113 protein-coding genes (1 of these 113 running past the window's edge) are annotated in these 115,343 nt (G+C 34.5%); 37 read left to right on the forward strand and 76 right to left on the reverse strand.

Translation table 11 applies throughout. The features are described from left to right. Window positions 1-188: 188 nt before the first annotated feature. A complete protein-coding gene (locus K7G79_RS04295; RefSeq protein WP_223549497.1) occupies window positions 189-908 on the forward strand; it encodes an SGNH/GDSL hydrolase family protein in 720 nt (239 codons plus the stop codon). 70 nt (window positions 909-978) lie between these two features. Here K7G79_RS04295 and K7G79_RS04300 read toward each other — a convergent pair whose 3' ends face one another. From K7G79_RS04300 to K7G79_RS04370, 15 genes are all read right to left on the reverse strand, one after another. Next, window positions 979-1,308 carry a 2Fe-2S iron-sulfur cluster-binding protein gene (locus tag K7G79_RS04300; protein ID WP_223549498.1) on the reverse strand — a complete coding sequence of 110 codons (330 nt, stop codon included), beginning with the start codon at window positions 1,306-1,308 and terminating at the stop codon, window positions 979-981. Between the two features lie 159 nt (window positions 1,309-1,467). Further along, entirely contained in the window at window positions 1,468-1,806 is a 339-nt protein-coding gene (locus K7G79_RS04305) for a hypothetical protein (protein WP_223549500.1), read from the reverse strand. Between the two features lie 5 nt (window positions 1,807-1,811). Beyond that, on the reverse strand, window positions 1,812-3,239 hold the full coding sequence (locus tag K7G79_RS04310) for an NADH-quinone oxidoreductase subunit N (RefSeq protein WP_223549501.1): 1,428 nt from the start codon (window positions 3,237-3,239) through the stop codon (window positions 1,812-1,814). A 21-nt stretch (window positions 3,240-3,260) separates the two neighbouring features. Next, window positions 3,261-4,748, reverse strand: coding sequence for a NuoM family protein (locus K7G79_RS04315; protein WP_223549503.1), 1,488 nt, complete (start codon window positions 4,746-4,748; stop codon window positions 3,261-3,263). Between the two features lie 9 nt (window positions 4,749-4,757). Further along, window positions 4,758-6,686, reverse strand: a complete 1,929-nt coding sequence (gene nuoL / locus K7G79_RS04320) for an NADH-quinone oxidoreductase subunit L (RefSeq protein WP_223549505.1) — start codon at window positions 6,684-6,686, stop codon at window positions 4,758-4,760. Window positions 6,687-6,695: 9 nt separating this feature from the next. Next, entirely contained in the window at window positions 6,696-7,013 is a 318-nt protein-coding gene (gene nuoK / locus K7G79_RS04325) for an NADH-quinone oxidoreductase subunit NuoK (protein ID WP_223549507.1), read from the reverse strand. After that, complete coding sequence (locus K7G79_RS04330) at window positions 7,010-7,534, reverse strand: NADH-quinone oxidoreductase subunit J (RefSeq protein ID WP_223549509.1); 525 nt, start codon at window positions 7,532-7,534, stop codon at window positions 7,010-7,012. The genes nuoK and K7G79_RS04330 overlap by 4 nt, the downstream gene beginning before the upstream one ends. A gap of 4 nt (window positions 7,535-7,538) precedes the next feature. Further along, complete coding sequence (locus tag K7G79_RS04335; protein WP_223549511.1) at window positions 7,539-8,015, reverse strand: 4Fe-4S binding protein; 477 nt, start codon at window positions 8,013-8,015, stop codon at window positions 7,539-7,541. Window positions 8,016-8,018: 3 nt separating this feature from the next. Next, window positions 8,019-9,077: an NADH-quinone oxidoreductase subunit NuoH gene (nuoH, locus tag K7G79_RS04340; RefSeq protein WP_223549512.1), complete on the reverse strand. Its 1,059-nt coding sequence runs from the start codon at window positions 9,075-9,077 to the stop codon at window positions 8,019-8,021. A gap of 12 nt (window positions 9,078-9,089) precedes the next feature. After that, window positions 9,090-10,214 (reverse strand): NADH-quinone oxidoreductase subunit D, encoded by a 1,125-nt coding sequence (locus K7G79_RS04345; RefSeq protein ID WP_223549514.1) that lies wholly within the window; start codon window positions 10,212-10,214, stop codon window positions 9,090-9,092. A 3-nt stretch (window positions 10,215-10,217) separates the two neighbouring features. Then, a complete protein-coding gene (locus K7G79_RS04350; protein WP_223549516.1) occupies window positions 10,218-10,784 on the reverse strand; it encodes an NADH-quinone oxidoreductase subunit C in 567 nt (188 codons plus the stop codon). Then, window positions 10,781-11,326 carry an NADH-quinone oxidoreductase subunit B gene (locus tag K7G79_RS04355; RefSeq protein ID WP_223549892.1) on the reverse strand — a complete coding sequence of 182 codons (546 nt, stop codon included), beginning with the start codon at window positions 11,324-11,326 and terminating at the stop codon, window positions 10,781-10,783. Before K7G79_RS04355 ends, K7G79_RS04350 begins: the two co-directional genes overlap by 4 nt. A gap of 14 nt (window positions 11,327-11,340) precedes the next feature. After that, entirely contained in the window at window positions 11,341-11,691 is a 351-nt protein-coding gene (locus K7G79_RS04360) for an NADH-quinone oxidoreductase subunit A (RefSeq protein ID WP_223549518.1), read from the reverse strand. Window positions 11,692-11,704: 13 nt separating this feature from the next. Further along, window positions 11,705-12,718, reverse strand: a complete 1,014-nt coding sequence (locus tag K7G79_RS04365) for a 2-oxoacid:ferredoxin oxidoreductase subunit beta (protein WP_223549520.1) — start codon at window positions 12,716-12,718, stop codon at window positions 11,705-11,707. Window position 12,719: 1 nt separating this feature from the next. Further along, on the reverse strand, window positions 12,720-14,576 hold the full coding sequence (locus tag K7G79_RS04370) for a 2-oxoacid:acceptor oxidoreductase subunit alpha (protein WP_223549522.1): 1,857 nt from the start codon (window positions 14,574-14,576) through the stop codon (window positions 12,720-12,722). A 177-nt stretch (window positions 14,577-14,753) separates the two neighbouring features. Between K7G79_RS04370 and K7G79_RS04375 the strand changes: the two genes are divergently transcribed. From K7G79_RS04375 to K7G79_RS04385, 3 genes are all read left to right on the forward strand, one after another. Beyond that, window positions 14,754-15,104: a 4Fe-4S dicluster domain-containing protein gene (locus K7G79_RS04375; RefSeq protein WP_223549524.1), complete on the forward strand. Its 351-nt coding sequence runs from the start codon at window positions 14,754-14,756 to the stop codon at window positions 15,102-15,104. 314 nt (window positions 15,105-15,418) lie between these two features. Continuing rightward, window positions 15,419-18,949: a pyruvate:ferredoxin (flavodoxin) oxidoreductase gene (gene nifJ / locus K7G79_RS04380; protein ID WP_223549526.1), complete on the forward strand. Its 3,531-nt coding sequence runs from the start codon at window positions 15,419-15,421 to the stop codon at window positions 18,947-18,949. A 105-nt stretch (window positions 18,950-19,054) separates the two neighbouring features. Beyond that, a complete protein-coding gene (locus K7G79_RS04385) occupies window positions 19,055-19,435 on the forward strand; it encodes a HEPN domain-containing protein (RefSeq protein ID WP_223549528.1) in 381 nt (126 codons plus the stop codon). A 760-nt stretch (window positions 19,436-20,195) separates the two neighbouring features. On the opposite strand, the gene K7G79_RS04390 is transcribed toward K7G79_RS04385, so the two are convergent. The 5 genes from K7G79_RS04390 to trmB all read right to left on the reverse strand — a co-directional run bounded on the left by K7G79_RS04390 (window position 20,196) and on the right by trmB (window position 23,338). After that, the gene (locus K7G79_RS04390) at window positions 20,196-20,441 is read right to left on the reverse strand and encodes a NifU family protein (RefSeq protein WP_223549530.1); all 246 of its coding nucleotides are present in this window, start codon (window positions 20,439-20,441) and stop codon (window positions 20,196-20,198) included. A gap of 2 nt (window positions 20,442-20,443) precedes the next feature. Beyond that, on the reverse strand, window positions 20,444-21,580 hold the full coding sequence (locus K7G79_RS04395) for an Mrp/NBP35 family ATP-binding protein (protein WP_223549532.1): 1,137 nt from the start codon (window positions 21,578-21,580) through the stop codon (window positions 20,444-20,446). Window positions 21,581-21,699: 119 nt separating this feature from the next. Continuing rightward, window positions 21,700-22,029 (reverse strand): MGMT family protein, encoded by a 330-nt coding sequence (locus K7G79_RS04400; protein ID WP_223549533.1) that lies wholly within the window; start codon window positions 22,027-22,029, stop codon window positions 21,700-21,702. Next, window positions 22,026-22,661: a LysE family transporter gene (locus tag K7G79_RS04405; RefSeq protein ID WP_223549535.1), complete on the reverse strand. Its 636-nt coding sequence runs from the start codon at window positions 22,659-22,661 to the stop codon at window positions 22,026-22,028. The genes K7G79_RS04400 and K7G79_RS04405 overlap by 4 nt, the downstream gene beginning before the upstream one ends. A 2-nt stretch (window positions 22,662-22,663) precedes the next feature. Then, window positions 22,664-23,338 carry a tRNA (guanosine(46)-N7)-methyltransferase TrmB gene (gene trmB, locus K7G79_RS04410; RefSeq protein WP_223549537.1) on the reverse strand — a complete coding sequence of 225 codons (675 nt, stop codon included), beginning with the start codon at window positions 23,336-23,338 and terminating at the stop codon, window positions 22,664-22,666. Between the two features lie 149 nt (window positions 23,339-23,487). Between trmB and K7G79_RS04415 the strand changes: the two genes are divergently transcribed. Further along, on the forward strand, window positions 23,488-24,537 hold the full coding sequence (locus tag K7G79_RS04415) for a glycosyltransferase (RefSeq protein ID WP_223549540.1): 1,050 nt from the start codon (window positions 23,488-23,490) through the stop codon (window positions 24,535-24,537). Here the strand turns inward: K7G79_RS04415 and K7G79_RS04420 are convergent. Beyond that, the gene (locus tag K7G79_RS04420) at window positions 24,517-25,563 is read right to left on the reverse strand and encodes a cell wall metabolism sensor histidine kinase WalK (RefSeq protein WP_223549542.1); all 1,047 of its coding nucleotides are present in this window, start codon (window positions 25,561-25,563) and stop codon (window positions 24,517-24,519) included. The two genes, K7G79_RS04415 and K7G79_RS04420, sit on opposite strands and share 21 nt — an antisense overlap. Beyond that, a complete protein-coding gene (locus K7G79_RS04425) occupies window positions 25,563-26,243 on the reverse strand; it encodes a response regulator transcription factor (RefSeq protein WP_223549544.1) in 681 nt (226 codons plus the stop codon). Before K7G79_RS04425 ends, K7G79_RS04420 begins: the two co-directional genes overlap by 1 nt. 197 nt (window positions 26,244-26,440) lie before the next feature. On the opposite strand from K7G79_RS04425, the gene K7G79_RS04430 reads away from it, so the two are divergent. The 3 genes from K7G79_RS04430 (at window position 26,441) to K7G79_RS04440 (ending at window position 29,746) form a co-directional block, all read left to right on the forward strand. After that, window positions 26,441-26,767, forward strand: a complete 327-nt coding sequence (locus tag K7G79_RS04430; protein WP_223549546.1) for a T9SS type A sorting domain-containing protein — start codon at window positions 26,441-26,443, stop codon at window positions 26,765-26,767. 109 nt (window positions 26,768-26,876) lie between these two features. Then, a complete protein-coding gene (locus K7G79_RS04435; protein WP_223549548.1) occupies window positions 26,877-28,631 on the forward strand; it encodes a DUF5689 domain-containing protein in 1,755 nt (584 codons plus the stop codon). Window positions 28,632-28,765: 134 nt separating this feature from the next. Continuing rightward, window positions 28,766-29,746: an acyl transferase gene (locus K7G79_RS04440; protein ID WP_223549550.1), complete on the forward strand. Its 981-nt coding sequence runs from the start codon at window positions 28,766-28,768 to the stop codon at window positions 29,744-29,746. Window positions 29,747-29,854: 108 nt separating this feature from the next. Here K7G79_RS04440 and tyrS read toward each other — a convergent pair whose 3' ends face one another. Further along, window positions 29,855-31,150: a tyrosine--tRNA ligase gene (tyrS, locus tag K7G79_RS04445; protein WP_223549552.1), complete on the reverse strand. Its 1,296-nt coding sequence runs from the start codon at window positions 31,148-31,150 to the stop codon at window positions 29,855-29,857. A gap of 90 nt (window positions 31,151-31,240) precedes the next feature. Between tyrS and K7G79_RS04450 the strand changes: the two genes are divergently transcribed. Next, complete coding sequence (locus K7G79_RS04450; RefSeq protein ID WP_223549554.1) at window positions 31,241-32,251, forward strand: SDR family oxidoreductase; 1,011 nt, start codon at window positions 31,241-31,243, stop codon at window positions 32,249-32,251. On the opposite strand, the gene K7G79_RS04455 is transcribed toward K7G79_RS04450, so the two are convergent. The 3 genes from K7G79_RS04455 to K7G79_RS04465 are packed head-to-tail and all read right to left on the reverse strand — an operon-like array spanning window position 32,214 to window position 34,904. Continuing rightward, window positions 32,214-32,831 (reverse strand): DUF4296 domain-containing protein, encoded by a 618-nt coding sequence (locus K7G79_RS04455; protein ID WP_223549556.1) that lies wholly within the window; start codon window positions 32,829-32,831, stop codon window positions 32,214-32,216. The two genes, K7G79_RS04450 and K7G79_RS04455, sit on opposite strands and share 38 nt — an antisense overlap. Further along, complete coding sequence (locus K7G79_RS04460; RefSeq protein WP_223549558.1) at window positions 32,828-34,174, reverse strand: dihydroorotase; 1,347 nt, start codon at window positions 34,172-34,174, stop codon at window positions 32,828-32,830. The genes K7G79_RS04455 and K7G79_RS04460 overlap by 4 nt, the downstream gene beginning before the upstream one ends. A 7-nt stretch (window positions 34,175-34,181) precedes the next feature. Continuing rightward, a complete protein-coding gene (locus K7G79_RS04465; protein ID WP_223549560.1) occupies window positions 34,182-34,904 on the reverse strand; it encodes a polyprenol monophosphomannose synthase in 723 nt (240 codons plus the stop codon). A 115-nt stretch (window positions 34,905-35,019) separates the two neighbouring features. Here K7G79_RS04465 and K7G79_RS04470 point away from each other — a divergent pair, with 115 nt between their 5' ends. Next, window positions 35,020-35,667 carry a DUF4271 domain-containing protein gene (locus K7G79_RS04470; protein ID WP_223549562.1) on the forward strand — a complete coding sequence of 216 codons (648 nt, stop codon included), beginning with the start codon at window positions 35,020-35,022 and terminating at the stop codon, window positions 35,665-35,667. A 21-nt stretch (window positions 35,668-35,688) separates the two neighbouring features. Next, window positions 35,689-36,438 carry a uroporphyrinogen-III synthase gene (locus tag K7G79_RS04475; protein ID WP_223549564.1) on the forward strand — a complete coding sequence of 250 codons (750 nt, stop codon included), beginning with the start codon at window positions 35,689-35,691 and terminating at the stop codon, window positions 36,436-36,438. Between the two features lie 52 nt (window positions 36,439-36,490). Here K7G79_RS04475 and pckA read toward each other — a convergent pair whose 3' ends face one another. Continuing rightward, window positions 36,491-38,107, reverse strand: coding sequence for a phosphoenolpyruvate carboxykinase (ATP) (pckA, locus tag K7G79_RS04480; protein WP_223549567.1), 1,617 nt, complete (start codon window positions 38,105-38,107; stop codon window positions 36,491-36,493). Window positions 38,108-38,170: 63 nt separating this feature from the next. Beyond that, window positions 38,171-38,569, reverse strand: coding sequence for a DUF423 domain-containing protein (locus tag K7G79_RS04485; RefSeq protein ID WP_223549569.1), 399 nt, complete (start codon window positions 38,567-38,569; stop codon window positions 38,171-38,173). Window positions 38,570-38,675: 106 nt separating this feature from the next. Between K7G79_RS04485 and K7G79_RS04490 the strand changes: the two genes are divergently transcribed. Continuing rightward, window positions 38,676-40,040 (forward strand): saccharopine dehydrogenase family protein, encoded by a 1,365-nt coding sequence (locus tag K7G79_RS04490; protein ID WP_223549571.1) that lies wholly within the window; start codon window positions 38,676-38,678, stop codon window positions 40,038-40,040. A 123-nt stretch (window positions 40,041-40,163) separates the two neighbouring features. Beyond that, window positions 40,164-40,631 (forward strand): Lrp/AsnC ligand binding domain-containing protein, encoded by a 468-nt coding sequence (locus K7G79_RS04495; RefSeq protein WP_223549573.1) that lies wholly within the window; start codon window positions 40,164-40,166, stop codon window positions 40,629-40,631. 93 nt (window positions 40,632-40,724) lie between these two features. Here K7G79_RS04495 and K7G79_RS04500 read toward each other — a convergent pair whose 3' ends face one another. Beyond that, a complete protein-coding gene (locus K7G79_RS04500) occupies window positions 40,725-42,269 on the reverse strand; it encodes a glycine--tRNA ligase (protein WP_223549575.1) in 1,545 nt (514 codons plus the stop codon). 130 nt (window positions 42,270-42,399) lie between these two features. On the opposite strand from K7G79_RS04500, the gene K7G79_RS04505 reads away from it, so the two are divergent. Next, window positions 42,400-43,077, forward strand: coding sequence for a ComF family protein (locus tag K7G79_RS04505; RefSeq protein ID WP_223549576.1), 678 nt, complete (start codon window positions 42,400-42,402; stop codon window positions 43,075-43,077). A 103-nt stretch (window positions 43,078-43,180) separates the two neighbouring features. Continuing rightward, complete coding sequence (locus tag K7G79_RS04510; RefSeq protein WP_223549578.1) at window positions 43,181-44,797, forward strand: Ig-like domain-containing protein; 1,617 nt, start codon at window positions 43,181-43,183, stop codon at window positions 44,795-44,797. Here the strand turns inward: K7G79_RS04510 and K7G79_RS04515 are convergent. From K7G79_RS04515 to K7G79_RS04545, 7 genes are all read right to left on the reverse strand, one after another. After that, window positions 44,781-45,563: an amidohydrolase gene (locus K7G79_RS04515; protein WP_223549579.1), complete on the reverse strand. Its 783-nt coding sequence runs from the start codon at window positions 45,561-45,563 to the stop codon at window positions 44,781-44,783. The two genes, K7G79_RS04510 and K7G79_RS04515, sit on opposite strands and share 17 nt — an antisense overlap. A 2-nt stretch (window positions 45,564-45,565) precedes the next feature. Continuing rightward, the gene (locus K7G79_RS04520) at window positions 45,566-46,708 is read right to left on the reverse strand and encodes a methionine aminotransferase (protein ID WP_223549580.1); all 1,143 of its coding nucleotides are present in this window, start codon (window positions 46,706-46,708) and stop codon (window positions 45,566-45,568) included. A 148-nt stretch (window positions 46,709-46,856) separates the two neighbouring features. Next, entirely contained in the window at window positions 46,857-48,080 is a 1,224-nt protein-coding gene (gene lhgO, locus K7G79_RS04525; protein ID WP_223549582.1) for an L-2-hydroxyglutarate oxidase, read from the reverse strand. Between the two features lie 12 nt (window positions 48,081-48,092). Next, entirely contained in the window at window positions 48,093-49,865 is a 1,773-nt protein-coding gene (locus K7G79_RS04530; RefSeq protein ID WP_223549584.1) for a DNA mismatch repair protein MutS, read from the reverse strand. 79 nt (window positions 49,866-49,944) lie between these two features. Next, a complete protein-coding gene (locus tag K7G79_RS04535; RefSeq protein ID WP_223549587.1) occupies window positions 49,945-50,640 on the reverse strand; it encodes a zinc metallopeptidase in 696 nt (231 codons plus the stop codon). Window positions 50,641-50,699: 59 nt separating this feature from the next. Continuing rightward, window positions 50,700-50,984, reverse strand: a complete 285-nt coding sequence (locus K7G79_RS04540) for a SemiSWEET family sugar transporter (RefSeq protein WP_223549589.1) — start codon at window positions 50,982-50,984, stop codon at window positions 50,700-50,702. Between the two features lie 123 nt (window positions 50,985-51,107). After that, window positions 51,108-54,122: a leucine--tRNA ligase gene (locus K7G79_RS04545; RefSeq protein WP_223549894.1), complete on the reverse strand. Its 3,015-nt coding sequence runs from the start codon at window positions 54,120-54,122 to the stop codon at window positions 51,108-51,110. Between the two features lie 310 nt (window positions 54,123-54,432). On the opposite strand from K7G79_RS04545, the gene K7G79_RS04550 reads away from it, so the two are divergent. The 3 genes from K7G79_RS04550 to K7G79_RS04560 all read left to right on the forward strand — a co-directional run bounded on the left by K7G79_RS04550 (window position 54,433) and on the right by K7G79_RS04560 (window position 56,721). Then, complete coding sequence (locus tag K7G79_RS04550; protein WP_223549591.1) at window positions 54,433-55,383, forward strand: DMT family transporter; 951 nt, start codon at window positions 54,433-54,435, stop codon at window positions 55,381-55,383. 92 nt (window positions 55,384-55,475) lie between these two features. After that, a complete protein-coding gene (locus K7G79_RS04555) occupies window positions 55,476-56,354 on the forward strand; it encodes an ABC transporter permease (protein WP_223549593.1) in 879 nt (292 codons plus the stop codon). 112 nt (window positions 56,355-56,466) lie between these two features. Further along, window positions 56,467-56,721, forward strand: a complete 255-nt coding sequence (locus K7G79_RS04560; RefSeq protein ID WP_223549595.1) for a DUF3098 domain-containing protein — start codon at window positions 56,467-56,469, stop codon at window positions 56,719-56,721. Window positions 56,722-56,803: 82 nt separating this feature from the next. On the opposite strand, the gene K7G79_RS04565 is transcribed toward K7G79_RS04560, so the two are convergent. Continuing rightward, window positions 56,804-57,940 carry a glycerate kinase gene (locus K7G79_RS04565; protein ID WP_223549597.1) on the reverse strand — a complete coding sequence of 379 codons (1,137 nt, stop codon included), beginning with the start codon at window positions 57,938-57,940 and terminating at the stop codon, window positions 56,804-56,806. 107 nt (window positions 57,941-58,047) lie between these two features. On the opposite strand from K7G79_RS04565, the gene K7G79_RS04570 reads away from it, so the two are divergent. Genes K7G79_RS04570 through K7G79_RS04580 form a run of 3 tightly spaced genes read left to right on the forward strand, consistent with a single transcriptional unit; the run spans window position 58,048 to window position 60,342 of the window. Continuing rightward, window positions 58,048-58,842, forward strand: a complete 795-nt coding sequence (locus K7G79_RS04570; RefSeq protein WP_223549599.1) for an undecaprenyl-diphosphate phosphatase — start codon at window positions 58,048-58,050, stop codon at window positions 58,840-58,842. A gap of 13 nt (window positions 58,843-58,855) precedes the next feature. Then, window positions 58,856-59,572 carry a tRNA pseudouridine(55) synthase TruB gene (gene truB, locus K7G79_RS04575; protein WP_223549601.1) on the forward strand — a complete coding sequence of 239 codons (717 nt, stop codon included), beginning with the start codon at window positions 58,856-58,858 and terminating at the stop codon, window positions 59,570-59,572. Window positions 59,573-59,625: 53 nt separating this feature from the next. Next, window positions 59,626-60,342, forward strand: a complete 717-nt coding sequence (locus tag K7G79_RS04580; protein WP_223549602.1) for a hypothetical protein — start codon at window positions 59,626-59,628, stop codon at window positions 60,340-60,342. Here K7G79_RS04580 and K7G79_RS04585 read toward each other — a convergent pair. Next, entirely contained in the window at window positions 60,326-60,943 is a 618-nt protein-coding gene (locus K7G79_RS04585) for a thioredoxin family protein (RefSeq protein ID WP_223549604.1), read from the reverse strand. The two genes, K7G79_RS04580 and K7G79_RS04585, sit on opposite strands and share 17 nt — an antisense overlap. 92 nt (window positions 60,944-61,035) lie before the next feature. Here K7G79_RS04585 and K7G79_RS04590 point away from each other — a divergent pair, with 92 nt between their 5' ends. Beyond that, window positions 61,036-61,602, forward strand: coding sequence for a DNA-3-methyladenine glycosylase I (locus K7G79_RS04590; RefSeq protein WP_223549606.1), 567 nt, complete (start codon window positions 61,036-61,038; stop codon window positions 61,600-61,602). 172 nt (window positions 61,603-61,774) lie between these two features. On the opposite strand, the gene aat is transcribed toward K7G79_RS04590, so the two are convergent. From aat to K7G79_RS04605, 3 genes are all read right to left on the reverse strand, one after another. Further along, window positions 61,775-62,398: a leucyl/phenylalanyl-tRNA--protein transferase gene (gene aat, locus K7G79_RS04595; RefSeq protein WP_223549607.1), complete on the reverse strand. Its 624-nt coding sequence runs from the start codon at window positions 62,396-62,398 to the stop codon at window positions 61,775-61,777. Between the two features lie 89 nt (window positions 62,399-62,487). Next, the gene (locus K7G79_RS04600) at window positions 62,488-62,865 is read right to left on the reverse strand and encodes a DUF3127 domain-containing protein (protein WP_223549609.1); all 378 of its coding nucleotides are present in this window, start codon (window positions 62,863-62,865) and stop codon (window positions 62,488-62,490) included. Window positions 62,866-62,898: 33 nt separating this feature from the next. Continuing rightward, a complete protein-coding gene (locus K7G79_RS04605; RefSeq protein ID WP_223549611.1) occupies window positions 62,899-63,771 on the reverse strand; it encodes a flavin reductase family protein in 873 nt (290 codons plus the stop codon). Window positions 63,772-63,888: 117 nt separating this feature from the next. Here K7G79_RS04605 and K7G79_RS04610 point away from each other — a divergent pair, with 117 nt between their 5' ends. Further along, window positions 63,889-65,046 (forward strand): HAMP domain-containing sensor histidine kinase, encoded by a 1,158-nt coding sequence (locus K7G79_RS04610; RefSeq protein ID WP_223549613.1) that lies wholly within the window; start codon window positions 63,889-63,891, stop codon window positions 65,044-65,046. A 345-nt stretch (window positions 65,047-65,391) separates the two neighbouring features. Here K7G79_RS04610 and K7G79_RS04615 read toward each other — a convergent pair whose 3' ends face one another. After that, a complete protein-coding gene (locus K7G79_RS04615; RefSeq protein WP_223549614.1) occupies window positions 65,392-65,781 on the reverse strand; it encodes an HIT family protein in 390 nt (129 codons plus the stop codon). A 112-nt stretch (window positions 65,782-65,893) separates the two neighbouring features. Then, window positions 65,894-66,367: a transcription elongation factor GreA gene (gene greA, locus K7G79_RS04620; protein WP_223549616.1), complete on the reverse strand. Its 474-nt coding sequence runs from the start codon at window positions 66,365-66,367 to the stop codon at window positions 65,894-65,896. 173 nt (window positions 66,368-66,540) lie between these two features. Between greA and K7G79_RS04625 the strand changes: the two genes are divergently transcribed. Next, window positions 66,541-66,969, forward strand: coding sequence for a hypothetical protein (locus tag K7G79_RS04625; protein WP_223549618.1), 429 nt, complete (start codon window positions 66,541-66,543; stop codon window positions 66,967-66,969). Window positions 66,970-67,039: 70 nt separating this feature from the next. Here the strand turns inward: K7G79_RS04625 and K7G79_RS04630 are convergent, their stop codons facing one another. From K7G79_RS04630 to K7G79_RS04665, 8 genes are all read right to left on the reverse strand, one after another. Then, window positions 67,040-69,187 (reverse strand): TonB-dependent receptor, encoded by a 2,148-nt coding sequence (locus K7G79_RS04630; protein WP_223549620.1) that lies wholly within the window; start codon window positions 69,185-69,187, stop codon window positions 67,040-67,042. A gap of 335 nt (window positions 69,188-69,522) precedes the next feature. Then, window positions 69,523-69,930 carry an alternative ribosome rescue aminoacyl-tRNA hydrolase ArfB gene (gene arfB, locus K7G79_RS04635; RefSeq protein WP_223549622.1) on the reverse strand — a complete coding sequence of 136 codons (408 nt, stop codon included), beginning with the start codon at window positions 69,928-69,930 and terminating at the stop codon, window positions 69,523-69,525. Continuing rightward, a complete protein-coding gene (locus tag K7G79_RS04640; RefSeq protein ID WP_223549624.1) occupies window positions 69,930-71,483 on the reverse strand; it encodes a DUF4301 family protein in 1,554 nt (517 codons plus the stop codon). Before K7G79_RS04640 ends, arfB begins: the two co-directional genes overlap by 1 nt. Beyond that, entirely contained in the window at window positions 71,467-72,051 is a 585-nt protein-coding gene (locus K7G79_RS04645) for an AAA family ATPase (protein WP_223549626.1), read from the reverse strand. The genes K7G79_RS04640 and K7G79_RS04645 overlap by 17 nt, the downstream gene beginning before the upstream one ends. Beyond that, window positions 72,012-72,644, reverse strand: a complete 633-nt coding sequence (gene pnuC / locus K7G79_RS04650; protein WP_223549628.1) for a nicotinamide riboside transporter PnuC — start codon at window positions 72,642-72,644, stop codon at window positions 72,012-72,014. The genes K7G79_RS04645 and pnuC overlap by 40 nt, the downstream gene beginning before the upstream one ends. Next, complete coding sequence (locus K7G79_RS04655; RefSeq protein ID WP_223549630.1) at window positions 72,628-72,888, reverse strand: thiamine-binding protein; 261 nt, start codon at window positions 72,886-72,888, stop codon at window positions 72,628-72,630. Before K7G79_RS04655 ends, pnuC begins: the two co-directional genes overlap by 17 nt. Window positions 72,889-72,953: 65 nt before the next feature. Beyond that, window positions 72,954-73,691, reverse strand: coding sequence for a geranylgeranylglyceryl/heptaprenylglyceryl phosphate synthase (locus K7G79_RS04660; protein WP_223549631.1), 738 nt, complete (start codon window positions 73,689-73,691; stop codon window positions 72,954-72,956). A gap of 15 nt (window positions 73,692-73,706) precedes the next feature. Further along, window positions 73,707-74,339: a 4'-phosphopantetheinyl transferase superfamily protein gene (locus K7G79_RS04665; RefSeq protein WP_223549632.1), complete on the reverse strand. Its 633-nt coding sequence runs from the start codon at window positions 74,337-74,339 to the stop codon at window positions 73,707-73,709. Window positions 74,340-74,470: 131 nt separating this feature from the next. Between K7G79_RS04665 and ahcY the strand changes: the two genes are divergently transcribed. The 3 genes from ahcY (at window position 74,471) to K7G79_RS04680 (ending at window position 76,639) form a co-directional block, all read left to right on the forward strand. Then, entirely contained in the window at window positions 74,471-75,787 is a 1,317-nt protein-coding gene (gene ahcY, locus K7G79_RS04670) for an adenosylhomocysteinase (RefSeq protein WP_223549634.1), read from the forward strand. 236 nt (window positions 75,788-76,023) lie between these two features. Beyond that, window positions 76,024-76,227, forward strand: a complete 204-nt coding sequence (locus tag K7G79_RS04675; protein WP_223549636.1) for a hypothetical protein — start codon at window positions 76,024-76,026, stop codon at window positions 76,225-76,227. A gap of 256 nt (window positions 76,228-76,483) precedes the next feature. Further along, on the forward strand, window positions 76,484-76,639 hold the full coding sequence (locus K7G79_RS04680; RefSeq protein ID WP_223549638.1) for a hypothetical protein: 156 nt from the start codon (window positions 76,484-76,486) through the stop codon (window positions 76,637-76,639). Between the two features lie 295 nt (window positions 76,640-76,934). On the opposite strand, the gene xylE is transcribed toward K7G79_RS04680, so the two are convergent. The 7 genes from xylE to K7G79_RS04715 all read right to left on the reverse strand — a co-directional run bounded on the left by xylE (window position 76,935) and on the right by K7G79_RS04715 (window position 85,957). After that, window positions 76,935-78,332 carry a D-xylose transporter XylE gene (xylE, locus tag K7G79_RS04685; RefSeq protein ID WP_223549640.1) on the reverse strand — a complete coding sequence of 466 codons (1,398 nt, stop codon included), beginning with the start codon at window positions 78,330-78,332 and terminating at the stop codon, window positions 76,935-76,937. Between the two features lie 92 nt (window positions 78,333-78,424). Next, window positions 78,425-79,618, reverse strand: coding sequence for a fumarylacetoacetate hydrolase family protein (locus tag K7G79_RS04690; RefSeq protein ID WP_223549642.1), 1,194 nt, complete (start codon window positions 79,616-79,618; stop codon window positions 78,425-78,427). A 2-nt stretch (window positions 79,619-79,620) separates the two neighbouring features. Beyond that, complete coding sequence (locus tag K7G79_RS04695) at window positions 79,621-81,177, reverse strand: aldehyde dehydrogenase (NADP(+)) (protein ID WP_223549644.1); 1,557 nt, start codon at window positions 81,175-81,177, stop codon at window positions 79,621-79,623. Beyond that, window positions 81,174-82,076: an SMP-30/gluconolactonase/LRE family protein gene (locus K7G79_RS04700; RefSeq protein WP_223549646.1), complete on the reverse strand. Its 903-nt coding sequence runs from the start codon at window positions 82,074-82,076 to the stop codon at window positions 81,174-81,176. The genes K7G79_RS04695 and K7G79_RS04700 overlap by 4 nt, the downstream gene beginning before the upstream one ends. A 12-nt stretch (window positions 82,077-82,088) precedes the next feature. Next, entirely contained in the window at window positions 82,089-83,258 is a 1,170-nt protein-coding gene (gene dgoD, locus K7G79_RS04705; protein ID WP_223549648.1) for a galactonate dehydratase, read from the reverse strand. A gap of 18 nt (window positions 83,259-83,276) precedes the next feature. Then, window positions 83,277-84,092: an SDR family NAD(P)-dependent oxidoreductase gene (locus K7G79_RS04710; protein ID WP_223549650.1), complete on the reverse strand. Its 816-nt coding sequence runs from the start codon at window positions 84,090-84,092 to the stop codon at window positions 83,277-83,279. Beyond that, on the reverse strand, window positions 84,080-85,957 hold the full coding sequence (locus tag K7G79_RS04715; RefSeq protein WP_223549652.1) for a right-handed parallel beta-helix repeat-containing protein: 1,878 nt from the start codon (window positions 85,955-85,957) through the stop codon (window positions 84,080-84,082). Before K7G79_RS04715 ends, K7G79_RS04710 begins: the two co-directional genes overlap by 13 nt. Window positions 85,958-86,030: 73 nt before the next feature. On the opposite strand from K7G79_RS04715, the gene K7G79_RS04720 reads away from it, so the two are divergent. Then, on the forward strand, window positions 86,031-87,005 hold the full coding sequence (locus K7G79_RS04720; protein WP_223549654.1) for a GntR family transcriptional regulator: 975 nt from the start codon (window positions 86,031-86,033) through the stop codon (window positions 87,003-87,005). Between the two features lie 217 nt (window positions 87,006-87,222). Here K7G79_RS04720 and rpmA read toward each other — a convergent pair whose 3' ends face one another. From rpmA to K7G79_RS04740, 4 genes are all read right to left on the reverse strand, one after another. Next, a complete protein-coding gene (gene rpmA / locus K7G79_RS04725; protein WP_223549656.1) occupies window positions 87,223-87,483 on the reverse strand; it encodes a 50S ribosomal protein L27 in 261 nt (86 codons plus the stop codon). Between the two features lie 25 nt (window positions 87,484-87,508). Continuing rightward, the gene (gene rplU, locus K7G79_RS04730; RefSeq protein ID WP_223549658.1) at window positions 87,509-88,012 is read right to left on the reverse strand and encodes a 50S ribosomal protein L21; all 504 of its coding nucleotides are present in this window, start codon (window positions 88,010-88,012) and stop codon (window positions 87,509-87,511) included. A gap of 115 nt (window positions 88,013-88,127) precedes the next feature. Then, complete coding sequence (locus tag K7G79_RS04735; RefSeq protein ID WP_223549660.1) at window positions 88,128-88,565, reverse strand: DUF4199 domain-containing protein; 438 nt, start codon at window positions 88,563-88,565, stop codon at window positions 88,128-88,130. 341 nt (window positions 88,566-88,906) lie between these two features. Further along, the gene (locus tag K7G79_RS04740; protein ID WP_223549661.1) at window positions 88,907-90,640 is read right to left on the reverse strand and encodes a S1C family serine protease; all 1,734 of its coding nucleotides are present in this window, start codon (window positions 90,638-90,640) and stop codon (window positions 88,907-88,909) included. Between the two features lie 258 nt (window positions 90,641-90,898). Between K7G79_RS04740 and K7G79_RS04745 the strand changes: the two genes are divergently transcribed. After that, on the forward strand, window positions 90,899-91,279 hold the full coding sequence (locus tag K7G79_RS04745; RefSeq protein ID WP_223549663.1) for a heavy-metal-associated domain-containing protein: 381 nt from the start codon (window positions 90,899-90,901) through the stop codon (window positions 91,277-91,279). An 84-nt stretch (window positions 91,280-91,363) separates the two neighbouring features. Here the strand turns inward: K7G79_RS04745 and gldD are convergent, their stop codons facing one another. The 4 genes from gldD to mutY form a co-directional block, all read right to left on the reverse strand. Then, window positions 91,364-91,969, reverse strand: coding sequence for a gliding motility lipoprotein GldD (gldD, locus tag K7G79_RS04750; RefSeq protein WP_223549665.1), 606 nt, complete (start codon window positions 91,967-91,969; stop codon window positions 91,364-91,366). Between the two features lie 32 nt (window positions 91,970-92,001). Then, window positions 92,002-93,306 (reverse strand): gliding motility-associated protein GldE, encoded by a 1,305-nt coding sequence (locus K7G79_RS04755; RefSeq protein WP_223549667.1) that lies wholly within the window; start codon window positions 93,304-93,306, stop codon window positions 92,002-92,004. 46 nt (window positions 93,307-93,352) lie between these two features. Next, a complete protein-coding gene (locus K7G79_RS04760; RefSeq protein ID WP_223549668.1) occupies window positions 93,353-93,808 on the reverse strand; it encodes a single-stranded DNA-binding protein in 456 nt (151 codons plus the stop codon). 89 nt (window positions 93,809-93,897) lie between these two features. Beyond that, window positions 93,898-94,938, reverse strand: coding sequence for an A/G-specific adenine glycosylase (mutY, locus tag K7G79_RS04765; RefSeq protein WP_223549670.1), 1,041 nt, complete (start codon window positions 94,936-94,938; stop codon window positions 93,898-93,900). A 141-nt stretch (window positions 94,939-95,079) separates the two neighbouring features. Between mutY and K7G79_RS04770 the strand changes: the two genes are divergently transcribed. Beyond that, window positions 95,080-95,370, forward strand: coding sequence for an HU family DNA-binding protein (locus tag K7G79_RS04770; protein WP_223549671.1), 291 nt, complete (start codon window positions 95,080-95,082; stop codon window positions 95,368-95,370). 410 nt (window positions 95,371-95,780) lie between these two features. Continuing rightward, window positions 95,781-97,325 carry a ribonuclease E/G gene (locus K7G79_RS04775; RefSeq protein ID WP_223549673.1) on the forward strand — a complete coding sequence of 515 codons (1,545 nt, stop codon included), beginning with the start codon at window positions 95,781-95,783 and terminating at the stop codon, window positions 97,323-97,325. A gap of 57 nt (window positions 97,326-97,382) precedes the next feature. Here K7G79_RS04775 and K7G79_RS04780 read toward each other — a convergent pair whose 3' ends face one another. The 5 genes from K7G79_RS04780 to K7G79_RS04800 all read right to left on the reverse strand — a co-directional run bounded on the left by K7G79_RS04780 (window position 97,383) and on the right by K7G79_RS04800 (window position 102,196). Beyond that, window positions 97,383-98,168: a carbonic anhydrase gene (locus K7G79_RS04780; protein ID WP_223549674.1), complete on the reverse strand. Its 786-nt coding sequence runs from the start codon at window positions 98,166-98,168 to the stop codon at window positions 97,383-97,385. A gap of 408 nt (window positions 98,169-98,576) precedes the next feature. Continuing rightward, window positions 98,577-99,116, reverse strand: a complete 540-nt coding sequence (locus K7G79_RS04785) for a hypothetical protein (protein WP_223549676.1) — start codon at window positions 99,114-99,116, stop codon at window positions 98,577-98,579. A gap of 115 nt (window positions 99,117-99,231) precedes the next feature. Continuing rightward, complete coding sequence (locus K7G79_RS04790; protein ID WP_223549679.1) at window positions 99,232-100,272, reverse strand: NADP(H)-dependent aldo-keto reductase; 1,041 nt, start codon at window positions 100,270-100,272, stop codon at window positions 99,232-99,234. 165 nt (window positions 100,273-100,437) lie between these two features. Further along, on the reverse strand, window positions 100,438-101,397 hold the full coding sequence (locus K7G79_RS04795) for an OmpA family protein (protein ID WP_223549682.1): 960 nt from the start codon (window positions 101,395-101,397) through the stop codon (window positions 100,438-100,440). Between the two features lie 34 nt (window positions 101,398-101,431). After that, a complete protein-coding gene (locus K7G79_RS04800) occupies window positions 101,432-102,196 on the reverse strand; it encodes an exodeoxyribonuclease III (protein ID WP_223549683.1) in 765 nt (254 codons plus the stop codon). A gap of 249 nt (window positions 102,197-102,445) precedes the next feature. Here K7G79_RS04800 and K7G79_RS04805 point away from each other — a divergent pair, with 249 nt between their 5' ends. Next, entirely contained in the window at window positions 102,446-105,868 is a 3,423-nt protein-coding gene (locus K7G79_RS04805) for a hypothetical protein (protein ID WP_223549685.1), read from the forward strand. Here the strand turns inward: K7G79_RS04805 and K7G79_RS04810 are convergent. The 4 genes from K7G79_RS04810 to K7G79_RS04825 form a co-directional block, all read right to left on the reverse strand. Continuing rightward, window positions 105,865-106,785, reverse strand: coding sequence for a M28 family peptidase (locus K7G79_RS04810; RefSeq protein ID WP_223549687.1), 921 nt, complete (start codon window positions 106,783-106,785; stop codon window positions 105,865-105,867). The genes K7G79_RS04805 and K7G79_RS04810 overlap by 4 nt on opposite strands. A 169-nt stretch (window positions 106,786-106,954) precedes the next feature. Beyond that, entirely contained in the window at window positions 106,955-107,695 is a 741-nt protein-coding gene (locus tag K7G79_RS04815; protein WP_223549689.1) for a succinate dehydrogenase/fumarate reductase iron-sulfur subunit, read from the reverse strand. 10 nt (window positions 107,696-107,705) lie between these two features. Next, window positions 107,706-109,718: a fumarate reductase/succinate dehydrogenase flavoprotein subunit gene (locus K7G79_RS04820; RefSeq protein ID WP_223549691.1), complete on the reverse strand. Its 2,013-nt coding sequence runs from the start codon at window positions 109,716-109,718 to the stop codon at window positions 107,706-107,708. 11 nt (window positions 109,719-109,729) lie between these two features. Next, the gene (locus tag K7G79_RS04825) at window positions 109,730-110,389 is read right to left on the reverse strand and encodes a succinate dehydrogenase cytochrome b subunit (RefSeq protein ID WP_223549693.1); all 660 of its coding nucleotides are present in this window, start codon (window positions 110,387-110,389) and stop codon (window positions 109,730-109,732) included. Window positions 110,390-110,636: 247 nt separating this feature from the next. On the opposite strand from K7G79_RS04825, the gene K7G79_RS04830 reads away from it, so the two are divergent. Continuing rightward, window positions 110,637-111,929 carry an aminopeptidase P family protein gene (locus K7G79_RS04830; protein WP_223549695.1) on the forward strand — a complete coding sequence of 431 codons (1,293 nt, stop codon included), beginning with the start codon at window positions 110,637-110,639 and terminating at the stop codon, window positions 111,927-111,929. A gap of 61 nt (window positions 111,930-111,990) precedes the next feature. On the opposite strand, the gene K7G79_RS04835 is transcribed toward K7G79_RS04830, so the two are convergent. Next, window positions 111,991-113,313, reverse strand: coding sequence for an aspartate kinase (locus tag K7G79_RS04835; RefSeq protein WP_223549697.1), 1,323 nt, complete (start codon window positions 113,311-113,313; stop codon window positions 111,991-111,993). Between the two features lie 112 nt (window positions 113,314-113,425). On the opposite strand from K7G79_RS04835, the gene K7G79_RS04840 reads away from it, so the two are divergent. The 4 genes from K7G79_RS04840 to K7G79_RS04855 all read left to right on the forward strand — a co-directional run. Further along, window positions 113,426-114,082 carry a hypothetical protein gene (locus K7G79_RS04840; RefSeq protein ID WP_223549699.1) on the forward strand — a complete coding sequence of 219 codons (657 nt, stop codon included), beginning with the start codon at window positions 113,426-113,428 and terminating at the stop codon, window positions 114,080-114,082. Continuing rightward, window positions 114,079-114,855 (forward strand): alpha/beta fold hydrolase, encoded by a 777-nt coding sequence (locus K7G79_RS04845; protein WP_223549701.1) that lies wholly within the window; start codon window positions 114,079-114,081, stop codon window positions 114,853-114,855. Before K7G79_RS04840 ends, K7G79_RS04845 begins: the two co-directional genes overlap by 4 nt. Before the next feature lie 61 nt (window positions 114,856-114,916). Further along, window positions 114,917-115,183, forward strand: coding sequence for a hypothetical protein (locus K7G79_RS04850; protein ID WP_223549703.1), 267 nt, complete (start codon window positions 114,917-114,919; stop codon window positions 115,181-115,183). A 74-nt stretch (window positions 115,184-115,257) separates the two neighbouring features. After that, window positions 115,258-115,343: the beginning of a hypothetical protein gene (locus K7G79_RS04855; RefSeq protein WP_223549705.1), read on the forward strand. 157 nt of this gene lie beyond the right edge of the window; only the first 86 of its 243 coding nucleotides appear in the window; it begins with the start codon at window positions 115,258-115,260; its stop codon lies beyond the right edge, outside the window.

Here is a 115,343-nt window from a genome sequence, read left to right on the forward strand (position 1 = left end):
GAGAACTCTAGAAGATTTTGACCCTTAAAAATATTCATATTTCTATATGTTTACTAATAACAAAGATAGGTGTTTATCTATTGACCTCTATAATTTTAAAATTTCTCAATACAGGCAAATTATGCCTGCTTAAACTTTTCATTAAAACACAAGGTATAATTTATTTATATCTTTACGTAAAAGCTAAAATGAAAAAGATTCTTTATTTAGTGGTATGCTTAACTTTAACATATATTGGTTGTCATACACAACAATTAGAAGAAAACAACACAAAAGACATCGATGAAGAACTTCAAACAACTTTTAAAATTTTGGCTTTAGGTGACAGTTACACCATTGGACAAAGTGTGTGTGAAAGTTGTAAGTTTCCTGAACAATTAAAAGAACAATTGGCAAATTATTTTGGAAAAGATTACCAATTTGAATTAAAAGTCATTGCCGCAACAGGGTGGACGACAACAAATTTAATTAGTGCGATTGAAGAAGAAAACCTAGAAGATTCATTCGACTTAGTCACACTCTTGATTGGCGTTAATAATCAATATCAAAAAAAACCGTTTTCGATTTACGAGGATGAATTTCCAAAACTTGTAAATAAGTCGATTAATCTAGGAAAAAAAGACAAAAATAATTGCATTGTTATTTCCATTCCCGATTATGCTTACACTCCATTTGGAAATGGATATGAAAGTATTTCATTGGACATAGACAAGTACAATAATTTCGCCGAAAATTATTGTATATCAAAGGATATCACCTACGTAAATATTACAACAATAACTAGATTGGGATTAGATCAACCTGAGTTAGTGGCTTCAGATGGGTTACATCCGTCTGAAATAGCTTATAGCAAATTTGTCGAACTTCTACTACCTCATGCCATAAATATACTTAAACAACCTGAATAATGAACTAAAGGCTATAATACAAAGTAGACCTTACTAATTTAGGTTTTTCTTATTAATAAACTTTAAAATTTCAACTCTCTGGTGCTAGTTCTAATTCCAATCCTTGCATGTCTGGTGTCATTTGAATTTGACACCCTAGTCTTGAATTCACCTTTACATCAAATGCTTCTAATAACATTGCTTCTTCTTCTTTACTCATTGACGGTAATTTAGTATCACTATTTATATAACATTGGCACGACGCACACATGGCCATTCCACCACAAACACCTATAGTACCTTCTGGTGCTAATTCATGTGACCGAACTACTTCCATTAAATTCATAGCCATATCTGTTGGTGCTATAATTATATGTTTGTTTCCCTCCCTATCGGTTACTTTTATTGTAATATCACTCATTTTACTATTATTTGTTTTAGTGTTTGGACAAAAGTAAACCTATTTGTTTTTAATAACAATATTATTCCTATAGAATTAATAGGTATTAATAAATACAAAAAAAATGAATGAATATGTATAGAAAAGTTAAAAACGAAGCGTTTTTACTAGATTAAAAAATTATTGGGGTTTTTGGTTGCCATTATTCCAATATTGGGGTTTAGAGTCTTCTGTTGCTTGTTCCCAATAGCCACGGGTTACCTTTTTACCATCAAAGGTTTCCAATTTACGCTGGTAAACCCAAATGGTTGGATTAAACACCATATCGGTAACTGCAACAGTATAAAGTTGTGGGTCTTCTTCTGTTTTTCTTTTATCTTCTTGAATAATGACTTCAAATCCATTATATTCCAGTAGTTTTTTTAAAAACTCACTTCGATCTTTATCTACTCCCTTTTCAACAAAAGTCACTCTTGTATCTTCAATGGAACCGAATTTATGTTTACCTTCTAATGACATCTTTATCAATAAATAATTTTACTTAGTTCATAAATATAATCGTACAATGGACTGTAAATACCTAGAATTAAAATACCAACTACGGTAATAAGCAATCCCATTCTCATATACAATTTGTTTTTAAAATAAGGAATGGCATTGTCGCTTGTTCTTAAAAACATGGCTCTTACTACCAATAGATAATAGTACAATGAAATGGTAACATTAAACACCCCTAAAAACACCAAAAAATAATACCCCTCGCTTGCTGCTGCTGTAAACAAAAAGAATTTTCCAAAAAAACCAGCTACTGGCGGTATTCCTGCCAAAGAAAATAATGCCAACATCATTACCAAACTTAAGTTTGGATTAGTACGATACAATCCTTCGTAATCCTTAATATTTTCCTTTCCTGTCTTAAGTGAAATGGCCTGTACAACTCCAAAGGCAGCTAAATTTGAAAATATGTATATTAAAACAAAATAGACTATAGTTGCTGTCCCTAATCGGTTTCCTATAATCAAGCCCAACAACACAAATCCAGCTTGTGCAATAGATGAAAAAGCCAAAAAACGTTTCATGTTTTGCTGGCGTAAAGCAAATAAATTACCAATAAACATGGTAGCTACAGCTATAACATAAATCAAGTTCTCCCAAATTTGCATTAAAGGTTTTAACACGGTAAATAGTAAAATCATCATAATAAAAATGGCAGCACCCTTAGAAATTACCGATAAATAAGATGCTATACTAATTGGCGCACCTTCATAAACATCTGCTGTCCAAAAATGAAATGGCACTAATGAAATCTTGAACCCTAGTCCTGAAAAAAATAGTACTAATCCTAAAATTGAAAGATTGGAAGTGGCGGTTAAATTGGTTATATCATTAAAATATATTGAACCTGACATGGCATATAACATAGAAATACCAAACAAAATAGTACCTGAAGCAAGAGCTGAGGAGAGTATTAGTTTAATTCCTGATTCACTTGAAATTCGTTTTGAAGTTTCATAAGCAGCCAATGCAGCAACTGGTAAAACAGATAATTCCAAACCTAAATAAAACATTAAGAAATCACCTGAAGAAATCATGAAATACATTCCCAAAAGTGAGGAGAACAAAAGCATAAAAAACTCAACTCCTCTGTTTTCTTGAATGATTTTTTCTTGAATCCAATCTGCAGATTGCAACAACAATATAAGTACACCTATGTTTAGAACATTTTTAAAAAACTGAATCAATGCAGTGGTGTGAAACATCCCTCCAAAAAGACTTCCATATTCAATAGTTAAAAATCCAACAGCGGTATGAATACCAAACAAAAAAACAGATAGATGAACAATTGAAGTTTTCTTGTGCAGAGGTGTGAAAACTTCGGCTACAACCAAAATTAGAATGATGGCTAAAAGTAGCATTTCATGTCGCATCAATATAAAGCTATTAAAATCCATGTTTAATTTTATATTTTAATATTATAATACCCCTTGAATAAATGGTTCTAAACTTTCCATAATGATATCGCTTAACCAGAAAGGAACTACACCAATTGCAATTACAGGAATCATTAATAACAACAGTCCTGTTTTTTCATACCAAGTCGCCTTGGGTAAATCTGTGACTTCATTTATCAATAACGGACCCATCATTACTTTTCCTACCAGTCTTAGAATATATACTGCAGTCACCACTATAGAAGAGACCACTACAATAGTTAATACCCTATGAAACATATCTGGCTGTTGAAAAGCACCAACAAAAATGTTCATTTCTGCTACAAACCCACTGAATCCTGGCAATCCTAAATAAGCTAATCCTGTAATGACATAAATAGCACCAATAAATGGGAGTATTTTCATCATTCCTCCTAATTTAGCCACATCTCTAGTGTGCGTCCTGCCATAGATCATTCCAATAAGAGCAAAGAATAAGGCTGTTAACAGACCATGTGACAAAGACTGAATCATGGCACCGTTCCAAGCTATTTTATTAAGGGTTAATAAAGCAAACAACACCAAGCCTAAATGGCTCACAGATGCATAAGCATTTATATATTTTAAATCGGTTTGCTTGATGGCTGCAAAAGCACCATAAACCACTCCAAATGCTGCCAAAATAATAAAGAACCAAGACCAATGTAAAGCACCCGCTGGTAACAAATACATAGCAACCCTAAATACACCATAACCACCCAATTTCATCAATACACCTGCGTGTAACATAGAAACAGCTGTTGGCGCAGAAGCATGTCCATCAGGTGACCAAGTATGGAAAGGGAACAAAGCGCTAATAACTGCAAAACCAACAAATACTAATGGGAAGAATAGTTTTTGAGCTGCAATTGGTATATTAACTTGGGCTATATCCAATATATTAAATGTTAAAGGCCCTCCATCTGCATTTGAATTAAAATAAATTCCTAAAATTCCAACCAACAAAATAGCTGAAGCACCCATCAGCATTAACGTTAATTTCATTGCCGAATATTCTCTCGGACCAGATCCCCAAATACCAATCAATAAATACATTGGTATTACCGCTATTTCAAAAAATACGAATAATGTGAAGAGATCAATGGATATAAAAACACCATAGACTCCCAATGATAATACAATAAGCGAAATGAAAAACTCTTTGGGAAGATCTTTCATTTTCCATGAAATAAAGACACCTGCTAACACAACTATGGCTGTCAATGCTAAAAGAGCGACTGAAATACCATCAACTCCTATGTTATAGTGAATATTAAAGTTTTTAAACCAAACAACATCTTTAGTAAAAACCATGATGTCATCATTTACAGCACGTTCTTTTAGGTAGGCAAACACTAAATTAATTGCCATTCCCGCTTGAATGATACTTCCAATCATTGCAACTACCCTAGAGCGCTCCAAACCTTTTGAAAATACCAAGGCTATTACAGTTAGAATAGGTACGATTATGAAAAGAGATAAAATATCCATATTACTCGTTTAAATTGTCCATAAATAAATAAATACCAATGCCAATACAACAGCTCCAGCTATAAATGAGAATGCATAATCCTGAACCCTTCCAGATTGCAAACCTTTTATTTTTTCTGAAGTCCAAACTGTTTTATTACCGATGCCAACCATTGTTCCGTCAACATATTTCCTGTCGAATTTTGCAAACGGCGCAGAGATCCATTTGAAAATGATGTTTTTTGTGATAAACAAATAAATTTCATCAAAGTAAAATTTATCATAAGCCCATCTATATAAAGCTCCAAAAGCATTTGCATATTTATCTGATAAGCTGTTTTCTTTTTTATAGAAAGCCCAGGCCAATACAATTCCAATTAATCCAACTGTAGTTGCAATGGCTGCTAAAGGATAATTTAAATGTGCTTCAAAGCCTATCTTATCAGCTGTTACAAATTCACTGAAAGGGATAAAACCTACTACAATACTCAATAGAGCTAAAAACAATAGTGGAAACGTCATTGACAATGGAGATTCTTTTGGGGCATAATCATACGCTTTTTCTTTGCCCCAGAATATTCCGAAGTAAATTCTAAACATATAAAAAGCAGTCAATCCAGCTACAAAAACACTTGAATAATATATAAGTTTGTTATTTTCGAAGGCAGCTACCAAAATTTCATCCTTACTCCAGAATCCTGCAAAAGGAGGAACACCTGCAATGGCTAAGGATGCAATTAAAAACGTAATATTGGTAATTGGCATATACTTTCTGAGTCCACCCATATCTTTTAAATAATTGCTGTGAACTGCATGAATAACAGACCCAGCACCAAGGAATAGAAGTGCCTTAAACATGGCATGTGTGAACAAGTGGAACATGGAAGCCATATAACCTACCCCTTCATGTCCTTCGTAACCTGAAACTCCAAGAGCCAACATCATATAACCCAATTGAGACATGGTAGAAAAAGCCAGGACACGTTTAATATCGTTTTGTGTTATGGCTATAATTGCAGCAAATAGTGAAGAAATAGCTCCTACATAAGCCACAATGTTAAGGGCAAAACCATCTTCAACAAAATAAAACATTGGGAACAATCTAGCTACCAAAAATACTCCGGCAACAACCATTGTAGCTGCATGTATCAATGCTGAAACCGGTGTTGGTCCTTCCATAGCATCGGGTAACCAAATATGAAATGGTAACATGGCTGATTTACCAGCTCCGCCCATAAAAATTAAAATTAAGGCCCAAGTAATAACTGACAATCCCATGAAGGACGTAGAAGCCCAGTTTAAAAGTAAACTTCCCCCTTCCGGACTTACAGCATTTAAGGTTTCAAAATCAAAAGTGCCTGTTGTAAAACCTACAATCAAAATTCCTACGAGGAATCCGAAATCTGCAAAACGTGTTACGATAAATGCTTTTTTTGCTGCAGCAACTGCAGATGGTTTGGTATAGTAATACCCAATCAACAAAAACGAAGATACTCCAACCAATTCCCAAAATATGTATATCTGAAAGAGATTTGTTGCCAAAACCAATCCATACATTGAGAAGGTAAACAATGATAAGAAAGAAAAAAACCTAGTGTAACCATCATCTCCTTTCATGTAACCTCGACTGTAAATGTGAACCATCAATGAAACCACTGATACAACCACCAACATCATCACAGAAATTGGATCAACAAGTATTCCCATATCAATTTGTAGGGTTTCAGTGAATTTCATCCATACTGCTTTCTCAATAAAAGTTTGGTAAACCCCATCCATTTTACCACTTACAAAAAAGTATTGATAAGCAGCATAAAATGATAAAGAGGAAGATACCAAAAGGCCAAGCACGCCAATATATCCTGATACAGCTGGTTTTATTTTCTGATTAAAAAGCCCTAACAATATAAATACTGCTAAAGGAATAAACGGAACTAAAATTATATAACTAATGTCCATATCTAAGAATTAATACTTCATGACTTCAGTGTCCTTAACCTCAACAGAACTTATCTGCCTGTAAAGATTAATTATAATAGCTACTGCCAAAGCAGTTTCTGCTGCTGCAACAGCTATAATAAATATTGAAAACAATACGCCTTGTAACATATCTGGGTATAAATATTTGTTGATTACCACAAAATTTACAACCGATGCATTTAAAATCATTTCAATGGAAATTAAAATTGAAATCAGATTTTTTCTAGTCAAAAACCCATACACTCCAACAAAAAACAGTATAGTGGTGAGGGTTAAAATTTCATATATAGATATTCCTTCAATCATAGTGTTTCTTCATTTTTATCTGATAATTTTTTTCCTTTAGCAATTACAATTGCACCTATCATAGCTGCCAATAAAACCACACTTATGACTTCAAAAGGTAAAATAAAACCTCCTTCACCATAGCCTAAAAGTTTTGAACCTATTTGAGCCGTAGTGGTTATGTTTGAATTTTCAACAACTTTAAATGGATAAGAATATATGGTTGTCAAAAACACTCCTATACCAATCAAACAACCTATTGCAGTAATAATTTGTCTAATTGGTTTTGCCATGTCCAATTTCAATTCGATATGATGAACCAAAAGCACTGAGAAAATGATAAGTACTATAATCCCTCCAGCGTAAACCGTTAATTGAATTGCGGCAAGAAAATTATAATCTATTAAAAAGAAAATGCCTGCAACTCCACAAAGAACAAACAATAAATAAATCACAGATCGAAGCATTTTTCTACTGGTTACAGCGGTAATTGCAAATACAATCATCATTACTGCCAAAATGTAAAATATAATTTTTTCCATACTCTTATTCTTCTACTCCAGGAGCTAATCTTGACCCCGGTTTGTTTAATACTCTTGTTAGCTTAGTTCTATCATATACCGAATTTTCAAAATTCTGCCCCCATTTGATGGCATCGGTTGGGCATGCATCAATACACAATCCACACATGGTACACATACTTAAATGATAAACAAACTTGTCAATTTTCTTCTTGTTTTTACCTGTATATTCATCAATACCCCTATCCCAAACAATCTCAATAGTTCCATTTGGACAAGCGATTTCACACTTTTGGCAACCCGTGCATCTATGCTGATTGTTATCGTCATGTGGCATAATAACCTCACCGCGAAAACGATCAAACATTTTTAAGGTTGCTCTGTTGTCTGGATATTGTTGTGTGATGGCTCCTTTTCTTGAGTGTAGAAAATATTTTCCGGTAACACTCATTCCTGTTAACAGGGTTTTCACGCCCTTATATATATCTGAAAAATAACTCATACTTTAAAACTTAATTGTTAAGTTAAGCCAAACAATCAATGCCATAATCACAATATTTACAAGATTTATTGGTAACAAATATTTCCATTCCAATGTAAGCAACTGGTCTACTCTCAGTCTAGGGAATGTCCATCTAAACCACATCATTAAGAATACCAAAACCATTGCTTTTGCTAAAAACCAAAACACACCCAACCATGGAATTGATTCTGTAATTCCGAATGGTGACAACCAAGCTCCAAAAAAAACAGTTGTTGCAATAGATGCTATAATGAACATGTTTATAAATTCAGCTAAAAAGAAATAAGCGAATTTCATTCCAGAATATTCCGTGTGGAATCCAGCTCCCAATTCAGATTCAGCTTCCACCAAATCAAAAGGTGCCCTATTGGTTTCTGCTGTTCCTGCAATCATATATACCATAAATGCTATAATTGCTGGAATGTGACCTTGTAGAATCAACCAACCGCCTTGTCTTTGTACCTCAACAATTTCGGACAATTGTAAAGACCCAGTAATTAATATCATCGTTAAAAGGGACAACCCAACTGAAAGTTCATAGCTTATGGTTTGCACACCACTACGCATGGCACCAATTAGAGCAAACTTATTGTTACTTGCCCATCCACCCAACAAAATACCAATGACACCAATGGACGAAACAGCTATTAAAAAGAATATTCCAATATTAATATCGAAGGCTTGAATCTGTTTAGAAAATGGGAAAACTGCCAAACTCATTAATGCTGTAATAATGACAAAATAAGGTGCCAAATTATAAAGTAATTTATCAGCTTTTATAGTACCCGTCAATTCTTTTGAAACCAATTTCAAGGCATCTGCCATAGTTTGCAGAAGTCCTTGGTAACCTACTCTGTTTGGACCAATCCTCAATTGAAACCATGCTGCTACTCGACGTTCCAATAAAACTAAAAATAAGCCTGCTACAGCAAAAAATGTCAAATACCCTAGGGCTATCAATATAATCTCTAAAATACTCAAAGACTCTTTAGCTGTGGTGCTTAAAATCAAAAAGTAACTACTGTTAATAATACATGTCATAGTTAAATAATATTATCGATCTATATCTGGTATCACTAAATCCAATGTTGCCATAATCGCTACCAAATCTCCTATTTTGCTTCCAACAGCCATATGATTTAAAGCTGATAAATTTGAAAATCCTGGTGAACGGAATTTTAAACGGTAAGGATTTTTGGTTCCTGTACTTATAATATAGACTCCAAGTTCACCTCGAGCCGTTTCTACTTTTTGATAAAACTCACCTTTTGGTAATTTGATAACCGCATTTGTCTTTACCCTATGCTCTCCTTCAGGAATATTGTCGATTAACTGTTCAACCACATATAACGACTCCCATAATTCTTGAATCCTTACTTGATAACGAGCAAAAGTATCGCCTTCAGTTCTTAAAACTTCATTGAAATCTACTCTGTCAAAAGCACTATAAGGATGATACTTTCTAACATCACAAGAATAACCTGAAGCACGACCAACAGGACCTGAAACTCCAAATGAAATAGCATCTTCTTTAGATAAAATCCCTACACCCTTTGTTCGCTTTTGGAAGATGACGTTTTCAGATAAAAGTCTGTCATATTCTGGAATTTTAGTTTTAAAGTGGTCAATAAATTTTTTAACTCTACCAACAAAGTTTGGATGGATATCGTACATCAAACCACCAGGAACGTTATAATTCATGGTCAATCTTGCACCACAAGTTTCTTCAAAAATATCATTGAGCATCTCTCGATCCCTAAAGCCATAAAAATAGGTGGTCAAAGCTCCAACATCCATTCCCATAACACCCCACCACAAACAGTGCGATGAAATTCTAGTAAGCTCTCCAATAATGGTTCTGATTACTTTAACTCGATCAGGTATTTCTAATTGCAAAGCTTTTTCTACAGTCAAACAAACTGCTTCGTTATTAATGTTTGCAGACAGATAATCCATTCGGTCGGTTAAATGCACTATTTGTTGATAGCTGTCACGCTCGCACATTTTTTCAATTGAACGATGTATATACCCAAGATCTGGTTCTACTTTTTTAATAATTTCTCCATCAATGGTCAACAAAAGGTTTAAAACTCCATGGGTTGCCGGATGCTGAGGCCCCATATTGATTTGATATGGCTCAGTTTTAAAGTCTTTGTCTATTTCGATAAATTCTTTCATAGCTTACATTATAACCATGTTAACATCATCTACATAATCTTTCCTTAATGGAAAACCTTCCCAGTTTTCAGTCAAGAAAAGACGTTTTAAATTGGGATGATTATTGAATTTAATTCCAAAAAAATCAAACACTTCGCGTTCATGAAATTCGGCAGTTCTCCAGATATCCCAAACAGAATCAAAGTTTGGGTTTTCTCTGTCTGATGTCTTAACTTTTACCACAATAGTATGTCTGTTTGCGGTTGATTCTAAATGGTAAACAACCCCAAGTTCTGGTTCCCAATCCATACCTGTTAAACAGAACAAATAATCAAAGCATGTTTGCTCATTACTTCTTAATTGCTCCATTAATCTATAAAGGTGTTCGGGTTGTACAGTGATATTTAGGAATTCAGAACCTTCATCAGTAAATTCCAAAAGGCTTTTGTTTATTGTTTGAGAAGGTTTGGATTGTGCTTCTGTTTGCTCTGTAACTTCTGGATTCTCTTTAGTTTCAGAAGTTACTTCTGTGGCTTCAGGGTTAGGAAACCAACTTCCTATTAGATTTTGTAACTCTTGGTTTGTCATCATTTTTTATAAAATCCTTCGTCAAAACCTTCTATAGGATTGACTTTTTTCTTCATATTTTCAGTTCGTATCTTATCCTGCAACATAAGCATTCCTTCCAATAATGCTTCCGGTCTCGGTGGGCATCCAGGAACATAAACATCGACTGGAATCACATGATCAGCACCTTTTACAACAGAATAGGTGTTGTAAAAAAACGGCCCACCGGAAATGGCACAAGCTCCCATAGCTATGACATATTTTGGTTCAGCCATTTGATCGTAAAGACGTCGTAATACTGGAGCCATTTTATTAACAATGGTACCAGCAATAATGATTAAATCTGCTTGTCTTGGAGAAGGTCTTGCCACTTCAAACCCAAATCGTGAATAATCGTGTCTTGCTGCACCTGTTTGCATCATTTCAATAGCACAACAGCTTGTTCCAAAATACAATGACCATAGTGAATTGGAACGCCCCCAATTGATAATTTTATCCAATTGAGTCACTACTATATTAGCCCCATTTCCTGCTTCAATTACTTTTCCCGGAAAATCTTCCGGCATTTTATATGTATTGTCTACTCCCATTTTAAAGCTCCTTTTTTCCATGCGTACAACAGACCTAAACCTAAGATTATTAAAAATATTAGTATTTCAATAAAAGCTACACTCCCTATATCCTTAAACACAACAGCCCAAGGCACCAAAAAGGCAACCTCAACATCAAATACTAAAAATAAAATAGCAAAAAGGTAATACCCTACTTTAAATTGGACCCAAGTTGGCCCTTTGGTTACCATTCCACTTTCATAAGGTTCTCTTTTTTGTGGATTATCAGATTTTGGAGAAATTAAATTCGATAAAAAATTTGCACCAGCAACCAGAACTACTCCAGCTAGAAAAAAAACGATAATGGCTTCTGAACCCATAATTATATTTTAATTAAATAACTTGATAAACATCTCCAGAAAAGAACAGATCATCTGTTTTTCTAAATTTTGAATTTGCCATTACTTTAGCAGTTTGTTCATCTTCTCTAACTACAAAGGTCATTTCCTCAAAGCTTCTTATAATTCCAGTTACTAAAGGATATTTTGATCTCACCAACATTTGATGTAATGTTGGATCCTCTTCTTTAGCATTATGAATTAAAATATCTTCTTCCTTTATTCCATTTTCACCAATTGTGACTACTTCCAATTTAAGACCATTGAGTATTAATCCCTTGTTACGCTGTTTACCAAAGATCATGGGTTTACCATGTTCAACAAATAATTGTTTATCCTCTCTTACTTCTTTATTTGTGAATTCATCATAAGCTCCATCATTAAAAATTGGACAGTTTTGCATGACTTCAATTAAAGAAGTGCCTTTAAATTTTACAGTTTCTATAAAAATCTGGGTCATTTCTTTAGGTGTGTTTCCACCTACTCTTGCAAAAAATCTTGCTTGAGACCCTATAGCCAATTCACCAGCTGAAAAAGGAGGTTGTGTATTTCCATATGGTGACGATTTAGTTTTTTGTCCCAATAATGAAGTTGGTGAAAATTGACCTTTAGTCAAACCGTATATTTCATTATTGAACATTACTATATTTAAATCGATATTTCTACGTAGTACATGAATAAAATGGTTCCCACCTATAGCCATTGAATCGCCGTCGCCTGTAATGACCCAAACACTCAAATTAGGATTTGCCAATTTTACACCAGTAGCTATGGCTGGGGCTCTACCATGAATTCCGTGCATTCCATAAGTATTCATGTAATATGGGAAACGTGAAGAACATCCTATACCAGAAATAAAAACCACGTCTTCTCTTTTAACTCCCATTTCTGGTAATGCTTTTTGCATAGATCTTAAAATAACATAGTCATCACAACCCGGGCACCATCTTACTTCCTGATCACTTTCAAAATCCTTGTAAGTATATTTTTTTTCTATTGTAGTTTCCATATTATTTTAACAATTGTTTAAACTTTTCTTCTAGCTCTTGGTTACCAAATGGCAAGCCTTGAATTTTATTAAATTGAGTAAGGTTCAATCCGTCAAAATTCATTTTTAATACTTTAACAAATTGACCCGAATTTAATTCACACACCACAATCTTGTTGAATCGTTTTAAAACAGCTTCAGTATTCTTTGGAAGTGGATTGATATAATTAAAATGAGCATAACCTATATTTTTATGTCCATTTTCATTCATGTGTTTTACTGCAGAATGTAATGAGCCGTAAGTACCTCCCCAGCCAACTACCAATAAATCACCTTCATTGGCAAACTCTGTTTTTAATTCAGGTATATAATTTTGAACACGTTTAACTTTTTCTGCCCTTTTTTTGGTCATGTATTCATGATTTTCAGGCACATAAGATACATTCCCACTAATTCTGTCTTTTTCAAGGCCGCCAACGCGATGTTCTAATCCGGGAGTTCCAGGAACAGCCCAATTACGGGCAAGTGAATCTTCGTCTCTATCATAAGGATGCCAATCTTCACTGGCCTCTTTTATGATTTTATGTTTTATCTCAGGCATTTCATTTACTGATTTTATTTTCCAAGGAGCAGATCCATTGGCAATATATCCGTCAGTCAATAAAATTACTGGAGTCATATGCTCCAAGCTAAGTTTTGCAGCTTGAAAAGCATAATCAAAACAGTTAGCTGGTGTGCTTGCAGCGATTACAATAACCGGACTTTCTCCATTTCTACCATATAATGCTTGAAGTAAATCGGATTGTTCGGTTTTAGTTGGCAAACCAGTTGAAGGTCCACCACGTTGTACATTTACAATTACCAAAGGTAATTCTATCATCATAGCAAGACCAATAGCTTCACCTTTAAGTGCTAAACCGGGCCCTGAAGTTGTTGTTATTGCCAAATCTCCTGCAAATGCAGCTCCAATTGCCGATGTTATTCCCGCAATTTCGTCTTCAGCTTGAAGTGATTTAACACCAAAATGTCTGTGTTTTACTAGTTCGTGAAGAATATCTGAAGCCGGAGTAATAGGATAAGATCCCAAAAACAATTCTAATCCAGCTTTCTCTGCTGCGGCTAAAAACCCCCAAGCAGTTGCCGTATTACCCATAATAATTCTATAGGTTCCAGAAGGCATTTTTGCAGGTGAAATTGTGTAGGCATTTGGAATTAGCTCTAAAGTTTCAGCAAAATAATATCCAGTATTTAATACTTTTGTGTTTGCCTCTATAATACTTGGTGAAGATTTAAATTTCTTGTTAAAAAAGGAAATGGTATGCTCAGGAGAGCGATTATACATCCAATACACCATTCCTAAAGCAAACATATTTTTGGTTCTGGTTATGGTTTTATTATCGAGACCCTCAACACTCTTTAAAGCTTCTTTAGTCAAAGACGTCATAGCAACTTCAATAACCCTATAATTTGACAAACTACCATCCTCTAACGGATTAGTTTCATATTGGGCTTTTTCTAAATTTTTCCTAGTAAAGGCATCTGTATCTACAATAATTGTATGTCCAGGCTTAACAGCATGTAAGTTGGTCTTTAAACCCGCCGGATTCATGGCCACCAATAAATCGACTTCATCTCCAGGTGTACTAATTTCAACACTACCTATATGCACTTGAAAGCCCGAAACCCCATACAGGCTTCCTTGGGGTGCCCTAATCTCGGCAGGGTAATTTGGGAAGGTGGCAATATCGTTACCAAACATAGCTGAGGTATCAGAAAATTGTGTTCCAGTTAATTGCATCCCATCTCCAGAATCCCCAACAAATCTAATAATAACAGCCTCTAAAGTTTCTGGTTGGTTTTTTGTTAAAGGTGTATTCATACTGTAAGAAGAATTAAAAAAATTAGCTAAATTTACCTAAATATTAGTAAATTTATACATTGAAGCCCTAAAATTAATTCAACTTTTTAACACGAAACATGACATTTATCACATAAAAAACTTAATCGAAACTTTATTTTTACAATCATTAATTATAATAATATAAAATAAATTATCATGGCAATTATAATAACAGACGAGTGCATTAATTGTGATGCTTGCGTATCGGAATGTCCAAACAATGCAATATATGAACCAGACCAAGAATGGTCCTATTCAGATGAAACTGCTTTAAGTGGAATGGTTACTTTACCTAATGGGGAAGAGGTTGATGCTGATGCAGAAAATGAACCCATTTCAGATGAATTCTATTTTATAGTGCCAAGTAAATGTACCGAATGCAAAGGCTTTCATGATGAACCACAATGTGCTTCTGTCTGCCCAGTTGACTGTTGTGTTCCCGATGATAACCATGTAGAATCTGAAGATCAATTATTGGCCAAAAAAGCTTGGCTACATGCCGAATAACAATATATAATACTTTCTTATAGTAAGAAACGTTTTGTAAAAGCACATCCTAACTATTTTTTAAGGATGTGTTTTTTTTATACAATAAAACAACTATTCATTATTATTTCATAGTTACGAATATTTGAATCTCCCACAAAAAACCAAAACTAAAAGGTGTTGAGATTTATTTATTGTTTTAAAGTAAGATAATACTCCAAAACCAATTTGAAACATAAAACTTTGAGGATATAATTTTTGCACCTGACATATGTCATAGTATTTAAGTTTTAGAATATCTACTTTTCGTCCACTTATTTAGAAAGTATAAAATTATGGAAACAAAAATTAAGAAGCTTATATGCGATGCCAATGAAGCGGTAGCAAGAATAGCTCATAAAACTAATGAGGTTTGTGCCATTTACCCTATTACACCAGCCTCACCTATGGGAGAACATGTAGATGTTTTTAGTACTAATGGCAAAAAAAATATTTGGGGCAATATCCCTAGAATTGTTGAAATGCAAAGTGAAGGAGGTGCTTCCGGTGCTGTTCACGGTTCGTTACAGGGCGGTGCGCTTACCACTACTTTTACAGCATCCCAGGGCCTTCTTTTAATGATTCCTAATATGTATAAAATTGCTGGCGAATTATTGCCATCTGTCATCCATGTAGCAGCAAGAACTGTGGCTACCCATGCACTTTCAATATTTGGAGACCACTCCGATGTTATGGCCACACGCCAAACAGGGTTCTCTATGCTGTTCGGAGGTTCTGTGCAGGAAGCTCAAGATTTTGCTTTAATTAGTCAAGTCGCCACCTTAAAAACAAGAGTCCCTTTCTTAAATATCTTTGATGGTTTTAGAACCTCCCACGAAATATCAAAAATTGATGCTATAGCAGATGATACTATTGTATCAATGATGCCAGAAGAAAATATTTTAGAACATAAAAAACGGTCTTTAGACCCAGATCATCCTGTTATTAGGGGAACATCTCAAAACCCTGATGTATTTTTCCAAGCAAGGGAAGCTGCAAACACCTATTATAAAAAAGTTCCTGGTGTGGTTCAAGATACTATGGACGAATTCTATAAACATACCGGAAGACGCTATAGCCTTTTCTATTATATAGGACATCCTGAAGCTGAAAAAGTAATTGTCATAATGGGCTCTGGACAAGGTCCCGTTATTGAAACTGTTGATGCACTTACAAAAAATGGTGAAAAAGTAGGCGCTATTATTGTACGTCTATTCAGACCTTTTTCTATAAATCACTTTGTTAACTCATTGCCAACAACAGTAAAAAAAGTAGCCGTATTAGACAGAACAAAAGAACCTGGAAGTATTGGCGAACCTTTATACCAAGATGTTATTACAGCCTTTACAGAAAGTAATAGAGCCATGCCAACCATAGTTGGTGGTCGTTACGGTTTATCTTCTAAAGAATTTGATCCTGCTATGGTAAAAGCCGTTTTTGATAATTTAGAACTTGAACAACCTAAAAACCATTTTACCGTTGGTATAAATGATGATGTATCCCATACGAGCCTAGACATTGGTAAACGTTTTAAAACAGCAAAAAACACTTTTAACTGTATGTTCTTCGGACTAGGTTCTGATGGTACCGTAGGTGCCAACAAAAATTCCATTAAAATTATTGGTGAAACTACAGAGAATCATGTCCAAGGTTATTTTGTGTACGATTCTAAAAAAGCTGGAGCACAAACGGTATCCCACTTACGGTTTGGTCCAGAACCTATTTACTCTACTTATTTAATTCACAAGGCCGATTTTGTTGCCTGCCATCAATTTAACTTTATCGAAAAATATGATATTCTCGACCATGCTAAAAAAGGCGGCACATTCTTATTAAATTCACCTTACGACAAGCACCAAATTTGGGACAAACTTCCTAAACTCATGCAGGAAGAAATTATAAAAAACGAATTGGATTTTTATGTTATAGACGCCTCTAAAGTTGCCCAAGAGGCTAAGCTTGGAAAACGCACCAATACAATCTTACAAACCTGTTTCTTTGCTATTTCAGGAGTACTTCCAAAAGAGGATGCCATTAAAAAAATTAAGGATGCTATTGTGAAATCCTATTCTAAAAAAGGAGAAAGAGTAGTACAAATGAACTTTAACGCCGTAGATAAATCCTTAGAAAATCTCCAGAAGGTAGAATATCCAAAACAAATTACCAGCAATGAAGCCTTAAAACCTATTATGACAGGTACAGATGATCCTTTTGTAAAAGAGGTCTTGGGTAAAATCTTAGCTGGTAAAGGCGATGAACTTCCTGTAAGTGCTTTTTCAATTGATGGCACCTTCCCAACCGGCACTACTCAATATGAAAAACGAGGTATTGCTGATTTTGTTCCGATTTGGGATGATGAAAACCTATGTACTCAATGTAATAAGTGTGTAGTTATTTGCCCACATGCTGCTATTAGGGCCAAAGTGGTTGCCAATGCAGAACTATCAGATATCCCTTCAACTTTAAAATCCGTTCCCGCAAAGGGCAGGCCGTTCGACTCCAAAACAGAATCTTACGTCCTTCAGGTCTCCCCTCAAGATTGTACTGGTTGCGACCTTTGTGTGGCTGTTTGTCCTGCTGTTAGCAAAGACAATCCAGATTTTAAGGCCATTAACATGCACAATAAGCTGTTAGTACAGGATCATGAAAATGTTAATTGGGACTATTTTATTAATTTACCCGATTATAACAGAACAGAATTGCAAATTTCCAATATTAAAGGGTCTCAATTCCTAGAACCGTTATTCGAATTTTCTGGTGCTTGCTCTGGCTGTGGTGAAACACCTTATATTAAACTATTAACCCAATTGTATGGCGATAGCATTCTAATTGCTAATGCAACAGGTTGCTCATCAATTTATGGGGGGAACCTGCCTACTACCCCTTATAAAACTAATGCGTTTGGCAGGGGACCTGCATGGGCAAATTCCTTATTTGAAGACAATGCCGAATTTGGTTTAGGAATGAAATTAGCTCTATCTAAAAAACAGGAAGTTGCCGTAAACCTTTTAAGGGAATTAGAAGACAAAGTAGGTACCGAATTGGTTGAAGCCATTTTGAGCAACCCCGAAAAAACAGAGGCTGAAAAAGCTGAAAATTTTACAAATCTCGATAAGCTTAAAGATAAATTAACAACTATCGATAACGCTAATGCTAAAAAACTATTGCAACTAACCGATCATCTCCGTAAAAAATCGGTTTGGATTCTAGGTGGTGACGGTTGGGCTTACGATATAGGTTATGGTGGTGTAGATCATGTTATGGCTTCAGGCGAGAACATTAATATTATGGTTTTAGATACAGAAATTTACTCTAATACCGGAGGACAAACCTCTAAAGCAACGCCTTTAGGAGCCAGTGCCAAATTCTCTGTGTCTGGCAAACGTACTGGAAAGAAAAACCTAGCCTTACAAGCTATTTCATATGGAAATGTATATGTAGCACAAGTAGCTATTGGTGCTAAGGACCTTCAAACCCTTAAGGCAATTGAAGAAGCTGAAGCATACGACGGTCCCTCATTAATTATTGCTTATTCACATTGTGGGGATCATGGCTACAACCTAAAGGACGCAGCAGATCACCAGGACAAAGCTGTTAATACTGGATATTGGCCATTATTTAGATTCGACCCTTCAAAACCAAAAGGCAAGAAATTTAAATTAGACTCTAAAGCTCCTGCTGCTCCTCTGGAAGATTTCATGTATACAGAAACCCGCTTTACTAGGGTAGTAAAGGACAATGCTGAACTTGGCGCCAAACTCCTTAAACAAGCTCAAGAAGAAGTGGACTCTAAATGGGAACGATTGGAACTTTTTAGAGATTTATAAGTTCTCTATAAAATTTGTTTCCAATAAAAATGATTATTAAGTCTTTTCCAGAATATGTTAACATATTCTGGAAAAGTTTATCATTAACTTTAAAATTAAGAACTCATGGAAAAAGAAGCAAATAAGTTATTTGACAAGGCTTTTCAAAGCCTAAATTCTGCAAACAAGGAATTATATAGACCAGAAGAGGATATTGTTCCGTATTCGGTTTGTAAAAATTCACAATATGCCATTATGAATTTTTTAAAAGGGTATTTATATAAAAAAGGTGTAAACCCAGATTCTTTTATAACAATTGATGAACTATTTGAAGAATGTAAAAAGCTAAACAAAGATTTTGAAAAAATAGATTTCTCTGATTTCAATTGCACACACCACGCCATTGATTCTGGATATTGTACCGAGGTGTCTAAAGTTAACACCTGCTTTGCTACAGCAAACAATTTGTATGCTCTATTAAAGAAGGTAAAACTGATAACAAATTAAAGTTAAAAAAAGGAATCCAAGGTTTAATGATATGGGTTACCTATATAAGTAATGCCTCTTTCAATGAAAACAAAGGCATCTCTAGATGGCACCCATAAATAAACGTATGAGCTTGACAACACAACTATAGTTCACAAAGCAATATTTCTATAACAAACTATTAAAAAGAATGCCCACCCTAAAACCAGTTTTATCTTTAGAAATACATATTTTATAATTGGGAATAAATTGAACTATTAATTTTTTCTTATGTTCGTGTGCAAAAACTTTTTAAATTAAAACTCTTTTTAAGAAAGAAAATGCAACATAAATCAAAACTCTTAAATTAAAACAACATCAATATGAAAGATTTTAAAGCTACAGGATTTTTTTATTAATTTCATTTCTGGTTCTTGAAGGTTGTAACCAAATATAGAAAAGACAGGAACCATGGGTTTATTTTATTTGATAGATAATAAAACCGCCCGTGGATTTATAGAGTTACAAGTACATTTGCATAGGAAACAACACCTAAAAATGGGGCTCAAGTGTTATGGAAAAATATAAAAATCATACCCAAAAAAGCAGAAAAGCACAGTACAACAAATACAGCTAAACCTATATATTAAAAGCAGTCTATCTAACCGCGGATGAATAGAATATTGCAAAAATACCTAGAAAACAGTCTCGTCCTTAAAACCCAAAATAAAAACCTAAACCCTAACTTAACTTGTTTTTTACCTTTAGTACAACTTGAAGCCTAATATCAAAAGGTAAATCTTTATGCGTCTACAATATTAATGACCTGCTCTATTTGAGGCGCATACTTTTTTATGGTCATTTCTACCCCTGATTTTAAGGTCATTTGGTTAACACTGCAGCCAACACATGCCCCTTGTAGTTGTACCCTAACTAGTTTATCGTCCTCAATAGACAATAATGAAATATCACCACCATCACTCTGTAAAAATGGACGGATTTCATCAAGGGCCTTTTCTATATTTAATTTTAGCTCTTCTGTTGTCATATCTATTTTTTAACTGCCGAACATCCTGCCATTGTCGTAATTTTTATAGCCTCAGTGGGAGGCAAACCCTCATTACGTTTTACCACTTCTTGAACTATATTTTTGGTTAAAGTTTCAAAGGCTTGTTCAGATGGTGTGGCAATTTGTAATGTCGCGGGTCGTCCAACATCACCTGCTTCTCTAATACTTTGCACTAATGGTATTTCACCCAAAAAGGGAACTTTTAAATCTTCAGCTAAATTTTTAGCACCCTCTTTTCCAAATATATAATATTTGTTATCTGGCAATTCCTCTGGTGTAAAGTAAGCCATATTTTCAATAATACCTAAAACAGGAACACTAATACTTTCCTGTTGGAACATGGCTACTCCCTTTTTGGCATCAGCCAATGCCACATTTTGAGGCGTACTTACCACAACAGCTCCTGTAATGGGAAGTGACTGCATAATACTAAGGTGGATATCACCAGTTCCCGGGGGTAAGTCCAACAACAAGAAATCAAGCTCTCCCCAGTGCGCATCGAAAATCATTTGGTTTAATGCTTTGGCTGCCATAGGGCCACGCCAAACCACTGCTTGGTTGGGTTCTGTAAAAAACCCGATAGACAACATCTTTACGCCATAATTCTCAATAGGCTTCATTTTAGATTTTCCATCAATATTTACTGCTAAAGGGCGTTCTGATTCAACGTCAAACATAATGGGCATTGATGGACCATAAATATCTGCATCCAGAACACCTACTTTAAAACCCATTTTAGCAAGGGTAACAGCCAAATTTGCAGTTACCGTAGATTTACCTACACCACCCTTACCCGAGGCCACTGCAATAATATTTTGAATACCCGGTATAGGCTCTCCCTTAATGACATTAGCCTTTGGATGCTCTGGAGCTTCTACCTTTACATTGACTTTTATTTTAGCCTTTTCGTAAACTTTATCATGAATGGTTTTTAAAATATCAACCTCCGTACGTTTTTTTGCTTGTAAACTTGGGTTTTTTATAGTAATATCAACAACTACTTCATCGCCAAAAACAACCACGTTTTTTACCGCACCACTATCAACCATATTCTGCCCTTCTCCTGGAGCTGTAATAGTTTCTAATGCCTTTAATATCTCTTGCTTATTAAGTTTCATATATTTTATTAAGAATCATTCTAAAATGCAAATATATATAATAAAGCTGGAAGACAGAAGATTGAAGTTAGAAGTTTTAATGATATAACTATTTATAAGTTTTATAAAAAAGGTATGAATTACATCTCCTTATTAGGGTCCCAAAATACCTTTTCAAAATTTTGGATTTGATTGTCAACAATCTGGATACCCTCACTTTCCAAGAGTTGTTGCATTAAATTGATACCATCAAAATGGTATTTACCAGTAAGCAATCCTTTTTTATTAACTACTCGATGTGCCGGCACCTCTTTACCAGACGACCCATTCATAGCATAACCTACCATACGAGCGCTTCTAACGGCTCCCAAATATTTCGCAATGGCCCCATAACTAGTTACCCTTCCATAAGGAATGTGTTGAGCCACCTTATAAACCTTATCAAAAAAACTTAATGTTTCCCGTTTCATGAACCCAAATCTTTTATGATATTTATTAAGGTAATTATTGAAATTATTCCTGTAATACCTCCAATAATATAGTTCATGTTTTTTTGAGATGTAAACGAACGGCTTTTAATTTTTTCGAAGAAAAAAATATACATGTATAACATCACAAAACTTCCCATAGCAGCTCCGGAGACATATGTAATGATACTTATAGTATCGAAGGCCAACCACCCAATCGAGGCTAAAGTAACCGTCATATAAGCTTGGAAAGGTATTGGAAACATATTAAGTGCCGACAAAAACATGCCGTGAAAAAACCTGCTATGTTTACTCCTAACTCTAGGTTCCACATCATGTTTGGGCATGGACTTGGCAATGAACAAATAATAAATAGTTATCAATACAAAAACCACAAAGGCTACACGCTGCAAAATTTCCACAACTTCTGTATGCTTACTAAGGTACCTTGCAAAAATAGCCGCAATATAGGTTTGCACAAAAACCGTTACACAGGCTCCAACAGAAAACATTATACCCCTAATATGCCCTTCTTTCAAACTAATTTTAACAGCGCTCATATTTAAAAGACCTGGAGGTATAACACCAATAAGCGTAATGATTAAACCTAGAAAGAAAACTATTGTAATATCCAAACTTACTTAATTTTAAACCTAATATAGGTAATTGGCTTTTGTTGTTCTAAATACTGCATCTCATAAAAGGTTTGAATACTTGTAACCTCTTCTGGACTTCCTTCTAGTTTATAAACATTATGGTTGGCATACAATACTTCATGTCCGGCACCATGCAATAAGCCAAGAGTATAACCATGCATAAACTCGCTATCGGTTTTTAAATTAACTATGCCATCTGGTTTTAATATGGTTTTATAGCGATTTAAAAATTGGGCGTTTGTTAAACGGTGTTTAGTACGCTTATATTTTATTTGAGGATCAGGAAAAGTAATCCAAATTTCATCAATTTCATTTTCAGAAAAGGCATATTCTATAAGCTCAATTTGAGTTCGTAAAAAGGCGACATTTTTTATTTGCCGTTCTATAGCTGTTTTGGCACCTCTCCAAAATCGGGCCCCCTTAATATCGATACCTACAAAATTTTTGTTGGGATATTTTTGCGCCAAAGCTACAGAGTATTCTCCCTTTCCACAGCCCAACTCTAAAACCAACGGATTTTCATTATTAAAAAACGTTTTTCGCCAATTGCCTTTTAAAGAATATTCTTTATTAACAAGTTCATCGCGCGAGGGTTGAAACACATTACCAAACGTTTCGTTTTCCTTAAACCGTTTTAACTTATTTTTACTTCCCACTAAAGCTTCTGTAATTTAATTATTTGGTAAAATTAAGGAAATATGTGAGAGGGTTGATATGCTTATCTTTGAATTTAATTGAAAACTGTAAATGGGTTTGAGGCTCTTCCGTAAAACGATCAGAAAGAAACCCTTACTAAATTGGTAAAATGAGCAAAAACATTTTAGTAGCCCCTTTAAATTGGGGATTGGGCCATGCTACAAGATGTATTCCTGTAATAAAGGCACTTTTAAACTACGGTTACCAGCCCATAATTGCTAGTGACGGTGCAGCTTTATCGTTATTACAAAAGGAATTCCCCAATGTGTTACCTATTGAATTACCTTCTTACAATATATCCTATACTAAAAGCGGCAAATTCCTTAAATGGAAGATTATAAAATCTTTACCTAGATTATTAAAAATAATTAAAGCTGAAAAAAAAGCCACCAAATACATTATTGAAACCCATAATATTTCGGGTATTATTTCTGATAATCGGTTTGGTGTTTACAGTAAAAATATCCCATCAGTTTTTATAACCCACCAGTTAAATGTTTTAAGTGGAACTACAACCTGGATGAGCACAAAAACACACCAAAACATTATTAAAAACTTTAATGAATGTTGGATACCTGATGTAGATGGTCCTTTTAACTTGAGCGGAAAATTAGGACATCCATCAGCCCTTAAAATACCTACAAAATATATTGGTCCATTAAGCCGGTTTACTAAGCATGATGACACCTTTAAAAATGATTTATTGGTGTTATTGTCTGGCCCAGAACCGCAGCGTACTATATTGGAAAAAAAGTTGCTTATTGAATTAATAAGTTATCAAGGAAAAGTAATTTTTGTGAAAGGTATCATTGAGAAAGAGCAAACCATACAGTTAACGGACAATATGACGATCTATAATTTTATGATATCCCCACAACTGGAAAAAACCATAAATGAAAGTGCTAGGGTATTATCGCGATCTGGATACACTACCATTATGGATTTGGCAAAACTGAACAAAAAAGCTTTTTTTATACCAACCCCTGGACAATTTGAACAAGAATATTTAGCTAAGCGGCTTACAGAACAATATCTAGTCCCCAGCTGCAAACAGAATGAATTTAAATTAGAAATGCTTAAAAAAATTGACAACTTTAAAGGTCTTCATTTGGAGGTTCCTGATGTCAATTTCAAAACATTATTCGGAAACCTTTTCTAAGGTAAAAGAAAATTCGCTACCCACACCATACTCACTTTCTACATAAATTTTTTCGTTGTGGGCTTCAATAATATGCTTTACAATGGACAAGCCTAAACCTGATCCTCCTTCACTACGAGCTCCACTTTTATCAACACGATAAAATCGCTCAAATAAACGTGGCAAATGATTTTTGGCAATGCCTTCACCATTATCGGTTACACGTACAATAACTTTATTCTTTATTAAATTTTCAATACTAACCTCGGTAGTTCCTTTTTCGTTACCATACTTTATAGAATTCACTATAAGGTTGGTAAGTACTTGTTGAATACGCTCTTTATCTGCATTTACAAATATGGGTTTTTTATAATCTGCATCGAATGTAAGGGTTATCTTTTTCTTACTGGCCCGTATTTCAAACATATCGAACACGTTCTTAACAAGCCCGACAATATCAAACACTTCCATATTTAAACTCAAATCACCAATCTCAAGCTTAGTAATCATGTCTAAATCCTTAACAATATATATTAAACGTTCTACGCCCTTACTAGCCCGTCTTAAATACTTATCCCGAACATTTTTGTCATTAATGGCCCCATCCAAGAGTGTTAAAATGTAGCTTTGTACTGTAAACAAAGGGGTTTTTAACTCATGTGACACATTACCAAAAAACTCTTTTCTATATTGCTCCCTAACTTTTAGAGTTTCTATTTCAAGTTTTTTATCCCTAGCAAATTTGTCTATTTCCTTGGTTAAGGTACCCATATCAGTAGTAATAGTTCCTCTAGTTATGCTTGCAGATTCTAAAAGCGTAAGGTCGTCATAAATTTGCTTAACACGTCTATATATTAAACGTTCTATTCGTAACTGGATAAAAACAAAAGACAACAGGTAGCTAAACACCAAAATGAAGACCAACAAACCCCAATTGATTTCAAAAAAATAATATAAAAAAACACTCGTTGCGAGTGTTAAGGATAGTGCAATATAAAGCGAGGTATTCGCAGAAAATCGATATGGCTTTTTTAATTTAACTTGCATTAATCTACAAACTTATACCCTACTCCTTTTACCGTTTTAAAACTATCATCTCCAATTTTTTCCCTAAGCTTTCTAATGTGGACATCTATGGTTCTTCCGCCAACTATAACCTCGTTGCCCCAAACTTTATCTAAAATTTCATCACGTTTAAAAACTTTACCTGGCTTGGATGTTAACAAAGATAGCAATTCAAACTCTTTTCTTGGCAATATAATTTCTTCACCGTTTAAGCTAATTTTATATTCATCCCTGTCTATCACCAAATTTCCTATTTTAAGCATCCCTTCTTTTTCTTCTTGCTTATAACGTCGTAAAAGCGCCTTAACTTTGCTCACTAAAACCTTAGGCTTTATAGGTTTTGTAATATAGTCATCGGCTCCAGCATCGAAACCAGCCACCTGTGAATAATCTTCGCCCCTTGCGGTTAAAAAAGTTATCATTGTATCCTTTAAGTTAGGGATTTTACGGATTTGCTCACAAGCTTCAATACCGTCCATTTCAGGCATCATAACGTCCAATATAATTAAATGGGGGTGCTCCTTTTTGGCTTTCTTTACTGCTTGCAATCCATTTTCAGCAGTAATGATTTGATACCCTTCAGCCGATAAATTATATCCAACAATTTCTAGAATGTCTGGCTCATCATCAACCAATAAAATTTTTATATTCTGTTTGTCCATATAATTAGACGATTTTTTATCAAAAGGTAAAGATAAAACTATTACTATTAACTTGTTAAAATGTTAAAATATATAACAAAAAGGTAACATACAGATTACCCTATCTTAACCTTTTGTTAAAATAAAGAAATCTTTAACGTTTTAATTGGTACAACTTTTGATATTATTTACTAAATTTAACATATAAAAATCCTACTATGGTAAAAAACTACGTTTTAACCTTTTTCTTTGTGTTATTCTTTGCAGTTGCCCCCAAAGCTTTTGCACAGGATATCCCACAGCAAAAAATAGAGAACCTTTCTATTTATCCTAACCCAGTTAACAGCAACAGGCAGGTTATTTATATTACTACAAAACGTAATATGACCAAACAAATAGAGTTTTTTAATGCCATTGGAAAGAAAATACATGCCACCACCATTACCGGAAAGGAATTAAATATATCGAAGTTGGCTACCGGGGTTTATTTCTTAAAGATTACCGAAAATAACATTACCGAAACACGTAAATTGGTAATTAAGTAAAAACAACATTATTTTATTTAAAAAAAACAGTCTATTGGACTGTTTTTTAGTATTATAAAAAAATAATTTCCTATTTTTATAAGGACTAATTCTTATAAATAATTTAATAATGAAAAAACTTTACTTTTTATTTTTTGCTTTTTTAACTTACATTATCTCTTTTGGTCAAGATATGATAATTACAGGTGTCTTTGATGGTCCGCTAACAGGCGGTGTACCTAAATTTGTTGAACTTTATGTTGTAAATGATATTGCAGATTTATCAACTTTTGGAATTGGCTCAGCCAATAATGGTGGTGGAACAGATGGTGAAGAATTCTCTTTTTCTGGTTCCGCTACAGCAGGTGATTTTATTTATGTAGCTTCTGAAGATGTTGGATTCAACGATTATTTTGGATTTCTTCCCGATTTTACTACATCTGCTATGGGCATTAATGGAGATGATGCAATTGAATTATTCTTCAATGGAAGTGTTATTGATACTTTTGGTGATATAAACGTTGATGGCACAGGAACTGGGTGGGACTACCTAGATGGATGGACCTATAGAAATAATGATACTGGTCCTGATGGATCAACATTTATCTTATCAAATTGGTCATTTAGTGGTCCTGATGCAACTGACGGTTGTACAACAAATGGCACTTGTGGATCTATTTTCCCAATTGGCACATTTACATACACCCCTTCAACAGATCCAACCATAGCCCTTATTAATGGCCCAGCAAGTGGTTCAACCGTTGATTTAGGTCCTGAAGACCTAAGTGGAGAATTAGAATTTGTCGTTACTAACTTTAACGTGGATACCGAAGGAAATGGTGGAGATGGATATATTGTTTGGACGGTGCTTAATACAACCTCTGTAACAACACATGATAGTGGAGGCCCCCTCTATGACTTAACACCTGATCCTTTTATTCCCTTAGAACCAAACAATAGTTATTACTTTGTTGCACAATTGATTAATTATGGCTCTGGAAGTGTTGCAGCAGAATACGATTTAAATATTAACACTTTAGGTTACAATGTTGTTGCAGATATTGCAGATTTAAGAGCTGAAACAGAAGATCTTTATTATGAGATAACAGGTGAAGTTATTGTAAGTTTTGTTACAGGTAATAGTAGAAACCAAATTTTTATTCAAGATGCAACTGGTGGAATTTTAATTGACGACCCAGATGGTATTATATCTACACTTTACAATAATAACGATGGTATAACTGGTCTTAAAGGAATGCTAACATCCTTTGGAAACGTGTCTCAAATAATCCCTACAATTGATCCAGGCGCAGCATCTTCAACCAGTAATACTATCACACCTTTATCAGTAACTATTAATGACCTGTTGAATAATATTGATACTTATGAGTCTGAGTTAGTCCAGATTACTGACGTGACTTTTGCCGCAGGAGATGGAGTTACTGCTTTTGCTTCCAGTACGGATTATGATATTTCTGATCAAAGTGGAGGTCCATTGGTATTTAGAACCAATTACCCAAATGATAATATGGCTGGAGAATTAATACCAAATACCCCAACAACAATTATTGTAATAGCTGGCCAATACTTTAATACTATTCAAGTATATCCTTTAAGTCCTAGTATAACTTTATCTAGCTCCAAATACAATCAGATTGAAGGTTTTGCAATGTACCCAAACCCAACATCATTAGGTTATGTAAATATTATTAGTAAAAACCAATCTGCATTGAGAGTTGGCGTTCATGATATACTTGGAAAACAAGTTATTAATAAAACTATAAGTAATAACCGTTTGGATGTGTCTACCTTAACTACTGGAATTTATATCATAAAAATTTCACAGGACGATGCAATTACTACCAGAAAATTGATAATCAAATAACAACTTAATTTATAGTTTTAAAAAGCGTTACCATTGGTAGCGCTTTTTTTATGAACATATAAAAGATACTTCGACAAGCTCAGTATGGCAAATTGTTATTATTTCATCCTAGTATTTTATTTACTTTTGTTGTAATGATAAACCCAGATGACATCTTCAGCATTCAATCTGAAAATGACTTTGAAACCATGGCTTTCAAAGTCTTTAAATTTCAGTTTGAAAACAATTCAGTGTACCGGTCGTTTTGTGATTTGTTATACATTCACCCCAGTGATATTACATCCATTAAGGACATTCCTTTTTTGCCCATTCAATTTTTTAAATCACATCGTGTTTTATGCAGTTCAAAACCTATTGAAAAGATCTTTTCAAGTTCAGGTACCACAGGAAGTGTTACAAGTAAACATTACGTGACAGACCTATCAATCTATGAAAACAGTTTTCAAAAAGGCTTTGAACAATTTTATGGCAACATCAAGGACCATGTCATTTTAGCTTTACTGCCTTCTTATTTGGAGCGTGAAGGCTCCTCGTTGATTTATATGGCAGAAGTTCTTATCAAACAATCCAAACATAAGGAAAGTGGCTTCTATTTAAACAATCTTACCGAATTAAAAGACCTATTGTTAAAACTGGAATCAGAGGGTAAAAAAACAATTTTAATGGGTGTTTCTTTTGCATTATTGGATTTGGTTGAACAATATCAATTCCAATTAAAAAATACCATAGTTATGGAAACTGGCGGTATGAAAGGTAGACGTAAGGAATTGATTAGAACTGAACTCCACAATACCTTAAAAGAAGGATTTGGAGTAAGTACCATTCATAGTGAGTATGGTATGACCGAATTGTTAAGTCAGGCCTATTCTAAAGGCCATGGTATTTTTAATTGCCCGCCTTGGATGCAAGTATTAACTCGAGACACCGAAGATGCTTTAACCATTCAAGATTATGGAAAATCTGGTGGAATAAATATTATCGACCTTGCCAATATTAATTCCTGTGCTTTTATAGCCACTCAAGATTTAGGTCGTACACACCCAAATGGTACCTTTGAAGTTATGGGTCGCTTTGATCATTCCGATATTCGTGGATGTAATTTAATGGTGTTGTAAGGTCTTTATAAAACTTACGACTAAACCAATGCTAAGAAAAAGAAAAGTTTTTTAGTTTATTGGTTGGTTAAACAAAAGGCCCGATTTAACATTAAATCGGGCCTTTTATTATTTTACGGTTAAGACAAAATAATTTTTCTTACCACGTTGTAACAATACAAACTTGTTGTTGATTAAATCGTTGGTCGTTATAGTATAATCTTCGCCTACTTTTTCCTTATTTACCGCTATAGAATTTTCCTTTAAGGCCCTTCGAGCTTCGCCATTCGATTTTAAGAAACCACCTTTTTCTGCCAATGCCCCTATAACATCCAATCCGTTTTCAATATCGGTCAAAGCAATTTCAGTTTGAGGTACACCATCAAAGACATCTAAAAATGTTTGTTCATTCAATTGTTTTAAATCTTCGCTAGTAGATTTTCCAAATAGAATATTACTTGCTTTGATAGCATTTTCCAAATCGTCTTTAGAATGCACCATTGTAGTAATTTCCTCTGCCAAACGTTTTTGTAACACACGTAAATGTGGTGCTTCTTGATGTTCTTCTATTAAAGTATCAATTTCTTCTTTGTTTAAAAAAGTGAAAATCTTGATATACTTTTCAGCATCTTCATCACTTGAGTTCAGCCAATATTGGTAGAATTTGTAAGGTGATGTTCTATTGGCATCCAACCACACATTACCACCTTCCGACTTTCCAAATTTAGAACCGTCGGACTTAGTGATTAACGGACAGGTAATCGCAAACCCTTTGCCGTTACCAATACGTCTAATGAGTTCGGTCCCCGTAGTGATATTACCCCACTGATCACTACCACCCATTTGCAAGGTGCAATTAATATCTCTGTATAAATGAAGAAAATCGTAACCTTGTACCAATTGATAAGTGAATTCGGTAAAACTCATTCCTTCTGAAGCCACATCTGAAGAAATTCTGTTTTTAACTGAATCCTTTGCCATCATATAGTTTACAGTAATATGCTTACCTACATCGCGAATAAACCCTAAAAATGAAAAGTCTTTCATCCAGTCGTAATTATTCACTAAAACAGCTGCGTTTTCTGCATCACTTTCAAAATCTAAAAAATGTGACAATTGTTTTTTTATGGCTTCTTGGTTATGGCGCAAGGTTTTTTCATCCAATAAATTACGTTCGTTGGATTTTCCGGAAGGATCACCAATCATACCTGTAGCACCACCCACCAAAGCTATAGGTTTATGACCGCAACGTTGGTAATGCGCCAATAACATAATGGGGACCAAGTTACCAATATGTAAAGAATCTGCTGTTGGATCGAACCCTACATAAGCACTGCGTATCCCTTCCATTAAATGGTCTTCGGCCCCTGGCATTACTGTATGGATCATCCCTCTCCAAGTTAATTCTTCAACGAAATTCTTCATTGTCTTTTTGATTTTTTTATAAACTAGGGCAAAGATAAAAATACACTTATAATTACTCGTGCATTCTTAATATTTCTTTACATTAGTTGCATGATTTTAGTTACTGGTGGTACAGGATTGGTTGGAGCTCATTTACTCTTTAAACTTGTTGAAAGCAATACATGTGTAAAAGCTATTTATCGCAATGAAAGTAGTCTTAAAAAGGTAAAGCAGGTTTTTCTTTCTTACACGAATGATTACAATGCTTTGTATGATAAAATTATTTGGATAAAAGCTGATATTTTAGACATCCCCTCATTAACTAAAGCTTTTAAGGATGTCTCTTTTGTGTACCATTGTGCTGCATTTGTTTCGCTAGAACCCAGTAAATATTACCTTTTACGCAGGATAAATATTGAAGGCACCGCAAATATCGTTAATATTTGTATTGACAAACAAGTTACAAAGTTGTGCTACGTGAGTTCCATTTCAACACTTGGCACATCCATAAACGGTGAAATGATAACCGAAAACACGTTTTGGAACCCAGAAGGCGACAATAGCACTTATGGCATTACAAAATATGGTGCAGAAATGGAGGTTTGGCGGGGAACCCAGGAAGGCTTGAATACCGTTATAGTAAATCCTGGTGTTATATTAGGGTCTGGCTTTTGGAACAATGGTAGCGGAAGTCTTTTTAAACGAGCTTATAAGGGCATTCATTTTTTCACTAAAGGCACTATTGCCCTTGTAGCAGTTGAAGATGTTGTATCCATAATGATTGGTTTAATGCAAAGCGATATAAATAATGAACGTTTTCTGATAGTTGCCGAAAATTGGCCCTACAAACGTTTTTTACAACATTTGTCGGTAGCTGTAAACCAAAAACCACCAGAAAAAATGGCTTCGGTATTAATGCTTGGGATTGCTTGGCGATTGGATTGGCTAGTAAATACTTTAACAGGAAGCCCCCGAAGACTCACCAAGCATATTGCCAAAGTGCTTCAAAAGGAAAGACAATATAGCAGCAATAAAATAGAAAAGACTTTAAACTACAGTTTTAAACCCATAGATAATATAATAGTTAATCTTGGCGAACGTTATCTGAAACAGGTGGAATAAGCCCTTCTTTTTTAACTTGCTCCATGAACTCGACCTCCAATAGAGAGTCATTTTCAATTTCACGTCTTATAGATTGATGTGCTGCTCTAATAGAATCCAACTTCATTTTTAATCCAAGAGTATCTTTTTGCATTGCTACTTTTACAGAATCCAGTTTTTTATTCAACATTAAACGATCTTTCTTAACAAGCTCACGCAGGGAGTCTTGCTTTTTTTTCGTATTAATTTCCTTAGTTTCTAAATCCTTGTAATAGATTTTTAAAGCTTCCAAACTATCCTTTACCCTAGTATAAATATCATCGTAATCATCAACACGATAGGCGTAGTACTCATTGCTTAGGGCAAATTGTAAACTATCTATGTTATACTTGTTGAAGATATAGGCTTCTTTATCGGTTACTTCTTTATCTAAAGTCTTTTTATTACTTCCTGTTGTAGCCGATATTAATCTAATATCGATTAAAATATTGACCATATTGTCTTTAGATATTAAGTTCTTAGGCTTTTTGGGATTATTAAGCCCATAGCACCCTAGAAAAAGAATACCTATTAGAAAGAAAGTAGTACGTTTTACAATCATCTGTTAAAAGTTAAGCGTTTTGCAGCACTTGTCCTTGCAAACTTAAAGTTATTAAAAACCAGACTACCATTTAAAAACGTATGGGTGATTCTAGACTTAAATGTGGTTCCTTCAAAAGGTGACCACTCACATTTATATAAAATATTCTCCTTTTTAACCGTCCAAGGATTATTTAAATCCACTAATACCAGATCAGCATAATAGCCTTCCTTTATATAACCTCTTTTTTCAATTTGAAATAATATGGCTGGATTATGGCACATTTTTTCCACAACTTTTTCTATGGAAATCTTGCCTTGGTGATACATTTCCAAAAGTGCCGGCAAAGCATGTTGTACCAAAGGTCCTCCAGATGGTGCTTGGGTATAATTATTTTGTTTTTCTTTTAAGGTATGTGGGGCATGGTCTGTAGCAATTACATCAATCCTATCATCCAGCAAGGCTTCCAATAGTTGTTTTCTGTCTGTTTTAGTCTTCACAGCAGGATTCCATTTAATTAATGTTCCTTTTTTATCGTAATCTTCATCACTAAACCACAAATGGTGTATACAAACCTCGGCTGTAATTTTTTTATCCTTTAATGGTTTTTTGTTTGAAAATAAATGGGTTTCTTTTCCCGTAGATAAATGAAACACATGTAACCTCGCACCTGTTTTTTTTGCTAATTCAATAGCTTTAGAAGATGACAAATAGCAAGCTTCCTCACTTCTTATAATAGGGTGTTTATTAATAGGAATATCGTCCCCATATTTTTCAATGTGTTCTTGAAGATTTTGCTTTATGGTAGTTTCGTCTTCACAATGTACCGAAATAACCATATTGGTACTTTTGAATATTTTTTCTAATACCTGAGGATCATCCACTAACATATTACCGGTTGAAGACCCTAAAAATAATTTTAATCCTGCAACCGACCTGGGATCCACTTTTAAAATTTCATCCAAGTTATCATTGGTTCCCCCAAACATAAAAGAATAGTTGGCAAAAGCAGTTTTTGAAGCAATGTCGAACTTCTCCTCCATTTTTTCAATGGTCGTAGTTTGCGGATTGGTGTTAGGCATTTCTATAAATGACGTAATTCCTCCCGCTATGGCTGCTTTAGATTCAGAAGCTATATCAGCCTTATGCGTTAAACCTGGCTCCCTAAAATGCACCTGATCGTCTATTACCCCCGGCATCAACAATTTTCCTTCGGCATCAACAACCACAACATCTGATGATTTTGCACTTATAGAATCCTCTATTTGGACAATAAATTCGCCCTTTATTAAAACATCACCATTAAAAATGCGTCCTTCATTTACAATTTTTGCATTTTTTATCAATGTTGTTCTTTCACTCATACACAATTTATTTTTTAAATAAACTATTGATTTTCATGGAAATGACCCCAAAAATAGCTTCAGAAATAATCCCTGAACTTAGTTTAGATTCCCCCTTGGTTCTATCGGTAAAAATAACGGGTACTTCCACTATTTTGAAATTTTTTAAATGGCTCTTAAACTTCATTTCTATTTGAAACGCATAGCCTATAAACTTAATTGTATTTAAGTTTATAGTCTCTAAAACCTTTCTTTTATAACATACAAAACCAGCTGTAGTGTCATATATCTTCATACCGGTTATTAACCTCACATATTTAGAAGCCAAATATGACATGAGCACCCTACTCATGGGCCAATTTACCACATTAACCCCAGTAATATAACGTGAGCCAATAGCTAAATCGGCACCTTCGACATGACAAGCATTATAAAGTTTAATCAAATCCTCTGGATTATGTGAAAAATCGGCATCCATTTCAAAAATATAATCATATTCCCTACCTAAACACCATTTAAATCCATGTATATAAGCCGTTCCTAACCCCGATTTTTCTTTACGGGTTTCCAAAAATAAGCGTTTAGAAAATTCATTTTGCAGCTCTTTGACTTTCAAAGCGGTTAAGTCTGGTGAATTATCGTCTACCACCAATATATGTATAGCTTCAGATTGTGAAAATACAGCTCTAATAATAAGTTCTATATTTTCTATTTCATTATATGTAGGAATAATGACAATGCTTTTTTGCATCAACTTTACAATTAAAATCAATAATTTTTAGCAAATGTAAGGCATTAGCTTTTTATTTATTTTAAATATTCCTTAATAATTAAGCAGGTAATAAAAAATATGATAATTTTATTGCATGATTCGTGAAACACCTTCAAATGAACTCTTTACCATTTTACTGGTAGCTTGTTTGCTTATTGTGGCGATTGCTAAATTGGCATCTTCCAAACGCTTTAACGAGTTTATTTATGTTTTCACCAACTCAAAATACCTGAATATTTATGCAAGAGACCAGAAGTTTTTCGATAAGTTTGATGCGCTTTTATTTGTCAATTTAATAATTTCTGCGTCTATATTTGTCATCCTAGCTTTGCAGTTTTTTAACGGCATAGATTACACCTCTATAAACTTACTTTTTAAAATAACCGTCGGTATAGGTTCATTTATTCTAATAAAAGTTTTAATAGAACGCTTAATAGGTAGCCTTTTTGAAATTGATAATCTAATAGACACCTATCTGTTTCAAAAAATAACCTACAAAAATTATTTGGGTCTTATGCTGTTACCTATAAATGCTTTTTTGATTTACAGTTTTAAACCTTCTGCGTCTTTATTTTATATCATGTTAGGCCTTTTATTTGTTGTTAATATTACGGGGTTAGTCACATCGTTTAAAAGGCACCAAAGTTTAATAAAAACCAATTTTTTCTATTTTATTTTGTATCTTTGCGCACTTGAAATAGCACCCTATATTATTTTATATAAGGTTTTTATTTTAGATTAAAAGAACAAACTACTTGTGCCTATGAAAGTGAAAACGATTTTGGTTTCCCAACCAGAACCTAAAATAGAGAATTCCCCGTACTTCGATTTAATAGATAAGCAAAAGGTAAAAATTGATTTCAGACCTTTTATACATGTTGAAGGATTACCTGCAAAAGAAGTAAGACAACAAAAAGTAGACCTGAACAATTATACCGCCATTATATTAACCAGTAGAAATGCTGTTGACCATTTTTTTAGGGTTGCCGAAGAAATGCGTTTTAAGGTGCCAGACACCATGAAGTATTTCTGTCAGTCTGAAGCGGTAGCCTATTATTTACAAAAATATGTGGTATACAGAAAGCGTAAAATATATGTTGGAAAACGTACATTTGCTGAACTTTCACCTTTAATCAAAAAATATAAGGACGAAAAATTCCTATTGCCGAACACCGATAAAGTTAAACCAGAGGTTCCTGAAACCATGGATGCTTTAGGCGTTAATTGGAAACAAGCTACCTTTTACAAAACGGTTGTTAGTGACCTGTCGGATTTAGCCGATGTATACTATGATGTATTGGTGTTCTTTAGTCCTTCTGGGATTGAATCCTTATTTCAAAACTTCCCGGATTTCAAACAGAACGATACACGTATTGCTGTATTTGGAAATACCACGATTAAAGCGGTTGAAGAGCGAGGGCTACGCGTGGACATTGCCGCGCCTACGCCTGAAACACCCTCTATGACCATGGCTTTGGAAAAATATATTGAAGAGGTTAATAAAAGGAAATAACTTCTTTTACTTAACAAAAAAGGGGTTGTCTTTTAGACAACCCCTTTTTAATTTAAAACGCATACCGTTGCGGACCACCACGACGTATTTCTTCACTACAATGGGCTTCAAACTTTTTAAAGTTCTCACGAAATGCATTGGTAAGCTTAAACGCCATTTTATAATAGGCTTCATCATCATTCCAAGTAGCACGAGGACTCAACACGCGAGTAGGTACTCCCGGACAGGCTCTAGGCTGTGCTACCCCAAATACCGAATGAATGTGATAATCATCGTAATTATATAACCCAAGGTGTCCTTCTAACACAGCATTAATCATAGCTCGAGTGTATTTCAATTCCATACGCTTACCTACACCATAAGGTCCGCCAGTCCAGCCCGTATTAACCAACCACACATTGACTCCCGCTTCTATCATTTTTTTACTTAACATTTCAGCATATTTTGCTGGGTGCAAGGGCATAAAAGGCGCTCCAAAACATGCAGAAAATGAAGGTTGTGGCTCAACCACACCTGCCTCGGTACCTGCAACTTTTGCTGTATAACCAGAAATAAAGTGATAAGCGGCCTGGCTGGGCGTTAATTTTGAAATTGGCGGTATAACACCAAAAGCATCTGCTGTTAAAAAGAAAATATTTTTTGGATTTTTAGCAATTGAAGGTATTTGAATATTGTCTATATGATATATGGGGTAACTTACCCGAGTGTTTTGTGTAATTGAAGTGTCCTCAAAATCCACATGCCCCTCTTCATCAAGGGTGACATTTTCTAAAATGGCTCCCTTCTTTATAGCATCATAAATCTCAGGTTCATTATCCCTTGATAAATTAATCACTTTTGCATAACATCCCCCTTCAAAATTAAATATGGTATTTTCTTTGGTCCATCCATGTTCATCATCTCCAATCAAACTTCTATTAGCATCGGTAGACAAGGTGGTTTTTCCAGTACCCGATAAACCAAAAAATATGGCTGTATCATTCTCTTTACCAATATTTGCACTACAATGCATTGGCAGAGTATCCTTAAATACAGGAAGAATAAAATTCAATGCCGAAAAAATTCCTTTTTTAATCTCCCCAGTATAACCCGTGCCACCTATTAATGCCACTTTTTTAGTAAAGTTTAAAATAGCAAAATTATGTTGACGTGTTCCATCTTCTTTAGGGTTTGCCATAAAACCAGGTGCATTAACCACAGTCCATTCTGGAGAAAACCGATCCAATTCGGCTTCTGTAGGCCTTAAAAACATATTGTAGGCAAATTGATTACTCCAAGGATATTCGTTTATCACCCTAATATTTAATCGGTAATTGTCATCGGCACAGGCATAACTGTCCCTTACGAAAAGTTCTTTACCCGACAGGTAATCCACAACCTTATTGTAAAGGTTATCAAATTTTTCAGAATCAAAAGGAATATTAATATCACCCCACCAAATCTTATCTCTAGTAATGGCATCTTTGACAATAAAACGATCTTTTGGAGAACGCCCTGTAAATTCACCTGTATTAACTGCTAACGCCCCAGAAGAAGCTTCTAAGCCTTGCCCTTTTTCAATAGCAATGTCATGTAACTGCTCTGGTGATAACTGATAATTAATTTTGGCATTTTTAATGCCGTAACCCTCTAACGAAATCGTTTTCGTAATTGAGCCATAATTTTCCATAATACGCTTTAAAATTAGTTATCAGGCAAAATTATAACAATTATTTTAAAGCTTTTATAAATTTTAGTCCTTTTTAAGTTCCTTTTTTAACAAATTAGCAATCAATAAAATCCAGCTTAAAATTAACAAAAAACCTCCTACAGGAGTTATAAATGCAATGGATTTAAAATTAAAAGCAGTTAGTGTATTTGTTGCCAGTCCATAAATAGATCCTGAAAAAAACAAGACCCCAAAAACCACAAGGTATAACACTATTCTTTTTGTTTTAATTGAAAAAAGAGTTTTGTTATTCCCTAAAAACAGTAATAATAATGCATGATACATTTGGTAGCGTAACCCTGTTTCAAAAGTTTGCTGCGCTTCAACAGTGATCTGTTCTTTTAGAGCATGTGCACCAAATGCTCCTAGAACTACACATGTAGCCCCTAGAATACATGCTACTATTACTAATTTTTTATCCATATTTAATTATTCTTAAAAAAAACCTATTTTTTTTATTAAATTCGTAATTATAAAAAGTGTTGCCTAAAGCTATTAGTAACAACAAAATTAATCAACCCAGTTTAATATGCGAAAGATTTTAGTGATTGGTTCTGGAAAATCCACTTCATACCTCATAAAATACCTATCAGATAAATCTAATGAAGAAAACTTATGTATTACCATTGGTGATCTTAAAATTGATAATACCAAAAAGCTGATTAGTACCCATTCTAATGTCAACGCTATTTCACTTGATATTTTTAATGACATCTCAAGAACCAAAGCCATAAAGGATGCTGATATTGTAATCTCCATGCTTCCAGCGCGATTCCATATATTCGTTGCCAAAGATTGCATTCAACACAAAAAACACATGGTAACAGCTTCTTATGTTAGCCCTGAAATACAGGCTTTAGATAACGATGCAAGAGCCAACCATTTAATTTTAATGAACGAAATTGGTGTAGACCCTGGTATAGATCACATGAGTGCCATGAAGGTTTTAGATATTATTAGGGCTAAAGGCGGAAAAATTATTTTGTTTGAATCGTTTACCGGTGGATTGGTTGCTCCGGAAAGTGACACAAATTTGTGGAACTATAAGTTCACTTGGAATCCAAGAAATGTTGTTATTGCAGGACAGGGCGGTGCAGCCAAATTTTTACAAGAAGGCACTTACAAATACATTCCATATCACAGATTATTTAGACGTACTGAGTTTTTAGATATAGATGGCTTTGGCAGGTTTGAAGCATACGCTAATAGAGATTCATTAAAATACCAAAATGTTTATGGGCTGGAGAATATCAAAACACTGTACCGCGGTACCATGAGGCGTGTAGGTTTTAGCCGTGCTTGGAATATCTTTGTAGTTTTGGGAATGACAGACGACAGCTATACTATTGAAGATAGTGAAAACATGAGTTATCGCGACTTTGTAAATGCTTTTTTACCCTATAGCCATACTGATTCGGTTGAACTTAAATTACGTCATGCCCTAAAAATAGATCAGGACGATATTGTATGGGATAAACTAGAAGAGCTCGATATTTTTAATTCTAATAAAAAGGTAGAGTTAAAAAACGCAACACCTGCACAGATTCTCCAAAAAATTTTAATGGACAAATGGACCTTGGCCGAAGATGATAAGGACATGATTGTGATGTACCATAAGTTTGGTTACGAACTCAATGGCAAAAAACACCAAATAGATGCCAATATGGTTGTTTTAGGGGAAAACCAAACCTATACGGCTATGGCGAAAACGGTTGGTCTGCCTGTGGCTATGGCTGCTTTGGCTATTTTAAACGGAAAAATCAAGACTCCAGGCGTTCAAATACCAATCACCAAAGAAGTATACGAGCCCATCTTAAAGGAACTCGAAGATTATGGCATAACATTTAACGAAAAAGAAGTACCTTATTTGGGGTATAACCCATTGAACAATTAAGCTTCACAGGTGACTTTGAATGCTACAAGCTCATCAACCGTCTCAGACACCTGAAGGTTGTGCCTGTATTATTACAATTTAAAACCAAATAACTACTTTTATATTATTAAAACAAAAACCATTATGCCTCGAAAAGCTAAAACCATTACTATAGATGGTATCGATAAAAAAATATTGCGTCTGTTAATGGAAGATGCTCGAACACCTATTCTCGAGGTCGCCCGACAGGTAGGCATTTCTGGAGCTGCTATCCATCAACGACTACGGAAACTGGAGAAAGCGAAATTGATTTTAGGCTCCAAACTTACCGTTAATCCTGAAGCTTTAGGCTTTGGCACCCGTGCTTTTGTAGGTATGTATTTTGACAAAGCCGCAGATGCTCCCACCATTATAAAATTATTAAAACGTGTTCCCGAGGTTTTAGAATGTCATTATACAACAGGAAACTGGAATGTATTTTTAAAGGTGCTCTGCAAAAACAACGACCATCTTATGCAACTTCTTAACACGATACAGGACATTACAGGAGTAGCCAGAACCGAAACCTTTATTTCGTTAAACCAAGATATTGATAGGCAAGTTAAAATTTAAATGAACTTACTTAAACTCAAAAAGTTCAACATAAAAAATCCCAAGTCAAACGCTTGGGATCCATTTTAATATTCTAAAATATTTAATTCTTTATTATTTCATCTTTAACAACCAATTACGCATATCAACTTCCTTCTTAATGATATTACGTAAATCTTCTATCTTAACACGTTGTTGTTCCATAGAGTCCCTATGACGGATGGTTACCGTATTATCTTCTAAAGTATCATGATCTACAGTAATACAGAACGGTGTTCCGTTGGCATCCTGCCTTCTGTAACGACGGCCTACCGCATCTTTCTCATCATAGTCTACATTGAAATCCCATTTTAAATCGTCAACAATTTGTCGGGCGATATCTGGTAAACCATCCTTCTTAACCAACGGCAAAACGGCTGCTTTTATAGGTGCTAAAACACTTGGCAGCTTTAAAACAGTTCTAGTTGTTCCATTCTCCAATTCTTCTTCTTGTAAAGCATTAGAGAAAACTGCCAAAAACATACGATCCAATCCAATGGAAGTTTCCAAAACATATGGTACATAGCTTTTATTTTCTTCAGGGTCGAAATACTGTAGTTTTTTACCTGAGTACTTTTCATGTTGACTTAAATCAAAATCGGTACGTGAATGGATGCCTTCCAATTCCTTAAATCCGAACGGGAATTTGAATTCAATATCAGCTGCGGCATCTGCATAGTGCGCCAACTTTTCATGATCGTGAAAACGGTAATTATCCTCGCCCATTCCCAAAGACAAGTGCCACTTTAAACGAGCTTCCTTCCAATGTTCGTACCATTCTTGTTGCGTACCGGGTTTAATGAAAAATTGCATTTCCATTTGTTCAAATTCACGCATTCTAAAAATAAACTGTCTGGCAACGATTTCATTTCTAAAAGCCTTTCCTGTTTGAGCAATACCAAACGGGATTTTTAAACGTCCTGTTTTTTGAACATTCAAAAAGTTAACAAAAATACCTTGTGCAGTTTCTGGTCGCAAATATAAATCCATCGCAGTGTCTGCCGAAGCCCCTAACTTAGTAGCAAACATTAAATTAAACTGTTTTACATCAGTCCAATTCTTGCTTCCCGTAAGTGGATCGGCAATCTCCAGCTCCTCTATAAGGGCTTTTACATCAACTAAATCTTCGTTTTCCAACGATTTTGCCATACGGGACAAGGTGGTATTTATCTTTTCCTGATAACCCAATACCCTAGGATTTGTAGATACAAATTCTTCCTTATTAAAAGCATCACCAAAACGTTTTTCAGCTTTGGCAACCTCCTTGTCAATTTTGGCTTCAATTTTAGCACAATAGTCTTCAATCAAAACGTCGGCTCGGTAGCGTTTTTTTGAATCTTTATTATCTATTAACGGATCGTTAAACGCATCAACATGTCCAGAGGCTTTCCAAGTGGTCGGATGCATAAAAATTGCTGCATCGATACCCACAATATTCTCATGCATTTGTACCATGGCCTTCCACCAGTAGTCACGAATATTCTTTTTTAACTCAGCTCCATTCTGCGCATAATCATATACTGCGCTTAAGCCATCATATATTTCACTGCTTTGGAATACATACCCGTACTCTTTAGCATGGGAGATTACTCTCTTAAATGTATCGTCTTGATTTGCCATAGGTGCAAAAATATAAAACCGCTTTGAACTAGAAACGTTCTCAATTAAAATTTGCAACAAATTCACTAATAAATATTTATATTAGTGTCTTTATGGTTCATTTTTATCAACTACCCATTATAATTATAAAATGCTCAAGTCCCTTATCAATTTATTTTTCCCAAAAGTTTGCTATGCCTGTCTAAATATACTTGAGGATAACCAAGATACTATATGTACCTCTTGTAGAAATAACTTACCAGTAACTAATTTTCATTTCAATAATGATGACACAGTGATAAAGGTACTTTATGGAAGGGCAAAAATTGAACAGGGAACAGCACTATTTAGGTTCGAAAAAAAAGGACCTGTCCAACAGCTTATTCATGGCTTAAAATATAGAGGATACGAAAATATTGGAGTTGTATTAGGCAATTGGCTAGGCGGAGAACTAAAAACCATTAAACACTATAACCATATTGATATTGTAATACCTGTACCACTTCATAAAAAGAAATTGAAGAAAAGAGGTTACAACCAAGTAGCAAAGTTTGGGCAAGAGATTGCAAAACAACTACAAGTTACTTATGTTGATAATGTTCTTTTAAAAATTACTAATACCAAATCACAAGTCAACAAAAAACGCTTTGCTCGCTGGCAGGGTAACGATACCTTGTTTACCATTAATCAAATCGATTCCATAAATAACAAGCATATATTATTAGTAGATGATATTATAACCACAGGAGCTACAATGGAAGCGTGTATCAATGTTTTATCCAAAGCTAAAAACGTTAAAATTAGTGTTGCATGTATGGCAATAGCCTAAGATTTATAGGCGTTATAATTTAAATAATGTACATTTCATTTCGTTTTTCTTAAATTTTAAAATGAAAAAATTCATGTACTTTTGCTAAAATTTAAAACGCTTCATGAATAAAACGTTTGCTAATCTTGTTTTATTAATTTTCCTAAGTCTTGGTTTCATTAATTGTGCTAATAAAGGGACGCCTGGAGGTGGCCCTAAAGACGAAACACCACCTGTAATTATAAAATCTGAACCAGAGAATTTTTCAACAAACTTTAAAGCAAGAGAAATTACTATCCATTTTGATGAATATATAAAACTAAAGGACATACAAAAGCAATTAATCATTTCACCACCATTGAAGTCCCAACCCGAAATAAAACCTTTAGGTGGGGCAAGCAGGTATATATCCATTAAAATTTTCGATACACTTCAACCCAATACCACATATGCTTTTAATTTTGGAAATAGCATTCAAGATAATAATGAGGGAAATCCATTTTCCTATTTTCGCTATGTATTTTCAACAGGTGATTACATCGATTCTTTAACCGTAAATGGTGCTATAGTTGATGCTATTGAAAGAAAAAATGAGACCTTTGTAAATATAGGCCTTTATGAAGTAGACTCCACATTTAACGATTCTATTATTTATAAAGAAAAACCTAAATATATTACTAATACCCTAGACAGTTTAACCTCCTTTACTATTGAAAACATTAAAGAAGGCAAGTATTTGCTCATAGCTTTCAAAGATAACAATGGGGATTATAAATTTCAACAAAAAACAGATAAAATAGGGTTTCATAAAGGTTTTATAAATATCCCTACCGATTCAACTTATACCCTTAAATTATTCAAAGAAGACCTAGATTTTAAATCAACAAGACCTAAACTTATCTCTGGTGAAAAAATCGCTTTTGGTTATGAAGGTGATTACAAGAACATGGACATTAAACTTCTATTTGACACCCCTCAAGATTTTGAGTATAGAATTACTAAAGACCAACAAACCGATTCGCTTTATTATTGGTATAAACCAAGACTAGAAGTAGATTCCTTAATTTTTAAGGTTTCTAATCAAGATTTCGAAAAAGATTATACTGTTAGAATCAGTGCCCAAAAACGAGATAGTTTAACTATCACATCAAGTCCTTCTGGCAATATTACTTACAAGGAACCTTTAAAGATTTCTGGCTCAATACCTTTTGCAAAACTTGATGAGACCAAAATAAATATTGAAGATAAAGATTCTACCAAAGTTGTATTTACAACAGCTTTTGATACTATACAAAACACTTATCATATTAATTTTGAAAAGAAAGCGGACAATAGGTATCGCGTTCAAGTTTTACCCGAAGCCATTTTAGACTTCTTCGATAATACTAACGACACCTTAAACTATGTAGTTAGCACAAAAAAAATCTCAGATTACGGTAACCTAAGGGTTATTATAAACAATGCCACATATCCTCTTATCGTCCAGTTAATGGACTCAAATGGAAAGGTAAAATATGAAAAATACACCACTACAAATGAGGCATTGGATTTCATAAATATAGATTCGGGAAAATACTATTTGAGGGCAATTTTCGATGCCAATAAAAATGGTAAATACGATACGGGTAGTTACCTTAAAAAAATACAGCCCGAACGTGTTAGCCTTTTTATCCCAGAAGAATCAGATGGCGATATTAGAGCGGGTTGGGATGAAATTTGGAACATCAACCTATCAAACTAAAGGTATCTCTGTCGTTTAAAAACTTTAGTTTATTTCTATAAAAACTGATATGTTTTTTTTCCAAAACAGCAATTTCAGTATGTTCCTTATTGGGTTTTAGTGGCGTAATCGCATTTCCTAACACATCATATACAGCCGAATGACCACAATATTCATTCTGCTCTTTATCTTCTCCTATTCGATTTAAACCAATGCAATAGCACATGTTTTCTATAGCTCGTGCTTTCAACAAAGTGTCCCAAGCCAAAATTCTGGGTTTGGGCCAATTGGCCACATACAATAAAACATCATAGTCCACAACATTTCTGGACCATACGGGAAACCGTAAATCGTAACATATTAACGGACAAATTTTCCATCCCTTATAATCTACAATTAACTTATTGGTTCCCGAAGCATATACTTTATCCTCCTGAGCCAAGGTAAAGGTATGTCGTTTATCATAATGTAAAATATTTCCAGAAGGTTCTACAAAAAGCAATCTGTTGTAAAATTTATTTTCTTCGGCGATAACAATACTTCCAATGATAGCTGCTCCTGTTTTTTTAGCTTTTCTTTGCATCCAAACCACAGTTTTTCCCTCCATGGTCTCGGCTACCTTAACTGCATCCATAGTAAATCCTGTAGTAAACATTTCTGGAAGCACTATAACATCTACTTCCATGGGTATTTCTTTAATTTTTTCAGAAAAATGTTTTCGATTTTCCTTTGGATTTTCCCAAACTAAATTGGATTGAATACAAGCTACTTTTAATTGGTCCTGCATAATTAAATAGTATTTAAAATGTCGGCCGCTCGCCTTAAGGTGTCATCCTTTTTAGCAAAGCAAAACCTGAGTACTTTATGGTCTAAATTATTGAGATTAAAAACCGACATGGGAATGGATGCAATACCAAATTCTACCGTTAAGCGCTTGGCAAAATCCACATCATACTCATCGGTAATACCCGAATAATCCAACAATTGAAAATAAGTTCCTTTTGATTTTTTGAACTTAAATCGTGAGCCTTTAATCAAACTAAGAAACAAATCCCTCTTATCTTGATAGAATGACGATAACCCTAAATAATGTTCAGGTTCTTGCATATAATCAGCAATACCTTTTTGGGTAGGATGATGTACACAAAATACATTAAACTGATGCACTTGCATGAATAAGCCCATAAGATCTTTAGGGGCACAGCAATAGCCAACGCGCCATCCTGTATTGTGAAAGGTCTTGCAAAATGATGCGACAACAAAACTCCGCTTCTTTAACTCAGGAAATAGGCAAACACTTTGATGTTTTTCCCCATCATAAATCATATGCTCATATACCTCATCACTCAATACAATAATATCAGTGTTTTTGGTAATGGCTTGTAATTGCAACATATCATCTTTTGAAAACACTGTCCCTGATGGATTATGTGGTGTGTTAACAATAATCATTTTGGTTCGCCTACATACCTTTTGTCTTACCAAATTCCAATCGATGCTAAAATGGGGAGCTTCCAATTGTATGGCAACGGGAAGGCCTCCATTTAGTTTCACTGTAGGTTCATAACTATCGTATGCCGGTTTAAAGACTATAACCTCATCTCCAGATTTTACAAACGTATTTATTATAGTAAAAATGGCTTGTGTTGCACCTGCTGTAACCGTAATTTCATGCTCAGGGAGATAACTTGCATTATAAAGTAATTCTATTTTTTTGGAAATGGCCAAGCGTAATTCTAAATTCCCATACATGGGGGCATAATGATTATACCCAGAATGCATTGCCTTACAGACTAAGTCTGTTAGTGTTTTATCACTTTCAAAATCTGGAAATCCCTGAGATAAATTAATGGCATCATGTGCTTTAGCCAAACCACTCATTACAGAAAAAATGGTGGTTTTTACATCTGGGAGTTTAGAAGTATACTGCATAAATTAAAGCTGACGACCCATACAGAATCTAAACCCCTAATTTAGTAAGTAATTCTTGTTTAAAAGGGCTTCCTTTAGAAATTTTATTGGATTTTATAAACAGAACATTTCAATTAATTTCAAATTATAGCCTTTATAAAGGTTTACCCTAACCCAAATTAAAATGTACTGTTGCCATGTCGCAAATCTTATCACCAATAGCCAAACATGCAGTAGCAGCTGGCGATGGCGCATTTAATACGTGCAAGCTTCTATTGTAATAAATAATTTTAAAATCGTCTTGCATACTCCCATCAGCATTAAGCAACATCGCCCGTACCCCAGACCTACCGGGCACTATGTCCTGCATGGTCAATGAGGGAATTAAACGTTGTAGGGTTTCTAAAAACCGTTTTTTGGAAAAAGCCCTTAGGTATTCGTTAATGGCAAAACCCGTATGCTTGGACAGCAAGTTCCATGTTCCCAAATAAGATAAGGCATTTAGTGTGTCCTTTACATTGAAATCTGTTTTACCATAGCCTTCACGTTTAAACGTTAATACAGCATTAGGACCACACTCTACATCACCATTTACCATCCTGGTAAAGTGTACACCCAAAAATGGAAAATTGGGATTGGGTACCGGATAGATTAAGTGCTTCACTTTTGTCTTGGCCAATTCAGTAAGGTTATAATAATCACCCCTAAAAGCTACTACCCTCTCTTTTAACTTAACCCCATCTTGCTTAGCCAATCGATCGGCTTGTAAACCCCCACAAAAAATAACGTGCTTGGCTGTATATTTATCTTTTGAAGTCACTACCAAAGAATCATCTCCTACATGTTCACAGACTTCTACTTTCTCTCCTAATACAATTTTGCTTTTAGGCTGTATCATTTGGATCAATTCTCCCAGTTTATTGGTTATACCAACAAAATCAATAATCCCAGTACAGGGCACCCAAATACCGGCTATCCCTTCAACATAAGGTTCAATTTCCCTCAACTGATTAGCTGTGATTTTTTCAATACCTTCGGTATTGTTGACTTTACCATTTTCAAAAATCTTATCCAAATATAGCAACTCATCTTTATCTACTGCGGTAACGACTTTGCCACACACCTCATGCTTTACATCATACTTTGTTGCAAAAGCGACCAGTTGCTTTCTGCCATCAACACAATTTTTGGCTTTATCTGATCCTGGTTTATAATACAATCCAGAATGAATGACACCTGAATTATTTCCAGTTTGGTGTGCTGCTAACCTATTTTCCTTTTCAATTATAATAATTTTAAGGTTCGGATATTTTAATTGTATTTTATAAGCTGAAGCAAGGCCTACTATACCTCCTCCTACAACTGCTATATCATATCTTTCTTTTAAATGCAAAACTTTAATATGCTAAACAATATTCATTTTTTTAAGTAGAAAGGACGCATTCATGTTCTGGCAAACACCCTGTTTCAACTTATAGTCAAAATGAAGTTCATCATTAATGATTTCGGCATCAAAATAATAATTTTTCACTTCCGCCAGTTCCTGTTCAATCTCACAGAGGCTTAAATCGTGGGTGGCTATAATACCCGTGGCATTTGAAGCGACTAGTTTTTCAACAAACTTACGTGAGCCAATTGCTTTGTCGGTACTATTGGTCCCTTTTAAAATTTCATCTAATACAATAAAATAAGGTTCCTTTGCAATGACATCTACAATATATTTCAATCGGGTCAATTCTGAAAAGAAATATGAGCTATCATCGATTAAGGAATCGGTTGTGCGCATACTCGTAATGAGCTTTACTGGTATATATTCACTGTATTTGGCACAAACGGGCAAGCCCACATTCGCCATGACGATATGTAAGGAAACGGTTCTTAAAAACGTACTCTTACCAGCCATATTGGCTCCCGTTACAATAAAAAACTGTTCGTTTTCTATTGTTAGATTGCTGTCTATCCGTTTGACTTTATCTAATAAGGGGTGCCCTAAAGCTTCTGCCTTTATAACTGGCCCTTGTTCTTTAATTTCAGGATATATAAAATTAGGATGGTTATAAGCATAATTGCCCAAGGTGTTATAAGCATCAAAAAACGCTACGACCTCAAACCAATCTTCAACTTTATGGGCATAATGCTTTATCCACTGCTCAATGGCATGGCCATGTTTTAAATCTGTAAGAAAGTAACCATTCCCAAAAATGGCACCAATAAGATTATTCCTGTTATCTAAAGCATCCAAAGCTTTCGACAGTTTCTTGAAAATTTGTGATGCCCGTTCTTCTTCTAACTGAATTTGTTGTCGCTTTTGTTTCAGTAATGCAGAAGTATAATTTTCATTCTCGATTAAATCCAACAATAGGGCATATTGCCTAAACGTATCCCTAATCTTATCTGCATTGGCCGATAATACATTAATCTTTTTGAGATATTTCCCAGTAATTCCCAAACCAATAAGCAACCAATAGCCAACTACTAGTGGATTTGGTATAAGATTGAAAACGGTTAGTATAATTATAATTACCGAAAGCACTCCAAAACATGCTGGCAACCATATCATGATTTTTGGTAAAAACGATTTATAGTTTTTTAACCAATCTATAATGCTCTTTGCTGGTGTTTCAACATGAACCATACTCGAAGTTGCTGAGAAATATTGACGCCATTTAGGTTTTCCGGACAATTCCCTAATAGCATCCTGCCTTAACACAATATCATCAATATCATTTGCTTTTAAAATGTTAGCCAACTGCTCCGTTCCCTCGGCAATGGTCGTTCTGTTGATGAACTGAAAAAAGGACCCCCGACCAAACAAATCGATATCCAAACTATAAAAATGATTGGCCTCTTGAAACTGTAACCCTTTATCGCGATTGTGAAAATTTCCCGAAACTATTTTTAGCTCTTCTTCATTAATATTGACCAAAGCCTTATTAAACCGTTGCAACCGTTTAACTTCAGTATATCGTGACAGCAAAAACAAAAACACAGCGATGCCCACTATGGCTATAGGGACCATGATCTGCCAATGCCCGAAAATCATATAAAGTAAAAATCCTGTTACCAAAAACACAGCAAGCCGCAACATACTTAAACTAAGCATTTGCTTTTGTAAAAGTTTAACTTCTTGGCGATATAACTCGGCGTGTTCTTTATAATAGGATAATGGGTCTTTCATTTGACAATATGGTTACACAGGTAAAGAAACAAAAAAGCTCTGAAAAAAATCAGAGCCTAATAATTATAACTTATACTTTTTAATCTCTTGAGCCAAACACTTGAAAAGCCCAATACAGCAAATTGGCCAAAGCTCCAATAGCAGCTACCAAATAGGTTCTTGCTGCCCATTTTAAGGCGTCTTGAGAGCCTTCATATTCTTGTTGGGAAACCATATTTTTGTTTTTTAACCAGACCAAGGCACGGTTACTAGCATCGTACTCAACTGGCAAAGTGATAAAACTAAACAGAGTTGCAAAGCCCATAAGCACAACCCCTAAACCAGCTACCCACCAACCTAGACTCATTTGTGCCGCACCACCCAATACTAGACCACCAATAATTAACCATTGTGACATCCCAGACGACACACTCACTACAGGTACTAAAGTAGATCGCATTTGTAACCAATTATAAGCTTGTGCGTGTTGCACCGCATGGCCACATTCGTGTGCAGCTACAGCAGCAGCAGCAGCATTACGTTGGTTATAAACAGCTTCGCTTAAATTAACCGTTTTATTTTTTGGATTATAATGATCTGTTAACTGACCTGGTGTTGAAATAACCTCAACGTCATAGATCCCATGGTCTGCTAACATCTTTTCGGCTATTTCACGACCGCTCATACCATTACGCAAGTGTATTTTAGAGTATTTTTCGAATTTTCGCTTAAGGGTATTGCTCACAACCCAACTTACTAAGGCTATTGCCCCTATTAATATATAATATCCAAACATTGTTTTTAATTTTTAAATCAATAATACATTTTATTAGCAAAAAATACGCCAATTTGGTTTTATGAAAGTTTGTCAGTATATAAATTAATCCTTTCATATTTAATCTTAAAATAAATCAGTAAAAAAGCTGAAACAACGGTTATAGTATTAGCAAAAATCATGGACGAACTTTGTTTTAAAACACCATAAATTAACCACCCTACAATACCTACAAAAAACATAAACAACATGGGTAAAGATAAACTCGAAACATCTTTGGTTCTCCAAGTTTTATAAACTTGGGGCAGAAATGCTGTGGTTGTTAATACCGCAGCAATAAAACCTATTCCTTCAATGTAGTTCATTTAGAGTTTGTCATTGTGTATCACATCAGAAACTTGATGTAGCTATCTGTTTATTTTTTATTCTAAGTTCAATTAATGAGATTCCCACGTCGCTCTCATTGCATTCATGCTCCTCTGGAGACATTAACCTACAATATTCACAATCTTACCAGGCACAACAATCACTTTTTTAGGTGTACGCCCTTGCAATTGTTCTTGGGTCTTTTCGCTAGCCAACACTGTCTTTTCTATCTCTTCTTTGTCCATATCTAATGGCAACTCCATGGTGAAACGCATTTTACCATTAAAAGAAATGGGGTAATTTTTGGTGCTTTCCACCAAATGCTTTTCATCAAAAATTGGGAATGGTGCTGTAGTAATAGACTCATTATGACCCAAGGCCTGCCATAATTCTTCAGCGATATGAGGAGCGTATGGTGAGATGAGAATCAACAACGGTTCTAAAATAGTCTTACTAGTACACTTTTGGGTGGTCAACTCATTTACCGCAATCATAAAGGTAGATACCGACGTATTGAACGAGAAATTCTCAATATCCTCCTGAACCTTTTTGATGGTTTTATGTAAGGTCTTTAAACTTTCTTTTGTGGGTGACGTATCAGTAACCTTAAAACCATTGTCATCGAAATACAATTTCCAAAGTTTTTTAAGAAAGGAATGTACCCCAGTAATTCCTGCTGTGTTCCAAGGTTTGTATTGCTCTAATGGCCCTAGGAACATTTCGTAAAGGCGTAAACTATCCGCGCCATATTGTTCGCAAATCGCATCGGGGTTAACCACATTGTATTTGGATTTGGACATTTTTTCGACGTCGCGCGCAACCATAATTTTACCACTTTCTTCAACTGGAATAACATTATTATATTCATCTCTCCAGTTTTTAAAAGCTTCAACATTTAATTCATTAGAAGTATTCACAAAAGATACATCAACATGAATGCTGGTCATTTCATCAACATCATATTTTACCGAATCTATAATCTTACCACCTTTTTCATCCAAGGCAAAATATTTCTGAACTTCCAATTTTATCACCTTATCAAATTCTGATAAAACATTGTTGTAATATTCATCTGAAATCAACTTAGAACCAAAAAGTTCTGTCTTTAAGTCATCAGTAATTAACAGAGTTTCCTTACTCTCATTACCACCATTATCCTTAACTAAAACTCTTAAAAAATGAACAAACGCACTCGTCCCCAAAATCATCCCTTGGTTAATCAATTTTTTGGCAAATTCGTCATATGGCACCAAACCTTTATCAAACATAAATTTTTGCCAAAAACGTGAGTATAACAAATGGCCTGTGGCATGCTCGCTTCCTCCAATGTATAAATCCACTTGCTGCCAATAGTTAATGGCTTCTTGAGAAAAGATTTCCTCGTCATTTTGCGGATCCATATACCTATTAAAATACTGCGAACTTCCCGCCCAGCCTGGCATGGTGTTCAACTCCAATGGAAACACGGTTTTGTAGTTTATTTTTTCATTCGCAACAACCGAATTTGTTTTGGTATCCCATGCCCAAACAGTAGCATTACCCAGCGGCGGTTCGCCCGTTTCGGTAGGTAAATATTTTTCAACTTCCGGAAGTTCAATAGGCAAATACGCTTCATCTATCATTTGTGGCATACCGTTCACATAATAAACTGGAAACGGTTCACCCCAATAGCGCTGACGACTAAACACTGCATCTCGTAAACGGTAATTGGTTTTCCCTTGACCCTGACCTAACTTTTCTAGTTCCTCAATTACTTTTTTAGTTGCGTCTTTATAGTTCAAACCGTTTAGAAAATCACTATTAGCAATGATAGTATTGTCCTTATCGGCAAAGGCTTCTTTAGAAATATCTACCCCTTCAAAAATATTAGGGATGGATATATTAAAGTGCTTCGCAAAATCGTAATCGCGCTGGTCACCACAAGGCACACTCATCACTGCTCCTGTACCATATCCGGCCAACACATAATCACCTATCCAAACTGGGATAGATTCTTTAGTAAACGGGTGTTCTACATAGGCCCCAGTAAATACTCCAGTAATGGTTTTTACATCGGCCATACGATCGCGTTCACTACGTTTTGCTGTGGCCTCAATATAAGCATCAACCTCAGCCTTTTGCTCTGGTGTGGTAATTTGTGATACTAATTCATGCTCAGGCGCAAGCGTCATAAAGCTCACACCGAAAATAGTATCGGGACGGGTGGTGAACACAGATATGTGATGAGACCCTTCGCCTCTGCTCAGGGTGACATGAGGGATAACAGAAAAAGTAACAGAGGCCCCAACCGATTTTCCTATCCAATTGCGTTGCATTTCTTTTAGTGGCTCTGGCCAATCTATAGTATGCAAACCTTGAAGTAAACGTTCAGCATAAGCCGAAATACGCATACTCCATTGGGTCATTTTCTTTCGAATAACTGGGTGTCCCCCACGTTCGGATACTCCATTAACAATTTCATCGTTGGCCAACACCGTCCCCAATGCAGGACACCAGTTGACTTCGGTTTCAGCTAAATAAGTTAATCTGTATTGCAACAGAATTTGTTGTTGCCTTTCTGAAGAGAATCTATTCCAATCCTCAGCCTCAAACAACTGAATATCATCATCGCAAGCCGCATTGACATTAGTGTTACCTTCAGTTTCAAATATTTTTATTAATTCTGAAATGTTTTCAGCTTTTTTAGCATCCTTATTGTACCAAGAGTTGAATAGTTGAATGAAAATCCATTGTGTCCATTTATAATATTTAGGGTCACTGGTACGTACCTCACGCGACCAATCAAACGAAAAACCTATTTGGTCTAACTGACGGCGATAAGTTTTAATATTCTCTTCAGTCGTAACAGCAGGATGTTGTCCCGTTTGAATAGCATACTGCTCGGCAGGTAAACCAAAACTATCGTAACCTTGTGGATGTAACACATTAAACCCTTGGTGGCGTTTATAACGAGCATAAATATCGGAAGCTATATACCCTAGCGGATGTCCTACGTGTAGTCCTGCACCCGATGGGTATGGAAACATATCCAACACATAATATTTGGGTTCGTCAGATTGGTTTTCGGCTTTAAACGTCTGGTTTTTAGCCCAATACTCCTGCCACTTTTTTTCGATTGTATTAAAATCGTATTTCATATTAAATAATATTCTCTTTAAATATTTCTCCATTCATTTTTCTTTACTTATCTAAAGAAAACGAATCGAATAAAAAATACTTTTTACGAGGAATTTTTTTTATATAGATTCATCTAAAAACCCTTATCAAAACTTCGTGTTTGCTTTGCTTTACTTGAATTCCGAATTTTGATAATACATTCCTTGTTAAAAAGGTTACAATGCTTCGCATCGATTTATTTTAAAAGCGCAAATTTACGGTTTATATACCAACTGTAAAACCTTTGGTTATTAATAAATAGCTCTGTTTGTTTCATTTAAAATCTATTTGTTGAATAATAGATTTATTTTTGAGTTAATTTTAAGTTTTCAGCTTTTGTCCAAAAACACCTTGAAAGCACATTTGGCCTTATTAGGCGCCAACCTTATTTACGGTATAAATTATATTGTAGCCAAGGGTATAATGCCTCATAAATTAGGGGCTTCAGCTTTTATTTTCATTAGATTGGTTTGCGCTACAACTTTGTTTTGGTTTTTAAAACTGATTTTCTTTAATGAAAAAATAGATAAAAGGGATTTCCCAAGATTGATTCTTTGTGGACTCTTGGGAGCTGCAACCAATCAATTATTATTCTTTCATGGTATTAATTTAACGTCTCCTATTGATGCTTCCATTATTATGACTACTGTTCCTGGATTGGTATTAATCTTTAGTTTCCTCTTACTCAAAGAACGCATCACCAACAATAAGCTTTTAGGAATTGGTATTGGCTCCATTGGTGCTATCCTGTTGATTGTTTATGGCAATAATGCTGGTGGCACCAGTTCTTTCTTAGGCAATTTATCTATTTTTTTAAATGCTCTTAGCTATAGTTCTTATTTGGTTATTGTAAAACCACTTATGAAAAAGTACAATGCTATAACCATTATAAGTTGGGTGTTTTTGTTTGGATTTCTTTTAATGCTTCCTTTTGGTCTACCCGATTTTTTAAACACTAATTTTAGTGCGTTTGACCTAGACACCTATTTAAGCATTGGTTATGTAGTGATATTCACCACCTTTTTTGCCTATCTGTTTAATGTGTTTGCTCTAAAGTATGTATCGCCATCAGTAAATAGCAGTTATATCTATCTGCAACCTGCTATTAATTTTATATTAGTAAGTATTTATGCTTTCATATTAAACCAAACCCAATATCAACAAGACATAGACGCTATAAAAGTTTTAAGTTGTCTTCTTGTAGTTTTAGGGGTTTATCTTATAAGTAAACATTCAAAATAAAAAGTGCAATACACTAAAGTTGATATGTTTTGGTTTATATAAAAAGAGATTGAATATACTTTATTATTTTTACGTCTTAAATTTATCGTGGCATGAGTTCATCCTTTGAAAAACATCAAAAACGCAGGCTTATTTCTTCCTATTTTTCAGTAGTACTAAGTATTGCTTTAGTATTATTTTTATTAGGTTTATTGGGAATGTTGGTACTTAATGCAAAAAAAGTATCTGATCATTTTAAGGAACAGGTGGTGCTGACCATTTATTTAAAGGACTCAGCAAAAGAAGTTGAAATCAATCAACTGGAAAAAAGCTTGGCCATGGCCAATTATGTGAAATCTACCAAATATGTTTCCAAAGAAGAAGCTGCCGAATTTATGAAAGTGCAAAATGGTGAAGATTTTATGGATTTTGTGGGTTACAATCCATTACAAAATTCTATTGACGTGCATTTAAAAGCAGATTTTGTAACAACCAATCAACTTGATAAAATTTCAACTGAAGCCCTAAACAAAAATTTTGTGGATGAGGTGTCTTATGATAATGATTTGGTAAACCTTATGAACAATAATGTTCAAAAAATTAGTTTTTGGGTCTTGGTCATCAGCGGTATTTTTACCTTAATTGCGGTATTGTTGATTAACAGTTCCATTAGATTGGCTGTTTACTCTAAACGTTTTACAATAAAGACCATGCAAATGGTTGGAGCCACCAAGCAATTTATTCGTAGGCCATTTATTTGGAAGAGTGTACGCTTAGGTATTATTGGTGCACTATTGGCTTTGTTAGGCATGGCCATTGTACTTTACTATTTAAATAAAACATTTACGGAATTGGGCCTATTAAACAACCCATTATTAATAGGATTACTTTTTATTTTTGTATTTGTATTGGGGATCATCATCACTTGGATCAGCACCCATTTTGCCACCCAACGTTTTTTGAATTTAAAGACGGATGAGTTGTATTATTAGTTATTTGGGAGAATACTGAACAATTTTATAATTAACTTTCCAAACATTATAACAGTATTAATACAGCTATTTTAAATAAATCCGTTAATTTGCATCACTAGTCAGTAACATTATGGGAGAGCAAAAACGAAAAGAAAATTCAAAACCAGCCTTTGTGTTTGGTAAAAAAAACTACAAATTTATGTTTATTGGTTTAGCCTGTATTGCCCTTGGCTTTATTTTAATGTCTGGTGGTGGTAGTGACGATCCTAATGTATTTACCCCAGAAATTTTTAATTGGAGACGTATTCGGTTGGCACCGACTTTAGTGCTTATTGGGTTTGGTATTCAGGTGTATGCCATTCTTTTGAACCCAGATAAAAAATAACTCAGCGTTATTTCTATATAAAAAAATCTTGATAGTATTTTGTTGTCTTCAAATAGATTATTGCCTCCACAGGAATGACATTTCAAATATATATTTGCATTAATTTTTCCGCAAAAATCTTTGCTATTTCCCGAATATGCTCATAACTATTTTGCATGGCATCCTTTTCGGTTTTTGCATGATTTATGACAGCATCGTTATAGTGAATTCCGTAATCTTTTAGTTGCTCATTTGCCAACTCTATCATACCACAAAAAGCTGCAACTTTTATATTTTTTTTTCTAGCAGCAGTTAAAACCCCATTTATAGTCTTACCTGAAAGGGTTTGCACATCCAATTTACCTTCACCTGTAATAATCCAATCGGCTTCAACAATATGTTCTTCAAAATTAGCTAAGGCCATTATTAATTCTACCCCAGATTGTAAATCTCCTTTCAGGAATACTTTTGCTGCAATTCCCATACCGCCAGCTGCACCGGCACCAATAACCGTTTGGGCATCTATGTTAAATTTCTTTTTCAACACCTTTGAAAAATGCTCCAAACCTTCATCCAATAGTTTTACATCTGCTAAACTTGCGCCTTTTTGTTTGGCATACACGTGTGCAGCTCCATTACTGCCATATAAGGGATTGGAGACATCGCAGGCCACCTTAAAACAGATATCTTTTAATCTTGGATGAACCTTTGAAGAATCAATAGTTCTTACATGTATTAAATTTAAACCAATAGGTTTTACTTCTCGATTTTCATTATCTAAAAATCGATATCCCAAAGCAGCAGCCATGCCCATACCACAATCGTTTGTTGCACTTCCTCCAATACCCAATATTACTTGTTTTGCTCCACGTTCAATAGCATCTAGTATTAATTGCCCTGTTCCATATGTAGTTGCATTTTTACAATCTAACTGTTTATCCTTTAGCAATTTGATTCCCGAAGCTTCAGCCATTTCTATATAAGCTATTCGAGATGATTCAGAATACAAATATGTCGCTGTTATTATTTGAAAAAAAGGGTTGCAAACTCGAATTCTAATTGGTTTACCTTTTAAATAATAATCAATAATCTGAATAGTACCATCACCTCCATCTGCAAGAGGTAATTTTATAATCTCAACATCTGAATTAAGAACAAGAAACCCTTCCTCTACAGCATTGCAAAATTGCAATGCTGTTAGAGAACCTTTAAACTTATCGGGTGCCAAAACAATCTTCATTTCAGTCTAAGTAAACCTTTTAGCAATTTACCAATTTTCAATCCAACACGCTAAAGTTTCATTTGATTAACATTTAATTATATATCTATTTTAATACTTTTGTGCCCATGGATATTATAGATTCTATCATTCTTGGTATTATTCAGGGGCTAACTGAATTTTTACCAGTATCATCGAGTGGCCATTTAGAATTGGGAAAGGCTATTTTAGGTGATCAATCAGTTCCTAAAGAAAGTTTACTGTTTACTGTTGCGCTTCATTTCGCAACGGCATTAAGTACCATAGTGGTATTTAGAAAAGATATTCTGGAAATCATAAAAGGGGCACTGAAATTTCAATGGGATGACAATTTACAATTCATTTTAAAAATTGCTGTTTCTATGGTTCCTGCTATTATTGTTGGCCTTTTCTTTGAAAAACAATTGGAACAACTTTTTACCAGTAACATCCTATTAGTTGGATGCATGCTTATCATAACTTCTTTACTTCTTTTTTTAGCTGACAAGGCTAAAAACACGAACAGATCAGTGTCGTTTAAAAATGCTTTTGTCATTGGTATTTCACAGGCCATTGCCATGCTTCCTGGTATTTCTAGGTCTGGAGCAACCATATCCACATCGGTATTATTGGGCAATGATAAAACCAAAGCAGCACGCTTTTCATTTTTAATGGTTGTACCGCTTATTTTTGGAAAAATAGGCAAGGATATTTTAAGCGGAGACATTTCTACCGAAAATCAGAGTTTTACGGCTTTATCCATTGGATTTGCAGCTGCTTTTATAGCTGGTTTGTTTGCCTGTACTTGGATGATTGCTTTAGTTAAAAAAAGTAAACTAACCTACTTTGCTTTTTACTGTGCTATTGTGGGCCTTATTGCTATTGGGTTTTCTCTTTTGAATTAGACACCTCACCACTATGCTCAGTAAAGACGATTACCTTTCCGGACAAGTATTGCTTATCGACAAACCCCTAAATTGGACCTCCTTTCAAGTGGTTAACAAACTACGCTGGGAAATTAGGCGCGCCTTTAAGCTGAAAAAAATTAAAGTTGGCCATGCAGGAACTTTAGATCCATTGGCCACAGGGCTTTTGGTAATCTGCACGGGTAAAATGACCAAACAAATTGACACCTTTCAAGCCCAAATCAAAGAATATACTGGAACCATTACCATAGGCAGTACAACCCCTTCATTTGATTTGGAAACCGAAATCGACAGCACATTTCCCACCGAGCACATCACTGAGGCTTTGATCCATAAAACAACGGAACAATTTATTGGTGATATCCAACAATTGCCGCCTGTGTTTTCAGCCATTAAAAAAGACGGCAAACGCTTGTATGAATTTGCTAGAGCTGGAGAAGGTGTAAATATCAAACCGCGTACAGTTAGCATTTCAGCTTTTGAAATCACTAAAATTGGTGCTTCGACTTCGCTCAGTAACCAATCGATAGATATAGATTTTAGAGTAGAATGTAGCAAGGGGACTTACATTCGTTCCTTAGCTAACGATTTTGGTAAGGCTTTGCGGTCTGGTGCACATTTATCGGCATTACGACGCACGAAAATAGGTGATTTTAATATTGCTGACGCTACCTCAATAGACGGCTTTATAAACAGCTTAAAGAGCTAGATTGCATATTTTTACGTATATTGTTTTACCAAATGCTATAAATTTATCACGATTTGCACCTAACAGATCAACATAAAGCCCTACTTATCACGTTCCTTATTTCGGGAACCGTTGTCCTTTCAGTATTTAATTTCAGCCTAAAAAAATACAGTGATCGAATTGCTGAAAGTTATTATATGGTTGAGCCCGAAGAAGAGCTCACCGAAGAAGAAATTAAGATTTTAGAAGCCTTGGAACGATTAAACGCTACAAAGGCTGAAACCAATCAGGCTTTTAACGAAACCCAACAAAGTAAACAGTTTGCACAGGCCTACAAACCTATTGCACCTCCAGAAGATTATGTGCCTAAAACAAGTAGTAGCGCCGAAGGCCCCAATACAGCTACAAAAAGTTATGAGGACACAGAAGATTCTAAGTTAAAAGACGAGGAACTATCAAAATTCAGTAAAGTAAAAGACCTTTTAGAGCAGCAAAAAGATGATGGTAATAACGCGAAAAGCACCATTAGTTTTTCATTAAAAGATCGCAACAAAGTTTACATTCCAATTCCTGTTTACCTTTGTGAAGTAGATGGTAAAATTGTAGTAAATATTACGGTTAATTCTCAAGGAAAGGTTATAGATGCCTATATTAATACTAGCTCCAACTCATCTAATGAATGTTTAAAAGAACATGCCTTGGAATACGCCAAACAATCCCTTTTTAGTGCCGACCCAAACAAAGTATCGCAAATTGGATCGATAACCTTTTACTTTATTGGCAAACACTAGGTGTTAATTCACAAAGCTTTTCGGTTAAATCGTCAATTATATTTTTCCCTTTGTTATCGTTATACCAATGCTGTAAATCTTCCTTAAAATCTGGGGTTAAAGTACCATGCATAGCTTTAAATCGATTAACATAATAGGTTGCTTCGCTTGGTCTAGGGCCATAGGTATTTATTACTTCTCCAGAAGCATCTTCAATCATAATAACTTTAGGAATAGATCTTGCTCCAAAGGTAAGGAATGCATCCATTAGTTCTGGGTGCTCATCCCTCAGTACTAACCTCAAATTAATATTGTCATTGCTTTCAGCTAATTTATTTAAAACTGGAGTAATATGAGCAGAATCACCGCACCAACTTTCACTTATTACCAACCAAGTGACTTTTTCCTTAAAAGTACGAATGCGTTTTAAAGCCTCTTTTGATAGCTTAATGGTCTTATCCCAACGTTTCATTCGCCTATTATTTAATTTGGTAAAATTTATATTGGCTTCGGTTTTAAGATCTCCAGATGTAGAATTATCTTGTGCTAATTGAGCTACTAACTCACGATATTCAGCATAAGACATACTTTTTTCAAGACTATTTGCTAATACTGCATTCATAATTTCTCAAATTAATACGAACAAAATTAATATCTTGCCCTTACTTATAAGATGACTTTTGTCATGCTTTAACCTTTAAAATAACAAGACGTATGAGTACAAAACACAGATGCGGCTGGTGTGTTGGAGACCCATTATATGAAACCTATCATGATAATGAATGGGGCGTCCCCGTTTATGATGATGCCACAATATTTGAATTTTTAACCTTAGAGACCTTTCAGGCAGGGCTAAGCTGGATTACTGTTTTACGTAAACGGGACAATTTTAGAAAAGCATTTGATGGTTTTGACTATATAAAAATAGCCAGTTATAAACAACCCAAAATTGACAGTCTTTTACAAGATAGCGGTATTATAAGAAATACATTAAAAGTAAAGGCTGCTGTTACAAATGCTCAATCGTTTATAAAGGTTCAAAAAGAATTTGGAAGTTTTAGTAAGTACATCTGGGGTTTTGTTGACGGTATACCGATTAAGAATAAATTAAAAACCTATAAAGATGCACCAGGTAATACACCTTTAAGTGATACTATTAGCAAAGATTTAAAAAACCGTGGATTTAAGTTTGTAGGATCTACTGTGGTTTATGCCCATATGCAGGCTACTGGTATGGTAAACGATCATGAAATTGGTTGTTTTAGATTCGAGGAAGTATAAGACTATGGCATAGCTTTGTTTTAATTTTTATTAGAATATTTATGAGATGTACACACGGTTCTACTTGAAATTTCTTTTAATGAATATTAAATGACCCTAAAAAGTCTAAAAATTATTTTAAAAAATAGCACCCAAATTTAACACGATAATAATTTGTATTAATGCTTATGCGCTATAAATACCTTAAAAAAATATTCCTTGAAATCTCCTCAGCTCCAAGATTTTTGAGATGATTAGAATACACTTGGCAATCTATAAGTTTATAATTGGTGTGTTGTAAAAAAGTAATAAATCCTATTTTACTCGCATTACTTACTTTAGAAAACATACTCTCTCCACAAAATACTCCATTGTTTAAATCGACACCGTAAAAACCACCAACCAAGGTATTGTCTTGCCATACCTCAACTGACTTGGCATAACCCAATTCCTGAAGTTTGACATAAGCCTCAATCATGTCTTCTGTTATCCAAGTCCCTGTTTGTCCGTTTCGCCTTATCACAGCACATCTAGTAATAACTTCCTTAAATGCTTTGTTAACCGTAACTTTATAGTTGGCATTTCTCAATACCTGTTTCATACTTTTTGAGACTTTAAGTTTTTCTGGAAATAAAACAAACCTTGGGTCTGGTGACCACCACAGTACAGGTTCTCCAATTTCAAACCAAGGGAATACCCCCGATTTATAGGCTAACAATAGACGCTCTGCAGATAAATCACCCCCAACAGCTAACAACCCTTCAGGCGTTGCTTCATCAACTGAAGGGAACCATAGCTTTTCTGTTAAGAAATACATTATATAAAAATAAAAAAACCTTCCAACACAATACTGAAAGGTTTTATAATTATAAACTGATCTTGGTTTTGATTAAAGATGTAAAGCATCTAAAAAGGCAGATCATCATGATCATCATCGTTTAAATCTCCGGCAGGTTCAAAGGCATCTGCCGGGGGTACGGGTGGTAAATTATCTCCCATTGGTTCCTGCTGCAAAGCCTCTATACGCCATCCTTGAATGGAATTAAAATATTTGGTTTCCCCTTGTGGGTTCACCCATTCCCTGCCACGTATATTAATATTGATCTTTACCTGTTGTCCAACTTGGTAATTGTTTAATAAATCTGTTTTGTCCTGCACAAACTCCACCAAAATATGCTGAGGGTACTGCTCTTCTGTAGTTACTACTATTTCTCTTTTTTTAAATCCATTAGCACCAAAAGTTTGGGTCTCGCCAATCATTTTAATTCTTCCTTGAACTTCCATTAGTTATAAATTATATATGTTATTTATTTATTTTCAACTCAACAACATGTTCCATGCGCTTTCTACATCACCATAGCTTAAATAGTTTTGTGCTAATTGATGTTTCTCTTCTAAAGTAATTGTTTTAAAGTTTGGATAACGACTTAGTTTATCCTTAATAAAAGCTTCAACATCAGCCTTTGTTGGTAAGCTTTCAACATTGGCCAACATACCCAAATCGTTTCCTGTTAACACTCTACTTTTTCTAATTACATCTGGTAAATTATCGACTCCTATTCCCAAAGTTTTAAGTGGTTTTGGTATTTGAAAAAACCCTTTTTTTAACCTACAGTAATAACTTCCTCCCGCTCTGGCTACCAAATCTAATTTTTCTTGATTAATGCTAATATCGTCATTTAGCACATTATTATGGATATGGAACTTGACTACCTCACAAATAATCAAGTTTCCGGCTCCACCATGCTTTCCTAATTTAATAATATCGTTTACTTTACATTCAAACTGCACGGGAGATTCGGCTACTCTATATGGTTTAACAATATCTGACTTTAACATCGTTAACCCTGCCTTTTCAAATTCATTTATACCTTTACCATACTCTGTACTACTTAAGGACATTTGGTAGACAATATTATAATTTACCACATTAATAACTACTTCATTAGTATCTTCAATGTTTAACAAAGTGTGCTTTACCGTATTATCCCTAACACGACGTGAGGGCGAAAACACCATAATTGGTGGGTTAATACTAAATACATTAAAAAAACTAAAAGGAGACAAATTAGGATTACCTTCTAAATCAACTGTACTAGCAAAAGCAATAGGCCTAGGAGCTACAGCAGACTGCAAGTAACTTTGCAATGTACTGGTTTCTAATAGTTTTGGATCGAAAGTAGTTGTCAATCGTTTTGAATTTCAACAAAAGTAACCAATCTACCATTCAACTAAAAACAGATTTACTAACAACTTGCACAATAATATTAACAGATTTGCATTATATTACGTATTAAATTATTATTAATGCTTTTTACCGAGTATAGAAATACATTTCGTTGGCTAATCATTGTCATTTCGTTTGTTTTAGTATCACTTATTCTTTGGAATACCTATATGTTTTTTCAGAACTTTAAGCAAGACCAACGTATTAAAATGGAAACTTGGACCTTCGCTTATAAAGAAATAGCAAAAGACCTTTATAATGTAAACAAGACCAACAAGTTGGCTGAATTTATTATCATCGACTCTACTGTTACCGCTCCAATGTTATTAGTTGACAATAATAACCAAATAAGAACTTTCAGAAACCTTGACAGCTTAAAACTACTAAACCCAATTTATTTTGAGAAAACCAAATCAAAATTAGAAAAAGAAAACTCTCCTATTGAAATTAATATAGAAAATTCTGAATCTACTACCCTTTACTACGGCAACTCGCCACTTTTAAACAAACTAAAATATTATCCTTCAGCATTAATACTTATTATTGTATTATTCGGAACCGTTATTTTTCTCTTTTATAGCAGTAATAAAAATGCTAGCCAAAACAAGCTGTGGTCTGGCATGGCCAAGGAAACAGCTCATCAAATAGGCACCCCCTTATCCTCTTTAATTGGTTGGACCGAGATTTTGAAAACCGAACAGGTTGACCCCAATTATATTGCTGAAATTGAAAAGGATGTAGATCGTTTAAAAACAATAACAGAACGCTTTAGTAAAATAGGGTCCGTTCCAAAACTTGAAATAGCAGATATTATTGAAGAAACCGCCAATTCTTTTGATTATTTAAAAGCTAGATCTTCGAATCTTATCGATTTTGAAATGAGAGTCCCTGATGGCTATATTTCTGTATTTTTAAACAAAGAGCTTTTTAGTTGGGCTATTGAAAACTTAGTAAAGAATGCCATAGATGCCATGAAAGGCCGCGGTAAGCTTACTATAGAAATTTCACAATTGGAAAACAATATAAAAGTAAGTGTGACAGATACAGGAAAAGGGATTTTAAAAAAGGATTTTAAGAAAATTTTTGAGCCTGGATATACCACAAAAAAAAGAGGTTGGGGCTTGGGTTTATCACTTACTAGACGTATTATTGAAGATTTTCATAATGGCAAAATCAAGGTGCTATATTCTGAAATTGATAAAGGCACTACCATACAGATTGTCCTAAAACGCGCTTAATATGCAGGATTATTTTATACATATTAAAGAAGTCGCCTTAAAAAACAACTGCCCAATTTGTTATAGTAATGAAGGACTACACTTAAGTTTTAAGCAGCGTTTAGTAGACACTAAACTGTATAAATCTATTACTTCAGAGATTAAACATAAATTGGACTGCAAAAATTGCAATAGTCCAATTTATCCCGTATTATGGACAGATGACATCGAACAAGTCTTCGAATATCATAAAAAGGCTTTTACTCCTAAAAAAACAACTTTCAAATTAAAAAAAGCCTCATGGATACTAATTACAGCATTACTCTTAACACTGATTGCAATAGTTTCTTTACAATTTATCAATAATTATAAGTGTGCTTTTATGGTATTAGCTACATCCTGAAATTCTTCTGAAGTTAATTTTTTTTTGCTTATAAATTGGGCATCTTCCATGGAATGCAATGGTATTAAATGCACGTGGGTATGAGGCACTTCCAAACCAATAACTGTTATCCCGACACGCTTACAGGGAATGGCTTTTTCAATGGCCTTTGCTACATATCTGGAAAATGACATTAATCCATTATAAGTTTCTTCATCTAAATCGAATATTTTATCAACTTCCTTTTTTGGGACACATAAGGTATGTCCTTTACTATTGGGATTGATATCCAAAAAAGCAAAAAACTGATCGGTTTCAACAATTTTATAACAGGGTATTTCACCTTTGATGATTTTAGTAAAGATTGAAGCCATATATATGAAAGATTTTTAAGTGATATGTAAATATAAAAAGATTCCTAATTAAAACTGAATCGATTTTCAGCTAAACTAGGAATCTAATATTATTCTTTTAAAAAGACTTTTATTATCTTGATATTTCTAAAATATCAAATTTCATAACGCCATTGGGCACTTGAATCTCGGCCACATCACCAACTGATTTCCCTAACAATCCTTTTCCTATAGGTGAGTTTACAGATATTTTTCCCGCAGCCAAATTGGCTTCACTTTCAGCCACCAATGTATAAACCATTTCCATGCCATTGGTTTGGTTCTTTATCTTCACTTTAGACAACACCAATACCTTTGAAGTATCTAATTGCGATTCATCAATTAAACGGGCATTAGATAAAGTTTCTTCCAATTTAGAAATTTTCATTTCCAAAAGCCCTTGTGCCTCCTTGGCCGCATCGTATTCTGCATTTTCACTTAAATCGCCTTTATCACGCGCCTCTGCAATGGCTTGTGATGCTTTTGGGCGTTCAACGTCCTTAAGATGGTTCAATTCACTTCTTAATTTTTTTAGTCCTTCGGCTGTGTAATACGATACTTTACTCATAACTTCATTGATTTATTTAATAAAAGATGCTGAGACCTACTCAAACTTTAATAAGCAAAGGGGTTCAGCAAATAAAAAAATCCCGCTTACACGAGATTGTATACAAATATACAAAATATTTACGGTAATTTGCGTTTTATTGTTGATTGTAAGTTTAAATATTTATCGATTTTATGAGGGTATTGATTTCGTTATTAGGCCTTTTTATAGTATTAAGTTGTAGTAGTACAGAAGAAAATGAAAATTGTAAATTTCTTTTGAATATTGGTGTTAACGTTAGCATTAATCTAAGCTTACCAGAATACAGTCAATTACAATTTTCGGGAAATTCGGTTTATGTTTCCAATGCTGGAAATGCCGGAATAATCGTTGTTCGCATTGGGAATGATTTTTTTGCTTGGGATGCCGCTGACCCCAATCATGAGCTGAGCAGTTGTTCTATACTCTCAAATTCTGGTTTAAATGCTACATGTGGATGTACAGATAAAAATGAATATAGCTTAGCCAATGGCCTTCCCTTAAACAATACCAATTTAAGATGCGGCTTAAAAAATTATCGCGTTGAGCAAAGTGGCAGTAACACCCTTAGAATTTATAACTAAAAAAAAGGGGCACATGGCTTTCCCACCCCTTTTTTTTAGTTATATGCTATTCTGCCTAGCCTATTATTTTTTAAAACTTGAATGTAGCCCCTACCAAAAAGTTGGTGGTAGCTTGTGGGTAATATCCTGTACCTTCAATAGTGGTAACTTGATTAGCGTCTGTCCAAGTATCATCATAAGTATAATAATATCCATTGGAAACATATTTCCTGTTAAAAATATTATTTACCAAACCTGTTAAGACTATAGATTTAAACAAGTAATTTGATTCAATTTCGAATGATATATTTAAATCGTTAATGAAATAACTACTAAGCTTTGACACTTTAGAGTCGATATTACCCATATACTGTTCTCCAACATATTTACTTAAAAACGATATTTGCAATGCTTTTATAGGCAGGAAATTAAGTGCATTAGCTATTACTAGATCTGGCGAAAATGAAATATTAGTGTTTCCTAAGCTTAACAATTCCCCATTTATAGATGCCTTAAAATCCTTATTTTTATTATTGCTTACAGCTATATTAGTAGACGTATTAAATGCGTCGCAAAATGAAATATTAGCATCTATTTCAAGCCCAAGCCTAAAACTTTTTCCACTAGTGGCTCTTAAGGGACTTCCAACATCATCTAGCGCACCGGTTAACACCAATTGGTTTTGATAAAACATATAATACAAATTGGTGTTCACAGCTACCCTTTTAGTATTATAACGCCAACCCAATTCAATGTCATTTAAGGTTTCGTTGTCGGCAACACCGTTTTCAAAATCATCACGATTAGGCTCACGGTTGGCTCTTGCGTATGAGACATAAAAACTGTTAATATCACAATGCCTATAGGTTAGCCCTACTTTGGGATTGAAAAAGTCAAATGATACATCGGTTACAAAATTTACCCTATCAGAATTTAATCCATTAGTCTTATAGCTTACAAATCGGCCTTGTAAATCCACGAAGCCCATAAATTTTTCATCAAACTTAAATGTGGCCTTTGAGAAAACACTAAAATCATTTTTATTGGCATCTCCATTATAGTAACGATCCCTAATATTGGTATTTGAAGCCAAATCACTTCCCCAAATCACTTCCCCAAAATGATCACCCGTGTAATTACTATAGGACAATCCTGAAATAACTTCCAAACCTCTATTTTTATAGGAGATGTTGCCATTGGCAACATAAAAATTATTATCGAGCCAACGGCGTACAATAACATCAGACCCATCTATAATTAAATTATTAAAATCCTCAGCGGATTCTTTTGTTTTATATTGCTCAAAATAGCCCTTGCCATTAGTATAATTCAAGCCAATATTGATTGACCAATAGTTATCCAATCGCTCATTCCAATGCAATTGGTAATGGTCCTGCCAATAGTTATCGGTTTCATTCTCATAAGTATACGGGTTTTGACGACGGTCTTCCTGTAGTTCTTCAGCTGTTAAGCCGTACCAGGATTGATAGGTTCGTTCTTTATTACCAAAAGTTAAAGCCTTGATTAAAGTATTGTCATCTTTATAAACTCCTTGTAGAAAATAAGATTTTAAGTCGGTAAAAGCACGATCTACATAACCATCGGAATAAATCATTGAAAAACGTCCAGATATTTCAATGCTTCGACTACGCTCAGCATCCAAAATATTACCCGTGCCCAATTTAACAGTATGCTTTCTGGTATTATAACTTCCAAAACTATTGGATAATTCACCATAAGGTATATGAGAAGATGCATCGGTCAACAGATTTAAACTTGCCCCAAAAGACCCTGAACCATTGGTTGATGTTCCAACACCACGTTGCAATTGCATGCTTTGTATTGATGAAGCAAAGTCCCCTAAGTTCACCCAAAACGTCCCTTGACTTTCTGAGTCGTTATATTGTATCCCATTAATAGTCACATTTACTCGAGTGGCATCGGTACCGCGTACACGAATACCTGTATAACCTATCCCCGCTCCCGCATCACTCGTGGTTACAACCGATGGTAAATAATTTAATAAAACCGGAATGTCCTGCCCTAAATTTCGCTTTTCTAATTCCTTTTTTGAAATATTGGAATGGGTGATGGGTGAATTGGCATTAACGCGAACAGCTTTAACTAGAACTTCGTCCAAAGTTTCTGTTTTTGTTGAATCTTGTTTCACTTGATTTTGTTGTGCGCTAACACAAATTGATAACACAAAAAATGAAATAAAAAGAAAATTGTTTTTCATCTCGAAATAAATAAAATTTAAATCGAATAAAAAGAGGTCATTATTCTTTGTTTGTTAATAATTGATTTTCAGAATTTATATTGAAAAGATAGCCTCGTCGTTTCGACAGCAATCAAAACCTATGCAACAACAATATAAATTCATATTCCTTAGCAGCATTACCTGCTCAGGTTCAATGGGTATGATCTCAGCCTGAATGATTTTAGATTTTAGATATTAGACATCAGATTTCTGAAGTTAAAAATCATCAATCATCAATCAAAAAGCACCCCTTTTTGAGAACGCTGTAAAATTAATTAACAATGAACAATTAACAATAGATAATTGAAAAATATTTAAGAAAGTTCAGGTGGTTTTCTATTTGCTTTTTTATCAGACAGATGACGCTTACTTTTTAATCGTTTTTTAATAACTGTCTTTGGTGTTTTGGTAGGGATTCGCTTTTTGGGTTTTACCAAGGCTGCATTTACCAGCTCCAAGAACCTTTTTATAACCAGCTCTTTATTTTTATGTTGACTTCTACTTTCATCACATTGTAATAATAAAACACCTTCTTTACTTAATCGATTTTGAAACTTCTCCAACAAAAGTGTTTTCTGCTCATCGCTAAATACTAATGAGTCTTTAATGTTAAAGCATAACTCCACTTTTGAAGCCACTTTATTGACATGTTGCCCACCACTTCCCGAACTTCTAATGGCTTTAAAAGTTAATTCTTGCAGTAAAGTCTCTTCATTAAACATTATAAATACTGGTGTGGTGCTTTTAGTAAGTCATTTACCGTCTTAACTGGGTTAAATGTAACGAGTGGCACCTCAACAAAAATCGAGTTCCAATAGGCCATACTCCCATTCCAAAGCCCAGGGCGTTCCAAAGCCTTAATTTCGGTATCCACCCTCGATTTAACAGTTACAAAATATGCGTCGTTATCTACAAATTCCTTAAGGTTAAACACCTCTCCTTTGTAGTTCTTTATGCCGCAAACAAAATCGGTTGGGTTAAAATGCGTTGCATTTTTCACGATTTCTTTTTGCGCTGTGTCTTTCATGTTGATTTGTGTAAATTCAACTATTTGCAAGGAGACATTCCCATCCTTATCCTTAACCCAAAATGGTCCTCCTCCAGGTTCTTTTTCATTTTTAACGATGCCTCCAACACGAATGGGACGATTCAACTTATGCTTTAAAAAAGCTTTTTTTTCAGTTATTGAAAGCGTCAAAAATGCTTCTTCTATCCTTTGATTGAATTTCGAGGTTAAGAATTCTAATATTTCAACAAATAATTCTTCATTATCTAATTCATTATCTAATTCATGCAAAAATCTAAAAGACTGCTTCTGGGTTTCTATCAATACGCCCGCTAACAATTTTTTATATTCTGCTAATTCTTCATGATGGCTTAACACAGTAACATTATCAATGTTTTTAATAAAAATAATATCGTATTCCAATGCATTTAAATTTTCCAATAAGGCACCATGTCCGGATGCCCTAAACAATAATTTACCATTTGGCTCCCTATAAATTTCATTTTCTATGGTCAATGCAATAGTATCAGTGGATTTTTTTTGATTAGAAAACGAAATATCAAAACAAGTTCCTGTCTCTTCTTCTACATCTTCTTCAATAAATTTAAATTCTTCTTCAAATCCTTTATTATGATTTGGAGAAATAGTAAAATGTACATTGGCCTTATTATTTGAAGCAGCGTACAATGCAGCTTCAAATAAGTGCTCCTCGAAAGCGGTTGTTACGTGTTGTTTATATCTGTGAAAAGGTAATAATCCTTTAGGGAAAGCACTATAATTTAATCGATCTTCATCCAGCATCGTTTTTATGAATTCGATACGCTTTTGGTCGTAAGACAGATCATTAAAATTAGGAATGATCTCATGCAATCTATGAACCACTTCCTCAAAAAAAGGCAACTTCTCCAATCCCGCAAAAAAAACAGCTAAACCAGAGTTCTTATGCCTATTGATATACCCATTAATGGTATCCTTTTCAACATCAATCGCTTTTAAAAACTGAAACAAAAATTTAAACATTCTGGTAGCTGCGCCTGATGCTGGTACAAACTTTACTAATGACAACCTATTACGATGCTCCTCAAACGTTTTAACATATTGATTTCGTTCCTCTAAGGTTAACCTTAAAATACCATTACCAACTGTAGCTGCCTCAGCCAAATTGGTATAAGACGCGCCTTTTTTAATACGTTCGATCTGTTGATTAACCTGTTCCAGTGTTAAATCGTTATCCTGTATTTGCTGTATATCGTTATCGGTAAAATTCAATATTTTTCTTTTTTAACAATTCATCTATATGCTTAACCGCATTATTTAACCGTGATTTTTTATCACCTTTCACCAAAACATAAGGTCTTTTTTGATTTATCAATTCGTTTTGAAAAGCTAGAAACATTTCCATTCTGTGATTGGGTTTATCCCTTAAATCGTCCGCTTCCCAAGGGGTGTCAATATAGGTTAAAAAATATAAATCGTAAGTGTTTTCCAACGCATACTTTTCAAGTAGCGGATCACAAGTTCCTAAATAATAGGCTTCAGAATACACTTTGGTTTCCAACAAATCGGTATCACAAATCAATACGGAATTTGTTTTTTGGGCCAATTCATTTTCCAACCGCATCTGGCCTTCAGCAATGGGTAACAAATCCTTTGGTTCACAAGTTTTACGTTCATTATTCCATTTTTTTTGAAGGTACTCGCGTGCGTACTCAGGCACCCAAACCGAGTTATAATACCTTGCTAATTGTCTAGACAAGGTTGTTTTCCCAGTAGATTCTGGACCAAACAAAACGACCTTTAAGCAGTTTGCTGGTTGTTGTTTAAGCTTTTCTTCCATGCAAAATATCCTTGAATTGCTAAAATAGTAAAGATGAGATATTGTAAAGATAGCATACCCCATCCCCTATAAGCATAAAGAGGCACGGTTATAATGTCTGCAAAAATCCAAAGTATCCAATTCTCTAATTTTTTATTGGCCATAAACCACATTGCCGTAAAAAATATGCCAGAAGTAAAAATATCAATATAATTCGATGCCTTTATTTCAACACCATAAGCTTTGTAGACCAAATAAGTAACTATAATTGTTGTAAGAAACATTCCAAAACCAATGATTTTTTCTATTATATTAGTTCTAGAAATTGGCACTACATATTTATTTTCCTCCTTTCTAGACCAGTTCCACCAACCGTAAATGCTCATTACTGAGTAATAAAAATTCATCATCATATCCCCCATAAGTTCATCTTTTAGAAAAATATAAACCGTTATTATGGTAGCAACAATTCCTGTAGGATACACTAAAATATTTTCTCGCTTAGCATAAATTACACTGGCAATGCCAAAGAAAAAAGCAATTGCTTCCAAAACAATTAAATGTATCGACCGACTATAATAAGACTCAAGGAAAAAATCAAAAATGGGGCTCATAGTCGTGTCTGTCGGATTTTATAATTTTCATATAGAGCAATCCTTTATCAATTAGTTGAAAGACTTCTTTGATTTCTGTATTTAGCAACTGCATCACCTCATCATAACTCCCATAAATCTGGGTACTTAAAGGGTTTTCCAACACTTTTAAATTCGATGCCCTCAACTTTTTTATAAAATGAATGATGGCAGGCTCAAAATCATTCTGCAAAGGTGTTAGTGTTAATTCCACTGATATTTTCATAAATCTTCAAGTAATAAGAAATAGAATAAAGAGAATAACCGTCTTTGTTCTATTATCATGTATATTTATTCTTTTTTTAAATCTTCAAAAAACGATTCGTCATCTTCTAAGGCCGTACCAATAACGACCATATTGGCTCCGGCATTGTAAGCCATTTCCAATTGTTGTTTTGTTTTAATGCCTCCACCAACAATTAAAGGCAGATTTAATTCTTTTTTCACCGCCTGAATAATTTTAACAGATATTGGGTGTTTCGCACCACTTCCTGCTTCTAGATACATTAATTTCATTCCCAAATACGCTCCTGCCTTAGCAGTATCTACTATATTTTGAATATTAGATCTTGGAATTGGTTTGGTTTTCGTAACCCGTTCTACAGCCGTTGTTTTTCCATTTTCAATTAAAATATAGCCTGTAGAAATCACCTCAAGCTCCTTTTTACGCAATACAGAAATAGCTTCTACATGCTTTCCAATCAAATAGTCTGGATTTCTCCCAGAAATTAAGGATAAAAACAATAAGGCATCAGCCTTTCCGGAAATCTGGGTCAAATCACCAGGAAAAATCACCACAGGTATACTTGTCTTAATTTTTATTGCCTCGACCAATTGGTCAGTTGCATGTTTTTCAACCAAACTACCTCCAACAAATATATGTGTTGCTACAGATTTGTTTACTTTTTGAATAAAGGCTTCTGTATTTTCAATAGGAAATTTATCAGGATCTATTAAAACCGCTAAAAGTGGATAATTTGAAGAGATTGATTTTAATATATTTTGATAAATGGAATTTTTAATACCCATAAATTCACAAATGTTTTATATACTTTTTAAAGCATAGGAACAGGTAAAGCCTTCAAATTCCAAATATCGCACTGCAAATTTTGTTTTTAGATCATTATAATCTATCCATGCAGCCGTAACATCTTCGCCATTTGAAAATGGAATCACCAAGCAATGGTTTTTAAAACTTAACCCTGGCATTGCATATAGTTTGTACAAACTTTCTTTAATGCACCATAATACCGTTAGTTGTTTTATATGGTCGGCATCATTTTCATTCAAATAAGAACATTCATAATCTAAAAACTTGTGTTTTATTACAGCGATTTTATCGCGTTGCTTTTCAATATCAATACCTACTGGTTCATTACTAATAATAACTGCTGAAAAAATAAACGAATGACTTATTGAAATATGCTTACCGTCCATTAAATGTGGCTTCCCATTGACATCATAAAACAAATCGGAATCCTTATAACCAAATTTATTTAGCAAACACCTAACACTTAAAAAACCACATTGATGGATTTCACTTTTCATCCCCAAAACTCGCGTTTCATTTTCTGGCTTTAAGTTTATCTCACGTTTTAAAACATTAAAAGACTCGGTAATCTTCCAGATTTTAACAGTAGTTTGTGAGTTTACATCAATAGTTTTAAATAGTGGCATTTAATAATCTGAAAGTTATTGGTTATCTTTGCAGCGCCTTAGGCGCATTTGGTTTTTAACTTAGCGAAGTTAACTATTTACCGTTTAAACCCAAAGGCAAGTAACATTTTTAAAATATAGAAATTAGAAATATGGATACGAAAACAATTCCGTATGTAGGGCATAAAGTAAAGGATATATCGCTTGCAGAATGGGGTAGAAAAGAGATTGAATTGGCCGAAGCAGAAATGCCTGGACTTATGAGTCTGCGTAAAGAGTATAAAGATTCACAACCCTTAAAAGGCGCAAGAATTGCCGGTTGTTTGCACATGACTATTCAAACAGCTGTACTTATTGAAACCCTTCAAGCTTTGGGTGCTGAAGTAACTTGGAGCTCCTGCAACATTTTCTCTACGCAAGACCAAGCCGCTGCTGCAATCGCCGCCGCAGGCACTGCTGTTTATGCTTGGAAAAACATGACCGAAGAAGAATTCGATTGGTGTATTGAACAAACCTTGTTTTTTGGCGAAGACCGTAAGCCCCTAAACATGATTTTAGATGATGGTGGCGACCTAACCAATATGGTTCTGGATAAATATCCTGAGTTGACCGCTGGCATAAAAGGCTTAAGTGAAGAAACTACAACTGGAGTTCACAGACTGTATGAGCGTGTTAAAAAAGGCACATTACCTATGCCTGCCATAAACATCAATGATAGTGTAACCAAAAGTAAATTTGACAATAAATATGGCTGTCGTGAAAGTGCCGTAGACGCCATTCGTCGCGCAACCGATGTCATGTTGGCTGGTAAGCGTGTTACGGTTTGTGGCTATGGCGATGTGGGTAAAGGAACTGCTGCCTCTTTTAAAGGTGCTGGTAGTATTGTTACGGTTACTGAGATTGACCCTATTTGTGCTTTACAAGCTGCTATGGACGGTTTTGAGGTTAAAAAACTGGAAACCGTTATCGGCAATACCGATATTGTTATTACCACTACGGGAAATAAAGATATTGTGCGTGGCGAACATTTTGAAGCTTTAAAGGACAAAGCCATTGTGTGTAATATTGGGCATTTTGATAATGAAATTGATATGGCTTGGCTGAACAAAAACCATGGTCATACCAAAAACACCATCAAACCACAAGTTGACAAGTACACCATTAACGGAAAAGACATTATTATCCTTGCCGAAGGGCGTTTGGTAAACTTAGGCTGTGCTACCGGGCACCCAAGTTTTGTAATGAGCAACTCATTTACCAACCAAACTTTAGCACAGATTGAACTTTGGAACAATAGCGAAGCCTACGAAAACAACGTTTATATGTTACCAAAACATTTAGACGAAAAAGTAGCAAAATTACACTTAGCTAAAATTGGTGTGGAGCTTACCGAACTTCGTGAAGACCAAGCCGAATATATTGGCGTACAGGTTGAAGGACCTTTTAAACCTGAGTATTATAGATATTAAGTTTTGTCATGCTGAACTGGTTTTCAGCATCTATGATAATTAAGAACCCTTGCAGTGATGTGAGGGTTTTATTTTTTAGTAACCGACAAGCAAAATTCCTTTTAAAGGCAACTGCATTCTATTACTAACATATAAAGTTTCAAGGAATGAAACACCCATTATTAAAGTTTAATCACACAGCAGAATGTTAATTTGGGTGTTCCATGTAACCATTAAAAAACAATAAATATTAACACATGAAAATCAGCTATAAAAAAACGCTTTTCCATCCTAAAGCGAATTGGCTATCCAGACTTATATTCCAACTGAAAATATTCCATTATGAGTTTGTTGAAAAACGGCCTATTGTTTATATCGATGAAAGCGGGTTTGCCGTTGATGCACCAAGGAACTATGGCTATAGCCCAAAAGGGCTAAGGTGCTGTGCAAAGAAAGATTGACATTCAAGAGGTCGGGTAAATGTTATTGGAACCATAGTGGATTTTAAGTTGTTCAATGTCTGCTTATACGATACCTATGTTAATTCAGATGTGTTTTATGCATAGCTTACACAAGAATTGCTGCCATGCCCCCCAAACAATTGGTCATTGTCCTAGATAATGTAACGTACCATAAAAGAAATGATGCGGCGCAGGCAAAAAGTATCAGGAGAAAATATGGACATAATCCTGAAGAACTTTTTTTATGTGCTGAATTATGACGTTTTATTTTGATTTAACTATAAAACCAAACGCTTCCATTTCTCAAGGTTTTGCTACAGTGATGGTAAACACCAAAAACGGGAATAGTCATGCTGGTTTTGTGACCTCTGAGACTCCAGACAAATTAGTGATGCGCAATATTGCCGGATAGGAGTTCACTATAAAAGCAAGTGATATTTCCAGCAGGGAAACCCAGGAAACATCAATGATGCCTACAGGTTTAGCCAATGTACTTTCTTTTGAATAATTTGCTTCTTTGGCTACTTATTTGTCAAAACAGAAAGGATAGATACTCATTATTTAAAAAACCCAACACTAATGTTCTGGCTTTTTATATATCATATTATTACGAAAAACAGAAAGGGATAAAATTCCCGATCTTATTTTCTGAACAGCACAACATACCCAAAACATTTTCATTTACGTTCCCAATTACGAAGTTCATTTTAGGGCTTCCAAAATTTTTCTATTTCCTCTAACGATTTTCCTTTCGTTTCCGGAACAAATTTCCAAACAAATATTCCGGAAATAATACTTATCACACCATAAAAAAGATATGTACCTGCACTACTAAATTCCATCATTGGAGGATATGTAGAAGAAATTAAGAAATTTGAAATCCATATTCCTGAAACAGCAAGAGCAACCCCTTTGCCTCTAATTCTATTTGGGAAAATTTCTGAAATCAGCACCCAGCAAACTGGCCCCCAACTCATCATAAAAGATGCCGTGAAAACAACTATAAATATCAAAGTAGAAACCCCTATGATATCCAGAAAAGCTAAAAATGAAATAGCAATCATACCAATTGCCATTCCAATAGAACCTACTATAAGTAGAGGTTTTCTTCCCCATTTATCAACATTTAGAATTGCGACAATGGTAAAAACAACATTTACAAGTCCCATAATAATAGTTTGTAACATAGAAGCGTCTTTAGCAACCCCCATGCTTTCAAATATACGCGGAGCATAATATAAAACAACATTTATCCCAACGCATTGCTGAAAAACAGTTAATAACACACCTATTACAATTACTTTTTTTCCATAGGAATACAATTTACTCTTAGTAGTTTCTACCGTACTTTTAATTTCATTTATTATTTCTTTGGCCTTGTTTTCTCCATTAATAAGTGTAAGTATAGACAGTGCTTTTGTATCCTTGCTCTTCAGAGCCAAATATCTTGGAGATTCGGGCATAAAATACATTAATATGGTAAATATGGCCGCTGGAATGGCTTCCGACACAAACATTCTTCTCCATCCAATTGTATTTATCCATTCTATGTTTTGTCCTTCGGCGATCCCCCAATTAACAAAATAAACTACCAACATTCCAAAAATAATAGCAAACTGATTTAAAGAAACCAATTTCCCTCTCATTTCGGATGGTGCAATTTCCCCTATGTACACAGGACAAACAGCAGATGCTAATCCTACTCCAATTCCTCCAATAATACGGTAGAAATTAAACATCCAAAGTAAACCCATTGTAGGCACCCCTCTTTCAAAAAACAAAAATTCAGGGTTTCCGGAGCCTAAAGCAGACAACAAGAATAAGACCCCTGCGATAATTAAGGCCGGTTTCCTGCCAATTCCTAAAGACAAATAACCCGATATAGCACTTCCTACAATACAGCCAAGCAGCGCTGATGAAACCGTAACACCATGTAAAAACAAACTTAAACCCTGACTTTCAATCAAAAATACCTGAATCGATTTTTCGGCTCCAGAGATAACTGCTGTGTCGTATCCAAAGAGTAACCCTCCAAGTGTTGCGATAACTGTAATGATATAAATTAAGTTTGGATTATGTTTCATTTTTCTAAGTATTTTAATCAATAGCTCTTTTACTCTTTTTATTCATGACTAATACCCATACTAAACTCTTGGGTGGTTTAAACCGTGTAACGATTTTTGGATAATTTTAAAGTTCACGATAGCGATCTTATTATAGAATAATCGATAAACGCAGAAATACCAAATTCCCATTTAGGTAATTGGTCACAGGTATTTACCCAATTTAATAAGACCCCTAGTTGTTTGGTAGATATTTTTACCATATCACCTATTTTATGAGTAAACCCCTCGCCTATTTTATTTCTATCTTCCGATGGAGCAAACATAGTTCCCAAAAAAAGAACAATTCCGTCCGGATACTGATGACTATCTCCAATGACCTGAGAGACCAGATCTTCAGGAGTTCTGCTTATTTCATTCATTTTATTAGCGCCCTGAGAATGAAATCCATCAAGACCTCTTATCGATAATTCAACATTACAATTCATAATATCTTCTATCCCAAAAGAGTCATCAAATAACCTAAACAAAGGGCCTATAGAACACGAACCATTTTGATCTTTTGCTTCTCCAAGCAATAAAGCACTTCTACCTTCATAATCTCTAAGATTTACATCATTTCCTAAAGATGCTCCCACGATTTTCCCTTCCGATGAAACTGCCAATACGATTTCCGGCTCAGGATTGTTCCATTTAGAATCTTTTAAAACGCCAATCTCTGCACCAAAACCAACCGAGGACATAGGTTGACCTTTTGTAAAGACCTCTGCATCTTTTCCTATTCCTACCTCTAAATATTGAGACCAAATACCTGCTTTTTTAAATTGCTTTTTTAATTCCTCTGTTTCTAAAGATCCTGGTTTTACTTGACTTAAATCGCTCCCAAGTACATCATTAATTGTTTTCCTAATTTTAGAAGCTTTTTTTGCATCGCCACCAGCCTTTTCTTCTATAACCCTTTCTAATAAACTTTTAATAAAAGTTACACCACATGCTTTTATAGATTGAATATCATTAGGAGCTAAAAAATAAGGTATTGCATTATTTTTTTGAGAATAAATGGAATTTTTTAGAATATCTGTTAACACTCCTATTTCCGGCAAATCTTTTAAACTCTCTAAAAAAGTCCCCACCTCTTTTGTATTAAATAATTTACTAGTAGAATTAAAATGGTTAGAAAGGTCGTAAACCATCCCTTTTTCAACCTTAACTACATGCGGCCCTTTAATTCCTTTATATGCCAATGAAGCTGGCACCATGCACCTGCCCACCCAAATACCTTCCTCCGCTAGGTTTGGTATGATTTCATTAAAATTAATGTTATTCATACCTATAATCTTTCGGTGGAATATTTTCCATTTAACAATCTCACAATCCCTCTTGGGTTTTCATTTTTTAAGGCTTCAGGAAGGTGCTCTTGAGGCGCATTCTGGTAGCATGTAACTTTGCAAAAACGCTTAATGGCTGCGATCCCAACGGAAGTTGCAAGTACAGATGTTGAAGACGGATAAGGCCCTCCATGATGCATAGACGAACAAACCTCGACCCCCGTAGGGAATCCGTTATAAATAATACGCCCAACTTTATCTTCAAGAATTTCCTTCAAAGCAATACTCTCTTTATCATTATCCGAATGGATCGTCCCTGTTAAATGGCCGTTTAACTGTTTGGCTACTCCCATTAATTCCTCCATATCCTCACACTCTACAACTAATACGACAGGACCGAATATTTCATCTTCCAGTTCTGGATACTTTAAGAAATCTTTACCTTGTATTGAGAATACAGTCCCTTCATTAATACTGCCTCCAGCCAAGGTTGCCACCTCTTTTCTAGCTGCATTTTCTTTAAGTTTTTTATTTAAACCGGATTTTACACCCTGATTAAGTAAGTTTCCTGTTTGAATGTCATTGATGGATGTTACTAAGGCATCTTTAAACGTTTCGGAATTTTCAGATTTTACGATAAAAACAAGTCCTGGTTTTGTACAAAATTGTCCTGTTCCTAATGTTACCGAACCCGCCAAACCTTTCGCTATGTCTCTTCCTCTATTTCCTATAGCGTTTGGTAATACAAATAGAGGGTTAGTACTTCCCATTTCTGCATATACCGGAATTGGTTTGGGCCTTGAAGCTGCCAAATTAAATAGTATTCTACCAACATGTGTACTTCCGGTAAAACCTACTGCTTCAACATTAGGATGTTGAACTAAATTTGAACTAACGGAAGGGGAGCCCCCTTGTAACAAACTAAATATACCTTTAGATAGATTATTTTTTTCAATCGCTTTTTCAATAGCTTTGGCACATAATTCTGATGTTGCCGGATGACTTGGATGTCCTTTAACAATTACCGGATTTCCTGCTGCCAATGCTGAAGCCGTATCACCTCCTAATGTAGAAAATGCTAAAGGGAAATTAGATGCAGAAAAAACAGCAACAGGCCCCAGAGGCTGTAGTACTCTTCTAATATCGGGTTTTGGCAAAGGTATTCTAGCGAGCAAAGCCGTATCTATACTTGCTTGTTGCCAACTCCCTTCCCGAATTAAATTTGCAAAGGCTCTTAATTGCCCACAGGTACGACCTCTCTCTCCCTTTAAACGCGGCAACCCTAAACCTGTCTCCTCATTACATACTTCAAGGAGTTCGTCTCCTAAATTTTCTATCTCTGATGCAACATCCTCTATAAATGTAGCTCGTTCATCAAAATTGAGTGACTTAAATGATGAATAGGCTATAGTTGCCTGAATAACTGCAATATTAATTTGAGAAGCATTAACGCCTTTGAAATCATTTAATTTTTTATCATCTACAGGATTATACGATGAAAACTCCTCTCCAAGACCCTCTTCCCAATTTCCTGCAATTAAACTTTTTCCCGTTATCATGTGTTACTTTGTTTAAGGTTATCTTTCATTTTGTTTGGCAAAATACCTTTAAAAGGAACTTTAACTTTAAACAGAGACCCCGAAAGTGGGTATTCCTCCAATTGTTCTTTAGACATAGAATAACTTGCCGAGGTAATATAAAGTTCATCCAAATTTTCCCCGCCAAAGACACAGGATGTAATATAAGGCACGGGAAGTATCACTTCGAATACAACAGCTCCTGTTTCCGGATTTATTCGTATCACTTTTCCTCCTCCATAGAGAGCTACCCAAAGATGGTCTTCTGTATCGATAGCCATTCCATCTGGCAGCCCAATTTCTTTATCAACAACCGCTACCACTTTTTTATTTTTAATATGTCCTGTTTTTAAATCATAATCATATTGATGTACTTCGTAGGTTAGAGAATCAATAAAATAAAATTTAGAACCATCCATACTCCAAACCAATCCATTTGATATGGTTGTGTTTTTTATTTTTTCTATCGTGTTACCCATTGCATCAAACTCATACAAAACACCAGCACCTACCCTGCAATCATAGGCCATTGTTCCAGCCCAAAATGTACCTCTTGGATCACATTTCCCATCATTAAAACGAATTTCCGGATGGTTAAGTTCTGGTTTAGGCCCATCTATTTTATGTCCTGTTTTGGAGTCGAAATAACCTATCCCATCTTGATCGGCATAAGCCCATAAACCAGATTCGGTAATAACTACAGTGCCTATATCTTGCCCCAGATCATAACCTGTATTTGAGCCCGTTTTTGGATTGAAGGCATAAATTTTATGATCTAAAATATCTACCCATAGTAATTGCTGATTATCGTCGTCCCACAAACTTCCTTCTCCAACAATTGCTGATATAGGGTATATAAGATCTGCTTTAATAGTTTCCATATTTTTAATAGTTTACCAGTCTAAGATCGCATTATCTTCATCTCTAATAGTATTTGAATGCACAAATTCCTGTTTAAATGGGTGTTTTTTAGCTTCCTCTTCATTGATTTCAATTCCCAAACCTGGTTTCTTAGGGACATTCCAATATCCATTCTTAGAAGTGATTTCTGTTTCAACCACATCCCATCTCCAGGGCACATCGGTTAACATATCTTCCTGAATTAAAAAATTAGGAGTAGATAAAGCAAAATGTAATGCTACCGCATTGGCCACAGGTCCCAAAGGATTATGAGGAGCTACTCCCATATTATATACTTCTCCCATAGCTGCAATTTTTTTTGCGGCCCATAATCCCCCACAATGACACAAATCAGGTTGTATGATGTGAACCGCATTTTTTTCGAAAATTTCCTTGTACTGATAAATAGATACGTGACGTTCACCAGTTGCTATTGGCACTTTTGTATTATCAGTAACCATTTTAATGGAGTCTATATTTTCTGGTCGCACAGGCTCTTCACAAAAGAAAGGATGGTATTCTTCTATGGCATTTATGTATTGAATGGCCATAGCGGGAGTGGTTCTGCCATGGAAATCTACCATAAGATCAATATCCTCACCAACAGCCTCCCTTAATTTTCCAAACATATTAGCAAACTGTTTTACTTTACTTCTGCCTTCTATGGTTTTAGAATAAGGAACAAACACTACTTTCAATGCTGTGTACCCCTTGTCTATAACATTTTTGGCGAGTTCAATAAGGGGCTCTACTGAAAAGGTATCATAAACAGCTTTCATGTTGCCTCCTCCCAAATGGGTATACATACGCACCCTGTCACGAACCTTTCCTCCTAAAAGTTCAAATACCGGAACACCTAAATCTTTCCCTTTTATATCCCAAAGCGCCTGTTCTATTGCGGATATTGCCGACATGCCAATAACTCCCAAAGCCCAAAATGATTGCCTGTACATTTTTTGATAGAGATGTTCAATATTTCGAGGATCTTCTCCAACAACCATAACCTCAAAATCTTCTAAAGCTCCAACAAGAGCTCTTGTTTTCCATTCTAATGATGCTTCCCCCCATCCAAAGAGTCCGGGTTGATCGGTTTCTATTTTAACAAATACCCAATTGCGCATTTCGGCATTTACCACCAAGGTTTTTAGCTTTGTAATCTTCATATTTACGATTATTACTTTTTACTTTGGTTGCACCCCTTGTACGCAGTATCCCCCATCACATCTAATATCGGTTGCTGTTATATTAGCCGATTCATCACTGGCCAAAAACACAAATGTATTAGCAACTTCTTCCACTGAAGCAACAGTTCCCCTTGGGTGTATTCTACTAAATTCTAATAATGCTTTTTCCGGATTACTGGAATTTTCCTGAACAAACCTATGCAACATAGGAGAATCTACAGTGCCAGGAGAAATCGAATTAACCCTAATGTTATAAGGCGCTAATTCCATGGCATGGCCTCTCGCAAGGGAATTTAACCCTCCTTTGGTCGCCCCATAAATAGCGACCTCAGGAAAGCCATTGTGTCCTGTTACACTAGACATATGTATTATAGACCCTACACCTTCTTCTTTCATATAAGGAACCACCTCTCGCGTAAACAAAATAGGAGCTCTTAAATTGACACTAAGTACATGGTCGATGGTTTCAGATGTTAATGTCTCTAATCGGGTAGAAGGCATCACTGCTGCATTATTAATTAGTACATTTATGCCGCCCATAAAGGCAACACTTTCTTTTACAAAGTCTATAATTTCATCTTCAATTCTAATATCTACAACCTTACTAAAAACCTCAATATTACTGTTTTTAAGAATTTCTTCTGTCTCTGAAAGTGTTTTAGGATTGGTAGCACATATAGCGACTTTAGCTCCATGCATTCCCATGGCCTCAGCCAAACCTCTTCCAATACCGTTTCCGGCTCCTGTTACTATGACCTTTTTGTTTTGTAACCTATTCTGAACGGTATTCTTAGTTTTTTCTATTGCTTCCATACCTTTAATTTTATTTTCCCAGGCGACAGGTTATTGAATGGCCCTATTTTATTGTTTGTCGAAGAACGTTCGTTTCCAAAATAATCGGTATCGATTGTTAAAGACGTACCATCCCTATTTTCATAAATAGATTCAGATATGATAGGAATACCTAATCTCCTTGTAGTAACCATTAGAGTGTTTACCTTTAAAATTGAGTCTCCTAATTCTGTTATAAGGTAAACATCGCCTTCGTTTTCTTCAATTTTAAATGAAGGGTTCCTGTCTGAAATCTCTATAGCATTTATTTCTTTTTCATAGGGCTTTGCCCCATTGTAATATATATTCCCTTCGGATATACTTGGAAATCCAGCATTTTTATATACCGATAATCCGTCCTGGCTTACAAAAACATTGTTTAAAAAACGGTTGTCTCCGCCATTAATATTCCTAAGACCTGCTACCTTCGTTGAGTGTGGAAAATGATATGGGGTAAAACGATCCAACACTTTAAGAATAGCAATTTGGCCTGCAAATAAATTATGAGCAAAAGCCCCTCCTTCAGACCAGTCCGTCAATGAAGTTTTTGATAGAAATATATTATTATCAACCAGATAAGGACCATGGTTCACCTCCGCAAACAAATCATCCTTTGTATTGTCATAAAATAAATTACTCGTGACTCTTACCCCTTGAGCCATCCAATCGAGCCATATACCTCTTCCCGTATTATGTATCCAATTATTCATTATCAACATATCGATAGATGCGTGTATTTTAATTCCAGCCATTTCGGCCCCGGAAAATGCCCGTTTCGTCCATATATCGTATATATGGTTATTGTAAATCTTACTGTAAACAGCTCCTAAACTTCCAACTATCCCCGCTTGTTCACAATTAAAAATTACATTGTTTCGCACAATATGCGATCCTATTTTTTCTTTAGACCATCCTGCTTCCAAAGCCCTAAAAATAACCTCGTTGTAATGAGTAGAACCATCCTTTTCGGGATTGTTCATCCAAACATTTTGACCTGTAGATCTATCTTTACCCAAGGTTATGCCAACTGCTTTGGAATTACTAATAATATTATTTTCTATAATCCAGCCCTTGCTCCAATGCGTTCCAATCAACCCTATTTGTTCGGCTGTAGGTGCCGCCCACTGCGTGGCTGCCTGGCTCATGATAAAACCACGAACAGTAATGTAATTAATTCCTGGTCTACTGGAATAAAAACAACTTTTCCTGACATTAATCTCTATCTTTTCTTTATTAGGGTTAAACTTTTGAAAGTTCGCCCAAATTGTAGTATTGAGGTCGTCAACTTCGCAGTACCAAGTATATTTAGATGCTTCCTTGTCCAGAGCATCCGAATAGGGTTTGGATTCTATAACATCTTCGAGTTTTGATTTTTCAAATAAAGATTTGCCGTTTAAAAAGACTTCGCCAGTATGGTGATTTATTCCTTTATTGTTCAACCAATCCCCTGTAAGCAAATCTGAATAAGGATTATAACTACCAAAAAAGCTATTAGGTATCACCACTTTCCATACATGTCCCTCTACTTTTTCCCAACCGTTTATTACTTCTGAACCTTTAATTTCAACTTTTTCACCTGGTGCTGCTCTAAAAACAATTCGTTTTAAATCGCTCTTACCTCCCCGTACTGGATTTACCCATTCTCTATAAACTCCTTCATGTACAGTAACAGTATCACCCGGAAACAGATGTTTAACTGCTTCCGAAATCGTTCTGAATGGCGCTGATGCTGAACCTGTATTATTATCATTCCCTTTTACCGAAACATAATATTCCTTGGCAAAAACTTTCGCATTTATAACAAAAAAGGTCAGCACAAAAAACAACAAAGCCTTTAACATATTCATTATATTTGATTAAATTATTATTAGTAGACAAATATAATTAAAAATATCGTACTAGTTAATACCAGTTACTAAAATGCTAACAAAAGTTGATGTAATTATTCGCTATATCGAAGAATTAATTGAAAATGGGGAGTTATCTTATAGAGAACGCGTCCCTTCTCTTACTGAAATGATGAAACGGTTTGCAGTATCAAGAGACACCGTCGTCAGGGCTTATAAAAAACTTAACAATCGTGGTATTCTTAATGCGGTTCACGGAAAAGGATATTTTGTTGCAAATAAAACTATTGTGTTTGAAATAAATCTTTTTTTATTTCTTGACGAATTATCCTCCTACAAAAACACGTTGGTAAAATCAATTGAATTGCACCTAACGAAGAAAGGAAAATATAATATTTTTTTCCATCATTATAATGCCGACATGTTTGAAAGACTTATTCAAGAAAATTTAGGGCAATATACGCATTATGCCATAAGCCCCTTCCCTAAGACTAAAGAAGTACAAAAGTCTATCGAACAAATACCTGAAAACAAATTAATTTTATTGGATCGACATGACGATCAAGATAAAAAATGGCGGTTTGTAGGGCAGGAATTCTTTCAGGATATAACAAATTGTTTAAACCAATTACAGGAACGCATTAAAAAGTACAAAAGATTTATTTTTATTTTTCCCGAGCCTTCATACCACCCTAAAGAACTTAAAACAGGATTTGAAAAATACTGCAAAGGCCAACATATTAAATATTCTATTGTATCTAATATAACATCTGCAACCATTAAACCAAATGACGCCTATTTGGTAATTGATGACAATGATTTAGCATCTGTAGTAAAGACAGTTCGAAAAGAAAATTGGATCTTAGGACAAGACATAGGACTTATTTCTTACAATGAAACACCTTTAAAATCTGTCGTTTCTGATGGCATCACAACCATTTCTACAAATTTTGAATTAATGGGAGAACTATTAGTGAAAATGATTTTAAATCCTAAAATAAAAAATATTCATAACGAATCTCAACTTATTTTAAGGAACTCTTTTTAAACCTAGATAGAACTGTAATAATAAACAGCAATTACAACAATCGGTCGAAGCGTTCGTCTTCTTGACTACCCTTGAATCAAACCAGCAAATTCATTTTACCCCTTACAATCCATATACCAATAGACATATAACATCCCTTAAAAATGTTCATTCAATCCATAAAAAAACCCTTTCTGAAAACAGAAAGGGTTTAGTAGTATTTTAAGAAACCTATTTCTTAAGCTTGAAAAGGCTCAATAGAAACATAAGATTTGTTGTCTTTTTTCTTAGTAAACTTTACAATACCATCTATTTGGGCATGTAATGTATGGTCTTTACCAGCATATACATTTTCACCTGGGTGGTGTGTATTTCCTCTTTGTCTTACGATAATGTTTCCAGCTATAGCAGCTTGACCACCAAAAATCTTAACACCTAAGCGTTTCGATTCTGATTCTCTACCGTTTTTCGAACTTCCGACTCCTTTTTTATGTGCCATTGTATTTCGATTTTATATTTTAATATTAACTTAAAGCAGCAATTAAATCGGCTTTCTTCATAGAAGAAATCCCTTCAACACCTTTTGCTTTTGCTATCTCCTTTAACTCAGCAACAGTTAATTTGCTTAAATCTTGGGTTGCTTCTTCTTGTTTAGGAGCTTCTACTTTTGGTTCTGCTTTCTTTTCTACTTTCGCAGGAGCAGCTTTTTTTGCTCCTGAAGCAGCAATACCTTCAATTACTATTTCGGTTAAAGCTTGACGGTGACCATTTTTTACACGGTAACCTTTACGTCTTTTCTTTTTGAAAACTATAACCTTATCACCTTTTAGGTGCTTTAAGACTTTTGCACTTACTTGTGCTCCGTCTATAGCTGGGGCGCCAACAGTTACATTGTTACCATCGCCTACTAAAAGAACATTATCGAAAGCTACTTTCTTACCTTCTTCAGTTTGTAAACGATTAACAAAAACTTTTTGGTCTTTTTCAACTTTAAATTGTTGCCCTGCTATCTCTACAATTGCGTACATAGCGTAACGTTTTTATTAATTAATTTTTATCAAAAAAATGAGCCTGCCTCTCGGAAGGCGGGTGCAAATATACTGCTAATTAATTAAACTACAAACGTTTTATTTATTTTGAAGATTATTTTGATTCTTTTTTAAAGAGCTGCATAACAGTAAGCGTGCAAATAACCGTAGTAGCAAAACCCATAATAGCAACCACAGCAGTTATCATGCCCACATTAGTGTCGAAACCGCCTTTTATAGTGGCTAACAATTGTGAAACAAAATCGGTATTAAGTTCAGTAGCATACAATAGAAAAAAAGCGGTGAATAAAATGGTGGCAATTGACCCAGTTATTAAGCCTGCTTTAAAACCCTCTCCATATGAAAACATCTCTAAATATTGCAATTTATAAACTCTTACAGCTTCATAAATACCAAAAGCGGTAATAACTGCATTAAAAAAACTAAATACCGGATTAATGTGTTTATTAAATAGCGACAGCAATAAAAAATAAGCTATTAAAACAGCGCTTGTAACGAGACCAAACCGAATAGGAAGAGATATTGTTTTCATCTAATCAAATCTTTTAATTATAAAAGCCTGCTAAAAAATGAGGGGTAAAGTGAAAAATTATGCTTTTTTTTTAAATCTTTACCCTGCACTATTATAAGTGACTTTAAAATAGATATTTTCTTGTTGTAGCTAGAAACATTACTAAAAAGGTTTTTTAAATTTCGCGAAAAAAATTGATTTAAAATAATTTCGAATTAAAAAATTTAAAATAAAGCTATGTAGACTACATCTTTTATAGAACACCTCAAAATTTTATTCACTAATTATATAATATAAATAATAATTTAGGAAGAATATCAACATTAAAGAATAAACCGAAAATTAAAAGTATAACTACTTTGTTAAATATCGTTTTCTGGTGTTCTTAATATTTGACTTAAAACTTTTTCTAAATGTTCTAAAGGAATAGCTAATGAGCTCACTCTATTTCTTCTAGATATATTAAGCCCCACAACTTTACCATCTAAATTAATTAATGGCGTACCGCATTGATCTATATTTAATGGCATATCATGAGCATAAGCATAAGGAAATCCATCTTTTACTCTATTGGTTATCACATTATCTGCTATGTGATGCTTATGCTCACTAAAATCTCGCTCTCCTAGCACAACATCAATATTCATTACAGCATCATCTCTTAAGATTGTAATTACTACTTTTTGCCCTGGTTTTGTATCTGAAAGTGCTTTTATCAAATCGTCAAAATCACCTATAGAAACTAAATTAAATTCTATAATTTTATCATCTGATAACAACCCAGCTTTATTTGCTGCTTGCCCGTCAGAGACACTTTTTATAGTTGCTACACCACTTTGTTTAAAATCAACACCTAAATACCCTATATTTCTAGTAGATATAATATCTGCTTCTAAGCCTACAATTCCAGACCATCCAACACGTTCGTTATTTAGAACAGTACCTAATATCTCTCCAACATAAACTAATTGCTTAGTTGTGATATCAATACTATTTAGTTTCTCTTTTGTTTTTATTTTTAATACTGCTAAATCATTATCCTTATCTCTTCCAATAAGACTGGCCTGAAACATACTACCATTATATAATGTACAATATATTTGATCTTCTCCAATTTCAGAAGATTTTGCAACAATATATCCATCTTTGCTAAAAATAGATCCTAGAGTAATTTTCTCTATAGAAGAATCATGGATACTTCTTATTTCAACAACAGCTTTATAAATTGTTTTGTTTTTCTCACTCAACACTTTTACTAAAGTTTTTTTCCCTCCCTTCAATACAAATGGATTAACGGTATTTGGAGCTTCAGTAATACTATCATCATAATTCACCTTTTTATGATTTATTGTCTCTCCTGAAATCAGTCTTTTCCAATTTTTCTTTACATTTTCTACAGAAGAATAAAAATTTCCATCAATTTCTTTATTGATATAACTGCAAACACCAACAACTTCACCATTTAAATTAAATAATGGTCCTCCTGAATCTCCAGGCTTCATAATACATGATGTTTTTAAATAATCATTAGCTGTTATACCTTTATAAAAACCTATCCTAGTAATAGCCTGTGGGTCTTTTTCTGAGGATCCTGGATAACCAATCATTAAACAAGCTTCATCTTTGGCTAAATTTGAAGCATCACCTAATTGAGAAAACACAAGTTTTTTTAGAGGTTCTATTTTCATTAATCCATAATCCGCTGTGTAATCTTTTCCTAAACAAACTGCTAAATACTGTGAACCATCATGTAATCTAACCTTGAAGTTTTTTTCAACCGCATCTATAACATGTGCAGCAGTAAGTATATACCCATCTTCAGAAATCATAACACCACTAGCAAAAGAGTTTCCGGTTTCAACCTTTACCATACTTTGTGATAACTTATCATGTATTTCAAAAATTCTTTGCTGTATTTCCGCAACTCTTTTTTCATCATTTAAAACTCTATCATTAGCATTAACAGTACAATACCTTATTTGGGTATTATCTGAAACATACTTCTCTAAAGTATTTGACTTTGTTGTGAAAAAAAAGCAGATAGACAGACAAGATATTAAAAGTATCAAATGTCTTTTTTTTAAAGTGACACTCATATATTATGATTTTTTATTTTTACTATATTAATAGACTCTAAAAATGCAATAACCCCTCACAATAAAGTGTTAAAATAAAACAAGATTTTCTTAATAGATATTTTACAATCAAATCTTAGAAAAACTTATTCAAATTAATCATTCTATAAAAAAATATCATTAAATCTAATTTTTAGAATTAGAAAATTGGGTTTATTATTACTCAATAAACTTCAATATTGATTAAATTTGTTTACTAAAAGTATAAACAAAATTTTTATGGAAACAATAAAATATATTTTAAGTTTATTCATAATAGCAATGCTTCTTACGGGTTGTAAAAATGAAATCAAGCCCGAAATAAAAACAGTTAAAGTAGAGACCACAAAAGAACTAGATTCCAATGTTACTTTTACCAAAGCAGAATTTACTGTTGAAGGTATGACTTGTGCTATAGGGTGTGCCGCTACCATTGAAAAAAGGATAACTAAAATGGAGGGGGTAAAATACGCTAAGGTAGATTTTGACAGAAAGCTAGCTATGGTTGAATACAATAAAGCCAAAGTAAATCATACATTATTGGAAAAAACAGTAACTAGCATTACCGATACTTATAAAGTAACCGACATGAAAACTGTTGATACTTTTTCAACAAAATAAATTTCTGTAATAAATTTAAGTTTAGGCTTTTGTTAGTTAATTTGAAACTTAGTTCAAACCTATTATATTAGACTTTAAAAGTTTTTATTCCCACTTAACCGTTTCCATAATATGCTTAATATCTTTTTGCAAATAATGGGCTGCGGGTAAAATGGAATCGTAATTAGGTTTTGTGTTAAAGTAAAGTGACCCTGTTAAGAAATGATTGATACTGTCGGTTACGTAAAATTGTGATTGAGATGCAGCATTCCCTCCAACTTTATAGAACATCCCATACACCTTTTCATCACTGTCTTCATAACGTTCTTCTAAAATGCCATCTGCTTTAACAGTATGTTTTTGAGTGAAATTTTGGGCATCTCGCAAAAATTCCACTAAATTCTTTTCACTGCCTTCAACAGCTTTATAGGTTAAATAAATAGTGCCTTTCATGGTTGGGTATTCCAAATTCACACCATAACTACTTGTAGTGCCTTCAACTGGCCTTATTATTAAATTTGTAGCCAAATTGTTTTTTTCAAAAGAAAAAGGCAAAGCTATTTCAGCTTTATTATATTTTGCTTTAGGATAATCTAATCGCAAATAGGCTCTTGGTTTTGGCACTACATTTTCACCACAAGATAAAATGCCCAAAACAGTTGCTATCAAAAAACATCTTAAAAAAATATTGAACTTTATTTTAACAAGCATAGAAAATTTTTTTCTGTTTTCAGTTTTATCCTTTAAGAAATGGTAAACTTTAAAAGTTTAATACGCTTTTTGTCTAAAGCCTCTATGGTGAAAACGTAATTTTCAAAATTTATTTTACTGTTGAGCTTAGGGAAACTTCCTGAAATTTCTAACACAAAACCGGCAATAGTTTCAGCTTCTCCTTTATTAACCTCAAAAATCGATTCATCCTCAACCTGAATAACCTTATAGAAATCCTTTAAAGCAGTTTTACCTTCAAAAACATAATTATTATCATCAAGCTTAGAATAAGTTAAATCCTCATCGTCAAACTCATCACTAATATCCCCAACAATTTCTTCAATGATATCTTCCAAAGAGATTAATCCAGAAGTTCCCCCATACTCATCAACAACCACAGCCAGATGTACCTTTTTCTCTTGAAACTCTGCCATAAGGTCGTCTAGCTTTTTATTTTCCGGTACAAAAAATGGTTCGCGTATAAGCCTAGCCCAATCAAATTGTTTTCTATCAATATATGGCAATAAATCCTTTACATACAATATACCTTTTATGGTATCAATATTATCTTGATACACTGGAATCCTAGAATAACCGTTTTCAATAATTTCAGGCATAATATCTATATACTTTGCCTCTATATTTAATGCAAATATATCAATACGCGGACGCATAACTTGCTTGGTGTCTGTATTACCGAAGGATACAATGCCTTGTAAAATTTTTTGCTCTTCCTTAGTAGTATCCTCATCACTAGTAAGTTCTAAGGCCTGTGATAGCTGATCGACACTTAAATTAGATTTCTTTTTCCCAAATTTGTTATGTATAGAAAGGGTTACACTTCGCATAGGCAAACTAATTGGGGAAAGAACAACATCCAATACTTTTAGTGGGTAAGCCATAAAGGATGCAAATTTAAGTTTGTTTCTACTTGCGTATATTTTAGGCAAAATTTCACCAAAGAACAAAATTAAAAAGGTAACGATTACTACTTCCAATATAAAACGAAAGACTTGTGATATGATGTTATTAAAAATAGAATTGCCCAAATAAGCAAATAGGATAACAATGGCTATATTTATAAAATTGTTTGCCACTAAAATGGTGGCCAACAGTTTTTTAGGACGCTCTAAGAGATTGGAAATAATTTGGATGCGTTTAGGGTTTTGCTCCATTTCAGCATCAATATCTGTTCTACTAAGGGAAAACAAGGCCACTTCAGCCCCAGAGATTAATGCTGAACAAATTAATAACAATACTAGTAATACAAAACCGCCCACCATTGAAAAATCAACAGCTAAAGATAATAGTATATAACTCGAAGGGTCGGGATCCAAATAATAAGATATTAGTTAAACAATAAAAAACGGTCCACCTTTCTGGTTAAAAAGGCAGATCATCGTCTTCATCACCAATTGGTTCAATACTATGTTCAGGAAAAGTATTTTCTTTTGGCTGAGCATTTTGATTATTATTTGAATTTGCATTAACCTCACTTTCAGTTTTGGCAGTTAAAAAGGTGAAATCGGTACACTGTATTTCGGTAGAATACCTATCATTCCCTTTTTCATCCTGCCATTTTCTTGTTTTCAAACGACCTTCAATATAAACCTTATCACCTTTACTTAAATACTTTTCACAAATTTCAGCACCTTTATTACGCACCACTATATTATGCCATTCTGTACTTGTAACCCGTTCATTGGTTTGTTTGTTGGTATAGGTTTCGTTGGTAGCCAACGGAAAACGCCCTACACAACCTCCACCTTCAAAATAATGCATTTTCACCTCATCCCCTAAATGCCCTATAAGCATTACTTTATTCAATGTTCCTGACATGTGTTTTCTTTATTTTAAAAAGCAAAATTAGTCATTTGCTTTGCATTTTTTTAAAATTAATAAAAAAATGTGATTGCTTAACTATTGTTTTAGAATTTAAAGGCTTCAATGAAATTTCCTATTAAAACAGGAACCGCATATTGGTGAATATCTTTTGTAAAAATGCCTTTACTTCCTAAGTCATCAACTTTCACAATCCAAAACTTTGTATATAAATGCTGATGAGATAGCTTATGAACTATTGTATCTTTATTATATAAGGTAATATCAAAGGTTTTGTTTTTTAATAGATCATTAGTATTCAATAAAACTTTCACTTGTGGAACACCAATAGCTTTAACTGTCTCTATTAAAGGAAATTGATATAGGTTTTGCCATATCCCCTTATCCTTACGTTGTTCTAATACTGTTTTACCATCATTTGAAATAAATACCAAAAAATTGAAATGCTTTTTTTTAACTTTTGCTGGTTTAAGTTTTACGGGTAACATGTTTATTTTATTTGTGCCTAATGCTAAACACCCCTCCTGCAATGGACAAACCGAACAATCTGGATTTTTAGGTCGGCATTGACGAGCACCAAACTCCATAATGGCTTGGTTAAACAAAGCAGGATTATCATTATCAATTAATTCTTGTGCTAGCGCTTTAAAATCTTTAGCCCCAATAGTTGTATTAATGGGTGTTTCAATAGCAAAATATCTGGATAATACTCTATACACATTCCCATCAACCACTGCAGTAACATTATTAAAACAAATAGAAGCTATGGCGCTTGCCGTGTAGTCACCAACGCCTTTTAACTTTAATAGGTCCTTATAGTTATTTGGAAAAACCCCATTAAGTTCATTAACAATATATTTAGCGGTAGTATGCAAGTTTCTAGCTCTGGAATAATAACCCAACCCCTGCCATAATTTTAGCACTTCACTTTCCTTAGCTTCAGCAAGATCGAAAACCGTAGGATATTGTATCAAAAATGTTTCGTAATAAGGCAGCCCCTGGGTCACTTGAGTTTGCTGTAAAATAATTTCCGATAGCCAGATATGATAAGGGTTGGTTGTCTCTCTCCATGGCAAACTGCGTTTATTAACTGAATACCAGTGCATTAAAATTTTAGGAAATTGCATGAATACGATTTAAACAAAGTGCTAAAATAAACGTTTATAATCTTAAATTTTAATGAATTAGGTTTGAAATATTGAATATTTAATTCCTATATTTGCATCCCTTTAAAAACGATAATAGTAACTAAAAAATAAAAAATAAAAATGACTAAGGCTGATTTAGTAGCAAAAATTTCTGAAAAATTAGGAATTGAAAAAGGAGATGTTCAAGCAACTGTTGAAACATTCATGGAAGAAGTAAAAATATCATTAGAAAGTGGTGACAATGTTTACTTAAGAGGTTTTGGAAGCTTTATTATTAAAACAAGAGCTGAAAAAACTGGAAGAAACATTTCCAAAAACACAACTATTAAAATACCAGCTCACAACATTCCAGCATTTAAGCCTGCAAAAGTTTTTGTTGAAGGCGTTAAAACTAATGTAGAAGTCAAGTAAAAATAATATGCTGTCCCGATAGCTATCGGGATTAGCCTTAAAAAGAATCATTAATTTAAAAGACACTATTTATGCCAAGTGGTAAAAAACGCAAAAGACATAAGGTAGCGACGCATAAACGTAAAAAACGTAGACGCGCTAACCGTCACAAAAAGAAAAAATAAACTAAAAGAGTAGTTAGCTAACTACTTTTTTGGTTTAAGACACACAACGTTCTTTGAAATGAGCTTACTAAACTAAGCTCCACGGATTTAAAAAATCCTGTGAAATAACATCTTATTACAACTTTGATTTTACGTCATAGAAGTAAAAAGATGATATCTGATGATTGAATACCATGTTTTCTACATCAGAAAAATATTGTATAATCCATCTGTCACATGTGTTTGTGGTGGATTAAAATTAACTAAATGGATAAAGAATTGATCATTAGATCTAGTTCCGAAGAAGTTGATTTTGCCTTACTTAAAGATGGAAAACTTATTGAATTACAGAAAGATGAAGATGGTAACAACTTCTCTGTTGGTGATGTGTTTATAGCCAAAATAAGAAAAGCTGTTCCTGGACTAAATGCCGCATTTGTTAATGTAGGTTATGAGAAAGATGCATTTTTGCACTATCATGATTTAGGGCCAAAACTACCTTCTCTTTTAAAGTTCACAAAACGTGTAAGCACAGGTAAACTAAGAGATTTTTCTTTAAAAAATTTCCCATTTGAAAAAGACATTGATAAAGACGGTAAAATTACTGATGTCTTAAAATCAAATCAATCGCTATTAGTACAAATAGTAAAAGAACCCATATCTACAAAAGGGCCAAGAATAAGTTCAGAGCTTTCCATTGCCGGTAGATATATTGTTCTGGTCCCTTTTTCCAACCGTATTTCTATTTCTCAAAAAATAGAACATAAGGATGAAAAAGATCGATTAAAACGACTGGTTAAAAGTATAACACCACCAGGGTTTGGCATTATAGTTCGTACGGTAGCAGAAGGCAAAAAAGTAGCTGAACTAGATCAAGACTTACAACGTTTGCTTAGTCGTTGGACAGCAATGTGTAAAAAGCTACATAAAGCCCATCATCCTAGTAAAGTTTTAGGCGAAATGAATAAAGCCTCGTCTATTTTACGAGACATATTCAACGATACCTTTACAGGCATTACTGTTGATGATGAAGAGCTTTTCTATCAAATTAAAGATTATGTGCAGGAAATTGCACCAAAAAAAGAATCAATAGTTAAATTGTATCAGTCTACCGTTCCCATTTTTGAAAAGTTTGGAATAGAACGGCAAATTAAAACCTCTTTTGGCAAAACCGTTTCTATGGCAAAAGGTGCTTATTTAGTGATAGAACACACCGAAGCACTGCATGTTATAGACGTAAATAGCGGTAACAGATCTAACAAAGCCAATAACCAAGAGGAAACAGCACTGGAAGTTAATTTAATTGCAGCCACCGAAATTGCCCGACAATTACGTTTGCGTGATATGGGAGGTATTATAGTGGTTGATTTTATAGACATGACCAATGCCGAAAACAGGCAAACCCTGTTTAACCATCTTCGTGATGAAATGAAAGATGACAGGGCAAAACACAAAATATTGCCGCCAAGTAAATTTGGTTTGATACAAATAACAAGACAGCGTGTACGCCCAGAAATGAACATTAAAACCCGTGAGGAAAACCCTAACAGCATTAATGGTTCGGAGGTTGAAGCTCCTATTGGTATTGTACAAAAAATAACGCATGATCTTGAACGACTATTTAAGAAAGACTATAAAAAGCTGACCTTAAACACACATCCTTTTATAGCAGCCTTTTTAACAAAAGGTTTTCCATCTGTACGTTCAAAATGGTTTTTTGAACACAAAAAATGGGTTAAAATTTTACCAAGAGATGCTTACACATATCTAGAATACCACTTTTTTGATAAAGATGGTAAACAGATTAAATAATAAAAACCCTTTACTTATCTAGGTAAAGGGTTTTTTGCTTTCATATAACAAATCTATCTAATAATTATAACGTACAACCCTTCCATTTAAGGCCTGCTCATTCCTGTAATTATTAAGAGGCATAGTTTCTTTAAGTTTCAAGACTTCTGATTCAGACAAAATAATAGGCTCTTTAAAAACAATCCAATTCACATTCTCAGTGCAAGGTGGAGTTGTTAAAGAACCATTGTATGAATAGTAATGCTTATCCTTTAAAAAAAGACTCGATAAATCAATTTTTTGATGTATTTCTTTTGACTCTCCATTTTGCAAAGGCAAAAAACTTTCAAAAAATTCAAACAATTGACTTTGGTCTCCTTCTTCTCCAAAAATACCCAATACAGTTATTTCTCCTGTTCGGCCAACATGTACCAAGTGCATCTCTATGGGATAAATAACCCCATTGATTTTATGTTCTGAGGGTTCGTGAAAATGGATTTGCTTTAAACAATACGTCTTATTATTATAATTTATTGAATCACCTTCCTCAAAATTAAATTGAATGGAGTGCCCATTATTATCAACATTGCTTATTAATGTACTTGGCGTATATAATATTTTTAAATCGCCCTTCTTTTGTACAGAATCCACATCTTTGTGTAAAATGTTAATAGGTGATTGGTGTTTACCACCACAATCTGAGTTTTTCTCTATATCTACCCAGTGTTTTGGAGATGTTTCGCCGGAGTAACTCCAATGTGACTCTTTATTTTCAAGATTTAACTGTGATGGTTTTTTTGTGTTATTGCAAGACACTATAGCACACAAAATCGAACAGCCTAAAAGTATATTTTTAACTGTCATAATAAATAGAAAAATAATTTTATTCTGCAAAGTTACTGATAGTAGCTGCATTAAAAACTTACTTTTGTCAGCTTTTGTATTTTTTTGAAAAAAATTTTTTCCAATTTCTTTTACAAAATATTTGTTGAAAAATTGCTTTTAAAATAGGAAAAATTCTATGGTGCCGGATTGGGGGTGGTTTGATGTATTGCGTTAATTTCAGATACCAATGCCTCACTTAAATTAATATGAACACTATCAAAATTCTACTTAGGCTGTTTTATTTTGGTAGCTCTAAAATATTGATGGCTATATCCCCTTTCCTTTTTTGTTAATTAAAGAGCCTTTGTCTGATACTTTTACTAATTGAAAGTAATGAAGGATTTAAGGTTTTGTACTTTATCGCTTTAAACAACTTTATTATAACCATTATTCTTTAAACTCTAGTTTAGAAAAAATAAACACATAATCATTTATAAATTTATTAAATAACGATTCTGTTGAAAAATAGGTATAAGAGTAAATACTTTCCTTTTTTTGAAAATACAAACTTCTAATAGCAGAGTTTTTACCATTAAAAATATAGCTTTCTTCTATTAAATATGTTTCCCCAAATACAGTTTGAATTTTTTCTTTTTCGTAGTAATAATTCTGTACATATTCAGTCATCTTTGAGTTTTTCATCATGTTTTCAATGAATTCACTTAAACTCACCTGTTCATTTTCTAATGACCGTATCTTACACAAATGTATTTGAACAATTGGCCGTTTTTGGGAGTACTTTACAGGTCTAAAGCTCACTTCACCATGAATATCCAAAAAAGGATGCCATGTGTCGGGCAATATAAATTTATAATCCAAAGTATTTATTTGATTTTCAAGAGAAATTTCCTCTCTCTGTTTTCTGGGAACATAGTTTGCACATCCCATAAGCATTACAAAACCAAGGAGAATAACACTACTCTTCATATTATTTTTTTCTGATTTTAAAATTTTTTACTCATATTAAGAGATACTAGAAATACTTTTTATCAAACTATAGATATCACCTTAATTACAATAGCTGAATGACAGAATAAGTCAATCACGGTGCCGGATTAGGAATGGCTTTATGTATAGTATTGATTTCTGATACCAATGCATTGCTTAAATTAATATGAATACTATCAATATTCTCCTTAAGCTGTTTTAAATTGGTAGCCCCTATAATATTACTGGTTAAAAAAGGTTGTTGATTTACAAAGGCCAAAGCCATTTGCGCTGGGCTTATGTTATAATCTTTGGCCAATTGTACATATTTTTCGGTGGCTTTTCTAGTGCGTTCCCCACTATAACGCTTTAATTGAGGAAAACGGTTTAATCTAGAGTGTTGATTGGCAGTACCATTAATATATTTTCCTGTCAGCATACCAAACCCCAAGGCGGAGTAAGCTAACAACCCAATACCTTCCCGTATGGACACTTCTGCCAAATCACCTTCAAAGGTCCTGTTTAATAACGAATAGGCATTTTGGATAGTCACCATTCTAGGTAAGTTGTGTATTTTATGCTCTTCCAGATAGCGCATGGCACCCCAAGCCTTTTCATTGGACAAACCCACATACCTAATTTTGCCAGCTTTAATATGCTTATCTAATTCATGAAGCACCTCGTTAAAATTATCCTGCCATGTATCATTTGGGTCATGCTTGTAATCTAGCTTTCCAAAGGTATTGGTCAATCGCTCTGGCCAATGCAACTGGTATAAATCAATATAATCCGTTTGTAAACGTTTCAGTTCTTTTTCAATAGCGTCTTGTATAGATAATGGGCTGAATCCTGTTGTTCTAATATGCGCTACATAATCACTGGTTCGACCTATAACTTTACTGGCAATAACCACCTTATCCCTATTGCCTGTCTTTTTTAGCCAGGTTCCTATAATCTCACTAGTTCGACCACTGGTCTCAGGTGTGGCTGGTACAGGGTATAACTCTGCCGTATCTATAAAATTAATGCCTTCGTTAAACGCATAATCCAACTGCTCATGGCCTTCAGATTCAGTATTCTGGCGACCCCATGTCATAGTTCCCAAACATATCTTACTCACTTTAATGTTGGTATGCGGTAGCTTAGTAAATTTCATGGTTAACTTCTTTTATTTTCAAAACTTATGATTTTTAGACTAAACCTTAAAGATAAAAAACCTTTAAAAGTCGTCATACTTTAAAGGTTTTTTATTTAGTTTATTATACATTTTTTTGGTAGCTTATAAAGGCTCAGCTATCAAAGCTACATTATCAGGCTAACTCTAATTATCACTTAACAACCTAGACAGCTCATCCAATTTAGGTGTTAAAATAACTTCAATACGTCTGTTTTTGGCTCTCCCTTCAGGGGTGTCGTTGGTAGCTATTGGTGAATGCTCACCGCGACCGGCTGCTGTAAGGTTTTCTGCATTTATATTTCCATTTTCACTCAAAATATCAACAATGGCCGTAGCACGTTTAGTAGACAAATCCCAGTTTCCTTTTAACGCCCCCGAGCCTTGGTATGGTACATTATCGGTATGACCTTCAATAAGCACAGCAATATCAGGGTTATCTGCAAGTACAGTTCCCAACTGCATAACAGCACGACGTCCTTCTGTTCCCACTGCCCAGCTACCAGATTCAAACAATAGTTTATTTTCCATTGACACGTAAACTTTTCCATCACGCTGTTCAACAGTAAGCCCCTTACCTTCAAAGTCGGTTAATGCTCTTGAAATAGCATCTTTTAATGCTGACATGGCTTCATCTTTAGCCGCTATAACACTTTCCAACTCAGCCACACGGTTTGAACGATCTTCCAATTCCCGTTTCAATTTTTCTAAACGGGCATTTTCAGCAGCCAAAGCCTGTTCCTTAGCTTCCAATTGTGCCAATAGCTCCCGGTTCTTTTGAGAATTGGCAGCTATAGCTGCCGAACTGTTTTTCTCTAAAGCATCATAGGAATCTTTTAATGCTTCATAATTGGCCTTTGTGGCATTATAATCGGCCTGTAATTTATCGCGTTGAGCAACGGCTTCTTCATAAGCAGCTTTAAGCTGCTTCAGTTCATTTTCAGCTGCAATCTTCGCGCTATTCAACAGCTCATTTTCATCAGAAAGCTTACGGTTTTCCTTTTTTAAATTATCGTATTTAGCTTCTAAATCTTTATAGACTTTGGGAGACACACAGCTAGTTACCAAAGCTAGAGTTAAAACGGTTAATAAGGTTTTTTTTATCATTTTTAAAGGTTCAAAAAATTGTTTTGTTACTAAATTATTTATCTATTTCCACTAAAACAGGACAGTGGTCACTATGCACTGCATCCGAAAGTATAACGGCTCTTTTTATATTTTCTTGTAATGCATGAGCAACCATGGCGTAATCCAACCGCCAACCTTTGTTATTGGCTCGGGCATTGGCACGATAACTCCACCAGCTATATTGTTGTTTTTCGGGATTTAAATAACGGAACGAATCTATAAATCCATTAGCTATAAAATTACCTATCCACTCCCGCTCAACTGGTAAAAAACCTGAAACATTTTTCAAGCCTTTGGGGTTGTGAATGTCTATTTCTTCGTGGCAAATATTGTAATCACCACAAATGATCAGGTTTGGGATGTCTTGCTTTAAAGTGTTAATATAATCTTGAAACATGGCCATATATTCCAGTTTATGGTCTAATCGTGCATCATTGGTTCCTGAAGGCAGGTATAAGCTCATTACAGACACACCATTGAAATCGACGCGTAGGTTTCTGCCTTCGGCATCCATTGACTCAATTCCTGTGCCATACTCGACATGATTTGGTTTTTTTTTACTTAAAATGGCAACGCCGCTATAACCTTTCTTTTGGGCACTAAACCAATATTGGTGTACATAACCTGCTGCGTTAAAAATATCTAGATCCAATTGCTCTTTTAAGGCCTTTATTTCCTGTAAACAAATTACATCTGGATTGGCCGATTTTAACCAATCTATAAAGCCCTTATTAAGAGCTGCACGAATGCCGTTTACGTTGTATGATATAATTTTCATGTATTAATTTTATTTATTGTTACGAATTCAAGAATGTATCATTTTCAGGTTTAATTTTAAAAATAACCATTATTCATAGCATATTAAAATCAAAATATTTAAGCTTCTAATCTAGATAAAATCTCATTTATCAAATAAGCTAATGTCTGCTAAAATAAATAATACGTTACTTTTACACTATGGATAAACTTAGGAGTTTTAAGAAAAAGTATTAACAATAATAGTTCAACCTCGCTGTTTTAATATTTGATGAAGTATATATTCTCTTTTATCATTTTCTGTATTGGTATTTTTGGGTTTTCCCAAGACCGAACATCCAATTATAGAACTATAAAAGTGGCTTTACTAGACACCATTCGTATTGACAGTGTGAGTATTAATCCGCATTGGTTTTCCGTTAAAACAAAAGATAGTTCCGTTATTGATTCTTCTTTTTACCAAGTTGATTTCCCTAAAGCCATTTTGACCTTTAAAAAACCAATTGCAACCGATTCCATTATTATTAATTTTTTGAAGTTTCCTGAGTTTTTAACCAGAATCTACAAACAACTCGATGAAAATATTATAGTTGAAAATACTAGCTCCCTACAAAAGCTCTATAAATTATCAGAATCCAACAGAGATAACAATTTCATTCCTTTTGATGGATTGACCACATCAGGGAGTATTTCACGGGGCGTTACCATTGGAAACAATCAAAATTCAGTATTGAACAGTGAGCTCGATTTGCAGATTACGGGAAAACTAAACGACAAGGTCTCCCTCAGGGCATCAATACAAGATGCCAACATTCCACTACAGGAAAGTGGTTATTCGCAACGTTTGGATGAATTCGATCAAGTGTTTATTGAATTGTTTAGCGATAAGTGGAACATTCGTGCAGGAGATATCGATTTACTAAACACAAACTCCTACTTTGCTAATTTTTCTAAGCGGGTACAAGGCTTATTGGTTAATATCAATTTGGGTGAAAACGACCAACAAACCAATCTCTTCGCATCAGGCGCGTTGGTAAGGGGCCAGTTTACAACTAGTCAGTTTACAGCTCAAGAAGGCAATCAAGGCCCTTATAAGCTACAAGGTCCCAATGGGGAATTGTTTGTACTCATTGTATCGGGAAGTGAAACAGTTTACGTAAATGGAGTAGCTGTAAAACGTGGTGAAGACCAAGATTATATCATAGATTATAATGCTGGGGAAATCCTTTTTAATTCTACTTTCCCCATTACTTCCGAAATGCGCATTACGGTCGATTATCAATTTTCTGAGCGAAATTATTCGCGCTTAGTGACTTTTGGTGGCGGAAATTATGAAAGTAAAAAGTTGAAAATTGGTGTGTCGGTTTATTCTGAAAGCGATGCTAAAAACCAGCCATTACAACAAAATTTATCGGAGGAACAAGTACAAATATTATCAAATGCTGGGGATGATCGTAATTTAATGGTAGCTCCTTCAGATGTTCAAGAACCCTATAGCGACAATAGAATTCTTTATAAAAAAGAATTGATAAATGGCGTTGAAGCCTTTGTGTTTTCAAATAATCCTGAAGACGAACTCTACCGTGTTACCTTTAGTTTGGTTGGTGACAACCAAGGCGATTATATTTTAAGCAGCACTAATGCCATTAACAATATTTATGAATATGTAGGTCTAGGGTTGGGCAATTACGCTCCTGTGATAGAACTCATTGCCCCTATCAAACTGCAAATAGCAGTTATAAATGGCATTTACCAGCCAGGTGAAAAAACAAATATTCTCTTTGAAGCTTCGGGAAGCAAAAACGATTTGAACTTGTTTTCCAATACCGATGATGCTAATAATGACGGCTTTGCTGGAAAATTCAAAGCCAAACAAACTTTAATAAAACGCGACAGCTCATGGGCTGTTGATGCTTTTGTTGATATGGACTTTATTAATGCCAATTACCGTACCATTCAACGTTTATATAAAGCCGAGTTTAACCGTGATTGGAATTTAGGGCAACCAACAGGTAATAACATAGTAAGCAACCTAGGCAATCAAAAACTTATTTATTCTGGATTTCGCGCGCATCATCCTAAAAAGGGATTTATAGACTATCAATTTGAGCATTTGAGTTTTTCGGAAGACTTCAATGGTAATCGTCATGTTTTTAATACTCACTTACTGTTGAACAAATTACTTATAACTTCGCATTCTAGTATTTTAAATGCAAATGCTTCGATTAACACCTCAACTTTTTTTAGATCATACAACCGCATAGCATATAGCTTAAAAAAAGGCTGGCTAGGCACTAAACTAGCTATTGAAGATAATGAGCAACGTGAGGTTTCCACCAGAGATCTTACGCTGTTGAGCCAAAGATTCAAATCCTATGAAATGTTTTCAGGTGTTGGTGATAGCACCAAGGTTTTTGCTGAAATCGGTTATAAATATCGCATAAACGATAGCATTAGAAACAATCAATTACAACGTGTCAATACCTCTAATACATTTTACCTAGACTCTAAGCTTGTACAAAACAAAAACACCATTTTGTCGCTATATGCTAATTACAGAATCTTAAAAGATGTAGAAGACACTGAAAGAGATGAACAATCTTTAAACTCACGTCTACAATACAATCAAAAGTTGTTTAAACAATTAATACAATGGAATACCATTTTTGAAACTAACTCTGGCACTTTACCACAACAAGATTTTACCTATATTGAAGTAGAACCAGGGCAAGGCAGATATACTTGGATTGACTACAATAACAATGGCATACAGGAACTTGAGGAATTTGAAATTGCTCAATTTCAAGATCAAGGTAAATATATAAGAGTATTATTACCCAATCGTGTTTTTATAAAGACACATCAAAACCGATTAAGCCAAACCTTAATCATTAATCCGTCACAATGGACTATTTCGGAGAATAAGTCAAAAAAAATCTGGTCGCACTTTTATAATCAAGCCAGCTATTTAATAGATCGTAAAACTAAACGAGACAATTATACTTTTAATCTAAATCCTTTTGAAACAAAAGATGGCAATGCGTTAGGTTTACAGTTAAATTTTAGAAATGTATTCTTTTTCAATCGCGGAAAACAATATTATACCTCCTCATACACATACCTCTCCAACAAATCTAGAAATATTTTATCCATTGGATTTATTGAAAACAATATAAAGAGCCATCAATTTAATTTCACTCATAAGATAAAAGAGAGTTGGCTTATTACATTAATCTCGACTTTTGACAATACCGAAAGTATAAGTGAAAACTTCGCTAGTAAAAATTATAACTTCAACGAATCTCAATTTGAGCCGAAAATATCATACCTATTTGGAGATACTTCCAGATTTGATGTGTTTTATCAATACGCCAATAAGAACAATGTTATTGGCAATAAAGAAACACTACAACAACAAAAATATGGTATATCATTTAGCTTAACCAAAAACGAAAAAGGAGCTGTAAACGGAGAGTTAAATTACTTTTCCAATAACTTTACTGGAAATGCAAATACACCCGTTGCCTACCAAATGCTTGAAGGTTTGCAACCAGGTACAAATTTTACCTGGACATTATTAGCACAAAAAAAACTTACCAATTTTTTAGACCTTAACTTAAGTTATTTTGGTAGAAAAACCGAAACCAGCAAAACCATACACACAGGAAGTGTACAGTTAAAGGCCTATTTTTAAAAAGACAACAAATCAATTTGCTTAAAAACAGTAATGATTTGATTTACTGCCTTGCAATAAAACTCGGGATGGATATTTTCAAAATCATCTGTGGGTTCGTGATAATCTTCGTGATCTTCAACCCCAAAATACAAGAATGGAATCCCTTTCTTGTAAAAATTGGCATGATCTGAAGAATAGGTCCAATTATCCTTTTCATCATAACCATCATGTCCCACTAAAATTTTTATATCTTCTGTTTTAAATTCTTTACTGGAAAAAAGCTGCTTAAAATGCTGATGAGTTTCTACTCCAACTACAAATAGCTCCTTGTTGCCACTTCTGCTAATCATGTCCATATTAATATTTAGAAGGATGTTTTTAGAAGGTACAACAGTATTGTTCACATAATGTCTAGAACCTCTAAGTCCCAATTCTTCAGCATCAAAAGCCACTAAAATAACGGAGTGCTTTGGTGGGTGTACTTTAAAATATTCAGCAAAACTAAATAATGCACATACTCCAGAGGCATTATCATCTGCTCCATTGTAAATCTGTCCGCTTTTTATGCCTTCATGGTCATAATGCGCACTAACAATAATATATTTATTGGGTTTATAGGTGCCTTTAATCAAGCCTAAAATATTAACTCCTTTATATTCCTTTTTGTTTTTTATAAACATAAAAGATTGCTCATAACTCTTTTTCAAAGGCTTAACTTGTAGTTTACAGAATGTATTAATAATATACTTTCTGGCTTTAACGGCTCCTTTGGTTCCCGTTCGTCTGCCTTCAAAAGCATCAGACGATAAGTTTTTTACATGCATCAATAATGCTTCTCCATCAAACAAGTCATCTTTTAGCTCTGGGGTCTGCGCAAAAACATTAACACATAATATAAAGCAAAATGAAGTTAAAACGAAAATATATTTTTTCATGATTTGAATTGGTCAGCACCAAAAGTACATGAATTTTTTCATTTGCTAATTCTCATTATTTAAATGGGAGTTTATATGTGATTATGCCTTTTCTTGTTTAAAATAACCTAACAAAAAAGACCCACAACTTACGTTATAGGTCTTTTTATATTATTTTAAAGTATTTTGACTAAAAACTTGCCTTCATCAATTCCCGATTCATTCTAGCGATATTATCTAAAGAAATACCTTTTGGACATTCAATTTCACATGCTCCTGTATTGGTACAATTACCAAAACCTTCAAGATCCATTTGAGCAACCATATTCCTAACTCGATCTGCAGCCTCAATCTGTCCTTGTGGCAATAATGCATATTGGCTCACCTTAGCTCCAACAAATAACATAGCAGACGAGTTTTTACAGGTCGCCACGCATGCGCCACAACCAATACACGTAGCAGCATCCATAGCCTCATCGGCTGCATGTTTAGAAATAGGAATAGCATTCGCATCCTGTGTGTTTCCAGAAGTATTTACAGAAATATACCCACCTGCTTGTTGTATACGTTCGAAAGCTGTTCTATCTACAACTAAATCTTTAATTACAGGGAATGCCGCCGCTCTAAATGGTTCAATAGTAATGGTATCACCATCGTTAAACATACGCATATGTAACTGACACGTTGTAACGCCTCTATCAGGACCATGTGCCTCACCATTAATATACATAGAACACATGCCGCAAATTCCTTCTCTACAATCGTGATCAAAAGCTACAGGCTCATCTCCTTCATTAACTAATTGTTCGTTCAAAACATCCATCATTTCTAAGAAAGACATATGTTCTGAAATATCAGTTACCTTATATTCGACCATTTGACCCTTCACATTTGAGTCTTTCTGTCTCCAAATTTTAAGTGTTAAATTCATAGTGTCAATCTTATTTGTATGAACGTTGTTTTAGTTCAATATCTTTAAATTCTAACTCTTCTTTATGTAATACTGCATCTGCAGGCTCTCCTTTGTGCTCCCAAGCAGCAACAAATGCAAATTCTTTATCGTTACGTTTTGCTTCTCCTTTTTGCTCACCGCTTTCTTCAACCGATTCTTCCCTAAAATGACCTCCACAAGATTCTTCCCTCATTAAAGCATCTTTAGCAAATAGTTCACCTAATTCAAGAAAATCAGCCACTCGACCAGCCTTCTCTAACTCTGGATTCATTTCGTTTGCACTTCCAGGCACTTTTACTTCTTTCCAGAACTCTTCACGAATTTGTTTAATTTCAGTCATGGCTTCTTTCAACCCTTTTTCATTACGAGCCATCCCTACCTTATCCCACATTACTTTTCCTAGACGTTTATGGAAATAATCTACAGATTTAGAACCTTTATTATTAATGAAGAATTCAATCCTATCTTTTACTGCTTTTTCAGCTTCATCAAATTCTTTTGAATCCGTTGGAATTTTACCTGTACGAATATCATCGGCTAAATAATCACCAATTGTATAAGGCAACACAAAATAACCATCTGCCAGACCTTGCATTAAAGCAGAAGCCCCAAGTCTGTTAGCACCGTGATCTGAGAAGTTAGCCTCACCAATACAGTAACATCCAGGAATGGTTGTCATTAAGTTATAATCTACCCAAACACCACCCATTGTATAGTGTGTTGCCGGGTAAATCATCATTGGGGTTTTGTATGGATTCTCGTCAACGATTTTCTCATACATTTGGAATAAATTACCATACTTAGCTTCCACTATTTTCTCACCCAGTTGGGTAATTTTTTCTTTGGAAGGGCTTTGTATATTATGAATCTTTGCCTGCTCTTTTCCGTAACGCTCGATAGCTGAAGCAAAATCTAAATACACCGCTTCACCAGTAGCATTTACACCGTAACCCGCATCGCAACGCTCTTTTGCAGCTCGAGATGCTACGTCACGTGGCACCAAGTTACCAAATGCAGGGTAACGACGCTCTAAATAATAATCGCGTTCGTTTTCAGATAAATCGGTAGGTTTTTTACGGCCTTCACGAATGGCCTTAACATCCTCTATGTTTTTAGGCACCCAAATACGGCCATCGTTACGCAATGACTCGGACATTAACGTTAGTTTAGACTGATAATCTCCAGAACGCGGAATACAAGTTGGATGAATTTGGGTGTAACAAGGGTTGGCAAAAAATGCTCCTTTCTTGTGAATTTTCCATGCTGCCGTTGCATTAGAACCCATAGCGTTAGTTGATAAGAAATAAACATTTCCATATCCGCCAGAAGCAATAACAACTGCATGTGCCGAATGACGCTCAATTTCACCAGTTATTAAATTTCGAGCAATAATACCTCTTGCTTTACCGTCAACAATTACAACATCTAACATTTCGTGACGATTAAACATTTCAATCTTACCACGAGCAATCTGACGATTCATTGCGGAATAAGCTCCTAATAATAACTGCTGACCCGTTTGCCCTTTTGCGTAAAAAGTTCTAGAAACTAAAACCCCACCAAACGAACGGTTATCCAATAACCCACCGTAATCACGAGCGAAAGGGACCCCTTGTGCTACACATTGGTCTATAATATTTGCAGACACCTCAGCCAAACGATAAACATTTGCCTCACGTGAACGGTAATCCCCCCCCTTTACAGTATCGTAAAATAATCGATAAGTGGAATCACCATCTCCTTGATAATTTTTAGCAGCGTTAATACCGCCTTGAGCAGCGATAGAGTGTGCCCTGCGAGGTGAGTCTTGATAAGCAAATGCCTTTACATTATAACCTAATTCTGCCAAGGTTGCAGCAGCTGAACCTCCTGCCAAACCTGTACCTACAACAATTACGTCTATATGACGCTTATTTGCTGGATTTACAAGGTTGATTTTATTTTTATAATCTGTCCATTTATCTTTAATTGGACCTTTTGGTACTTTTGAATCTAAAGCCATTTTTATTAAGATTAATGGTTAAAATGATGAAATAAAGCAATAACTATAAATCCTAATGGAATGACAATAGAATATGCTTTACCAAGTTTTTGCAATGTTGCTTTTCTACCAGCAGTTGAACCCATAGATTGAAATGCCGAAGTAAAACCGTGAGCTAAGTGCAGTCCTAAAAGAATAAATGCTACTACATAAGCAGTCACTCTCCACATAGGCAAAAACTTTTCGACCAATTCATGATAATACCGCGAAGGGTCTTCAGGTTGAACATTAATATATTTTACATTGATTTCATGAACCCAAAAATCAGCAAAATGGATTACCAAAAAAGCTAAAATTACTAGTCCACTGTAAATCATATTTCGACTCATCCAAGTAGAATTAGCTGCTCCATTGTTCCTGGCATAAGCTACACCTTGGGCCTTTTTATTTTTTAATTCTAAAATAAAGCCCATTACAAAATGGAAAACAACACCAAAAATTAAAACTGGCTGTAAAACCAATTGCACTAAAGGATTTGTTCCCATAAAATGCGATAGTTCGTTGAACAAATTTTCACTAAACAAAGAAGTAATATTTACCGCTAAATGAATAATTAAGAAAAACATTAGGAAGAATGCAGAAAGCGCCATAGCTACCTTTCTTCCAATCGAAGATTTAAAAAATCCGCTCATTATTTTAAAGTTAGTTTTTAAAGATGTACAAATGTAGTTATGACCACATTTATAGACAAATTACGTATGTCATGTTTTTGCTATTTAGAATGATTCTTAAATAATTATTAAGAAATCCCAAGAATTTTACTTTAGTACCATGAGTTTGCTTAATTTTAGACTCTAATAAGCTGATATCATAATGATATGAACATAAATAAATTTAATTTTTGTTAACTCACCGAAATAATTAAAATTTTTAAAACAGATGAAATATTACCCTATAAACAATCAGTTATTTATTAAAAACCGCAAAAACTTTACGGCAAAAATGAAGCCTAATAGCTTGGCCGTTTTTAACTCGAACGATATCTATCCTATTAGTGCCGATAGCACCATGCCTTTTGAACAACATCGCGATATCTTTTATTTAAGCGGAGTAGATCAAGAAGAAAGTATATTAGTTTTATTTCCAGATTGTCCTAAAGAAAAACATCGTGAAATATTGTTTCTTAGAGAAACCAATGAGCATATTGCCATCTGGGAGGGTGAAAAACTAACTAAGGATAAAGCTTTTCAGGTTAGCGGTATAAAAACAGTGTATTGGTTACAAGAGATGGAAAAAATCATGTTCGAACTCATGACACAATGCGACACAGTTTACATAAACACCAACGAACACTATCGTGCTAATGTTGAAACCGAAACTAGAGAAGACCGATACACCAAGTGGTTAAAAGAAAAATATCCAGCCCATAGCGTCGCCAAAAGCGCGCCTATTTTACAACGCTTAAGATCGGTTAAAGATCCTATAGAAATTGATTTGATTCAAAAAGCATGTGACATTACCGAAAAAGGGTTTAGGCGTGTTTTAAATTTTGTAAAACCCAATGTCTGGGAATTTGAAATTGAAGCAGAGTTCATACATGAATTTTTAAACAACCGCTCTAAAAAATTCGCTTATACACCAATAGTTGCTTCTGGTAATAATGCCAATGTGTTACACTATATAGAAAACAACCAACAATGTAAAACAGGCGATTTAATTTTAATGGATATAGGTGCCGAATATGCTAATTATTCTAGTGATATGACCCGAACCATACCTGTTTCTGGTCGTTTTAATAAAAGACAAAAAGCCGTCTATAACGCAGTAAATAGGATTAAAATCGAAGCTACCAAAATGTTAATCCCAGGAACCGATTGGGCAGCTTACCATGTTGAAGTTGGTAAGTTAATGACCAGTGAATTACTTCGTTTAGGCTTATTGGACAAAGCCGATGTGCAAAACGAAAATCCCGATTGGCCAGCTTATAAAAAATATTTCATGCATGGCACCAGCCACCACATGGGTCTAGACACACACGACTACGGTATTTTAACCGAACCCATGCAAGCTAATATGGTTTTTACTGTAGAACCTGCTATATATATTCCAGATGAAGGTTTCGGTATACGTCTAGAGGACGATGTGGTTATTCAAGAACATGGCGAACCCTTTAATTTGATGCGAAACATTCCTATTGAAGCCGACGAGATTGAAGACCTTATGAATTCTTAAAAAATATAAAAGGGGTGCTTAAGCACCCCTTTTTATCGGAACAAAACTAATTTTCGGGTATTTAAAGAGTGACTAATTCAAATAAATAATCGTTTAGTTTGTTCAGCGTAGTAATCTTATCATTAGAATTTATAAGCAAAGAAATATTATTTCTGCTACCTCCGTAGGAGATCATTCTAATTTTTACATCCTGTAATATTTGAAATAGTTTAAAGGTACTGTCATGGCTAACAATAGAATGACCTACCAAACAGACAATAGTTTGGTTTTTATCAACTTCAATAGATGCAATCTTTTCTAGTTCTGAAACAATTCTATCTAAGTTTTTATCATCATCAATAGTTAATGATACTGCCACTTCCGATGTAGTAATCATATCTATGGACGTCTCATAAGTCTCGAAAACTTCAAAGACTTTCTTTAAAAATCCATAGGCTTGAAGCATGCGTCCAGATTTAATTTTTATGGCTGTAATATTATCTTTTGCTGCTATAGCCTTGATTCCATTTTCGGAGGTATCGCTAGAAATCAACGTGCCATCGGCGGCAGGATCCATAGTATTTTTTAAACGCACGGGTATGCCATCTTCCCTAACTGGCAACACTGTTTGCGGATGCAATATTTTTGCTCCAAAATAGGCTAACTCGGCAGCTTCATCAAAGGACAGGTTTGAAATAGGATGGGTATTTTCAACAAATCTTGGGTCATTATTGTGCATCCCATCAATATCCGTCCAAATCTGTACCTCTTCAGCATGAATCACCGCACCAATAATAGTAGCTGTATAATCACTCCCGCCACGCTGTAGATTGGACACATCATCATTTTCATCTAAACAAATAAACCCTTGTGTAATATATATATCTGATTCTGGAGTAGTTTCTAACACTCCTCCAAATTTTTCTTTTATTGAGACCAAATCTGGTTCTTTGGCACTATTAATTCTCATAAAATCCAATGCCGGTAACAACGAAGAACTTATTCCCTCTTGCTTTAAATATGCATTAAACATATAAGTTGAAAGTAACTCACCTTGTGCTAAAATTTTATTTTCTAAATTTTTAGAATACTCTAAATAAGTAGCTTCCAATAAAAAATTAAAAATTTCGGTAGCATAATTTTTTACATCACTATTAAATGAGTCGTCTACAAGGAGTTCATCTATTACAACAAAATAAGACTCATGCATCTTATTAATTGTGTCTACAGCTTGGTTAGGTGTTTTATTGAAAATATCACTAGCAATAGAAACCAATGTATTTGTAGTACCAGACATTGCAGACAACACCACAATTTTCTTAGTGCCATCTGTAATAATATCCTTAACATGCTGCATATTCTTAACAGTACCTACAGATGTTCCCCCAAACTTTAATACTTTCATTATTAAAAATTTGGAACAAAATTAAAATCCAAATTCACATAGCAACTATTTATTAAAAAAAAAGTTTACATTTACACATAATGTTAAATAGTTAACACGTTATAAATACCTTATGAAAACTGTATCTAACTGCGTTGAGGATATACTCATTTCACAACCTTATTTAGAAGAAGCATTATCAAGAAACATTATCAACTTTAGTGCTTTAGCTATAGAATTGACCGAACCCATTAGCAACATGCTAAAAAAAGAGGTAAAGCCAGGAGCAATTATGATGGCCTTAAGAAGGTATAGTCCACCACCAGCTTTGTCCAATTCGGTAAAAATGAAACGTGTCATTCAAAATTTGGGTGATATAACGGTGCGATCTAACCTAACAGATTTTACAGTAAAAAATTCAGACACTCTTATAGATAGCCATGCCAAGGTTTTGAATCGCATTAACCAGGAATCAAAGCTATTCTATACCTTTACGCGCGGTATCCATGAAAGCAATATTATTATTTCCAGTAGTTTAAAAGACTTTGTTTTAGAACATTTTAAAATGGAATTGTTTTTAGCTATTCAAGATGGACTCACTGCCATTAGCATAAACTTACCAGAGGACAACTCAAAAATTGCGGGCTTATATTATCATTTTTTTAAACGCTTGGCTTGGGAGGGCGTTGTCCTTTACGAAGTACTTTCTACAACCAACGAGTTTACTATTTTGGTAGAGGATGATTATGTTGATAAAGCGTTTACAGCTATTAAGAAAGTGAAATCGTGATTTTAAAGTACAAAAACACTTCTGTTTTTTATACTGATTATGGCATAGGCAAAACTATTGTTTTACTACATGGCTTTTTAGAAAATTCAACAATATGGTATCCGTTCATAAATGGACTAAAAAATCAAAACAGGATTATTTGTATTGATTTATTAGGCCACGGAAAAACTGAATGCATGGGTTATATCCATACTATGGAACAGATGGCTGAAGCGGTAAATGCTGTTATAAGTCAACTTAATATTAAAACATATACCGTTGCAGGACATTCTATGGGAGGCTATGTCGCTTTGGCTTTGGCTGAAAAATATCCAGAATATGTTGACGGACTATTACTGGTGAACTCAACTTCCCAATCAGATAGTGAAGAACGTAAACAAAATAGGGACAGGGCCATAACTGCCGTTAAGCATGACCATAAAACATTTATTCGAATTGCGATTGCCAACTTGTTTAATCCTGAAACTAAATCCAAACACGCTAATACTATTGAACAAATAACTATAGAAGCATTAAAAACACCTTTACAAGGAATAGTTGCTGCCCTTGAAGGTATGAAAATAAGGAAAAATAGAAACAAAACTTTTAGTCAATTTCAACATAAAAAAGCAATGTTTATTAGCATAAAAGATCCTGTATTAGATTATAATTCCTTATTTAAGGAAGCCCGTACAGCAAACATAGAAGTTGTAGAATTCCCAGATGGTCACATGAGTTTTATTGAAAATGAAGTTAGTTTCTTTCAAAATTTTATGCATTTCATCGAAAAATAATTCCTTTTTAACGATAAAATGATTTTTTTCCCTATGTTTATAGTGCCTTAAATTTAATGCCATGAAAAAAACTACTAAAAACCCTACTTTTTTATCAAAAATGTACTGCAGCTTTTTTGGGCATGATTATCTGGTTTCCAAAAAGGTTACCCGGCATGTTAAAGAATACAAATGTTGCCATTGTAAGAAGGAATTAACTACCAATAGCAATGGCAAGCTCACTGAACTCACCTCTACTTTTAAAGAAATTAATGCTGTATTAGAGTTAATGTACAGTAGAAAATTGAGCAAGATTAGACAAAAAACATACAACACTAGCGCTGCTTAAATTGCTTTTGTAAATTTCACATTTTTTTTTACCTTTAACTCCCTTTCAAAGAAAGAGTTAATAGCACAAAAAATATGAAAAAAATTTACTGCTCGTTTTTTGGACATGAGTTCAAAATAACCAAGCATGTTACACGTCACGTAAAAGAGTTTAAATGCAG

Source organism: Aestuariivivens sp. NBU2969, from assembly GCF_019931125.1.
Lineage (GTDB): Bacteria > Bacteroidota > Bacteroidia > Flavobacteriales > Flavobacteriaceae > Aestuariivivens > Aestuariivivens marinum.

Coding starts and splice junctions, on each gene's coding strand:
- K7G79_RS04680 (WP_223549638.1), top strand. CDS start 76,484: ATGACGTTTTATTTTGATTTAACTATAAAACCAAACGCTTCCATTTCT.
- K7G79_RS04820 (WP_223549691.1), bottom strand. CDS start 109,718: ATGGCTTTAGATTCAAAAGTACCAAAAGGTCCAATTAAAGATAAATGG.
- K7G79_RS04475 (WP_223549564.1), top strand. CDS start 35,689: ATGAAAGTGAAAACGATTTTGGTTTCCCAACCAGAACCTAAAATAGAG.
- nuoL (WP_223549505.1), bottom strand. CDS start 6,686: ATGGACATTAGTTATATAATTTTAGTTCCGTTTATTCCTTTAGCAGTA.
- K7G79_RS04625 (WP_223549618.1), top strand. CDS start 66,541: ATGAGGGTATTGATTTCGTTATTAGGCCTTTTTATAGTATTAAGTTGT.
- K7G79_RS04660 (WP_223549631.1), bottom strand. CDS start 73,691: ATGGGTATTAAAAATTCCATTTATCAAAATATATTAAAATCAATCTCT.
- K7G79_RS04365 (WP_223549520.1), bottom strand. CDS start 12,718: ATGGAAACTACAATAGAAAAAAAATATACTTACAAGGATTTTGAAAGT.
- K7G79_RS04500 (WP_223549575.1), bottom strand. CDS start 42,269: ATGGCAAATCAAGACGATACATTTAAGAGAGTAATCTCCCATGCTAAA.
- K7G79_RS04835 (WP_223549697.1), bottom strand. CDS start 113,313: ATGAAAGTATTAAAGTTTGGGGGAACATCTGTAGGTACTGTTAAGAAT.
- K7G79_RS04375 (WP_223549524.1), top strand. CDS start 14,754: ATGGCAATTATAATAACAGACGAGTGCATTAATTGTGATGCTTGCGTA.
- K7G79_RS04800 (WP_223549683.1), bottom strand. CDS start 102,196: ATGAAAATTATATCATACAACGTAAACGGCATTCGTGCAGCTCTTAAT.
- K7G79_RS04315 (WP_223549503.1), bottom strand. CDS start 4,748: ATGGATATTTTATCTCTTTTCATAATCGTACCTATTCTAACTGTAATA.
- K7G79_RS04600 (WP_223549609.1), bottom strand. CDS start 62,865: ATGGAAGTTCAAGGAAGAATTAAAATGATTGGCGAGACCCAAACTTTT.
- K7G79_RS04520 (WP_223549580.1), bottom strand. CDS start 46,708: ATGCAGTATACTTCTAAACTCCCAGATGTAAAAACCACCATTTTTTCT.
- K7G79_RS04485 (WP_223549569.1), bottom strand. CDS start 38,569: ATGGATAAAAAATTAGTAATAGTAGCATGTATTCTAGGGGCTACATGT.
- K7G79_RS04530 (WP_223549584.1), bottom strand. CDS start 49,865: ATGAAAGACCCATTATCCTATTATAAAGAACACGCCGAGTTATATCGC.
- K7G79_RS04675 (WP_223549636.1), top strand. CDS start 76,024: ATGAAAATCAGCTATAAAAAAACGCTTTTCCATCCTAAAGCGAATTGG.
- K7G79_RS04345 (WP_223549514.1), bottom strand. CDS start 10,214: ATGAAAGAATTTATCGAAATAGACAAAGACTTTAAAACTGAGCCATAT.
- K7G79_RS04490 (WP_223549571.1), top strand. CDS start 38,676: ATGCGAAAGATTTTAGTGATTGGTTCTGGAAAATCCACTTCATACCTC.
- K7G79_RS04810 (WP_223549687.1), bottom strand. CDS start 106,785: ATGAAAAAATATATTTTCGTTTTAACTTCATTTTGCTTTATATTATGT.
- K7G79_RS04715 (WP_223549652.1), bottom strand. CDS start 85,957: ATGAATATGTTAAAGGCTTTGTTGTTTTTTGTGCTGACCTTTTTTGTT.
- K7G79_RS04465 (WP_223549560.1), bottom strand. CDS start 34,904: ATGCAAAAAAGCATTGTCATTATTCCTACATATAATGAAATAGAAAAT.
- K7G79_RS04390 (WP_223549530.1), bottom strand. CDS start 20,441: ATGACAACAGAAGAGCTAAAATTAAATATAGAAAAGGCCCTTGATGAA.
- aat (WP_223549607.1), bottom strand. CDS start 62,398: ATGTATTTCTTAACAGAAAAGCTATGGTTCCCTTCAGTTGATGAAGCA.
- K7G79_RS04850 (WP_223549703.1), top strand. CDS start 114,917: ATGAAAAAAACTACTAAAAACCCTACTTTTTTATCAAAAATGTACTGC.
- truB (WP_223549601.1), top strand. CDS start 58,856: ATGCTCAGTAAAGACGATTACCTTTCCGGACAAGTATTGCTTATCGAC.
- ahcY (WP_223549634.1), top strand. CDS start 74,471: ATGGATACGAAAACAATTCCGTATGTAGGGCATAAAGTAAAGGATATA.
- K7G79_RS04760 (WP_223549668.1), bottom strand. CDS start 93,808: ATGTCAGGAACATTGAATAAAGTAATGCTTATAGGGCATTTAGGGGAT.
- pckA (WP_223549567.1), bottom strand. CDS start 38,107: ATGGAAAATTATGGCTCAATTACGAAAACGATTTCGTTAGAGGGTTAC.
- K7G79_RS04460 (WP_223549558.1), bottom strand. CDS start 34,174: ATGAGTGAAAGAACAACATTGATAAAAAATGCAAAAATTGTAAATGAA.
- K7G79_RS04655 (WP_223549630.1), bottom strand. CDS start 72,888: ATGAAAATATCAGTGGAATTAACACTAACACCTTTGCAGAATGATTTT.
- mutY (WP_223549670.1), bottom strand. CDS start 94,938: ATGCAATTTCCTAAAATTTTAATGCACTGGTATTCAGTTAATAAACGC.
- K7G79_RS04415 (WP_223549540.1), top strand. CDS start 23,488: ATGAGCAAAAACATTTTAGTAGCCCCTTTAAATTGGGGATTGGGCCAT.
- K7G79_RS04355 (WP_223549892.1), bottom strand. CDS start 11,326: ATGCCGGAAGATTTTCCGGGAAAAGTAATTGAAGCAGGAAATGGGGCT.
- K7G79_RS04665 (WP_223549632.1), bottom strand. CDS start 74,339: ATGCCACTATTTAAAACTATTGATGTAAACTCACAAACTACTGTTAAA.
- K7G79_RS04690 (WP_223549642.1), bottom strand. CDS start 79,618: ATGAATAACATTAATTTTAATGAAATCATACCAAACCTAGCGGAGGAA.
- K7G79_RS04360 (WP_223549518.1), bottom strand. CDS start 11,691: ATGGGTTCAGAAGCCATTATCGTTTTTTTTCTAGCTGGAGTAGTTCTG.
- K7G79_RS04825 (WP_223549693.1), bottom strand. CDS start 110,389: ATGAGCGGATTTTTTAAATCTTCGATTGGAAGAAAGGTAGCTATGGCG.
- tyrS (WP_223549552.1), bottom strand. CDS start 31,150: ATGAAGAATTTCGTTGAAGAATTAACTTGGAGAGGGATGATCCATACA.
- K7G79_RS04385 (WP_223549528.1), top strand. CDS start 19,055: ATGGAAAAAGAAGCAAATAAGTTATTTGACAAGGCTTTTCAAAGCCTA.
- greA (WP_223549616.1), bottom strand. CDS start 66,367: ATGAGTAAAGTATCGTATTACACAGCCGAAGGACTAAAAAAATTAAGA.
- K7G79_RS04310 (WP_223549501.1), bottom strand. CDS start 3,239: ATGGATTTTAATAGCTTTATATTGATGCGACATGAAATGCTACTTTTA.
- K7G79_RS04610 (WP_223549613.1), top strand. CDS start 63,889: ATGCTTTTTACCGAGTATAGAAATACATTTCGTTGGCTAATCATTGTC.
- K7G79_RS04770 (WP_223549671.1), top strand. CDS start 95,080: ATGACTAAGGCTGATTTAGTAGCAAAAATTTCTGAAAAATTAGGAATT.
- K7G79_RS04805 (WP_223549685.1), top strand. CDS start 102,446: ATGAAGTATATATTCTCTTTTATCATTTTCTGTATTGGTATTTTTGGG.
- arfB (WP_223549622.1), bottom strand. CDS start 69,930: ATGTTTAATGAAGAGACTTTACTGCAAGAATTAACTTTTAAAGCCATT.
- K7G79_RS04470 (WP_223549562.1), top strand. CDS start 35,020: ATGATTCGTGAAACACCTTCAAATGAACTCTTTACCATTTTACTGGTA.
- K7G79_RS04435 (WP_223549548.1), top strand. CDS start 26,877: ATGAAAAAACTTTACTTTTTATTTTTTGCTTTTTTAACTTACATTATC.
- K7G79_RS04370 (WP_223549522.1), bottom strand. CDS start 14,576: ATGAATACACCTTTAACAAAAAACCAACCAGAAACTTTAGAGGCTGTT.
- K7G79_RS04425 (WP_223549544.1), bottom strand. CDS start 26,243: ATGGACAAACAGAATATAAAAATTTTATTGGTTGATGATGAGCCAGAC.
- K7G79_RS04840 (WP_223549699.1), top strand. CDS start 113,426: ATGAAAACTGTATCTAACTGCGTTGAGGATATACTCATTTCACAACCT.
- dgoD (WP_223549648.1), bottom strand. CDS start 83,258: ATGAAGATTACAAAGCTAAAAACCTTGGTGGTAAATGCCGAAATGCGC.
- K7G79_RS04505 (WP_223549576.1), top strand. CDS start 42,400: ATGCTCAAGTCCCTTATCAATTTATTTTTCCCAAAAGTTTGCTATGCC.
- K7G79_RS04545 (WP_223549894.1), bottom strand. CDS start 54,122: ATGAAATACGATTTTAATACAATCGAAAAAAAGTGGCAGGAGTATTGG.
- nuoH (WP_223549512.1), bottom strand. CDS start 9,077: ATGACATGTATTATTAACAGTAGTTACTTTTTGATTTTAAGCACCACA.
- rpmA (WP_223549656.1), bottom strand. CDS start 87,483: ATGGCACATAAAAAAGGAGTCGGAAGTTCGAAAAACGGTAGAGAATCA.
- K7G79_RS04495 (WP_223549573.1), top strand. CDS start 40,164: ATGCCTCGAAAAGCTAAAACCATTACTATAGATGGTATCGATAAAAAA.
- K7G79_RS04565 (WP_223549597.1), bottom strand. CDS start 57,940: ATGAAGATTGTTTTGGCACCCGATAAGTTTAAAGGTTCTCTAACAGCA.
- K7G79_RS04735 (WP_223549660.1), bottom strand. CDS start 88,565: ATGAAAACAATATCTCTTCCTATTCGGTTTGGTCTCGTTACAAGCGCT.
- K7G79_RS04510 (WP_223549578.1), top strand. CDS start 43,181: ATGAATAAAACGTTTGCTAATCTTGTTTTATTAATTTTCCTAAGTCTT.
- K7G79_RS04695 (WP_223549644.1), bottom strand. CDS start 81,177: ATGATAACGGGAAAAAGTTTAATTGCAGGAAATTGGGAAGAGGGTCTT.
- K7G79_RS04330 (WP_223549509.1), bottom strand. CDS start 7,534: ATGGAAAAAATTATATTTTACATTTTGGCAGTAATGATGATTGTATTT.
- K7G79_RS04430 (WP_223549546.1), top strand. CDS start 26,441: ATGGTAAAAAACTACGTTTTAACCTTTTTCTTTGTGTTATTCTTTGCA.
- K7G79_RS04305 (WP_223549500.1), bottom strand. CDS start 1,806: ATGTCATTAGAAGGTAAACATAAATTCGGTTCCATTGAAGATACAAGA.
- K7G79_RS04830 (WP_223549695.1), top strand. CDS start 110,637: ATGAAATATTACCCTATAAACAATCAGTTATTTATTAAAAACCGCAAA.
- K7G79_RS04815 (WP_223549689.1), bottom strand. CDS start 107,695: ATGAATTTAACACTTAAAATTTGGAGACAGAAAGACTCAAATGTGAAG.
- K7G79_RS04570 (WP_223549599.1), top strand. CDS start 58,048: ATGGATATTATAGATTCTATCATTCTTGGTATTATTCAGGGGCTAACT.
- K7G79_RS04775 (WP_223549673.1), top strand. CDS start 95,781: ATGGATAAAGAATTGATCATTAGATCTAGTTCCGAAGAAGTTGATTTT.
- K7G79_RS04590 (WP_223549606.1), top strand. CDS start 61,036: ATGAGTACAAAACACAGATGCGGCTGGTGTGTTGGAGACCCATTATAT.
- rplU (WP_223549658.1), bottom strand. CDS start 88,012: ATGTACGCAATTGTAGAGATAGCAGGGCAACAATTTAAAGTTGAAAAA.
- K7G79_RS04515 (WP_223549579.1), bottom strand. CDS start 45,563: ATGCAGGACCAATTAAAAGTAGCTTGTATTCAATCCAATTTAGTTTGG.
- K7G79_RS04535 (WP_223549587.1), bottom strand. CDS start 50,640: ATGTTTGGATATTATATATTAATAGGGGCAATAGCCTTAGTAAGTTGG.
- K7G79_RS04585 (WP_223549604.1), bottom strand. CDS start 60,943: ATGAATGCAGTATTAGCAAATAGTCTTGAAAAAAGTATGTCTTATGCT.
- K7G79_RS04335 (WP_223549511.1), bottom strand. CDS start 8,015: ATGAGTTATTTTTCAGATATATATAAGGGCGTGAAAACCCTGTTAACA.
- K7G79_RS04710 (WP_223549650.1), bottom strand. CDS start 84,092: ATGGAAGCAATAGAAAAAACTAAGAATACCGTTCAGAATAGGTTACAA.
- K7G79_RS04400 (WP_223549533.1), bottom strand. CDS start 22,029: ATGAAACGGGAAACATTAAGTTTTTTTGATAAGGTTTATAAGGTGGCT.
- K7G79_RS04300 (WP_223549498.1), bottom strand. CDS start 1,308: ATGAGTGATATTACAATAAAAGTAACCGATAGGGAGGGAAACAAACAT.
- K7G79_RS04440 (WP_223549550.1), top strand. CDS start 28,766: ATGATAAACCCAGATGACATCTTCAGCATTCAATCTGAAAATGACTTT.
- K7G79_RS04350 (WP_223549516.1), bottom strand. CDS start 10,784: ATGATGACAAACCAAGAGTTACAAAATCTAATAGGAAGTTGGTTTCCT.
- gldD (WP_223549665.1), bottom strand. CDS start 91,969: ATGCTTGTTAAAATAAAGTTCAATATTTTTTTAAGATGTTTTTTGATA.
- K7G79_RS04295 (WP_223549497.1), top strand. CDS start 189: ATGAAAAAGATTCTTTATTTAGTGGTATGCTTAACTTTAACATATATT.
- K7G79_RS04785 (WP_223549676.1), bottom strand. CDS start 99,116: ATGAAGAGTAGTGTTATTCTCCTTGGTTTTGTAATGCTTATGGGATGT.
- K7G79_RS04450 (WP_223549554.1), top strand. CDS start 31,241: ATGATTTTAGTTACTGGTGGTACAGGATTGGTTGGAGCTCATTTACTC.
- K7G79_RS04455 (WP_223549556.1), bottom strand. CDS start 32,831: ATGATTGTAAAACGTACTACTTTCTTTCTAATAGGTATTCTTTTTCTA.
- K7G79_RS04540 (WP_223549589.1), bottom strand. CDS start 50,984: ATGAACTACATTGAAGGAATAGGTTTTATTGCTGCGGTATTAACAACC.
- K7G79_RS04745 (WP_223549663.1), top strand. CDS start 90,899: ATGGAAACAATAAAATATATTTTAAGTTTATTCATAATAGCAATGCTT.
- K7G79_RS04645 (WP_223549626.1), bottom strand. CDS start 72,051: ATGGAAGAAAAGCTTAAACAACAACCAGCAAACTGCTTAAAGGTCGTT.
- K7G79_RS04795 (WP_223549682.1), bottom strand. CDS start 101,397: ATGATAAAAAAAACCTTATTAACCGTTTTAACTCTAGCTTTGGTAACT.
- K7G79_RS04555 (WP_223549593.1), top strand. CDS start 55,476: ATGAGTTCATCCTTTGAAAAACATCAAAAACGCAGGCTTATTTCTTCC.
- K7G79_RS04395 (WP_223549532.1), bottom strand. CDS start 21,580: ATGAAACTTAATAAGCAAGAGATATTAAAGGCATTAGAAACTATTACA.
- K7G79_RS04615 (WP_223549614.1), bottom strand. CDS start 65,781: ATGGCTTCAATCTTTACTAAAATCATCAAAGGTGAAATACCCTGTTAT.
- K7G79_RS04630 (WP_223549620.1), bottom strand. CDS start 69,187: ATGAAAAACAATTTTCTTTTTATTTCATTTTTTGTGTTATCAATTTGT.
- nuoK (WP_223549507.1), bottom strand. CDS start 7,013: ATGATTGAAGGAATATCTATATATGAAATTTTAACCCTCACCACTATA.
- K7G79_RS04790 (WP_223549679.1), bottom strand. CDS start 100,272: ATGAAATTTACTAAGCTACCGCATACCAACATTAAAGTGAGTAAGATA.
- K7G79_RS04420 (WP_223549542.1), bottom strand. CDS start 25,563: ATGCAAGTTAAATTAAAAAAGCCATATCGATTTTCTGCGAATACCTCG.
- nifJ (WP_223549526.1), top strand. CDS start 15,419: ATGGAAACAAAAATTAAGAAGCTTATATGCGATGCCAATGAAGCGGTA.
- pnuC (WP_223549628.1), bottom strand. CDS start 72,644: ATGAGCCCCATTTTTGATTTTTTCCTTGAGTCTTATTATAGTCGGTCG.
- K7G79_RS04560 (WP_223549595.1), top strand. CDS start 56,467: ATGGGAGAGCAAAAACGAAAAGAAAATTCAAAACCAGCCTTTGTGTTT.
- K7G79_RS04780 (WP_223549674.1), bottom strand. CDS start 98,168: ATGACAGTTAAAAATATACTTTTAGGCTGTTCGATTTTGTGTGCTATA.
- K7G79_RS04700 (WP_223549646.1), bottom strand. CDS start 82,076: ATGGAAACTATTAAAGCAGATCTTATATACCCTATATCAGCAATTGTT.
- K7G79_RS04740 (WP_223549661.1), bottom strand. CDS start 90,640: ATGAGTGTCACTTTAAAAAAAAGACATTTGATACTTTTAATATCTTGT.
- K7G79_RS04720 (WP_223549654.1), top strand. CDS start 86,031: ATGCTAACAAAAGTTGATGTAATTATTCGCTATATCGAAGAATTAATT.